The 112,592-nt window shown below is 65.0% G+C and carries 108 protein-coding genes and 2 pseudogenes (2 of these 110 only partly in view); 57 read left to right on the top strand and 53 right to left on the bottom strand.

Annotated features, from left to right (window positions below; translation table 11 throughout):
* Positions 1-642, bottom strand: partial view of an acyltransferase family protein gene (locus tag I6F31_RS19940; RefSeq protein WP_225185995.1) — the 5' portion only. Its footprint begins 549 nt before the window's first position; only the first 642 of its 1,191 coding nucleotides appear in the window; its start codon is at positions 640-642; its stop codon lies beyond the left edge, outside the window.
* Between the two features lie 209 nt (positions 643-851).
* On the opposite strand from I6F31_RS19940, the gene I6F31_RS19935 reads away from it, so the two are divergent.
* Entirely contained in the window at positions 852-1,658 is an 807-nt protein-coding gene (locus tag I6F31_RS19935) for a LytTR family DNA-binding domain-containing protein (protein ID WP_225185994.1), read from the top strand.
* A gap of 348 nt (positions 1,659-2,006) precedes the next feature.
* Positions 2,007-2,654 (top strand): alpha/beta hydrolase, encoded by a 648-nt coding sequence (locus tag I6F31_RS19930; protein WP_035999994.1) that lies wholly within the window; start codon positions 2,007-2,009, stop codon positions 2,652-2,654.
* Positions 2,655-2,761: 107 nt separating this feature from the next.
* Here the strand turns inward: I6F31_RS19930 and I6F31_RS19925 are convergent, their stop codons facing one another.
* The 3 genes from I6F31_RS19925 to I6F31_RS19915 form a co-directional block, all read right to left on the bottom strand.
* On the bottom strand, positions 2,762-3,085 hold the full coding sequence (locus tag I6F31_RS19925; protein WP_035999997.1) for a multidrug efflux SMR transporter: 324 nt from the start codon (positions 3,083-3,085) through the stop codon (positions 2,762-2,764).
* 10 nt (positions 3,086-3,095) lie between these two features.
* Entirely contained in the window at positions 3,096-3,791 is a 696-nt protein-coding gene (locus I6F31_RS19920; protein ID WP_036000074.1) for a glutathione S-transferase family protein, read from the bottom strand.
* A gap of 112 nt (positions 3,792-3,903) precedes the next feature.
* Positions 3,904-5,007 carry an anhydro-N-acetylmuramic acid kinase gene (locus tag I6F31_RS19915; RefSeq protein ID WP_225185993.1) on the bottom strand — a complete coding sequence of 368 codons (1,104 nt, stop codon included), beginning with the start codon at positions 5,005-5,007 and terminating at the stop codon, positions 3,904-3,906.
* A gap of 166 nt (positions 5,008-5,173) precedes the next feature.
* On the opposite strand from I6F31_RS19915, the gene tyrS reads away from it, so the two are divergent.
* From tyrS to I6F31_RS19895, 4 genes are all read left to right on the top strand, one after another.
* Positions 5,174-6,427 carry a tyrosine--tRNA ligase gene (tyrS, locus tag I6F31_RS19910; protein WP_225185992.1) on the top strand — a complete coding sequence of 418 codons (1,254 nt, stop codon included), beginning with the start codon at positions 5,174-5,176 and terminating at the stop codon, positions 6,425-6,427.
* A 56-nt stretch (positions 6,428-6,483) separates the two neighbouring features.
* Positions 6,484-7,767: an MFS transporter gene (locus tag I6F31_RS19905; RefSeq protein ID WP_225186014.1), complete on the top strand. Its 1,284-nt coding sequence runs from the start codon at positions 6,484-6,486 to the stop codon at positions 7,765-7,767.
* 230 nt (positions 7,768-7,997) lie between these two features.
* Positions 7,998-8,408 (top strand): DoxX family protein, encoded by a 411-nt coding sequence (locus I6F31_RS19900; RefSeq protein WP_036000011.1) that lies wholly within the window; start codon positions 7,998-8,000, stop codon positions 8,406-8,408.
* 393 nt (positions 8,409-8,801) lie between these two features.
* Positions 8,802-10,496, top strand: a complete 1,695-nt coding sequence (locus I6F31_RS19895; protein ID WP_036000014.1) for a methyl-accepting chemotaxis protein — start codon at positions 8,802-8,804, stop codon at positions 10,494-10,496.
* Between the two features lie 172 nt (positions 10,497-10,668).
* On the opposite strand, the gene I6F31_RS19890 is transcribed toward I6F31_RS19895, so the two are convergent.
* A complete protein-coding gene (locus I6F31_RS19890; RefSeq protein WP_192893222.1) occupies positions 10,669-14,475 on the bottom strand; it encodes a DUF3971 domain-containing protein in 3,807 nt (1,268 codons plus the stop codon).
* Positions 14,476-14,670: 195 nt separating this feature from the next.
* Between I6F31_RS19890 and I6F31_RS19885 the strand changes: the two genes are divergently transcribed.
* The gene (locus tag I6F31_RS19885) at positions 14,671-15,372 is read left to right on the top strand and encodes a peroxiredoxin (protein WP_225185991.1); all 702 of its coding nucleotides are present in this window, start codon (positions 14,671-14,673) and stop codon (positions 15,370-15,372) included.
* Positions 15,373-15,483: 111 nt separating this feature from the next.
* Positions 15,484-16,839, top strand: coding sequence for a M23 family metallopeptidase (locus I6F31_RS19880; protein WP_192893223.1), 1,356 nt, complete (start codon positions 15,484-15,486; stop codon positions 16,837-16,839).
* Here I6F31_RS19880 and I6F31_RS19875 read toward each other — a convergent pair.
* The 5 genes from I6F31_RS19875 to I6F31_RS19855 all read right to left on the bottom strand — a co-directional run bounded on the left by I6F31_RS19875 (position 16,826) and on the right by I6F31_RS19855 (position 24,085).
* Entirely contained in the window at positions 16,826-17,803 is a 978-nt protein-coding gene (locus I6F31_RS19875) for a DMT family transporter (RefSeq protein ID WP_225146737.1), read from the bottom strand. The two genes, I6F31_RS19880 and I6F31_RS19875, sit on opposite strands and share 14 nt — an antisense overlap.
* A 134-nt stretch (positions 17,804-17,937) precedes the next feature.
* Complete coding sequence (locus I6F31_RS19870) at positions 17,938-18,819, bottom strand: NAD(P)-dependent oxidoreductase (protein WP_225146736.1); 882 nt, start codon at positions 18,817-18,819, stop codon at positions 17,938-17,940.
* Positions 18,820-18,821: 2 nt separating this feature from the next.
* A protein-coding gene (gene prfB / locus I6F31_RS19865) for a peptide chain release factor 2 (protein ID WP_225146735.1) occupies positions 18,822-19,953 on the bottom strand; the annotation gives its coding sequence in 2 pieces (ribosomal slippage) (positions 18,822-19,883 and positions 19,885-19,953; 1,131 coding nt in all).
* 107 nt (positions 19,954-20,060) lie between these two features.
* Positions 20,061-22,562: a penicillin-binding protein 1A gene (locus I6F31_RS19860; protein WP_036022896.1), complete on the bottom strand. Its 2,502-nt coding sequence runs from the start codon at positions 22,560-22,562 to the stop codon at positions 20,061-20,063.
* 227 nt (positions 22,563-22,789) lie between these two features.
* Positions 22,790-24,085 (bottom strand): N-acetylmuramoyl-L-alanine amidase, encoded by a 1,296-nt coding sequence (locus tag I6F31_RS19855; RefSeq protein ID WP_225185990.1) that lies wholly within the window; start codon positions 24,083-24,085, stop codon positions 22,790-22,792.
* Positions 24,086-24,790: 705 nt separating this feature from the next.
* Here I6F31_RS19855 and I6F31_RS19850 point away from each other — a divergent pair.
* Positions 24,791-27,898 (top strand): ribonuclease E/G, encoded by a 3,108-nt coding sequence (locus tag I6F31_RS19850; protein WP_225185989.1) that lies wholly within the window; start codon positions 24,791-24,793, stop codon positions 27,896-27,898.
* Positions 27,899-27,964: 66 nt separating this feature from the next.
* A complete protein-coding gene (locus I6F31_RS19845) occupies positions 27,965-29,197 on the top strand; it encodes an FAD-binding oxidoreductase (protein WP_225185988.1) in 1,233 nt (410 codons plus the stop codon).
* A gap of 10 nt (positions 29,198-29,207) precedes the next feature.
* Here I6F31_RS19845 and I6F31_RS19840 read toward each other — a convergent pair whose 3' ends face one another.
* Both I6F31_RS19840 and I6F31_RS19835 read right to left on the bottom strand, forming a co-directional pair.
* Positions 29,208-29,765 carry a biotin transporter BioY gene (locus I6F31_RS19840; RefSeq protein WP_057029063.1) on the bottom strand — a complete coding sequence of 186 codons (558 nt, stop codon included), beginning with the start codon at positions 29,763-29,765 and terminating at the stop codon, positions 29,208-29,210.
* A gap of 92 nt (positions 29,766-29,857) precedes the next feature.
* Positions 29,858-31,045 carry an aminotransferase class I/II-fold pyridoxal phosphate-dependent enzyme gene (locus I6F31_RS19835; protein WP_225185987.1) on the bottom strand — a complete coding sequence of 396 codons (1,188 nt, stop codon included), beginning with the start codon at positions 31,043-31,045 and terminating at the stop codon, positions 29,858-29,860.
* Between the two features lie 205 nt (positions 31,046-31,250).
* Here I6F31_RS19835 and I6F31_RS19830 point away from each other — a divergent pair, with 205 nt between their 5' ends.
* The 10 genes from I6F31_RS19830 to aat all read left to right on the top strand — a co-directional run bounded on the left by I6F31_RS19830 (position 31,251) and on the right by aat (position 41,169).
* Positions 31,251-32,651, top strand: coding sequence for a M48 family metalloprotease (locus I6F31_RS19830; RefSeq protein ID WP_036022887.1), 1,401 nt, complete (start codon positions 31,251-31,253; stop codon positions 32,649-32,651).
* A gap of 97 nt (positions 32,652-32,748) precedes the next feature.
* A complete protein-coding gene (locus tag I6F31_RS19825; RefSeq protein WP_036022886.1) occupies positions 32,749-33,516 on the top strand; it encodes a DsbA family protein in 768 nt (255 codons plus the stop codon).
* 209 nt (positions 33,517-33,725) lie between these two features.
* Positions 33,726-34,601 (top strand): DUF1236 domain-containing protein, encoded by an 876-nt coding sequence (locus I6F31_RS19820; protein ID WP_109143915.1) that lies wholly within the window; start codon positions 33,726-33,728, stop codon positions 34,599-34,601.
* Between the two features lie 226 nt (positions 34,602-34,827).
* Positions 34,828-35,295, top strand: coding sequence for a type II 3-dehydroquinate dehydratase (gene aroQ / locus I6F31_RS19815; protein ID WP_036022884.1), 468 nt, complete (start codon positions 34,828-34,830; stop codon positions 35,293-35,295).
* 35 nt (positions 35,296-35,330) lie between these two features.
* Complete coding sequence (accB, locus tag I6F31_RS19810) at positions 35,331-35,819, top strand: acetyl-CoA carboxylase biotin carboxyl carrier protein (protein ID WP_036000059.1); 489 nt, start codon at positions 35,331-35,333, stop codon at positions 35,817-35,819.
* An 82-nt stretch (positions 35,820-35,901) separates the two neighbouring features.
* Entirely contained in the window at positions 35,902-37,260 is a 1,359-nt protein-coding gene (gene accC, locus I6F31_RS19805; protein WP_057029059.1) for an acetyl-CoA carboxylase biotin carboxylase subunit, read from the top strand.
* A gap of 106 nt (positions 37,261-37,366) precedes the next feature.
* Positions 37,367-38,884, top strand: a complete 1,518-nt coding sequence (locus I6F31_RS19800; protein WP_225185986.1) for a CHASE3 domain-containing protein — start codon at positions 37,367-37,369, stop codon at positions 38,882-38,884.
* Positions 38,881-39,321 (top strand): response regulator, encoded by a 441-nt coding sequence (locus I6F31_RS19795; RefSeq protein ID WP_036000093.1) that lies wholly within the window; start codon positions 38,881-38,883, stop codon positions 39,319-39,321. Before I6F31_RS19800 ends, I6F31_RS19795 begins: the two co-directional genes overlap by 4 nt.
* The gene (locus tag I6F31_RS19790) at positions 39,318-40,433 is read left to right on the top strand and encodes a histidine kinase dimerization/phosphoacceptor domain -containing protein (RefSeq protein ID WP_225135968.1); all 1,116 of its coding nucleotides are present in this window, start codon (positions 39,318-39,320) and stop codon (positions 40,431-40,433) included. Before I6F31_RS19795 ends, I6F31_RS19790 begins: the two co-directional genes overlap by 4 nt.
* Before the next feature lie 55 nt (positions 40,434-40,488).
* Positions 40,489-41,169: a leucyl/phenylalanyl-tRNA--protein transferase gene (gene aat / locus I6F31_RS19785; protein WP_225185985.1), complete on the top strand. Its 681-nt coding sequence runs from the start codon at positions 40,489-40,491 to the stop codon at positions 41,167-41,169.
* A 12-nt stretch (positions 41,170-41,181) separates the two neighbouring features.
* On the opposite strand, the gene I6F31_RS19780 is transcribed toward aat, so the two are convergent.
* Positions 41,182-42,201 (bottom strand): DUF2155 domain-containing protein, encoded by a 1,020-nt coding sequence (locus I6F31_RS19780; RefSeq protein ID WP_225185984.1) that lies wholly within the window; start codon positions 42,199-42,201, stop codon positions 41,182-41,184.
* 201 nt (positions 42,202-42,402) lie between these two features.
* Here I6F31_RS19780 and I6F31_RS19775 point away from each other — a divergent pair, with 201 nt between their 5' ends.
* On the top strand, positions 42,403-43,449 hold the full coding sequence (locus tag I6F31_RS19775) for a Na+-dependent transporter (RefSeq protein ID WP_225185983.1): 1,047 nt from the start codon (positions 42,403-42,405) through the stop codon (positions 43,447-43,449).
* A gap of 38 nt (positions 43,450-43,487) precedes the next feature.
* A complete protein-coding gene (locus tag I6F31_RS19770; RefSeq protein WP_036000102.1) occupies positions 43,488-43,742 on the top strand; it encodes a PepSY domain-containing protein in 255 nt (84 codons plus the stop codon).
* A 76-nt stretch (positions 43,743-43,818) separates the two neighbouring features.
* Here the strand turns inward: I6F31_RS19770 and I6F31_RS19765 are convergent, their stop codons facing one another.
* Positions 43,819-44,757, bottom strand: a complete 939-nt coding sequence (locus tag I6F31_RS19765; RefSeq protein ID WP_225185982.1) for a GlxA family transcriptional regulator — start codon at positions 44,755-44,757, stop codon at positions 43,819-43,821.
* A gap of 117 nt (positions 44,758-44,874) precedes the next feature.
* On the opposite strand from I6F31_RS19765, the gene I6F31_RS19760 reads away from it, so the two are divergent.
* A complete protein-coding gene (locus tag I6F31_RS19760) occupies positions 44,875-45,561 on the top strand; it encodes a DJ-1/PfpI family protein (protein WP_036022874.1) in 687 nt (228 codons plus the stop codon).
* 421 nt (positions 45,562-45,982) lie between these two features.
* On the opposite strand, the gene I6F31_RS19755 is transcribed toward I6F31_RS19760, so the two are convergent.
* Entirely contained in the window at positions 45,983-46,390 is a 408-nt protein-coding gene (locus I6F31_RS19755) for an NADH:ubiquinone oxidoreductase subunit NDUFA12 (RefSeq protein ID WP_036000111.1), read from the bottom strand.
* Positions 46,391-46,629: 239 nt separating this feature from the next.
* On the opposite strand from I6F31_RS19755, the gene I6F31_RS19750 reads away from it, so the two are divergent.
* The 3 genes from I6F31_RS19750 to I6F31_RS19740 all read left to right on the top strand — a co-directional run bounded on the left by I6F31_RS19750 (position 46,630) and on the right by I6F31_RS19740 (position 50,256).
* Complete coding sequence (locus tag I6F31_RS19750) at positions 46,630-47,340, top strand: BA14K family protein (protein ID WP_225185981.1); 711 nt, start codon at positions 46,630-46,632, stop codon at positions 47,338-47,340.
* Between the two features lie 238 nt (positions 47,341-47,578).
* The gene (locus I6F31_RS19745; RefSeq protein WP_036022871.1) at positions 47,579-48,001 is read left to right on the top strand and encodes a response regulator; all 423 of its coding nucleotides are present in this window, start codon (positions 47,579-47,581) and stop codon (positions 47,999-48,001) included.
* Positions 47,998-50,256, top strand: coding sequence for a CHASE3 domain-containing protein (locus tag I6F31_RS19740; RefSeq protein ID WP_225185980.1), 2,259 nt, complete (start codon positions 47,998-48,000; stop codon positions 50,254-50,256). Before I6F31_RS19745 ends, I6F31_RS19740 begins: the two co-directional genes overlap by 4 nt.
* A 21-nt stretch (positions 50,257-50,277) precedes the next feature.
* Here the strand turns inward: I6F31_RS19740 and I6F31_RS19735 are convergent, their stop codons facing one another.
* Positions 50,278-51,558, bottom strand: a complete 1,281-nt coding sequence (locus I6F31_RS19735) for a malonyl-CoA decarboxylase family protein (RefSeq protein WP_225185979.1) — start codon at positions 51,556-51,558, stop codon at positions 50,278-50,280.
* 12 nt (positions 51,559-51,570) lie between these two features.
* Positions 51,571-53,217, bottom strand: a complete 1,647-nt coding sequence (mdcA, locus tag I6F31_RS19730) for a malonate decarboxylase subunit alpha (protein WP_225185978.1) — start codon at positions 53,215-53,217, stop codon at positions 51,571-51,573.
* A gap of 81 nt (positions 53,218-53,298) precedes the next feature.
* Here mdcA and I6F31_RS19725 point away from each other — a divergent pair, with 81 nt between their 5' ends.
* From I6F31_RS19725 to I6F31_RS19715, 3 genes are all read left to right on the top strand, one after another.
* On the top strand, positions 53,299-54,189 hold the full coding sequence (locus tag I6F31_RS19725) for a LysR substrate-binding domain-containing protein (protein ID WP_225155998.1): 891 nt from the start codon (positions 53,299-53,301) through the stop codon (positions 54,187-54,189).
* Positions 54,190-54,773: 584 nt separating this feature from the next.
* Positions 54,774-55,745: an ABC transporter substrate-binding protein gene (locus I6F31_RS19720; protein WP_225146720.1), complete on the top strand. Its 972-nt coding sequence runs from the start codon at positions 54,774-54,776 to the stop codon at positions 55,743-55,745.
* An 8-nt stretch (positions 55,746-55,753) separates the two neighbouring features.
* Positions 55,754-57,553, top strand: a complete 1,800-nt coding sequence (locus I6F31_RS19715) for an adenylate/guanylate cyclase domain-containing protein (RefSeq protein ID WP_225185977.1) — start codon at positions 55,754-55,756, stop codon at positions 57,551-57,553.
* 19 nt (positions 57,554-57,572) lie between these two features.
* On the opposite strand, the gene I6F31_RS19710 is transcribed toward I6F31_RS19715, so the two are convergent.
* Complete coding sequence (locus tag I6F31_RS19710; protein WP_225185976.1) at positions 57,573-58,472, bottom strand: DMT family transporter; 900 nt, start codon at positions 58,470-58,472, stop codon at positions 57,573-57,575.
* Positions 58,473-59,240: 768 nt separating this feature from the next.
* Between I6F31_RS19710 and I6F31_RS19705 the strand changes: the two genes are divergently transcribed.
* From I6F31_RS19705 to I6F31_RS19695, 3 genes are all read left to right on the top strand, one after another.
* Positions 59,241-63,011: a vitamin B12-dependent ribonucleotide reductase gene (locus I6F31_RS19705; RefSeq protein WP_225185975.1), complete on the top strand. Its 3,771-nt coding sequence runs from the start codon at positions 59,241-59,243 to the stop codon at positions 63,009-63,011.
* Between the two features lie 87 nt (positions 63,012-63,098).
* A complete protein-coding gene (locus I6F31_RS19700) occupies positions 63,099-63,824 on the top strand; it encodes a hypothetical protein (protein WP_225146717.1) in 726 nt (241 codons plus the stop codon).
* Positions 63,825-64,114: 290 nt separating this feature from the next.
* On the top strand, positions 64,115-64,630 hold the full coding sequence (locus I6F31_RS19695) for a ParB N-terminal domain-containing protein (RefSeq protein WP_225146716.1): 516 nt from the start codon (positions 64,115-64,117) through the stop codon (positions 64,628-64,630).
* A 190-nt stretch (positions 64,631-64,820) separates the two neighbouring features.
* On the opposite strand, the gene I6F31_RS19690 is transcribed toward I6F31_RS19695, so the two are convergent.
* Positions 64,821-65,087: a DUF2312 domain-containing protein gene (locus tag I6F31_RS19690; RefSeq protein WP_025575662.1), complete on the bottom strand. Its 267-nt coding sequence runs from the start codon at positions 65,085-65,087 to the stop codon at positions 64,821-64,823.
* Positions 65,088-65,272: 185 nt separating this feature from the next.
* On the opposite strand from I6F31_RS19690, the gene I6F31_RS19685 reads away from it, so the two are divergent.
* Complete coding sequence (locus tag I6F31_RS19685) at positions 65,273-65,929, top strand: phasin family protein (protein WP_225185974.1); 657 nt, start codon at positions 65,273-65,275, stop codon at positions 65,927-65,929.
* Positions 65,930-66,119: 190 nt separating this feature from the next.
* On the opposite strand, the gene I6F31_RS19680 is transcribed toward I6F31_RS19685, so the two are convergent.
* Positions 66,120-66,422 carry a hypothetical protein gene (locus I6F31_RS19680; protein WP_225113958.1) on the bottom strand — a complete coding sequence of 101 codons (303 nt, stop codon included), beginning with the start codon at positions 66,420-66,422 and terminating at the stop codon, positions 66,120-66,122.
* 298 nt (positions 66,423-66,720) lie between these two features.
* On the opposite strand from I6F31_RS19680, the gene I6F31_RS19675 reads away from it, so the two are divergent.
* Positions 66,721-67,734, top strand: coding sequence for a hypothetical protein (locus I6F31_RS19675; protein WP_225185973.1), 1,014 nt, complete (start codon positions 66,721-66,723; stop codon positions 67,732-67,734).
* Positions 67,735-67,770: 36 nt separating this feature from the next.
* Here I6F31_RS19675 and I6F31_RS19670 read toward each other — a convergent pair whose 3' ends face one another.
* The 7 genes from I6F31_RS19670 to I6F31_RS19640 form a co-directional block, all read right to left on the bottom strand.
* Positions 67,771-68,274, bottom strand: coding sequence for a hypothetical protein (locus I6F31_RS19670; RefSeq protein WP_225185972.1), 504 nt, complete (start codon positions 68,272-68,274; stop codon positions 67,771-67,773).
* A 288-nt stretch (positions 68,275-68,562) separates the two neighbouring features.
* Entirely contained in the window at positions 68,563-69,603 is a 1,041-nt protein-coding gene (locus I6F31_RS19665) for an acyl-CoA desaturase (protein WP_225185971.1), read from the bottom strand.
* Between the two features lie 222 nt (positions 69,604-69,825).
* Positions 69,826-70,107, bottom strand: a complete 282-nt coding sequence (locus I6F31_RS19660) for a hypothetical protein (protein ID WP_109143935.1) — start codon at positions 70,105-70,107, stop codon at positions 69,826-69,828.
* A 261-nt stretch (positions 70,108-70,368) separates the two neighbouring features.
* Positions 70,369-71,016, bottom strand: coding sequence for a cell envelope biogenesis protein TolA (locus I6F31_RS19655; protein ID WP_225185970.1), 648 nt, complete (start codon positions 71,014-71,016; stop codon positions 70,369-70,371).
* Positions 71,017-71,113: 97 nt separating this feature from the next.
* The gene (locus tag I6F31_RS19650) at positions 71,114-71,518 is read right to left on the bottom strand and encodes a VOC family protein (protein WP_225173401.1); all 405 of its coding nucleotides are present in this window, start codon (positions 71,516-71,518) and stop codon (positions 71,114-71,116) included.
* A gap of 236 nt (positions 71,519-71,754) precedes the next feature.
* Positions 71,755-72,114, bottom strand: a complete 360-nt coding sequence (locus I6F31_RS19645) for a cytochrome c (protein ID WP_036000186.1) — start codon at positions 72,112-72,114, stop codon at positions 71,755-71,757.
* 93 nt (positions 72,115-72,207) lie between these two features.
* Positions 72,208-72,660: a pyridoxamine 5'-phosphate oxidase family protein gene (locus I6F31_RS19640; protein ID WP_225185969.1), complete on the bottom strand. Its 453-nt coding sequence runs from the start codon at positions 72,658-72,660 to the stop codon at positions 72,208-72,210.
* 233 nt (positions 72,661-72,893) lie between these two features.
* Here I6F31_RS19640 and I6F31_RS19635 point away from each other — a divergent pair, with 233 nt between their 5' ends.
* Positions 72,894-73,244, top strand: a complete 351-nt coding sequence (locus tag I6F31_RS19635; RefSeq protein ID WP_225133099.1) for a zinc ribbon domain-containing protein YjdM — start codon at positions 72,894-72,896, stop codon at positions 73,242-73,244.
* Between the two features lie 6 nt (positions 73,245-73,250).
* Here I6F31_RS19635 and I6F31_RS19630 read toward each other — a convergent pair whose 3' ends face one another.
* Both I6F31_RS19630 and I6F31_RS19625 read right to left on the bottom strand, forming a co-directional pair.
* Entirely contained in the window at positions 73,251-74,165 is a 915-nt protein-coding gene (locus tag I6F31_RS19630) for a DMT family transporter (protein WP_225185968.1), read from the bottom strand.
* An 84-nt stretch (positions 74,166-74,249) separates the two neighbouring features.
* Positions 74,250-74,666, bottom strand: a complete 417-nt coding sequence (locus I6F31_RS19625) for a nuclear transport factor 2 family protein (protein ID WP_225185967.1) — start codon at positions 74,664-74,666, stop codon at positions 74,250-74,252.
* A gap of 129 nt (positions 74,667-74,795) precedes the next feature.
* Here I6F31_RS19625 and I6F31_RS19620 point away from each other — a divergent pair, with 129 nt between their 5' ends.
* Complete coding sequence (locus I6F31_RS19620) at positions 74,796-75,356, top strand: Ada metal-binding domain-containing protein (protein WP_074447944.1); 561 nt, start codon at positions 74,796-74,798, stop codon at positions 75,354-75,356.
* Here the strand turns inward: I6F31_RS19620 and I6F31_RS19615 are convergent.
* Both I6F31_RS19615 and I6F31_RS19610 read right to left on the bottom strand, forming a co-directional pair.
* Positions 75,353-75,604: a hypothetical protein gene (locus tag I6F31_RS19615; RefSeq protein WP_036022848.1), complete on the bottom strand. Its 252-nt coding sequence runs from the start codon at positions 75,602-75,604 to the stop codon at positions 75,353-75,355. The two genes, I6F31_RS19620 and I6F31_RS19615, sit on opposite strands and share 4 nt — an antisense overlap.
* 171 nt (positions 75,605-75,775) lie before the next feature.
* The gene (locus I6F31_RS19610) at positions 75,776-75,979 is read right to left on the bottom strand and encodes a hypothetical protein (RefSeq protein WP_036022847.1); all 204 of its coding nucleotides are present in this window, start codon (positions 75,977-75,979) and stop codon (positions 75,776-75,778) included.
* Positions 75,980-76,220: 241 nt separating this feature from the next.
* Here I6F31_RS19610 and I6F31_RS19605 point away from each other — a divergent pair, with 241 nt between their 5' ends.
* Positions 76,221-77,552, top strand: coding sequence for a hypothetical protein (locus I6F31_RS19605; RefSeq protein ID WP_225141739.1), 1,332 nt, complete (start codon positions 76,221-76,223; stop codon positions 77,550-77,552).
* Between the two features lie 4 nt (positions 77,553-77,556).
* Here I6F31_RS19605 and pdxY read toward each other — a convergent pair whose 3' ends face one another.
* Entirely contained in the window at positions 77,557-78,372 is an 816-nt protein-coding gene (pdxY, locus tag I6F31_RS19600; RefSeq protein WP_225141737.1) for a pyridoxal kinase, read from the bottom strand.
* A gap of 124 nt (positions 78,373-78,496) precedes the next feature.
* Between pdxY and I6F31_RS19595 the strand changes: the two genes are divergently transcribed.
* Positions 78,497-78,841 (top strand): multidrug efflux SMR transporter, encoded by a 345-nt coding sequence (locus I6F31_RS19595; RefSeq protein WP_025035970.1) that lies wholly within the window; start codon positions 78,497-78,499, stop codon positions 78,839-78,841.
* Positions 78,842-78,883: 42 nt separating this feature from the next.
* Here I6F31_RS19595 and I6F31_RS19590 read toward each other — a convergent pair whose 3' ends face one another.
* From I6F31_RS19590 to I6F31_RS19580, 3 genes are all read right to left on the bottom strand, one after another.
* Positions 78,884-79,090: a hypothetical protein gene (locus I6F31_RS19590; RefSeq protein ID WP_036000235.1), complete on the bottom strand. Its 207-nt coding sequence runs from the start codon at positions 79,088-79,090 to the stop codon at positions 78,884-78,886.
* A 130-nt stretch (positions 79,091-79,220) separates the two neighbouring features.
* Positions 79,221-79,502, bottom strand: coding sequence for a hypothetical protein (locus I6F31_RS19585; protein WP_225141735.1), 282 nt, complete (start codon positions 79,500-79,502; stop codon positions 79,221-79,223).
* Between the two features lie 225 nt (positions 79,503-79,727).
* Positions 79,728-81,650: an FAD-binding monooxygenase gene (locus I6F31_RS19580; protein ID WP_225141733.1), complete on the bottom strand. Its 1,923-nt coding sequence runs from the start codon at positions 81,648-81,650 to the stop codon at positions 79,728-79,730.
* Positions 81,651-81,750: 100 nt separating this feature from the next.
* Here I6F31_RS19580 and I6F31_RS19575 point away from each other — a divergent pair, with 100 nt between their 5' ends.
* Entirely contained in the window at positions 81,751-82,215 is a 465-nt protein-coding gene (locus tag I6F31_RS19575; protein ID WP_225185966.1) for a MarR family transcriptional regulator, read from the top strand.
* Between the two features lie 118 nt (positions 82,216-82,333).
* Positions 82,334-82,765 carry a hypothetical protein gene (locus tag I6F31_RS19570; RefSeq protein ID WP_036000243.1) on the top strand — a complete coding sequence of 144 codons (432 nt, stop codon included), beginning with the start codon at positions 82,334-82,336 and terminating at the stop codon, positions 82,763-82,765.
* Between the two features lie 42 nt (positions 82,766-82,807).
* On the opposite strand, the gene I6F31_RS19565 is transcribed toward I6F31_RS19570, so the two are convergent.
* Entirely contained in the window at positions 82,808-83,404 is a 597-nt protein-coding gene (locus I6F31_RS19565; RefSeq protein WP_167361659.1) for a L,D-transpeptidase, read from the bottom strand.
* 342 nt (positions 83,405-83,746) lie between these two features.
* Here I6F31_RS19565 and I6F31_RS19560 point away from each other — a divergent pair, with 342 nt between their 5' ends.
* Together I6F31_RS19560 and I6F31_RS19555 are read left to right on the top strand one after the other, a co-directional pair.
* The gene (locus tag I6F31_RS19560; RefSeq protein ID WP_225185965.1) at positions 83,747-84,817 is read left to right on the top strand and encodes a hypothetical protein; all 1,071 of its coding nucleotides are present in this window, start codon (positions 83,747-83,749) and stop codon (positions 84,815-84,817) included.
* 489 nt (positions 84,818-85,306) lie between these two features.
* The gene (locus I6F31_RS19555; protein ID WP_057029028.1) at positions 85,307-85,537 is read left to right on the top strand and encodes a hypothetical protein; all 231 of its coding nucleotides are present in this window, start codon (positions 85,307-85,309) and stop codon (positions 85,535-85,537) included.
* Position 85,538: 1 nt separating this feature from the next.
* Here the strand turns inward: I6F31_RS19555 and I6F31_RS19550 are convergent, their stop codons facing one another.
* Positions 85,539-86,321 carry an SDR family oxidoreductase gene (locus tag I6F31_RS19550; protein WP_225185964.1) on the bottom strand — a complete coding sequence of 261 codons (783 nt, stop codon included), beginning with the start codon at positions 86,319-86,321 and terminating at the stop codon, positions 85,539-85,541.
* A 127-nt stretch (positions 86,322-86,448) separates the two neighbouring features.
* Here I6F31_RS19550 and I6F31_RS19545 point away from each other — a divergent pair, with 127 nt between their 5' ends.
* Both I6F31_RS19545 and I6F31_RS19540 read left to right on the top strand, forming a co-directional pair.
* Positions 86,449-86,841, top strand: coding sequence for a hypothetical protein (locus I6F31_RS19545; protein ID WP_036000295.1), 393 nt, complete (start codon positions 86,449-86,451; stop codon positions 86,839-86,841).
* A 107-nt stretch (positions 86,842-86,948) separates the two neighbouring features.
* Complete coding sequence (locus I6F31_RS19540; protein WP_057029327.1) at positions 86,949-87,197, top strand: hypothetical protein; 249 nt, start codon at positions 86,949-86,951, stop codon at positions 87,195-87,197.
* Between the two features lie 21 nt (positions 87,198-87,218).
* Here I6F31_RS19540 and I6F31_RS19535 read toward each other — a convergent pair whose 3' ends face one another.
* The 8 genes from I6F31_RS19535 to I6F31_RS19500 form a co-directional block, all read right to left on the bottom strand.
* On the bottom strand, positions 87,219-87,404 hold the full coding sequence (locus tag I6F31_RS19535; RefSeq protein ID WP_036000257.1) for a hypothetical protein: 186 nt from the start codon (positions 87,402-87,404) through the stop codon (positions 87,219-87,221).
* 176 nt (positions 87,405-87,580) lie between these two features.
* Positions 87,581-87,862: a cell division topological specificity factor MinE gene (gene minE / locus I6F31_RS19530; protein ID WP_036033781.1), complete on the bottom strand. Its 282-nt coding sequence runs from the start codon at positions 87,860-87,862 to the stop codon at positions 87,581-87,583.
* Positions 87,859-88,674: a septum site-determining protein MinD gene (minD, locus tag I6F31_RS19525; RefSeq protein WP_036022837.1), complete on the bottom strand. Its 816-nt coding sequence runs from the start codon at positions 88,672-88,674 to the stop codon at positions 87,859-87,861. Before minD ends, minE begins: the two co-directional genes overlap by 4 nt.
* A 21-nt stretch (positions 88,675-88,695) precedes the next feature.
* Positions 88,696-89,394, bottom strand: a complete 699-nt coding sequence (gene minC / locus I6F31_RS19520; protein ID WP_225174894.1) for a septum site-determining protein MinC — start codon at positions 89,392-89,394, stop codon at positions 88,696-88,698.
* Positions 89,395-89,653: 259 nt separating this feature from the next.
* Positions 89,654-90,745 carry a substrate-binding domain-containing protein gene (locus I6F31_RS19515; protein WP_225146703.1) on the bottom strand — a complete coding sequence of 364 codons (1,092 nt, stop codon included), beginning with the start codon at positions 90,743-90,745 and terminating at the stop codon, positions 89,654-89,656.
* Between the two features lie 188 nt (positions 90,746-90,933).
* Complete coding sequence (locus tag I6F31_RS19510; protein WP_036022833.1) at positions 90,934-91,434, bottom strand: SMI1/KNR4 family protein; 501 nt, start codon at positions 91,432-91,434, stop codon at positions 90,934-90,936.
* A 94-nt stretch (positions 91,435-91,528) separates the two neighbouring features.
* Positions 91,529-91,786: a hypothetical protein gene (locus I6F31_RS19505; protein WP_036000273.1), complete on the bottom strand. Its 258-nt coding sequence runs from the start codon at positions 91,784-91,786 to the stop codon at positions 91,529-91,531.
* A 66-nt stretch (positions 91,787-91,852) separates the two neighbouring features.
* Positions 91,853-92,803 (bottom strand): DUF2778 domain-containing protein, encoded by a 951-nt coding sequence (locus I6F31_RS19500; RefSeq protein WP_036022844.1) that lies wholly within the window; start codon positions 92,801-92,803, stop codon positions 91,853-91,855.
* Positions 92,804-93,010: 207 nt separating this feature from the next.
* On the opposite strand from I6F31_RS19500, the gene I6F31_RS19495 reads away from it, so the two are divergent.
* Positions 93,011-93,451 (top strand): DUF1810 domain-containing protein, encoded by a 441-nt coding sequence (locus tag I6F31_RS19495; RefSeq protein WP_036022832.1) that lies wholly within the window; start codon positions 93,011-93,013, stop codon positions 93,449-93,451.
* A 10-nt stretch (positions 93,452-93,461) separates the two neighbouring features.
* Here I6F31_RS19495 and I6F31_RS19490 read toward each other — a convergent pair whose 3' ends face one another.
* Both I6F31_RS19490 and I6F31_RS19485 read right to left on the bottom strand, forming a co-directional pair.
* Entirely contained in the window at positions 93,462-94,238 is a 777-nt protein-coding gene (locus tag I6F31_RS19490) for a crotonase/enoyl-CoA hydratase family protein (protein ID WP_225185963.1), read from the bottom strand.
* 35 nt (positions 94,239-94,273) lie between these two features.
* Positions 94,274-94,756, bottom strand: coding sequence for a tautomerase enzyme (locus I6F31_RS19485; protein ID WP_225185962.1), 483 nt, complete (start codon positions 94,754-94,756; stop codon positions 94,274-94,276).
* Between the two features lie 126 nt (positions 94,757-94,882).
* Here I6F31_RS19485 and I6F31_RS19480 point away from each other — a divergent pair, with 126 nt between their 5' ends.
* The 3 genes from I6F31_RS19480 to I6F31_RS19470 all read left to right on the top strand — a co-directional run bounded on the left by I6F31_RS19480 (position 94,883) and on the right by I6F31_RS19470 (position 98,437).
* Entirely contained in the window at positions 94,883-95,470 is a 588-nt protein-coding gene (locus I6F31_RS19480) for a helix-turn-helix domain-containing protein (protein ID WP_225185961.1), read from the top strand.
* Between the two features lie 14 nt (positions 95,471-95,484).
* Entirely contained in the window at positions 95,485-96,270 is a 786-nt protein-coding gene (locus tag I6F31_RS19475) for a fumarylacetoacetate hydrolase family protein (protein ID WP_225128566.1), read from the top strand.
* 85 nt (positions 96,271-96,355) lie between these two features.
* Entirely contained in the window at positions 96,356-98,437 is a 2,082-nt protein-coding gene (locus I6F31_RS19470; RefSeq protein ID WP_225173410.1) for a HAMP domain-containing methyl-accepting chemotaxis protein, read from the top strand.
* Positions 98,438-98,540: 103 nt separating this feature from the next.
* Here the strand turns inward: I6F31_RS19470 and I6F31_RS19465 are convergent, their stop codons facing one another.
* Positions 98,541-99,131: an NAD(P)H-dependent oxidoreductase gene (locus I6F31_RS19465; protein WP_036022824.1), complete on the bottom strand. Its 591-nt coding sequence runs from the start codon at positions 99,129-99,131 to the stop codon at positions 98,541-98,543.
* 50 nt (positions 99,132-99,181) lie between these two features.
* A complete protein-coding gene (locus I6F31_RS19460; RefSeq protein WP_225185960.1) occupies positions 99,182-100,129 on the bottom strand; it encodes an AraC family transcriptional regulator in 948 nt (315 codons plus the stop codon).
* 296 nt (positions 100,130-100,425) lie between these two features.
* Here I6F31_RS19460 and I6F31_RS19455 point away from each other — a divergent pair, with 296 nt between their 5' ends.
* The 3 genes from I6F31_RS19455 to I6F31_RS19445 are packed head-to-tail and all read left to right on the top strand — an operon-like array spanning position 100,426 to position 103,037.
* On the top strand, positions 100,426-101,538 hold the full coding sequence (locus I6F31_RS19455) for a DUF2336 domain-containing protein (protein ID WP_225186013.1): 1,113 nt from the start codon (positions 100,426-100,428) through the stop codon (positions 101,536-101,538).
* A complete protein-coding gene (locus tag I6F31_RS19450) occupies positions 101,535-101,867 on the top strand; it encodes a PilZ domain-containing protein (RefSeq protein WP_036033812.1) in 333 nt (110 codons plus the stop codon). Before I6F31_RS19455 ends, I6F31_RS19450 begins: the two co-directional genes overlap by 4 nt.
* Positions 101,868-101,918: 51 nt before the next feature.
* Positions 101,919-103,037, top strand: coding sequence for an HD domain-containing phosphohydrolase (locus I6F31_RS19445; protein WP_225185959.1), 1,119 nt, complete (start codon positions 101,919-101,921; stop codon positions 103,035-103,037).
* A 363-nt stretch (positions 103,038-103,400) separates the two neighbouring features.
* Here I6F31_RS19445 and I6F31_RS19440 read toward each other — a convergent pair whose 3' ends face one another.
* Positions 103,401-104,078 carry a nitroreductase gene (locus I6F31_RS19440; RefSeq protein WP_109145820.1) on the bottom strand — a complete coding sequence of 226 codons (678 nt, stop codon included), beginning with the start codon at positions 104,076-104,078 and terminating at the stop codon, positions 103,401-103,403.
* Positions 104,079-104,193: 115 nt separating this feature from the next.
* Between I6F31_RS19440 and I6F31_RS19435 the strand changes: the two genes are divergently transcribed.
* On the top strand, positions 104,194-105,156 hold the full coding sequence (locus I6F31_RS19435) for an alpha/beta hydrolase (protein WP_225185958.1): 963 nt from the start codon (positions 104,194-104,196) through the stop codon (positions 105,154-105,156).
* A gap of 6 nt (positions 105,157-105,162) precedes the next feature.
* On the opposite strand, the gene I6F31_RS19430 is transcribed toward I6F31_RS19435, so the two are convergent.
* Positions 105,163-105,624, bottom strand: a complete 462-nt coding sequence (locus I6F31_RS19430; RefSeq protein ID WP_036000328.1) for a cupin domain-containing protein — start codon at positions 105,622-105,624, stop codon at positions 105,163-105,165.
* 202 nt (positions 105,625-105,826) lie between these two features.
* Between I6F31_RS19430 and I6F31_RS19425 the strand changes: the two genes are divergently transcribed.
* The 3 genes and pseudogenes from I6F31_RS19425 to I6F31_RS19415 all read left to right on the top strand — a co-directional run bounded on the left by I6F31_RS19425 (position 105,827) and on the right by I6F31_RS19415 (position 108,052).
* A complete protein-coding gene (locus I6F31_RS19425; protein ID WP_036000331.1) occupies positions 105,827-106,075 on the top strand; it encodes a hypothetical protein in 249 nt (82 codons plus the stop codon).
* Between the two features lie 292 nt (positions 106,076-106,367).
* Positions 106,368-107,420, top strand: coding sequence for a type II asparaginase (locus tag I6F31_RS19420; RefSeq protein WP_225141706.1), 1,053 nt, complete (start codon positions 106,368-106,370; stop codon positions 107,418-107,420).
* Between the two features lie 180 nt (positions 107,421-107,600).
* Positions 107,601-108,052 (top strand): annotated as a pseudogene (locus tag I6F31_RS19415) (transposase).
* Positions 108,053-108,219: 167 nt separating this feature from the next.
* Here the strand turns inward: I6F31_RS19415 and I6F31_RS19410 are convergent.
* Positions 108,220-109,842, bottom strand: a complete 1,623-nt coding sequence (locus I6F31_RS19410) for an ABC-F family ATP-binding cassette domain-containing protein (protein ID WP_109143956.1) — start codon at positions 109,840-109,842, stop codon at positions 108,220-108,222.
* 117 nt (positions 109,843-109,959) lie between these two features.
* Between I6F31_RS19410 and I6F31_RS19405 the strand changes: the two are divergent.
* Positions 109,960-110,064 (top strand): annotated as a pseudogene (locus I6F31_RS19405) (DUF3750 domain-containing protein); the annotation flags it as partial.
* Positions 110,065-110,123: 59 nt separating this feature from the next.
* On the opposite strand, the gene I6F31_RS19400 reads toward I6F31_RS19405, so the two are convergent.
* Positions 110,124-111,404, bottom strand: coding sequence for an amidohydrolase/deacetylase family metallohydrolase (locus tag I6F31_RS19400; protein ID WP_225185957.1), 1,281 nt, complete (start codon positions 111,402-111,404; stop codon positions 110,124-110,126).
* A gap of 415 nt (positions 111,405-111,819) precedes the next feature.
* Between I6F31_RS19400 and I6F31_RS19395 the strand changes: the two genes are divergently transcribed.
* On the top strand, positions 111,820-112,592 hold the 5' portion of the coding sequence (locus I6F31_RS19395; protein ID WP_036000349.1) for a TRAP transporter substrate-binding protein. It continues 355 nt past the right edge of the window; the window shows 773 of its 1,128 coding nt (coding positions 1-773); the start codon lies at positions 111,820-111,822; the stop codon falls past the right edge of the window.

The following is a 112,592-nucleotide window of genomic DNA, read 5'->3' as shown; positions in this document are numbered from 1 at the left end:
CGGGAAAGCCGGGAACAGCACCAGGCGCCAGGCCGCATACAGCAGGCAGGGCGCGATCAGGAGCCATGGGCCGGTGAGCGCACGAGCCAGCTTTCGGCCAAGCCAGTCAGCTCCGGCCGGCCATAACGCGAGCACGCCGATCAACGCCATGGTGTAGACCCACAGATAGACCACGAACCAGAGGTGGTTCCAGGTCGGCAACACGATGCACGGCTTCGGACAGAATTGCGCGCCAAAGGCAAAGTAGTGCCTGGCGTAGAAATCGAAGAAGCCGGCGGGATAGCCGAGGCTTTCGACGATCTGGAGATAGGCCTGCGGCGGCACGATCACGAGCATGCCGAAGATCAGCGGGATCAGGAGCCGCGCCGATCGCGCACCGGCAAGCGAGGCGAGGCTGGACTTGCCGAGCATGAAGCGGGTGGCAACCCCAGACACCAGGAACAGAAGCGACAGCCGCCATGGGTTGAGGAAGAGCATCACCGGTTCCAGCCACGTCAGCCGGTGCGTGCTCTTGATGTGAAATCCCCAGGACACGTAGAGCATGCCGACGTGGTAGAAGATGAGCAGCGCGAAGGCTAAAATCCGCACCCAGTCCAGGTCGATACGCCTTTCAGAGCTTTGGGATTGCTGTGGTGTTGTCATGGTATTCTGCTCCTTGACGGGACGACGAACGCGGTTTTGGGGCCATGGCTGACACCGAAAATGCTCCGCCTGCGGCGCGCGTCGAGCCGGTTTGGGATCAGAATCGGACACGAGGGGATGAGCCGCCGGCAGCTGGGACGAGTCGCGGCTATTTCGGGATCAGCAGCGGCGATCGGATGATGTTGGCAGCGATTGCGGCCGTCGCGCTCGTGATCGGAATCGTCAATGCGTTTTCGTTCGCCCAGGACGCGGCCTGGCGCGGCGACAGCTACGACATCGGCCGGCGGCTGTTCTGGGAGATGTCGAGCATCGCCGTCATCCTGCTGTTGCTGCCGATGCTGGTCTTGGCCGTGCGCCGCATGCGCCGGACAGCCGGCCTCGCCGCCCAGGCGGCCATCGGGGCGATCGCCCTGCTCGGCTTCTCCACCCTCCACATCACCGGCATGGTCTGGGTGCGGAAGCTCGCGCTCTGGCTCGCCGGCGGCGCCTACGATTTCCGTTTCTCGCTCGCGACGGTCCTGTATGAATTCCGCAAAGACGCCGTGGCCTTTGTTCTGATCGCCGCCACAATCTGGCTGCTCGAAAGCCGGCGTGAGCTGAAGAGCGCGGCAGTCGCATCGTCGGCGCCGCCCACCCCGCAGCAGCCATCGTCCCCCGATCTGATCTGGCTGCGCGACGGCACCAGCCGCATTCGCGTGGTGCCGCGCGATATCCTCTGGGTCGCGTCAGCCGGCAATTACATCGAATACAGCCTCGCCGACGGCACCCAGCACCTCATACGGGGCACGCTGGCAGCGGCGGAAAGCGAGCTGGCGCCCTTTTCCATCGTTCGCGTCCACCGGACCAAGCTCGCCAATCTCGACCGGGTGCGCGGCGTGGACCTCAAGCCATCAGGGGATTTCGAGCTCGCCTTCGACAACGGCCAGACGCTCGGCGGCAGCCGGCGCTACCGGCCGGCGGTCGCATCGCTGGGAAGCCGAACCGCGCCAGCGGGAATCGCCCCAGGCGCCCCCTAAACAATCGTGATTTCAATAAGTTGGATAGCACCCTTCGGCAGGACGGCCGGCTCTTGCCGTGCTTCGGTTGATTCAGGCAGGTCCAGGTCGCGGCAGGCAAGCCAGAGATGACAATGCAATGACTGGCTAAGCTCTTGAGCTGATTGAGAGATGTCGAAGAAGCTTGCTTTTTGACCCTGGCCTTGTGTTAGAAGCGCGCGTCAGTTCACCTGCGCGCCACTCGCGCATCATCCGAGGGCGCGCCTCTCCACCCTTCATCCGTGCTCTCGTCGGCGGCAACGCTGCGAGAGCCACAATCGGACGATTGCGCAGGGATCACCTCCAAGGGACTTAGATCAGAGATCATCGATGCCTGAAGTCATTTTCACCGGCCCCGCCGGCCGCCTCGAGGGCCGCTATCACCCGGCCAAGCAGAAGAATGCGCCGATCGCGATGATCCTGCATCCGCATCCGCAGTTCCACGGCACGATGAACCATCAGATCGTGTACCAGTGCTACTACGCCTTCGCCCATCGCGGCTTCTCGGTGCTGCGCTTCAATTTCCGCGGCGTCGGCCGCAGCCAGGGCGCGTTCGACCACGGCACCGGCGAATTGTCCGACGCGGCCGCCGCGCTCGATTGGGCGCAGACCATCAATCCCGAGGCGCGCGCCTGCTGGGTTGCCGGCTTCTCCTTCGGCGCCTGGATCGGCATGCAGCTCTTGATGCGCCGCCCCGAGGTCGAGGGCTTCATCTCGATCGCGCCACCGGCCAACCTCTACGACTTCTCGTTCCTCGCGCCCTGCCCGTCCTCAGGTCTGATCGTGCATGGCGAGAAGGATGCGGTGGTGCCGCCCAAGGACGTCAACACGCTGGTCGAGAAGCTGAAGACCCAGAAAGGCATCGTAATCGATCAGCAGATCATCCCCGGCGCCAACCACTTCTTCGACTCCAAGCTCGAGCCGCTGATGGAAACCATCACGGCCTATCTCGACATGCGCCTCGCCAACGTGCGGTGAAAACTCTGTAGCCCGGATGGAGCGACGCGAAATCCGGGAGACTCTATCCACGGAAGAAGACCCGGATTGCGCTTCGCTCCATCCGGGCTACGGGCTGAGTTCGCGGCTCAAGCCAGCTTGAGCGCGACGATCCCCGTCAAGACGAGCGCGATGCCGGCAAGCTTCATCGCGCTCAAGGTCTCGCCGAACAGCACCACGCCCATCAGGAACGTGCCGGCCGCGCCAATGCCGGTCCACACCGAATAGGCGACGCCGACTTCGAGCACCTTCAAGGCGCGCCCAAGCAGGAATACGAAGGCAGCGAGCAGCACGAGCGAGGCGATGCTCCAGCCGACGCGCGTGTAGCCTTCGGCATATTTCATGGTGATCGCCCAGCCGACGTCGAGCAGGCCCGCGATCACCAGCATGAGCCAAGCAAGGGATTGCGACATCGGACGGGGCTCACGCCGCGAGCTTGAGCAGATGCGCGTCGTGGCGAATGAGGAAGGCGCGCAACAATTGCGGATAATCCGCCCCGACCGCGCTGCGCACGCTCGGGCGCTTTGCGAGTTCGGCGCGCCAGGCGCGCACCTTCGGCACGTCGTTGAAAATGCCGTGCGCGGTCAGTTCGTCGAACAGATCGAAGTAACGGAAGACAGGTGCGAACACCGCATCGACCAGACTGAACGCCTCGCCGGCGAAGTACGGGCCCGCGCCGAGCGCGGCCTCGACCCGCGCGAATTTTGCCGCGAGTGCCTGGCGCTTGCTCTCGAAGATCGCCGGATCGGTCGTGGTTTCCAAGCCCCAGAGGTCGCCGAGGATCGCCGAGCCGAACTCCATCCAGGCGCGGTGCTCGGCCCGCTTCAGCGCGTCGACCAGATGCAGCTTCGCGCCGCCTTGGGTTTCCTCGATGTATTCGCAAATCACGTTGCTCTCGAACAGCGCGACCTCGCCCTGCTCCGTCGTCACCACCAGCACCGGCACCTTGCCGAGCGGCGAGAGCTTCAAGAACCAGTCCGGCTTGTTGGCGAGATCGATGTCGATCCGCTCGAACGGCACGCCCTTCTCCTTCAGCGCGATCACCGCGCGCTGCACATAGGGACAAAGCTTGTGGCTGATCAGTTTCAGTGAAGCGGGCGCATTAAGCGAAGATGTCATGGCAACGATCCCGGCGGTTAGATGCAATTGCATCCAATATAGATGCATCTGCATTGACTCGTCAAGATCAATGCATTCGCATCAACCGAGCGTGATCCTCAGGCAGTCATCTTCAGGGCCTGGCGATCACCCCGCCTGTCATCGGCATCGGCACGCCCGTAGTCGCCGGATAAGACAGCGGCAGGCCCTTCATGCCGCGGACGGCGAGAAAGCCGAAGGCCTGCGCCTCGATAGCGTCGGAGGCCCAGCCGAGCGTTTCGGCGGCCTCGACGGTGGCCGAGCCCACCCGCTCCCGCAGCATCCGCAGCATGGTGAGGTTGCGGGCACCGCCGCCGCAGACGATCCAGCTGCGCGGCCGCCGCGGCAACAGCGGAATGATGCGGGCGATCGCGGCCGCGGTGAAGGCAGTCAGCGTCGCCGCGCCGTCGGCAGGCAGCACGTCGCCGAGCCGCAGAGCCGCAAAATCGTTGCGGTCGAGCGATTTCGGCGGCGGACTTGCGAAGAACGGCAGTTCCAGCGCCCGCGCGATCCAGGTCTCATCGACCTTACCGAGCGCGGCAAACTTTCCTTTGGCATCGAACGCCTGGTTCATGGTGCGGTACATGAAATCGTCCAACAACGCGTTGCCGGGCCCGGTGTCGCAGGCAATCAACGCATCGTTGCGGTCGATATAGGTGATGTTGGAGACGCCGCCGATATTGACCACGACGGTCGGCCCTTCGCGCTCCAGCGAATGGGCGAGCGCGCGGTGGTAAACCGGCACGAGCGGGGCGCCCTGCCCGCCGGCCTCGACGTCGGCGGCGCGGAAGTCGTGCATCACAGGTATATGGATGGCCCTTGCGAGCGCCGGCGCGTCGCCGATCTGCACCGTCAGCCGCCTCTCGGGCCGGTGCAGCACGGTCTGGCCGTGGAAGCCGACAATGTCGACGTCCTCCGCCTTCATCCGATTCTGGGCGAGGAAGGCCGCGACCGCTTCGGCATGGGCCTGCGTCACCGCACGCTCGGCATCGCCCAGACTGCCCGGGCGGGCGTCGCGTTGCTGCAGATGCACGGCCTCGCTCAGCGCCTGGCGCAGCAGGTTGCGCTCGGCCGGGCCGTAGGGCCGGTAACCGGACGGTCCGAACGCCTTCACCTGTTTTCCGTCGGTCTCGATCAGCGCGACATCCACCCCGTCCAGCGAGGTGCCGCTCATCAAACCGAGTGCCGTCAACATCATGGACCAGCATCCTCAAGAGACCCGCGCTGGCATGCCGATCTTGTGCCAGAGGGGCACATCTTATAATGCCAACGCGCCAAGTGGCGGGCGGCCAACCGGGTTCCCGCGGAAGACCCTTAAATTGCCCCCAAAACGGTAAACCAAGAATTGTCAGGCACGCCGACAGATGACTGCATTTAAATCGGATTTCCTCAACACCCTGCAGGAACGTGGATTCATCCACCAATGCTCCGATTTCGAGGGGCTGGACGCGCTCGCCGCCAAGGGCGAGGCCACCACCTATGTCGGCTACGATTGCACCGCCCGCTCGCTGCACATCGGCAATTACCTGACCATGATGATGCTGCACTGGCTGCAGCAGTCCGGCAACAAGCCGATCACGCTGATGGGCGGCGGCACCACCATGGTGGGCGATCCCTCCGGCAAGGACGAGACGCGCGCGATGCGCACCATCGCCGAGATCGAGGCCAACAAGGAATCGATCCGCGGCGTGTTCGCCAAGGTGCTGCGCTACGGCGAGGGCAAGAGCGACGCGGTCATGCTCGACAATGCGGAATGGCTGACCAAGCTGAACTGGATCGAGATGCTGCGCGACGTCGGCCGGCACTTCTCGGTCAACCGCATGCTGACCATGGATTCCGTGCGGCTGCGCCTCGAGCGCGAGCAGGAGATGAGCTTCATCGAGTTCAACTACATGGTCTGCCAGGCCTACGACTTCGTCGAGCTGGCCAAGCGCACCGGCTGCCGCCTCCAGATGGGCGGCTCGGACCAGTGGGGCAACATCATCATGGGCGTCGATCTCGGCCGCCGAATGGGCACCCACCAGCTGTTCGCGCTGACGACGCCGCTGCTGACGACCGCCTCGGGCGCCAAGATGGGCAAGACCGCGCAAGGCGCGGTGTGGCTCAACGCCGACCAGTTCAGCCCTTACGACTTCTGGCAATACTGGCGCAACACCGAGGACGCCGACGTCGGCAAGTTCCTGAAACTGTTCACGACGCTGCCGATGGCCGAGATCAGGAAGCTCGAGGCGCTCGGCGGCTCGGAGATCAACGAGGCCAAGAAGGTGCTCGCAACCGAAGCGACCGCGCTGCTGCACGGCCGCGACGCCGCGCACGAAGCCGCAGAGACCGCGCGACGCACCTTCGAGGAAGGCGCGCTCGCCGAAAGCCTGCCGACCGTGGAAATTCCGCGCGGCGAGCTCGATGCCGGCCTCGGCGTGCTCAACGCCTTCGTCAAGGCCGGCCTCGTCGGCTCCAACGGCGAAGCCAGGCGCCAGATCAAAGGCGGCGGCCTGCGCGTCAACGACGCGCCCGTGACCGACGAGAAGATGGCCTTGTCGGCAGGCCATCTGACGCCGGAAGGCGTGATCAAGCTGTCCTTCGGCAAGAAGAAGCACGTGCTCATCAGGCCTGCATAGGCGTATGAGCTTTTCACTGCTTGTCAGGGCGCATGGATGCGCGCTCCCTGACGGCAATGAAGCAGGACAGGCCCAGGGAAACGAAAGCGGAAACGACAGCGGAAACGAGCAAGGATCGGATCGGTAGCACCCGGCGGGACGCGGTGCGCACCGCACTCGTCGTGCTCGGCCTCTGCTTCACGCTGGCTGTTCTTGGCCGGGGCTTGAGCGAGAGCTTCACGGTCTTCCTCAAGCCGATCTCGGAAAGCCTGGGCTGGGACCGCGCCCAGGCCGTCTCGATCTACTCCCTCACCTGGCTCGTCAGCGGGCTGACCGCACCCTTGGTCGGGCGCCTGTTCGATCATTCCGGGCCACGGCTCGTCTATGCGCTCGGCTTGCTCCTGCTCGGTTCGGCCTTTCTGATCGCGAGCCATGCGCACGCGCTCTGGCAATTCCAGCTCTCGATCGGCATCTGCGTCGGCATCGGCGTTGGCTTCATCGGCAATGTGCCGAACTCGATCCTGCTCGGCCGCTGGTTCGGACCAAAGCTGCCGACCGCCATGGCGGTGGTCTATTCGGCGATGGGCGGCGGCGTGCTGGCCTTGCTGCCGGCATCGCAGCTTCTGATCGATCATCTCGGCTGGCGCGAGACCTATCAGCTGTTCGGCTTTGCAGCGCTCGGGCTGCTGGCGCCGCTGTTGCTGCTGCCCTGGCGCATGTTCGCGGCCGGCTCGCCGCACGTCGCCAAGAAGAGCGATCCTGACTTCGTCGACAGCGGCTGGACGCTTGCGAGCGCGATGCGCCACCACGCATTCTGGGCGCTGTTCTCGACCTTCTTCTTCACCGCGGTCGGCATGTATGCGATCGCGGCGCAGATCGTGGCCTATCTGATCGACGCCGGCTTTCCGCCGCTCCAGGCCGCGACCGCCTGGGGCTTCTCCGGAATCGTGCTGGTGTTCGGCATGCTCGGCGTCTCGGCGCTCGACGGACTGATCGGACGCCGGCCGTCGGTGCTGCTCAGCTACGCGATCTCGATTCTCGGCATCGTTCTGCTCTGGCTGCTGCAGTACTATCCGAACGTCATTCTGCTCACCAGTTTCGTCGTCTGCTTCGGCAGCATGATGGGCTCGCGCGGGCCGCTGATCAGCGCCACCGCCATGAAGATCTTTCGCGGCAAACGGGTCGGCACCATCTTCGGCACGATCTCGATCGGCAGCGGCCTCGGCTCGGCCTTCGGCTCATGGAGCGGCGGCCTGATCCACGATGCCACACACGGCTACGATCTCCTGCTCGCCTTCGCACTTGCGAGCGTGATCCTCGGAATGATTCCGTTCCTGGTCGTCCCTGCTTTGCGGGAGTAGGTCTCCCCGACGTAACCTGCACACCCTGGTTTCACCGGAATCCTACGGACGAGCGCGAGGCGAACATGCGCCAGAAAGAGGGTCGTGTGCAGCTGGTGGCGGCGCCTTGCGGTGTTTTGTCCGACATGACGAAAATGTCAGCGCTGAATTGATCCTGGTGGCTTGCGAGGCGGAAGCGAATACGGTCCAAGTCGCAGCATTGGGTCCAGCATTGGATGGAGGGCAAACCAATGGACTTTCCTTATCTCACTCGCTTTCAACCGGTTCTCCTGAGCCTGTTTCGCTTCATCACCGGCCTGCTGCTGTTCCAGTACGGCGTCGCCAAGCTGTTCAAGTTTCCGGCTGTCCCAATGTTCGCCAAGGTCGAGCTGATGTCGCTTTACGGCGCCGCCGGTGCGCTCGAACTGGTGCTTGGCGGGCTGCTCATGATCGGCCTGTTCTCGCGCCTCGCAGCCTTCATCTTGTCGGGTGAAATGGCTTTCGCCTACTTCATGGGCCACATGTTCAGGGGCGAGACGCCGATCTTCCTGCCGCTGCTGAACAACGGCACCCTGGCGATCCTGTTCTGCTTCGCCTGCCTGTATCTCTCGGCGGCGGGCGGAGGCCCGGTCAGCGTCGACGCAGCGATGGGCAAGAAATAGCCGCCGGACCGGCGGGCGCATCCGCGCCCCGCTGAAGCACATCTCATCCGCTAAGCACGAGGATGGCGCCGGCAGATCTCCGGTGCCGTCTCAGCGCGCGCCCAGCACGTTCCAGATCAGAACGAGGGCGGCGACGAGCAGCAGAGACATGATGATGCGATGAACGAATCGATTCATTGCAGTCCGTCCAGACGGTCTAGCTGCCAAAACCCAAGATCGATTCCCTTCTCCCGGAAGGACTGGAGCCCATCGGCAAGGCGATTTGCCTTGCACGATTGCGCACGAGCCTGCAAACGCCGTCCGCGCAGCAGGCCGCCGCATGCCTCCATTCATGATTGGTAAGAACTTCATGCTACCGGTGCGAGCAATAACAACCATTCCGTAGGGGCTGTGATGAAACTGCTGAGTCATTTGAAGATCCGCACCAAGCTTGCCAGCATGGTCTGCCTCGCGGCTCTCACGGTCACAGCCATCATCGGCGTATCGGCCGTGCTCAGCAAGAGCCGGATGATGGAGGACCGCGTCCAGCAGATGCGGACCGCCGTCGAACTCCTCTACAACTACGCCCAAGCGCTCCAGGACGAAGTGACCGCCGGCAAGCTGACGCCGGCCGAGGCCAAGAGCCTGTTCCACCAGCGCGGCCGCCGCATGAACTTCAACGGCAACCAGGGCTATCCGGTGGTTTACAATCCGGACGGCTCCCTGGTCGTGAACGGCGCCAATCAGCAGCTCGAAGGCAAGATCACCGGCGCCAAGGATTCAAACGGCGTGCTGATTGCCGACGCCATCATCAAGGCCGGCAGCGAGACTGCGCAGGGCGGCGTCACCTCCTATCTCTACCCCCGTCCCGGCCAGACCGAGCCGGTCCGCAAGACCGTGTTCGCGCGCAAATTCGCGCCCTGGAACGTCATCATCAGCTACGGCCTCTATGTCGACGACATCGACGCCGATGTGCGCGCCTTGACGCTGGAGCTTGGCGCCATCGGCATCGGCCTGATGCTGCTGATGGCGGCGCTGTCCTGGCTGATCGCCCGCGACGTGCTCGGCGCGCTCGACCGTCAGAAGAACCGCATGCAGGCGATTTCCGAAGGCGCCATCGACAAGCCGGTCGAGGAGACCGACCGCGGCGACGAGATCGGCCGCATGGCCGAGACGCTCGAAATCCTCAGGCAGACCGCGCTCACGGCCCGCACGCTGGAGGCCGAGCAGGTCGCGGCCAAGGCCCGCAGCGAGCAGGAGAAGCGCGAGGCCCTGATCGCCCTTGCCGACCGCTTCGATGCCTCCGTCGGCCAGCTCGTCGGCCTGATGGCCTCCGGCTCCGGTGAATTGGAGACCACGGCCAAGTCGATGTCGTCGACCGCCGAAGGCACCAATCGCCGCGCCGCCGTGGTCGGCTCGGCCGCCAATGAGGCCAGCCAGCGCGTCCAGACCGTCGCCTCCGCCGCCGAGGAGCTCTCCTCCTCCATCACCGAGATCAGCCGCCAGGTCGCGCAATCGGCCGAGGTCACGGGACGTGCGGTGGACAGCGCCCGCCGCACCGACACCATCGTGCGCGCACTCTCGGACGGCGCCCAGCAGATCGAGCATGTCGCCGAGCTGATCTCCAACATCGCGGCGCAGACCAACCTGCTCGCGCTCAACGCCACCATCGAGGCCGCCCGCGCCGGCGAAGCCGGCCGCGGCTTTGCCGTGGTCGCTTCCGAGGTGAAGTCGCTGGCGAGCCAGACCGCGGAAGCCACCCGCGAGATCGGCGACAAGATCGCCCAGATCCAGGGCGCCACCAAGGAAGCTGTCGATGCGATCGGCGGCATCACCGCCACCATCGAGGAGGTCAGCCGCATCGCCACCTCGATCGGCGCGGCCATCGAGGAGCAAGGCGCCGCCACCGCCGAGATCGCCCGCAGCGTCTCGCAGACCGCGGAGGCGACCAAGGAGGTCACCACCAATATCGGCGGCGTCTCCACCGCAGCCAACGAGACCGGCAACGCTGCCGGCATGGTGCTCGCAGCAGCCAGCAACCTCTCCAAGCAGGCCGAGCAGCTCTCCGGCGAAGTCGGAACATTCCTGAAGGGCGTGCGCGCGGCCTGACGCCCCGGTCCAGCCTCAAAACGTTTGGCGCGAAAGCATCGCCACATTCGTCATGGCCGGGCTTGTCCCGGCCATCCACGTTTTTGGCCGCGCCGCACGAAGAACGTGGATGCCCGGGACAAGCCCGGGCATGACGATCGTCTGCTACTCTTCGTGAGAAAAAGGCCCGCCCCTACCGCCGCGCGAGGGTGCAACCGCTCGACAGCTGGCGCGTCGATCCGGTCGAGCCGTCGTTCGAATGCGAGGGGAATTCCTCGAACGGCGAGTTCTGCTTGCCGGTGTTGAACTCGAAGATCTTGCGGAACAGGCCCGGCGCCATCGCCGAGATCGGATTGACGCGCATCACGGGCGCGGCTGGCGTGCCGACGACCTCGTAGGTCACGCCGATCAGCCCCTCATTGTTGCCGCCACCGAGGAAGATGCCGAACAGCGGGATCTGGCCGAAGATGTTGTTGACGCCGTACATCGGCACGAAGGTGCCGCTCATGCAAACCTGGTTGCCGGGATAGTCGATCGAGCCTTCGATGGTGGCACCGATCATCGGCCCCTTGACCACGCCGTCACGGACCGTGAGCGCACCGTTCTGCCGCGTGAACTCGGCGCGAAGTGCGCTGAAGGAGACGCCATTCCCGGTCCCGTTCGGCGCGCCGGCGGCAACGCGTTCGAGCTGCGCCTCGCCCTTCACGGTGAAGTCGCGGACATTGATCAGGCCCTCGCGCGCGGCGTTCGGCTCGGAAGACGGCGGCTCCATCGCGACCACCATCTGGCCGCCGACCGCCTTGGTGTAGGTGTCGGTGAAGCGGAGCAGCGCGCCGGCGTCGTTGGTCTGCAGGTAGATCACCTCGCGGTTGCCCTGGGCACGGCCGCCGCGCAGGTCGGCAGCGACAGGCGTGTCGCGGCCGATCTTGCCGCTCAGCGTGAACGCCTTGATAGCCCCATTGCGCTTCGACATCTTGGCATCGAGGCTGCGCATGGCCTCGCCGTTGAAGCCGGCGACGGCACCGAGCTTCACGTCGATGTCGAAATCGACGTTCTTCAGCTTGTTCTTGTCGTCCTTGGAATTGCCTGAGATCGCCGACTTCAGGAAGCCGCGGCCGTCGAACACGTCGCCACGCATGGTGCCGCGCAGCACACCGTCCTGGCTGCGTTCCACCCTGAGCGAGGCCTTGTCGCCGTCGGACGGCGCGTAGGTCGGGAAGTTCGCGTTCACGAGATCGCTGTTCGCATCGAGCTCGAGCGAGCCCTTGATCGAGGCGCCGCCGCCTTCGATGACGATGTCCTCGAAACGCGTCGATTGCGCCGTCGGCACCACCTTGAAGCTGGCCTTGCCGGACTTGCCCGGCAGCTTGACCCAGCCAGGCAGGATGTTGTCGAGCCTGACCGCGGTCAGGTCCGCCTCGACGCCGAGCTTCGTCGTCTGATCCGCGCCGCTCGCGATCTTGCCCGACAGCTTGATCGGCAACGATCCGATGACGGCGGGGCTGAGATCGAAGCCGAGCCGCGCGCGGCTGGCATCGTCCAGCGTCGCCTGCAGCCTGACATCCGCGTCGCCCTCGGCCGGCTTGCGATAATCGAGCGAGGCCGCCTGGCCGTTGATCTTGACGTCGCCCTTGACCTGATAGCCCTGGTTGTTGGCTGATATCTTGAGGTTGTTGGCTTCCAGCTTCTGGTTCATCACCAGCTTGTCGGCGGCAAAACCGTTGAGATCGGCGGTGACGGCGTAGGTGGTGTCGGCCTTGGTCAGCTCGCCCTTGACCGGCATGCCGAGCTGGATGTTCGCCGAGAACGTTCCCTTGCTGGTGTTGGGATCGACGACGGTCGCCGACAGGTCGCTCAGCCGATCATTGGCGAGCATTTCAGCGGCCGCGGGCACCGGCCCTTCCACACGGAATCTGCTCCGCGACGGCGACGGCTTCGGCGCCATGTCGGGCACCTCGAAGACGAAATCGGAGATCGTGACCTTGCGGCCCGCGGGGGTATCGGCAATGCCCTGCCCGATGTTGACGGTCGCGGTGCGTCCGGTCACGCGCGCCTTCAGATCGGCATCGCGCACCACCGGCATGCCGTCCACGGGCCGGACCGCAACGCCGCTCGCCACGATGTTGACCGACAGGCCGTCGTCCGGAATGGGCGGACCCTTGCGCGGCAGGTTCCTGGTCGGCGAGTTGACGCCGATCTCGATGCGCTGGAGCGTTCCGCGCTCGATCCGTTCGATCACCCATTCACGCAATTCCGGGACGATCAGCGTCGGCCACATCCGCTTCAAGGCGGAGGCCGACATCGGCGTGCCCGCAAAACCGAGGGTGAGCCGCGGCTCGCCCGAATAGTCGAGGGCGCCGGTGCCGGCGACGCCGATCTCGCCGTTGGAGACGTCGGCCTGTGTCAGCAGGATGCGCTTGTGGTCGGCGTCGAAGCGGAAGCCGATCGCGATGCGGTTGAAGACGAGCGGCGGCTCGTTGTCGATGCCGCCGAGCAGGATCGAACCGCCGCTGAAGCCGAGCTGCCAGTCGTTGATGTTGCCGTTGGGTGGCTCGAGATGGGCCAGCAGCGTCAGGCGGTTCGCGCCGGAGAGAACCTTGAACGGCGCGACCAGCACCCGCCGGTTTGCATCCCACTCGACGTTGATCTCGGCCGAGTCGATTGCCATCGGGTAGTCGGGCGTGTCGGTATCGATGATATTGCCGGCGCCGGCCGCGATCTTGCCGCGGAAGAAGGTCGGCACGCCGTCGCGGCCGAGTTCGCCCTTGAGCTCGCCCGTCAGCGGCAGGTCGGCGGTGTAGGTGAGGTCCTTCACCCGCAGCGCCAGCAGGATGTTGGAGGTCGAGACCTTGTCGGCCTTGATGTCGACCGAGCGCACGCCGTTCTCGGCCGGTCCGATCGTGGCGCGCAGCAGCCACGGACGCGCGCCCTGCTCGCCGAGGCTGAGCGCGACGCCGCCGCGGCTCGGCCGCCTCAGGCTGAGCGTGATGTTCTCGAACGACCATTTGCTGCCGCGCTGCTGATCGTCGACGATCAGGACGCCGTTTTTCAGACCGATCTCGTTGAGGTTCTGACCGTCGAGGCCCGTCATGCTCAGGCTGTCGAGCCAATCGAGGCCCTGAAGGATGCCGCTCTGCGCGGTCGCCTGCGGTGCGGCCTGCGATGCGTCCGGGCTCGCAGGCGCGGTCGCGAATGGCGGCGGGGGGACACCGCTGCGCGGGAATGTCGGCGGCAGGCCCGCATCCTTCTTGGACGCGACACCGGTCGCCAGCGGCTTTGCGGTGTCGCCGGCGGACACGGTGACGGTGCCGTCGGGCGCAATGCGGATGGCGAGCTCGGCATCGACCAGGTTGAGACTCTCGGCTCGCAGGTGCCCCATCAGGAGGGCCGCACCCGACAGCCTCACCTCGGCCTTCGGCGCGCTGGCGACGACGGCGTGATCGCGGTCGCGAACGATGATGTCTCGGATGCGGACGGCGACGCGGACCCGGCCGGCCCGCTCGATCTGAGTGCCGCCGACCTCAACGGTGTTGCCGTGGCCGATATTGTCCTCGATCGCGGCTGCGAGCCACGGCGTTGCGATGTCCAGACTGATGGGACCGGCACCGAGCCGCCACCACAGCGCACCGAAACAGCCGATGAAAATGACGATGACGGTGGCGACGGCCACCGCCAGGCGCTTCAGCCAGCGTCCCCCACCCGTCCAGCGGCGCAGCGCGCCAAATCCACCACCGAAGCGAAGAAAGCCCGAACCGGAACGCGCCAGCAACCGGCGTGCGCGATTGCGCGCAGCCGCTTCCTGATCCGGATCCCAGTCGGCGTCGTCCCATTCCTGCGGCTCGAGTTGGCCGCCGCGCCGATCAAAATCCCGGTTGTAGTCCTGGGGCGACGTATTCCTTGCCATTGCCTCTCGATACAGGCGCCCGTCATAGGACTGAGCGCCGCCGGGACCGCAGCCGTTCGCGGGAAGTGATGCTCCCTGCGCCGGCACTGCCGCCATACCTCGAATATTCCTGCTGTTCGTCATTTCGCCCCGGGAGCGCGTTCAACGAGCAGTGGGGTGGTGCGTGGAATTCCTTGTAACCATACTCCGGCGTCGCCAGACTTGCCCAGCCGAGGGCACGATTCCGGCTCGCCGGACAAGAGCTGCAATACCGCTTCGGTTGACCTGCCGAAAGCGTCGAAAGGAAGGCGTATGTCCAAGAAATCCCGAAAGAAATCGTCCAAAACGCCCTCCGGCAGTCCGACCGCTGCAAAGAAGTCCGCAAAAACGCGGGCATCGACTCAAACAAGATCCGCGAAAACGCAGCGCCCACCGGCACGCAAATCAGCTGCGACCGTAGCAAAAGCAGGATCACATAAGGCCGCATCGAAACAGTTAAAATCCTCCAAATCCGCCTCCTCTCCGGCTGCCGCCAAGTCGGGCTTGAAGTCCGGCTTGGCCGAGGGCCAAAAGGCCCCGGCCTTCCGCCTGCCGCGCGATGGCGGCGACGTGGTCACGCTCGCTGACTACGCCGGCCGAAAGCTCGTCCTGTTCTTCTACCCCCGCGCCGACACCCCCGGCTGCACGCGGGAGGCGATCGACTTCACGCGCCTGGCGGGCGCCTTCGCGGCCGCCGGCACCGCGGTGCTCGGCATCTCCGCCGATCCGTTAAGGGCCCAGGAGAAGTTTCGCGACAAGCACAAGCTCGGCGTCCCCCTCATCTCGGACGAGACGCATGAGATGCTGGAGGCTTATGGGGCTTGGGGCGAAAAGTCCATGTATGGCAAGAGCTTCCTTGGGATCCTTCGCACCACGGTGCTGGTCGGGACTGACGGTAAAGTGGCGCGGATCTGGCGCAATGTCCGGGTCGATGGCCATGCCGACGAAGTGCTGGAGGCGGCAAGGAGCCTTTAACCAATCCTTTAAATTCGCGCGTTCCCATTTGCGGAAAATTAACCATGAGCGGCCCAGATTGCGGCGGCAATTGAGCCGCAAGGAACCCATCCGACCGGCGCGGGAGTGCCGATGTCGAAAAGTTCTGCCCAATACTCGCAGTACCCCCAACATCATCCTCACGATCACGGACGCGCCTTCCGGCGCCCTCTGGGTGCCCCGGCGGCGGTAACCGCGATTCCCCTGCCCGCCACCGACGATGCCTACACCATCGTGCATGCCGGCAAGCAGGTCCGCTTCGGACCCGTGGTGTTCTGGATCGTGGTCGGCACCGTGGTGCTGCTCGGGCTGTGGTCGGCCGCCACCGCCACCTATTTCGCGTTCCGTGACGACGTCCTGACCCGGCTGATCGCCCGCCAGGCAGAGATGCAATACGCCTATGAGGACCGCATCGCCGAGCTGCGCGCCAAGATCGATCGCACCACCAGCCGTCAATTGCTCGACCAGGAGCAGTTCGACCAAAAGCTCGACCAGATCATGAAGCGCCAGACGGCGCTCGAGTCCCGGGCCACGGCGCTCGGCGCCATGCCCGACGTGACCGGCTCGATTCCCCGCGCCGCTCCGCAGCGCAGCGATGCAAGCCCGACCACGCCAAAACCGTCGCCCATCAGCGACACCGTGATCTTCGTGGCGCCACCGGATCGCGAAGCGCGCCTCGAATCGCGCGCGCCGAGCGTTGCGGCAACGCCGACCAGCCAGTTCGCCAAGAACCGCGGTTTCGACAACGTGCTGGTCCGGCTCACGACCTCGCTTGATCAGGTCGAGCGGCGCCAGATGGCGACGCTCAACGCGGTCGAGGAAAGCATGGATTCGCGCATGCGCCGGATGCGCAGCGTGGTCAGCGACCTCGGCCTGAACCTTGCCCATCTCGAAGCCGCCGTGCCGCGCAGTGCGATGGGCGGACCGTTCGTCCCGGTCAAGCTGACGGCGAATGCCGGACCGTTCGAGAAGCAGCTCCACCGCATCCACACCACGCGCGCCGAGATGGACCGTCTCAACCGCACGCTGGCGTTGGTGCCGTATCGCAAGCCCGTCATTGGCGAGGTCGAGTTCACCTCGGGCTTTGGCGTGCGCAGCGATCCTTTCCTGGGTCGGCCCGCGATGCACACCGGCCTTGATTTCCGCGCCGCCAGCGGTGATCCCGTCCGCGTCACCGCCTACGGCAAGGTGGTTTCCGCCGGATGGTCCGGCGGCTACGGCCGCATGGTCGAGGTCGACCACGGCAACGGGCTTTCGACCCGCTACGGCCATCTCTCCGAGATCAACGTCAGGGTCGGCGAAGTCGTGAAGATCGGCCAGGTCATCGGCCTCGTCGGCTCGACCGGCCGCTCCACCGGTCCGCACCTGCATTATGAGACCCGCATCGAAGGTGAAGCGGTCGATCCACAGAAATTCCTGCGCGCCGGCGTGCGGCTCAGCGCGGGTTAGGCCCGCGCTTTTCAGTTTCGCAGCGCAGAGCTTCCCGAGAGCCAGAGATGGCGGCCGAGAGCTTGCGCAGTAAGCTGAATGCACGCCCGTCGATCACCAGCAGCGCGCTGGCGATGACGATCGAGCCGGCGATCTCGCGGCCGGAGATCGGCTCACCCAGCACCAGCCAGCCCAGCAGGATGGCGGTGACCGGAATGAGCAGCGTCACCAGCATGACGTTGCTCGCGCCCGAGCGCCGCACGATCTGAAAGAAGACGATGTAGGCGAGCGCCGTCGACAGCGCGGCGAGGCCGAGCACGGCGAGCCAGGTCGTGAGGCTCGGCATCGGTAACTGCCAAGGCTGCTCCACGACGCCGGCGACAACCGCTATCATCACCGTGGATGCCATCAATTGAAACGTCGCCGTCCCCAGCGGTGCTGCGTCCTGCAGCAATCGCCGCGCCGCCAGCGCCGCAAAGCCGTAGCTCAGTGCCCCGCCGAGGCAGAGCAGAATGCCGAGCCCCTGTCCCGGCCTGGTCTCGAAGCCCCATCCGCGCAGCAGGATCACGCCGACAAAGCCCAACGCCACCCCGGCCAGGCGGCGCATCTGCAAGGCCTCCTGGCCCGCTGCAATCATCACGGCCACCGTGAACATCGGCGTGGTCGCGTTCAGGATCGAGGCCAGCCCACTCGGAATGAAAGTTTGGCCGATCGCGATCAGCGAAAACGGGACGACGTTGTTGAGCAGCCCGATCGCAATGAACGGCGCCCAGCCCGTCCAGCTCCTGGGAAAGCCGATGCCATGTGCGCGCAGCAGCGGCAGCAGCATTGCAGCGCCGAGCGCGACGCGCAAAAACACCAGTGTGAGCGGCGGCAATTCCCGCAAGGCTGCGCCGTTGAAGAAGAACGAGCCGCCCCAGAGGATCGAGAGCAGAGCGAGCAACGACCAGTCGCGTGCATCGATCCGGTGGTCATTGTCGGGCATGGGGTCTTACCTCAGCCCCATGGCCTAGAACGGTGCGATCAATGTCGCCACCCGATTTCTGACGAGGTCCCGGTTTACAAACCGATGCTCGGCGCGAATGGAGTGACTGAGGGGCACCGGTTAGCGCGGTTTGACTAGGATGGCTTCATCGGCCGCGACACCAGCTCGATCATCCTGCCTTCATCATCGTCCGGCATCACCGCTTTCGCCTGCGCGTACGCCTCGACCGCGGCGCGCGCGACCAGCGGCTTGCCCGCGAGCAGGCTCTCGGCGAGCTTCACGGCGTAGGCGGCATCCTTGTGCCGCAGCGCTGCGGTGAAGGTCGCGCCGCTGAAATCGCGGGCGACCATGCGCTTGGAGTGACGCGCTACCTGCGGGCTTGCCGCGACGCCTGCCTGGATCGATTCCAGCACCAGGTTCATGTCGAGCCCGGCCTGCTCGGCAATCGCAAGGCCCTCGGCGAGGCCGGCGATCTGGATCGCGCCCATGAGATTGTTGATCAGCTTGTAGACCGTGCCGGAGCCGACCGCGCCGAAATGGCGGATGGTCGAGCCGATCGGCGTCAGATAGGGCCGCGCGCGCTCGAGATCGGCCGCGTCGGCGCCAACCAAGAGCGTCAACTTCCCGGCCGCCGCCGCGTCCGGCAATCCCGTCACCGGGCAGTCGATATAGATCAGCCCGCGCGCGTTGAGCTCGCGGCCCATCTCACGGGAATGGTCATAGGAGACGGTGGAGCATTCGATCGCGATGGTGCCGGCCTTCGCCGTCTTGGCGGCGCCGTCAGGCCCGAGCCAGACCGCGCGCGAGGCCTCGTCGTCGGCGACCATGGTCACGACCGCGTCGGCATCGATCGCGGCATCCTCCGGCGAGGTCGCCCAAATCGCGCCGCGCGCGATCAGGTCCTCGGCCTTTGCCTTGCTGCGATTCCAGATCGTTACCGTGAAGCCGGCATCGAGATAGCGGCCGGCCATGCCATGGCCCATCCGCCCAAGCCCGATGAAGGCGATTCGGGACATGGCTAGTCCACGTCCTCGACGTCGCCGGCGGTGGTGCCGAAGGCGCGCTGCGCCAAGGTCGCGGCCATGAACTCGTCGAGCTCGCCATTGAGCACGCCCGATGTGTCGGAAGTCTGCACGCCCGTGCGCAAATCCTTCACCATCTGATAGGGCTGCAGCACGTAGGAGCGGATCTGGTGGCCCCAGCCGATATCGGTCTTGGCGGCCTGGTCGGCGGCGGCTTTCTCCTCGCGCTTCTTCAGCTCGATCTCGTACAGACGCGCGCGCAGCATGTCCCAGGCCTGCGCCCGGTTCTTGTGCTGGGAGCGGCCGGCCTGGCAGACCACGGCGACGCCGGTCGGGATATGCGTCAGGCGCACCGCGGATTCGGTCTTGTTGACGTGCTGGCCGCCGGCACCGCCCGATCGCATCGTGTCGACGCGGACGTCGGATTCCTTGATGTCGATCTTGATGCTGTCGTCGATGACGGGGAACACCTGCACGCTCGAGAACGAGGTGTGCCGCCGCGCGTTGGAATCGAATGGCGAGATGCGCACCAGCCGATGCACGCCGGCTTCAGTCTTCAGCCAGCCGTAGGCGTTGTGACCGGAGACCTGGATGGTCGCCGACTTGATGCCGGCCTCTTCGCCCTCGGACTCTTCGAGATACTCGACCTTGAAGCCGTGGGTTTCGGCCCAGCGCGTGTACATGCGCAGGAGCATCTGCGCCCAGTCCTGGCTCTCGGTGCCGCCGGCGCCGGCATGGACTTCGAGATAGGAATCGAAGCGGTCGGCTTCGCCCGAGAGCAGTGCCTCGAGCTCGCGCCGCGCCACTTCCTTCTTGAGGTTCTTCAGCGCAGCTTCGGCTTCGGCGACGACGCCGTCATCGCCCTCGGCCTCGCCGAGCTCGATCATGCCGATGTCGTCTTCGAGCTCCTGCTCGACCTTGCCGATGCCTGAGAGCGCATCCTCAAGCGAGGTGCGCTCCTGCATCAGCTTCTGGGCTTTCTGAGGGTCGTTCCAGAGATTGGGATCTTCTGCGAGCTTGTTCAGCTCAGCGAGGCGCGCCGCCGATTTCTCGACGTCAAAGATGCCTCCTCAGCAGCCCGACTGACTGCTTGATCTCTTCTACCAACCGTTCGATTTCGGCGCGCATGTTGTTCTCTGTCTTGCGGAATCCCGCGTGCAGTTCGAGAGGGGATGTAGCGGCGGCGGCTGCAAAGCGCAACCGCCCAAACCGTGATCGCCGGCCTTATCCGCGGCCTACCACAACCCGCCAGTGCCCGGCCGGAAGAGGAAGCCGGAATCCGGCTGCTGCTGCTGCACCGGCATGCCGCGCCCGTCGGCGTCGGCAACGCCGATGACCGAATAATTGTCCGGCGGCGCCGTGCCGGGCTTGAAGGCTTCGAGGATGGTTCCGCCGGTCTCGCCGGGGCCGGCGCGCATGCCGGTCTTGGCGACGACGCGAACGAGCTTGATGCCGGCGGGCACCTTGAACGGGACCGCGGGCTTGTCGGCGAGCGCGAGCTTGAGGAAGTCGCGCACGATCGGAGCAGCGAGATGACCGCCGGTCGCGGCATTGCCCTTACCGAGCGGACGAGGCTTGTCGTAGCCCATGTAAACTGCGACTGCGATGTCCGGCGAGAAGCCGACGAACCAGGCGTCCTTGGCCTCGTTGGTGGTGCCGGTCTTGCCGGCGACGGGCTTGCCGACCTCCTTGATCACCGTGGCCGTACCGGACTGCACCACACCCTCCATCAGCTCGGTGATCTGATAGGCGGTCATGGAATCCAGCACCTGCTCGCGGCGGTCGATCAGCTGCGGCTCGGGCTGGTTCTTCCAGCCGCCCGGCGCGTCGCAGCCGCGGCATTCGCGCTGGTCGTGCTTGAAGATGGTGCGGCCGTAACGGTCCTGGATGCGGTCGATCAGCGTCGGCTTCACGCGGCGGCCGCCATTGGCGAGCATCGAGTACGCCGTGACCATGCGCATCGCCGTGGTCTCGCCGGCGCCGAGCGCGTAGGAGAGATAGTTCGGCAGTTCGTCATAGACGCCGAAGCGGCGGGAATATTCGCCGATCAGGGGCATGCCGATGTCCTGCGCGAGGCGCACCGTCACGGTATTGAGCGATTGCCGCAGCGCATTGCGCAGCGTCACCGGTCCCTGGAACTTGCCCGAGGAGAAGTTTTCAGGCCGCCACACGCCGGCGCCCTGCCCCTGGTCGATCTCGATGGGCGCGTCGAGCACGACGGTCGAGGGCGTGTAGCCGTTGTCGAGCGCGGCCGAATAGACGATCGGCTTGAACGACGAACCGGGCTGCCGGTAGGCCTGCGTGGCGCGATTGAACTGGCTCTGGTCGAACGAGAAACCGCCGACCATCGCGAGCACGCGGCCGGTCCAGGGATCCATCGCCACCATCGCGCCGGAGACTTCCGGAATCTGGCGAAGCCGGTACTGGCCCTCGACGGGGTGGCCGTCCTTGTAGAGGGGATCGGCATAGATGACGTCGCCGGGCTGGAGCACCTGCGACACCGCTGTCGGCGTCTTGCCTCTCGTGCCGCCCTGCAGCGCCCGCGCCCAGCGCACGCCGTCGACCGTGACGATGCCGGTCTCGCGCTGCTTGCTCACCGCGCCGCCGAGCTCGCGGCCAGGCTGAAAGCCGATCCGTGCCGACTGATCGCTGGTCTCCAGCACTACCGCCATCCGCCAAGGCGAGATGTCGGACAGCGACTTGATCTCGGCGAGCTTCACGCCCCAGTCGCCCGAGATGTCGAGCTTGCTGATGGCGCCGCGATAACCCTGCTGCTCGTCATAATTCACGAGGCCGGCGACCATGGCCTTGCGCGCCATGACCTGAATCTTCGGATCGAGCGTGGTGCGAACCGACAGGCCACCCTCGTAGAGCTTCTTCTCGCCGTAGCGCTCGAAAATGTCGCGGCGGACTTCCTCGGCGAAATATTCGCCGGCAAAGGTGTGGGCGCCGTTGGAACGGCTGGTGACGGCGAGCGGCTCCTTGCGCGACTTGTCGGCGTCGGCCTGCTTGATCCAGCCGTTTTCCACGAGACGGTCGATCACGTAATTGCGGCGCTCGATGGCGCGGTCGCGGTTGCGGACCGGATGCAGCGTCGCCGGCATCTTCGGCAGCGCCGCCAGATAGGACGCTTCCGCCACCGTCAGCTCGTTCACCGACTTGTCGAAATAGACCAGCGAGGCCGCCGCGATGCCGTAGGCGCCGAGGCCGAGATAGATCTCGTTGAGATACAGTTCGAGGATTTTGTCCTTCGAATAGGTCTTCTCGATGCGCATCGCCAGCAAGGCTTCCTTGATCTTGCGTGAGAAGGAGACCTCGTTGGTGAGCAGGAAGTTCTTGGCGACCTGCTGCGTGATCGTGGACGCACCCTGCGGACGGCGGTTGGAGCCGTAGTTCTGCAGATAGAGCAGGCCTGCGCGAGCCATGCCGGTGTAGTCGATGCCGCCATGCTCGTAGAAATTCTTGTCCTCGGCCGCGAGGAAGGCGTTGATCACGAGCTTCGGCACCGCCTGGATCGGCAGATACAGCCGCCGCTCCTTGGCGTATTCGCCGACCAGCGAACCGTCGACCGCGTGCACACGCGTCATCACCGGCGGCTCGTAATCCTGAAGCTGAGAGTAGTCCGGCAAGTCCTTGGAGAAATGCCAGATCAGGCCTGCCACGGCCCCGACGCCAACAAGGAACACCACTGTTCCCGCGGCGAACAGGAAGCCCATGAACCGCACCAGCAAGCGCATTATCTGTTTATCCGTTCAAACTCTGGATCAGCCCAGTATCAGCCCTTTGGCACACAAAACGGTACCAACCTCACGCCGCGAATTCACCGGCTTACGCAATCACATCGAGGCCGGACTTAAGACGCTTGCCGAACAGGTTCTCGCCGATTCCGGAACCCTCTACCGGTTTCTATAAAGCGTCCGCTGTGGCCAAACTAGGGCCTTCGGGCCGGGAGGAACAAACCGGCTCAGTTCGACGTCCCCGCCGTGGCCATCCGCTTGGTCAAAAATCCGTCGATCGCCTGGGCCATCGAGCCCACGGCGCGGGAGCGCCAGCCCTCGGAGACCAGCTGCTCGAGATCGCCCTTGTTGGAGACGTAGCCGATCTCGACCAGCACCGATGGCACGTCGGGCGCCTTCAGAACCCGGAAGCCGGCGGATTTCAGGGGATGCTTGTGCATCCGCACCGTCTGCTTCATTTCGCTCATCAAATGGCGGGCGAAACGGTTTGAAAAGGTGCGGGTTTCGCGCTGTGTGAGGTCGATCAGGATGTCGGCGACGTCGGTCGGCTCCTCCGCGAGGTTGAAGCCGGCGATCGCATCGGCGCGGTTCTCCGCATCCGCCAGCCGCTGGGCCTCGGCGTCGGACGCCTTGTCGGAGAGCGTATAGATGGTCGCGCCCTGCGCATCCCCTTCCGCCCGCGGCAGCGCATCGGCGTGGATCGAGACGAACAAGGCCGCCTTGAGATTGCGGGCGATCTTGGTGCGGTCATTGAGCGGAACGAAGGTGTCGTCGTCCCGCGTCATGACCACGCGGTACTTGCCGGCTTTTTCCAGCTTGTCGCGGAGCGCCAGGCCAAAGGCCAGCACCAGGTTTTTCTCGCTCTCGCCGCTCGACTGCGTCCCGTTGTCGATGCCGCCGTGGCCGGGATCGATCACCACCACCGGTCGAGTATCGGCCTTCTGCTGCGCGCCATCCGGGGCCGCGGCACTGGGAACCGTGGCAGGCGGCGCTTCAGCGATTGCGGGCCGCAGCTCGGGACGGTTCTCGGGGGCACGTGACGACACGAAGGCGGTGCGCTCGACTTCCTCCAGCTCGAGCACGAGCCGGGCGGGTTGGCCGTTGGCCGCCTCCAGCACGTAGGATTTGGCGATCTTCGCCGGTCCGGTCAGGTCGAACACGATTCGCGAGCCGCCGGGCATGACGAGCCCGTAGCGGAAGGCCTTGACCAGCCCCCGCCCCCCGCTTCCGGTCCCGGCGGGCAGCTGAAAATTGACCTGCGGCACGTCCACCACCACGCGGTAGGGGTCGCCCAGCGTGACGGCGCGGAAGGTGACGGTCTGGTCGAGGTCGAGGATGAAGCGGGTCTGCTTGCCGTCGCCGGCCAGGCGGGCGGCCGAGGCGACCGGAAAATTCGCCGCAACGGCAGCAGGTTGCAGCCGGCTCTCGGCAGCGATCAGGCGCGCGGAATCGGCACAGGGCAATGCCGCAGTGCATAGCAACACGCCCCCCAGCAAAATCCGTCGATTTGTGCGGCTCGCCACCGATTCCGTGCCTCCGAGCAGCTCTCTTAACGCAATAGAACCACAGGGTTAATCGATCCTTAATGACGGAAACGCGAAACTCGCCGACTGTGACCGCCGTGCGACGCTCCCTTGCACGGATGGCTCATTCCTCGTATGTACGGAATGCTGACGGCCGATATTTCCGGTTGTGTCGCATTCAGCCTCCCGGTGCAGCGCCGGAACTCTCAAGGTTTGAGAATTCCAGCGTTTTCCACTTCCCTCTATGACCAGCGCGGTGCGCGGCAGCGAGGTGGAGCGGGTCAAGCCCCGGCGGCGGACGGTCTCGGGCTACCACTCATGTTGCCGGGACGGTTCTGACAGCGGCGTAACCCATTACCCGGTCCCTTGACCCCAAGGGGGCGGTTCGTGATCCCCAAGGCGAGCGCGCTCGCGCCGTGCCTGGCCAGCAGCAACTGATTGAAGGGCGGCCTCGCCGCCCAGTGTTTCATACGGGCCGACGCTTGATGCGCCAGACTGTGCCGACGAAATCTGAAGGAGCATTCGCGACGCTGCGGAGTGACAATCCCGTGCGTCGCAATGGTCCTGAAGCTTCCGGTTCGGCAAGGCGCGAGAGACGGCGTTTCGGCCTTCCCCTCACCCCCGAATCAGGTGGACCGTCGCGTCACCCGCCGGCGCGATACGCGCCCACGGCTTATCGCGTCCGCCGCCGCCAAGAGTTAAGACATGCCCAACAAGATGTTGATCGATGCCACCCACCCGGAGGAGACCCGGGTCGTCGTGGTCCGCGGCAATCGCGTCGAAGAGTTTGATTTCGAGACCGCGCAACGCAAGCAACTGCGCGGGAATATCTACCTCGCCAAGGTCACAAGGGTCGAACCCTCGCTCCAGGCCGCTTTCGTCGAATATGGCGGCAATCGCCACGGCTTTCTCGCCTTCAGCGAAATCCATCCCGACTATTACCAGATCCCGGTCGCCGACCGGCAGGCGCTGATCGAGGCCGAGGAACAGGCCCATCGCGAGGCCGAGGAAGAAAGCGAGAGCCGCTCGCACGGCCGTCGCCGCTCGCGGCACCGCAACGCCCGCCGCCGCGGTCATGGCGAGCGCGTGCGCAGCGACATCGTCGAAGGTCTCGAAGCCGGCGCCGATCCCGCCGCCCAAACGGTCGAAGGCGCCGCGCTGCCCGAGCATGCCGAGGGCGAGCATCTGCACGCCGATACGGAGCATCACGGCGAGCACGAAGGCCACGATCACGATCATGGTGACCATGATCATGACGAACATCGTCATGCCCGCGATGACGAGCACCATCACGCTCACGATGATGCCCACGGCCGCGAGGACGAGCGCGATCATCACGATCATGATCACGCCGACGAGACGCCCGCGCCTGTCGCGGCGGTCGGCGCCGAGCCCGCGGTCGAGACCGCTGCCGAGCCGCAGCCGGCGCCAACCTTCGACGTTCCCGCTCCCGAAGCTCATGCCGCGGAAGCGCTGGCGGAGCCTCTGGCGGAGGCCGTGACATCGGCCGCCGAGCCGGCCGAGGCCATCTACGCCGCCGGCGAAGGCACTGAAGCCCCGCATGCGGACGCCGGGGAAGCAGCCGAAGAGGATGACGAGGACGAGGACGGCGAGGATGCCGAAGAGGAAGTCGTCGAATCCGTCGGCGGCGACGACGTGCTGGAGGAAGTGCCGGAGCGCACCTTCCGCCCGCGCCGCCAGTACAAGATCCAGGAAGTCATCAAGCGCCGCCAGGTGATGCTGGTTCAGGTCGTCAAGGAAGAGCGCGGCAACAAGGGCGCGGCGCTGACGACCTACCTCTCGCTCGCCGGCCGCTACGCCGTCCTGATGCCGAACACCGCACGCGGCGGCGGCATCAGCCGCAAGATCACCAGCGCGCAGGACCGCTCGCGCCTGAAGGAAGTGGTGCAGGACCTCGACGTGCCCGAGGGCATGGGCATCATCCTGCGCACCGCGGGCGCCGCCCGGACCAAGCCCGAGATCAAGCGCGACTTCGAATATCTGATCCGGATGTGGGAGACGGTGCGCGACCTCACGCTGAAATCGCAGGCCCCGACCCTCGTCTACGAGGAAGGCTCGCTGATCAAGCGCTCGCTGCGCGACCTCTACAACAAGGAGATCGACGAGATCCTGGTCGCCGGCGAAGCCGGCCACCGCGAGGCCCGCGACTTCATGAAGATGCTGATGCCCGCCAATGTCGGCGCGGTGAAGCAATATCGCGACGGCCAGCCGCTGTTCTCGCGCATGGGCGTCGAGAGCCAGCTCGATGCGATGTTCTCGCCGACCGTGCAGCTGCGCTCCGGCGGCTACATCGTCATCAACCAGACCGAGGCGCTGGTCTCGATCGACGTCAACTCGGGACGATCGACGCGCGAGCACCATATCGAGGACACCGCGCTCAAGACCAACATGGAAGCGGCTGAAGAGGTCGCCCGCCAGCTCCGGTTACGCGACCTCGCCGGCCTGATCGTCATCGATTTCATCGACATGGACGAGAAGCGCAACAACCGCGCGGTCGAGCGCAAGCTGTCCGATTGCCTCAGGCAGGATCGCGCGCGCATCCAGGTCGGCCGCATCTCGCATTTCGGCCTGCTCGAGATGTCGCGCCAGCGCATCCGCGCCAGCGTGCTGGAATCCTCGACCGATCCGTGCCCGCATTGCGGCGGCACCGGCCACGTCCGCTCGGTGTCCTCGGTGGCGCTGCAGCTCCTGCGCGGCCTCGAAGAGATCCTGATGAAGGGCGCCACCCACAATCTTGTGGTCCGCACCCGCACCGACGTCGCGCTCTATGTGCTGAACCACAAGCGCGGCCATCTGCGCGATCTCGAGAACGGCTTCAAGGTCACGCTGTCGGTGATCGCCGATCCCGGCGTCAGCGGCCCGCAGGCCTATGTGATCGACCGCGGCGAGCAGGTGCATACGCTCGAAGCCGCCAAGGCGCTGCTCGTTGCGCAAGCCGCTGCGAGCCCGCCGCCACCGGCCGAAGAGGCCTATGACGACGAGGACGTCTTCGACCTGGAGACTGAATCCGAGGTCGAAACCGACGAGACCGAAGGCCTTGCCGACGAGCAGGCTGGCGGCGAGGCAGCCTCGGAGCAGGACGGCCAGCGCCGCAAGCGCCGGCGCCGCCGGCGCGGCCGCGGCGGCCAGCGCGAAGGAGAGTTGCGCGAGGATACGGCGCCGACCGTGCCTGAGCCCGCGATGATCGCCGGCGAAAGCGAGGAGGAGACCGAGTCCGAGCAGGACGGTGAGGAAGGCGAGGAACAGGCCGCCCGTGGCGAACAGCAGGGCAGCGGTGATCGCCGGCGCCGGCGTGGTCGCCGCGGCGGTCGCCGCCGTCGCGGTGGCGGCGAGGAAGGTCTTGCCGGCTCCATCAGCGACGAGCTCGGCACCAACCCGCCGCCGGAAGCTGCCGATGCAGTGGCCGATTTCGACGGCCTCGGCAGCCAGGCTTCGCCTTCGATCGCGCAGGCCGAGCCGACCGGCGAGCCGCAAGTTGCGGAGCCTGAGCCGCACGCCGAGATCCGGACCGAGGCGCCGGCCCAGCCGGAGCCCGCTCCCGCCGCGACGACCGCAACGCCGGACGAAGAGTCAGCCGGCGACAGGGCCGCGCGGCGCCGCTCCACCGTGCGCGAAAAGGTGAGCTTCCTGGCGAACAGCCAGGCGGAGCCCGCAACGCCGGCGGCGGAGGCGACCGAGCCGGTTGCTGCACCCGCGCCGGCACCTGAGCCCGCGCCGGAGGCGGCAAGCGAAACCCCGGCCGCCCCACGTCGTGCCGGCTGGTGGTCACGCCGTTTCGGCGGCGGCGAGTAAAGGGACAAATGGAATTGAAACCGCCCGGCCCAACCGGGCGGTTTTGATTTGATGAGGTCAGTTGCGATGCAAAGCGCGATCATTCTCGGCGGCGGCATGGTGGGCGTCGGCGCCGCGCTGCATCTGCAGCGGCGCGGCTGGTGGGTGACGCTGATCGATCGCAGGGAGCCGGGCCGCGAGACCAGCTACGGCAACGCGGGGATGATCCAGGCCGAAGCGGTACGCCCCTATCCGATGCCGCGCGACCTCGCTTCGCTTTTGAAGATCGCGACCGGCCGCACCAACGACGTGCGGTACAGCCTCTCCTCGCTGCATCTCCACATCGAGCCCCTGCTCCGCTATTGGTGGCATTCGGCGCCGAAGCGACATCGCGAGGCAATCGCGGCGTGGGCACAGCTGATCGCCTACGCAACGGCCGAGCACGACATCCTGATCCGCGAGGCGCATGCCGACAATCTCATCCGCCGCGCCGGCTACCGAGCGCTGTTTCGCGATGCCGCTTCGTTGGATCTCTCGGTCAAGGCTGCCGAGGAAGATCAGCGCGAATTTGGCGTGAACTACCGCGTGCTGTCGGGCAGCGAGCTTGCCAGGGCCGAGCCGATCCTGCGCGATGATCTCCCGGGAGCGATCCACTGGCTCGACACCTGGACCGTGTCCGATCCCGGCGCGCTGGTCACGGCCTATGCCGAGTTGTTCGCGCGCCTCGGCGGCAGGATCGTGCTCGGTGATGCGCAGTCGCTGCGACAGACCGCGACTGGCTGGTCGGTGGACACCGATCAGGGCCGCATCGACGCTGCCCACGCCGTCGTGACGCTCGGGCCGTGGTCGCCTGATTTATTGTACAAATTCGGCTATCGCATCCCGCTGGTGCGCAAGCGCGGCTACCACATGCATTACAGCGGCGGCGCTTCGCTCGACCTGCCGCTGGTCGACAAGGCCCGTGGCTACGCCATGGGGCCGATGGCCAGGGGAATCCGCATCACCACCGGCGCCGAATTGACCGGCGCGGACGCACTCGCAACACCAGTGCAGCTCGCCAGCGCCGAAGCCTCGGCGCGCGAGCTGATCGACCTCGGCAAACGGGTCGAGCCGGATCCGTGGTTCGGCACGCGGCCCTGCACGCCCGACATGCTGCCGGTGCTCGGCCCCGCCCCGCGCCACCCCGGCCTCTGGATGAATTTCGGCCATGGCCACCAGGGTTTTACGCTGGGACCTGCGACCGGGCGCCTGCTCGCGGAAATGATGAGCGGCGAAACGCCCGCGGTCGATCCCACGCCGTACCGGCCCGAGCGATTTTAGCGAGCGCGTCCTATCCGCGACGCTCGACAATCCGGCGCGCCGCCGGCATCAGGGTCGCGCCGAGCGCATTCTTGACCAGCGAGGCCGCGATGAAAGGCACGATGCCGACCTGCCAGGCCTTGGCGGCGCCGAGACCAAGGCCGAATGCCAGCCAGCCGAATCCGGCCGCGAGAATGACGATGTGGCCAACAGCCATCGCCGCAAACAGCAGCACGACGCTGCGATCCCAGCCGCGCTCGGCGAGCCAACCGGTCGCGAACGCAGCCAGCACGAAACCGAACAGATAGCCCGCGGTCGGGCCGACCAGCGGCGCGATCCCACCCACGGGGCCGGCGAACACCGGAAGCCCGATCGCGCCCTCGGCGAGGTAAGCGATCATGGTCGCGCTGCCGAGGCGCCAGCCATAGGCGGCGCCGATCATCAGCACCACCAACGTCTGCAACGTCATGGGCACGTAAGGCAGCGGCAGATTCACCTTGGCCGACAGCGCCATCAACGCCGTGCCGAGCGCGACCAGCACGACGGCACGCAGCGCGCCGACGGCTTCGCCCGGTCGCGTCGGCCACATCAATGCGGCGAGAGAAGAATGTGGGGTAGCGGCGGATGGGACGGAACGGTCTGACAAGCTGAACTCCGGAAGGCTGAAGAAAACTGGCGCAGTTATTTAAGCCACTCAGCAATCCGGTCAACTGCCTCACGCATCTCCCCTGGCGAGCGCGCATAGGAGAAACGAATGAACGAGCGGCCATGGATGGGATCGAAATCAAGGCCGGGCGTTGCCGCCACGCGCGCCTGCTCCAGCATCTGCTTTGCGAATTCGAAACTGTCGGCGGTGAAGTCCGAGACGTCTGCATAGAGATAGAAGGCGCCGTCGGCCGGCAGGAATTTCGTCAGTCCCGCCGTGGGCAAACCATCGATCAGGACGCGCCGGTTTTCCTGGTAGCCGTGCTTGATCTCCTCCATCTCGGCCGCGCCGTCGAAGGCGGCCTCCGCCGCGATCTGCGACAGCGAGGGCACCGAGATCGAGAGGTTCTGCTGCAGCCGCTCGATCGGCCGCACCAGGATCTCGGGCACCACCATCCAGCCGACGCGCCAACCGGTCATACAAAAATACTTCGAGAACGAATTGATCACGAGCGCGTTCTCGGACAGCGCGGCCGCAGTCACGGCCGGAAACGCGTAATCGAGCCCGTGATAGATCTCATCGGAGATGAAGCGGATGCCGGCATCTTCCGCGGCCGCGATCAGGCCGGCGAGCGCTTCACGGGACATCATCGTGCCCGTCGGATTGGCGGGGCTGCCGACCAGAACACCCTTCAGCGGCGCCTTGCGATGCGCTGCGAGCAGGGCCTCGCCGGTGAGCGCGTGACGCGTTTCGTTCGTGGTCTCGATCAGCACCGGCTCGCAGCCGAGCGCGGTCAGGATGTGTCGATACGGCGGATAGCCCGGCACCGTCACGGCGACACGATCGCCAGGTTCGAACATCGACAGAAAGGCCAAGATGAAGCCGCCCGACGAGCCCGTCGTCACCACGATCCGCTCGGGGCTGACATCGCAGCCATAGGCGTCGCGATAATGGCGCGCGATGCGCGCGCGCAAGGAAGGGATGCCGAGCGCGGACGTATAGTCGATTCGTCCGGCCTCGAGCGCCGCATGGGCGGCCGCGATCGCGGTCCTGGGCGCGCCGGCCGCGGGCTGGCCGACCTCCATGTGGATCACATGACCGCCGGCGGCCTCGATTCGGGCCGCCGCGGCCATGACGTCCATCACCATGAACGGGGGAACATCGCTGCGGCGGGAGGGCTCGAGCCACTGCCCCAACCGGTTCCTCAATGTCGCGTCGTGCATCGATTTCTGCTATTGGCTGGCGAACCGGTCCGTCCGGTCCGTAAACGGGGCGCTTGTGCCCCAGACTGGCCGCATTGTACGGCTCATAAGGGCACCGCTCACAAGGGCATATCGCGTATCCGGTCCGCCGCCAATCGCCAAAACCAATCACTGAACTGCTTGACCAAGACCACTTGACCGAGCCCCTTTTGACCAAGACCGCTTGATGTCGCTCCAGATCGCATTGCGCAAGAAGGCCTCCGCCCTCACCGCCCTCGTCACGGCCACGGCGATCGCGCTGACGCCGTTCTCGGCCGCGCGCGCGCAGGCCAAGGGGCCGCCGGTCCTGCGCGACACCGAGACCGAGCAGCTGCTGCGCGAATACACGCGTCCGATCCTGCGCGTTGCGGGTCTGGAGAAGCACAACATCCAGATGGTGATCATCAACGACGGCTCGTTCAACGCCTTCGTCGCGGATGGCCGCCGCATCTTCGTCAATTGGGGCGCGATCCTGCAATCGGAGACGCCGAACCAGATCATCGGCGTGCTCGCGCACGAGACCGGACACCTGGCGGGCGGCCATCTGTCCAAGCTGCGCGAGCAGCTCGCCGCCGCCCAGACCCAGATGATCATCGCGATGCTGCTCGGCGCCGGCGCGATTGCGGCCGGCAGCACGCAGCGCAGCAGCGTAGGCAACAACGGGCTCGCCAATGCTGGCGCGGCCGCCATCGCCGCTCCGCAGGAGGTGATCCGCCGCACGCTGCTGTCCTACCAGCGCCAGCAGGAGGAGAATGCCGACCGCGCCGGCGTGAAATTCCTGGCTGCGACCCAGCAATCGCCCAAGGGCATGTACGAGACGTTCAAGCGCTTCACCAGCGAGAGCCTGTTCGCCGCGCGCGGCGCCGATCCCTATCTGCAGTCGCATCCGATGCCGGCCGAGCGCGTCGCCGCACTACAGGAGTTCGCAAGCTCCAGCCCCTACTGGAACAAGAAGGACGATCCCGCGCTCCAGCTTCGGCATGACATGGTCCGCGCCAAAATCTCCGCCTTCATGGAGCGGCCGGAGACGGTGTACCGCCGCTATCCCCAGACCAACGACAGCCTGCCGGCGCGCTATGCCCGCGCCATCAGCACCTATCTGCACGGTGATCTGCGCAGCGCGCTCGCCCAGATCGACGCGCTGATCCAGGTGCAGCCGAACAACCCGTATTTCTACGAGGTGCGCGGCCAGGCGCTCCTGGAAAGCGGCAAGGCGGCCGAAGCGATCGCTCCCTTGCGCAAGGCCGTCGCCCTCTCGAACAACGCCCCCCTCATCGAGATGTTACTTGGGCAGGCTCTGGTCGGAACCGATAATAAGGCCTACACCGACGATGCCGTTCGGATTCTCCGCGCCGCGGTGGCCCGGGAGCCGGAGGCGGCGCTCGGTTATACCCAGCTCGCGATGGCCTATGGCCGGAAGGGAGATTATGCGGAGGCAGATCTCGCCTCGGCCCAGGCCGCATATTTGCGCGGCGACAACAAAACCGCCCGCGAGCTTGCCACGCGCGCGAAAACACGTTTCGCCGTCGGCACCCCCGGATGGGTCAAGGCCGACGACATCGTTGCGGCGAAGCCGCCGCGCAACTGACGCAAACTCGAACGACGCCCGACCACGACGTCACGACACCGTGCTTGAATCCGCCGGGACGTTTCTCGAAACCTGCTTTGGATAAGAGGATTTGACTATGCCTTCGCTGCGCCTGCTCGCTCCTGCCCTGTTCGCGCTCGCCATGTTCGGCGCAGCCGTGCCCGCCTCGGCCGACAGTTTCTCCGACAGCCAGCGCACCGAGATCGAGAAGATCATCAAGAACTATCTCGTCAGCCATCCCGAGGTGCTCGAGGAGGCCATGGCCGAGCTCAGCAAGCGCCAGGCCGCGGCCGAAACGCAGAAGCACCAAGCCAGCATCGCGCAGAACGCCGAGGCGATCTTCAACTCGCCACGCCAGGTCGTGCTCGGCAACAGGGACGGCGACGTCACCTTCGTCGAGTTCTTCGACTACAATTGCGGCTATTGCAAGCGCGCGATGGACGACATGCTGACCATCATGAAGGGCGATCCGAAGCTGAAGGTGGTGCTGAAGGAATTTCCGGTGCTGAGCCAGGGCTCGGTGGAAGCGGCGCAGGTCGGGGTCGCCGTGCGCATGCAGGATCCCTCCGGCAAGAAATATCTCGACTTCCATCAGAAGCTGCTCAGCGGCCGCGGCGCCGCCGACAAGGCCCGCGCGATGCAAGCCGCCAAGGAAGCCGGTCTCGACACGGCTCGCATCGAGAAGGACATCGCCAGCCCCGAGGTGCGCGCCACCCTCGAGGAGAATTTCAAGCTTGCCGAAGCGATGGGCATGAACGGTACGCCGAGCTACGTGATCGGCAAGCAGATCGTGATCGGTGCCGTCGGTGTTGAAAGCCTGAAGGAGAAGATCGGCATTGCCCGTTGCGGCAAGGCGACCTGCTGATCACAGTTTTACGATAGCGAGAACACAAAAAGGCCGGCAGACATGCCGGCCTTTTTTCTTGCGCTGAACGTTGGCGCCTTCGTGCAAAGTCATTCATCTGGCGTTCAACAAACAAAAGCCGCGGAACAGTCGAAGTTCCGGAACAACTCAAATCCCCTTTCGTTGTCGGCGCGGGCAATGACGCGAATGAACACGTGAGGAGAATTTCGATGTTGAACCGCTTTATGATTTCGGTTGCCGCAGTCGCGCTCGTCGCGGGCACTGGCCTCGCGAACGCGCAGGGCAATATGGGCCGCGACAGCGGCGGCGGCGCCGGTGGCGCGCAGATGCAGCATTCGCAGCCTTCCGGCGGCGCTGCTGAGCGCGGTGGCTCGATGAGCCAGGACAAGGGGACCGTTGGCCAGGCCGGCGGCTCCGGGACGATGAAGTCCGAAGACAAGTCCGGCGCGATGAAGGACGAGCGCTCCTCGGGCGGCGCGATGAACAAGAACGCGGCCGAGGACAAGTCTGGTACCACCAAGGGCCAGCGCACCGATGATCGCGCGCAGGGCCAGATGGACAAGTCCCAGCAGGACAAGTCCAAGAGCATGAGCCAGGACACCAGCAAGTCCGGTGCTAAGGACCAGAAGGACATGAAGGCTGAGGGCAGCAAGAGCGGCACCTCGACCACCGAGACCCGACAGGGCACCGGCACGAGCACCAACCAGAATGCTCAGGGCCAGACCGGCACCAGCACCAACCAGAACGTGCAGGGTCAGACTGGCACCAGCTCGACCCAGAACGCGCAGGGCCAGAGCTCGACCACGGTCGGCCAGGCCGGCGCCGCTGCCAAGCTTTCGACTGAGCAGCGCACGCAGATCACGTCCGTGATCCGCGAGCAGCGCGTCGCCCCGGTAACCAACGTGAACTTCTCGATCTCGGTCGGCACCCGCATTCCGCGGGAGGGCATCACCCTTCACGCCCTGCCGTCTCGGGTCGTGTCGATCTATCCGGAATGGCGGAGCTACAAGTATGTCCTGGTCCGGGAAGAGATCGTCATCATCGATCCGGACACCTACGAGATCGTGGCTGTGCTGAACGTCTAAGGCGGACACGGGCAATCTCAGGGGCGGGCAGCGATGCCCGCCCCTTTGCATGCGCCCGGCAGCCATGCTTCGGACTGGTTAACAAGCAATTTCCGTGGTTTCCGCACAGGTTTTTGCGCACTGGATGAGGTGCTTGAACCCAACCTCAAGGCCCTTCAAGGCTTCCCCTCACGCGCTTTGTTACCTATAACCCCCGCCACGCCGAAACACCTCTTCCGGGATTGGAATGGCCGAACCTGCAACCGACACGATCCTCGTCCTGAACGGGCCGAACCTCAACATGCTGGGGACCCGCGAGCCCGACAAGTATGGCCATGCGACGCTGGCCGACGTCGAGGCGCTGTGCCGGGACACGGCCGCGACGTTCGGCCTGAAGGCGGACTGCCGGCAGTCCAACCGCGAAGGCGAGTTGATCGATTTCATCCACGAGGCGCATGCGCGCAAGATGAAGGGCATCATCATCAATGCCGGCGGCTATTCCCACACCTCGATCGCACTGCACGATGCGCTGCTCGCGGTGCAGATTCCGACGGTCGAGGTGCACGTGACCAACATCCACGCCCGTGAGAGTTTTCGTCACCATTCCTACACCGCGCGCGCGGCTTTCGCCTCGCTCTGCGGTTTCGGCATCGAGGGCTACCGCCTCGCCATCCAGGGCCTTGCCGCCAAGCTCGGCATCAAGCCCAACGCCTGACGCTCCCTTCCAACAGAACATTCGGATCAAACAACATGGCGCGCCAGCCAGACGACAAAGCAGCCGCAAAGTTTTCCAGCGAGGATTCCGCGCTCGTCCGCGAGCTGGCACTTCTGCTCGATGAGACCAGCCTCACCGAGATCGAGATCGAGCGAGCGGGTCTGCGACTGCGCGTTGCCCGCAACATCAGCGTTGCCGCGACCATGCCGATGCAGGTGACGGCTCCTCCGGCCGCCCTGCCGCTGGCAGCAAGCCCCGCGGCCCCTGCCGCGGCCGATCTGTCGAAGCATCCCGGCGCCGTGACCTCGCCGATGGTCGGCACCGCCTATTGGGCGCCGGAGCCGGGCGCAAAGCCGTTCATCGACGTCGGCACCAAGGTCTCAGTCGGCCAGACCCTGCTGATCATCGAAGCCATGAAGACGATGAACCAGATCCCCTCGCCGCGCGCCGGCACGGTGACGCAGATCCTGGTCGAGGACGGCCAGCCGGTCGAGTACGGCGAGCCGCTGGTGATCATTGAGTGACGCGAATGGGGAATAGCGAATAGCGAATGGCGTCAGCCTTCCCTACTCGCCATTCGCCACTCGCCATTCGCTGCAGGACAACATGTTCGACAAGATCCTCATAGCCAACCGCGGCGAGATCGCCCTTCGCATCCTCAGGGCCTGCAAGGAGCTCGGGATCGCCACCGTCGCCGTGCACTCCACCGCCGACGCCGATGCCATGCATGTGCGGCTGTCGGACGAGAGCGTCTGCATCGGGCCGCCGGCGTCCAAGGACAGCTATCTCAACGTGCCCGCCCTGCTCGCGGCGTGCGAGATCACCGGCGCCGATGCCGTGCATCCCGGTTACGGCTTCCTCTCCGAGAACGCGCGCTTTGCGGAAATCCTCGCCGAGCACAATCTGCACTTCATCGGTCCCAAGGCCGAGCACATCCGCCTGATGGGCGACAAGATCGAGGCCAAGAAGACCGCCAAGCGCCTCGGCATCCCCGTGGTGCCCGGCTCGGACGGCGCCGTCGGTCCCGACGACGATGCGATGGCGATCGCCAGGAAGATCGGCTTCCCCGTGCTGGTGAAGGCGGCGGCGGGCGGCGGCGGCCGCGGCATGAAGGTCGCGCACAGCGAGGCCGACCTGCAGCTGGCGCTGTCGACGGCGGCCAACGAGGCCAAATCCGCCTTTGGCGATGCTTCCGTCTATCTGGAAAAATACCTGCAGAAGCCGCGCCACATCGAGATCCAGATCCTCGGCGACGGCCGCGGCGGCGCGATCCATCTCGGCGAACGCGACTGCTCGCTGCAGCGCCGCCACCAGAAGGTCTGGGAGGAAGGCCCCTCGCCCGTGCTCGCTGCCGCCGCGCGCGCCAAGATCGGCGAGACCTGCGCGAAAGCGATGCGCGAGATGAAATATCTCGGCGTCGGCACCATCGAATTCCTGTTCGAGGACGGCGAGTTCTACTTCATCGAGATGAACACCCGCATCCAGGTGGAGCATCCCGTCACCGAGAGCATCACCGACATCGACCTCGTGCTGGAGCAGATCCGCATCGCCGCCGGCGGCGACCTGCCGGCCAGGCAGGACGAGGTCCAGGTCATCGGCCATGCGATCGAATGCCGCATCAACGCTGAGAATCCGCAGACCTTCCGCCCCTCGCCCGGCCGGATCCTGCAATATCATCCGCCCGGCGGCCTTGGGGTGCGGATCGATTCCGCCGTCTACCAGGGCTACACGATCCCGCCCTACTACGACTCGCTCGTTGGCAAGCTGATCGTACACGGCAAGACCCGCGCCGAATGCCTGATGCGGCTGCGCCGCGCCTTGGACGAGATGGTGGTCGAGGGCATCGAGACCACGCTGCCGCTGTTCCGCGCCCTAGTGCGCGAAGCCGACATCATCAACGGTGACTACCACATCCACTGGCTGGAGCAGTACCTGGCCGGCAAGGTGGAACCAGCGCCGCGATAATCACGTCCTCTCATGGAACCCCTTGCCTCCAATCGCGTTCTGCATGGTTGGGGCCAGTTCCAAGGGGGCGTTTTGAACTCCATTGCCTGCAGACAGGTGAACCGTCGTGACGGCTGAAGGCCAGCGACGGCGCGCATTCTGGCAGATCCTGCTGTTCGCGGCGGGCCTTTTGGTGCTGACCGTGATCAGCGCCGGTTCCGTCTACCTCGTCAACAAGGCGCGGGAGGACAGCAAGTGGGTGGTTCACACCATCGAGGTGGAGAACCAGATCAATGCCCTGCTGCTGGAGATCCGACGTGCCGAGAGCGGCGCTCGTGGCTACCTGTTGACCGGGGAAGACAACTTCAGGACTGACCATGAAAAGGCCGTGGCCGCCATCATCCCGGCCCTCGACAAGCTCACCCGCCAGAGCGTCGACAATCCGGGGCAACGCGAGAATGTCGAGAAGCTGAGCGCGGCGATCGAAATCCGGCTCAACCAGTTCGCGCAGGAAATGGCCTTCATTCGGCAAGGCCAGCCGGACAAGGCCACGGCACTGGTGCGTGAGCTGGCAGCCCAGGACGCCACGGCGAGGATCGCCAGCGTCGCCAACACGATGATGCGGGAGGAGGAGCGGCTGTTCCGCCTGCGCACGACCAACTCCGACCGCAGCCAGACCCTCGCCGCCTCGATGACCGGAATCGGCTCCGGCCTCGTTGTGGTGCTGGCGCTGATCTCGATCTGGCTGGTGCGGCGTTCGGCACGCGTGCGCGACGAAGCCGAAGCGCGCCTGCGCGAGGCCTACGCCAACCTCGAGACCGTCGTCGACGAGCGCACGGCGGATCTGCGCGAAGCCAACGACGAGATCCAGCGCTTTGCCTATATCGTCAGCCACGATCTGCGCTCGCCGCTCGTCAACATCATGGGCTTCACGAGCGAGCTCGAAGAGCTCGGCGGCGACATCTTCCGCCGCATCGGCAGCCTCGCGCACGCCCCCGCGGAAGGAGCGCCGCTCGCGCCCGCCGAGATCGCGCTCGAGGGCGCCGACAAGCAGCTCCAGGAGGATTTCTCCGAAGCGCTCGACTTCATCAAATCGTCGATCGCCAAGATGGACCGGCTGATCTCGGCCATCCTCAACCTCACCCGCGAGGGCCGGCGCGAATTCCAGCCGGTGAAGGTCGACACGCGCGAGCTGATCGAGGCCATCGTGACGACGCTGGCGCACCAGGCCGCCGAGGCGCAGGCCGAGATTCACGTCGAGCCCCTGCCGGACCTCGTGAGCGACCGTCTCGCCCTCGAGCAGATCTTCTCCAACCTGATCGACAATGCCATCAAATATCTCAAGCCCGGCGTGCCCGGCGAGATCAGAATCCGCGGGCGGACCAAGCTCGGCTACGCTATCTTCGAGGTCAGCGACAACGGCCGCGGCATCGATCCCAAGGACCACCAGCGGATATTCGACCTGTTCCGCCGCGCGGGAACCCAGGACAAGCCCGGCCAGGGCATTGGTCTTGCCCATGTGCGTGCACTTGTGCGTCGCCTCGGCGGCACCATGTCGGTATCATCGGAACTCAACACGGGCAGCACCTTCACGATCACGCTGCCGATCGCCTGGAACGTGAGCAACCGGAACAGAGATCGATGACCCAGCCTGTCACCATCATCATGGTCGAGGACGACGAGGGCCATGCCCGTCTGATCGAGCGCAATATCCGCCGCTCGGGCGTCAACAACGAGATCGTCTCCTTCACCACCGGGACCGACGCCATGCGGCACCTGTTCGGCGCCGACGGCTCCGGGCTGGTGCAGAAGGGCAACGCGCTCCTGATCCTGCTCGACCTCAACCTCCCCGACATGACCGGGATCGACATCCTGAAGCAGATCAAGGAGAACAAGTACCTGAAGGCCTCGCCCGTGGTGGTGCTGACCACCACCGACGATTCCCAGGAGATCAAGCGCTGCTACGAGCTCGGCTGCAACGTCTACATCACCAAGCCCGTCAACTACGAGAATTTCGCCAACGCCATCCGGCAGCTCGGTCTGTTCTTCTCGGTCATCCAGGTCCCGCCCGCCGCCACATGAACCAGCGCACGCCGACACTGCTCTACATTGACGACGACGGGGCGCTAGCGCGCCTGGTCGATCGCGGCCTGACGCGGCGCGGCTTCCGGGTCGTCCATGCCGCGAGCGGCGAGGAAGGGCTCGAGCACATCCGCCGCGCCGCCGCCCAGAACAGCACCGAAGGCGGCATCGACGTCGTCGCGCTCGATCAGTACATGCCGGGCCTCGATGGGCTCGAGACGCTGGAGCAGATCATGGCGATCCCGGACGCGCCTCCCGTCGTGTTCGTGACCGCCTCGCAGGATTCCAGCATTGCGGTGACGGCGCTCAAGGCGGGAGCGGCCGACTATCTGGTCAAGGACGTCCAGGGCGACTTCATCCCGCTCCTCCACGTCGCGGCCGAAGGCGCGCTGCGCCAGGCCGAGCTGCAACGGGCGCGCGAGGAAGCCGAGGCCGAGATCCACGCCTCGCGCGACCGCTACGCGGCGCTCGCCGCCGAACGCGAGCTCCTGCTGCGCGAGGTCAACCACCGCGTCGGCAACTCGCTTCAGATCATCGCTTCGCTGCTGCACCTGCAGGCAAGCTCCGCCGCGCAGGACGAGGTCAAGGCGGCGCTGACCAACGCGATGGGCCGCGTCGCCGCGGTGGCGCAGGTGCACCGCCGCCTCTACACCTCGCAGGACCTCAAGAGCGTGGTCCTCAATCAGTATCTGGACTCGCTGCTCGAGGATCTCAGGCGGTCGGCCGAAGGCAACCGCATGTCGCGCCTGACGCTGAAGGCCGAGCCGATCGAGATCGATCCGGACCGTGCGGTCGCCGTCGGCATCATCGTCAACGAGCTGGTGATGAACGCGGTGAAATACGCCTATCCCGACGGCGCCGGCCCGATCCATGTCGAGCTGATCTCGCAAGGCGACGACCTCCTGCTCTCGATCACCGACGACGGCGTCGGCGACAACGCCAAGGCCGATCCGCGCTCCACCGGCATGGGCCAGCGCATCGTCGCGGCCATGGCCACCAAGCTCGACGCCACGGTCGAGCGCGATCCCACGCATTCCGGAACCCGGGTCGTGCTGAAGTTCGGCCGCATGCCCGCAAGCGTCGGCAAGACCAGCACCGCTGCCGCGAGCTGAGCGGTCCGGCCGCACCCATCGCAACTGCATTGCGATCCTGCTATGATGGCAAGCCATGACTTCGCGCGACTCCGCCCCGTCTGAAATCACGCCGGCCGTGCTGCTGCGCGCTTATGCCTGCGGCATCTTTCCGATGGCCGAAAGCGCCGACGATCCGACCCTGTTCTGGGTCGAGCCGGAGCTGCGCGGCGTCATCCCGCTCGACGGCTTCCGCGTCGCCTCGCGCCTCGCGCGCACGGTGCGCTCGGATCAGTTTCGCGTCACCGTCAACACCGCGTTCAAGGCGACCATCGCCGGCTGCGCGGCGCCGCAAGTGGGCCGCGAGGACACCTGGATCAACAAGCGCATCCGCGACCTCTATGGCGGGCTGTTCGAGCTCGGCCATTGCCACAGCGTCGAAGCTTGGCAGGGCGACGAACTCGTCGGCGGTCTCTACGGCGTCAGTCTGGGGCGGGCCTTCTTCGGCGAGAGCATGTTCCACACCGTGCGCGATGCCTCGAAGGTCGCGCTGGTGCATCTGGTCGCGCGGCTCATTCACGGCGGCTTCGAGCTGCTCGACACCCAATATGTCACCGAGCACCTGAAGAGCTTCGGCGCCGTCGAGATCTCGCGGCGACGCTATACCGCGCTGCTCGACAAGGCGCTGGCGGGCGAGCCCGGCGATTTCCTGAAGCTCTCCGCCGGCGAAGCGATCCCGGGCGCACGAGCCCTCGAGATCATCGCTTCGCGGCAATAACGAACAGCTCGGTTAGCGGCCAAATCCGGGAATGCCGAACAGGCCTGGGCGCTGCTCCGGTGGTGGCGGCGGTGGCGGCGCCGGTTGCTGCTGCTGGATCGGCGGCAGCGGCTGCGGCGGGCGCTGCTGCACCTGCTTGGGCGCGGCCTTCTTCTGCGCGGGCGGCGGTGGCGGCGGCTTGGCCGCGGCCGGATCCGGTGCCGCCGTCGCCACGGTCTGCTGCGGCTCTTTGCAGTCGGTCAGCCAGATGTCGTAGATCGGATGCTCGACGCCGTGCAGGCCGGGGCTCGCCGCGTACATCCAGCCCGAGAAGATCCGCTTCACCTCGCCCTGCAAGGTGATCTCGTCGACCTCGACGAAGGCGTCGGTGTTGGCCGCTTCAGTCGCCGGACGCGTGTAGCAGGCGTTGGTCTTGACGCGGAGCGCACCGAACTGGACGGTCTCGCCGATCTCCTCGTCGAAATTGATGATGCGCCCGGTGATCTTGTCGAGGCCGGAGAACGTCGCCTTCTTGTTCACGATCTTCTGGGCCGGCGGCTCGGTCACGACCTCGTCGCCCGGCTGGAGGCTGGCCGGGGTCTGGGGCACGCCGCCCTTCTGCTGGGGCTGGCGCTGACCGGGCGCGCCTTGCGGACCGGGCGGAGCGATCGCGGCCGAGGGCGGCTGGTTCGGCGGCGCCAGGGTCGAGCCCGGTGGCGGCGCCAGGGGCTGGGTCTCGACCGGCCCGGGCATCACGTTGCCCTGCCGGCCCGGAGGCGGCGGCATCGGGCGCGACGGCAGCACCCGGCCCTGTGGCGGCAGCTCCGGCACCTCTTCGTCGTCCTCGGGCATCTGCTGCGGCTGGGGCTGGCCGCGCGGAATGTTGCCGGGCGGCCGCAGCGGTGGCGGATCGGAGAAGATCGTGCCGATCTGCGCACCTGCCGGCGTCGCAGCCGTCAGCGCGGTGGCGGCCAAAAGCGCCGCAAGACCGGTCAGGGAAAAGGTTTTGAACATTTCGCGCGGCTTCAACAGCGAATCGGGCTCGTTGGACATTCTACAGGGGATACCGCCGCTCGCAGGCCCTCCGGTTAACACGCCGAATACGGCGGGGGAAGGGCGGCATCCCTGCCCTACCCAGCCCGGGCTGGCCAGGCCGGCTCCCGGATGGGATAGTCGTGAGCCCCTCGCCGGGGCACCCCCATGGCCGAAGGCGGGCATCCCTCCAAAGCGCTACGCAGCCGATATACCACAGAAATGCCCTCCCTCCTCCGAGCCGTCCTCGCCCTTCCCCTGCGGGCCCTCGCCTGGCTTGGTGGCCAGGGCACGCGCGCGGTGGCGGCGATCGCCTTCATCGCGGTCGCGGTGCCGCCGCTCGGCGCGCTGCTGCGCCCCTACGTCACCGAGGCGATCTTCCTTCTGCTCTGCATCTCCTTCATGCGCGTCGATCTCGTCGCGCTGTACGGACATCTGCGACGGCCAGCGCTGGTCGCGGCCGCCACCGCCTGGACCACGATCGGCGTGCCGCTGATCTTCGCCCTCGCTGCCCACGCGACGGGGCTCTCCACGAGCTCTCCAGGCCTTGCTCTCGCGCTGATGCTCCAGGGCATGGCCTCGCCGATGATGGCGGCGCCAGCGCTTGCCGCGCTGATGGGCCTCGATGCCGCGCTGGTGCTGGTCACGCTAGTGACCTCGACCGCGCTCGTGCCATTCACCGCCTCGCTGTACGCGAGCCTGTTTCTCGGCGGCATGCTCAGCATCTCTCCGACGACGCTCGGCTTGAAGCTGCTCGGCATCCTCGCCGCATCACTGGTGACCGCCACGATCATCCGCCGTCTGGTGGGCAGTGATGCAATCCAGCGCCACAAGCGGCCGATCGACGGCCTCAACATCATCATACTCTTGGTGTTCGCCTCCGCAGTGATGGGCGACGTCGCAACCGAGTTTCTCGCCGATCCGCTGTTCACGATCGCCGTCGCGCTGCTCGCTTTTGCGGTCTACTTCACCCTCCTCGCCGCAACCACGCTGATCTTCCGACGTGCCGGCACCGAGCGCGGGTTCGCGCTCGGCCTGATGGTGTCACAGCGCAATCTGGGCCTGATGCTGGCGGCCACCGCCGGCGCGCTGCCGGCGACGACCTGGCTCTATTTCGCGCTGACGCAGTTTCCGATTCACTTTGCGCCGTACATGCTGATGCCGATCGCAAGGCGCCTGACGGCACGCACGAATGGGTCCAGCGAGGCAAAAAAGGCCGAAGTTCACTCGTTTGTGTCACAGGAGCGCCGTGAAGGAACAACAATCTAAGGTGGCCGTTCAAGGTCTGTTACCCAAAGGAGGTCGCGATGAGGTTTGCCGTGATTTTGGTTCTCGGCTCGCTCGCGCTGGGCTCGGCCGCGAGAGCCGATCGACCCGGCCCCGACTGGATGCCGATGCAACAAGTGATAGCCAAGATCCTGGAGGCGGGCTATTCCGAGGTCACCAAGCTTGAAGCCGACGATGGCCGGTGGGAGGGCGAAGGCATCAAGAACGGCCAGAAGATGGAATTCCGTGCCGATCCCAAAACCGGCGCCATCGTGAGCGAGAAGCCGGACAAGTGAGCATCGCCGAAGTCCGCTTCTGAGCAACGCCCGACTTCGCCGTTCCGCAGGGCTCGCCAAGGTCAAGAGAAACGTCCTACCCCGCCCGCGCCGCGCGCCGCAGCGCCTGCGGCGGCTGGCCATAGGCGCGGATGAAGGCACGCCGCATGCGCTCGGGGTCGCGGAAGCCGGTCACCTCCGCCACGCGCTCGATCGCCTCGCGCGAGGACTGCACGCGCTCGCGCGCGACTTCGAGCCTGAGCCGCTCGATCGCCTTGGACGGTGTCGTGCCGGTCTCGGCGGCAAAGGCGCGGGCAAAATGCCGCGCGCTCATGCCGGCGCGATCGGCGAGATCCTCCACCGTCAGAGGCGCGTCGAGATTTTCGCGTGCCCAGGATAGCAGTGCGCCGAAACGACCGTTCGGCGCCTTCAGCTCCAACAGCGACGAGAATTGCGACTGCCCGCCGCTGCGGCGATGGTACAGAACGAGCTGCCGCGCAGTTGCCTGCGCGATCTCCTCGCCGTGGTCCTCGGTGACCATAGCCAGCGCGAGGTCGATCCCTGCGGTGATACCTGCGGAGGTCCACACATTGCCGTCGCGGGTGAAAATCTGGTCCGGCTCGAACTTCACCTTGGGAAACCGCGCGATGAAATCGCGCGTCCGTCCCCAATGCGTGGTGGCGCGGCGGCCGTCGAGAAGCCCCGCCTCGGCGAGCACGAAGGCGCCCGAGCAGACGCTCGCGACCCGCACGCCGCGCCTTGCAAGCCGCTGCACGAAGGCCCGCGTGATCTGACAGCGCCCAGCTTCCGCGACGCCCATGCCGCCGGCGACGACGAGCGTCGTGATCGCGTTCGCGGTCTTGAAGTCGCGCGCCATCATCTCGACGCCCGACGAGCTGCGCACCAGCCCCGGCTTGGCGGCCAGCACGCGGATGGCTGGCGCCTTGCCGAGGCAGCGCGCTGCGATCTCGAACGCCGAGATCGGACCTGCCGCATCGAGCAGCTGGAAGTCCGGGAAGATCAGGATGCCGATCATGGGCCAGGCCTGGTATGTTCGAACGTTGGCATGTCCGAAAGCGAGGGAATTATGCCATTTCTGACTTGAGGGCACCATGCCATTCTGCCGGCGTCAAGCGCATTATCGGAGGCTCCCATGTCGTCACCGCTCCAGATCGGAATCCTGGTATTTCCGCGCGTCACCCAGCTCGACTTCACCGGCCCCTTGCAGGTGTTCGCCATGGTCCCGGACGCAAAGCTGCACCTGATCTGGAAGCGGATCGAGCCGGTGCCGAGCGATTCCGTCCTGACGCTGACGCCGACCACGACCTTTGCGGATTGCCCCCAGCTCGATGTCATCTGCGTGCCGGGCGGCCAGGGCACCAACGACCTTCTCAACGACGAGGACGTACTGGAATTCCTGCGCAAGCAGGCGGCAGGCGCCAAGTACGTCACCTCGGTCTGCACAGGATCGCTGGCCCTCGGCGCTGCCGGCCTCCTGAAGGGCTACCGCGCCGCCACCCATTGGAGCGCAATGGAGATGCTCGCGCAGTTCGGCGCGACACCGACGAAGACCCGCGTCTGCGTCGATCGCAACCGCATCACCGGCGGCGGCGTCACCGCTGGCATCGATTTCGCGCTGACGCTGGTCTCGATCTTGGTCGATCGCACCATGGCCGAAGCGATCCAGCTGCAGATGGAATACAATCCAGCCCCGCCGTTCAATGCGGGCTCACCCGACACCGCGCCGGCCGAAGTGCTGGCGCTGCTGAGGGAGCGCGGCGCGCAGAACCATGCACGGCGGCTCGAGGCGGTGCAGCGCGCGGCCGAGCGGGTGGCGTAAAGGATCGGGCTTGCTCTTGTACCCCGGACGCAGCGCAGCGTTTCACGCTGCAGCGCGCCCGGGACACGCGAGGCGAACAACGGCAGAAAAAGGCCGCTCGGTTTCCCGAGCGGCCTTTCCTGTCTCACGGTGGCTGCACATTCACATCGGGCGATGTCGGAGCTTCCAGACCGGGGGCCTATCTCCCGATCGAGTCCTTCCTCGGCGGCCGCTGCATCTCGGGACAGTCGCGAACTGTTGCCCGAACCGAACGCGATGGTCTCCCATCTCCGTAAGATGGGACATTGAGCCGCATCGCCCGCCTCGCGGCAACACCTGCGCAGGCGGCATCCCCGCTGTTCCCGTTGTCCACAGCGGCGCGGCGCGGATGCATATGCATCCGCTTTGGACGATGGTGATTCGTGGGTCGGCCGAAAGGGGCTTAGCCGGGCGTCCAGGGCTGATAGTCGCCGGTCGCCTTGGGACGCCTGCCGCTGGCGAGCGTCGAGCCGGAGGGCCGATAGGCCTTCGCCGTGCCGGTGAGATTCGGCTGGTGCGGTTTTTCCCACTCGCGCGGCTGATAATTGATCTCGGTCGGCGGCTTGTCGACGACGTGGTGGATCCAGCCATGCCAGGACGGTGGAATCCGGCTCGCTTCCGCGTAGCCGTTATAGATCACCCAGCGCCGCTCGAAGCCGAGTGCCGGATCGATCGCCCCGCCACGGGTGCGGTAGTAACGGTTGCCCTGCTCGTCCTCCCCGACCAGCTCGCCATACCGCTTGGTCCAGAGCTGGGTGCCAAAGGTCTGGCCATTCCACCAGGTGAAGAACTTGAGGAAGAATTGTTTCATGCGGCAAGGGCCCTGCTTCGTGGGGTCCTGATGCCATCCGGGGGCCGAAATGTCCAGTTCGGCAGGCGCGTCGGCGCCCCCGCAAATCCGCCTGCCGCGCACGCCCCTGCCGCAAAGCCGACGCGATTCATTCATGCCCGGTACAGCGGCGGACCTGAGGCTCCATGCGCGCGCAAACCGGCGTGATCCCAGGAACCCCCGCGCTTTCTCAGGGTTGCTTTCCGGGAAAGGAGTTTACCATGAACAGTCTGAAATTGTTGAGTGCCGCTGCGACGGTGGCGTTGGTTCTTCCCTTGGCGAGCCCGAGCTTTGCGCAGCAGAGTCGTGCCGCCGCGGTCGGAGCGGGCGGTGGTGCGGCGATCGGTGGCGGAGGTGCCGCGGTCGGTGGCGGAGGCGGCGGCTTCGGTGGCGGCGCCCGCATGGGCGGCGGCGGCGCCGCGTTCCAGGGCGGTGGCGGCGGTTTCGGGGGCGGAGCCGCGATGCGCCCGAGCGGTGGCAATTTCGCAGGCGGTGGCGCGGTCCGTCCGGGCGCCGGCAGTTTCGTCGGGGGCGCGGCAGACCGTGCCGCTATCTCGCCGAGCTTCAGTGGGACCCGTAGCGCTGCAGTTGCGGGCAACTGGCAGGGCGGCAGCGGCAATTGGCAGGGCGGCAGCGGCAACTGGAGCGGTCGTCACTGGCACGGTCGCCACCACCATCATCGCCACGGCGGCTTCTGGCCGGGCTTTGCGGCTGGCGCGGCGATCGGCGGCCTCGGCTCCTACGCCTATTACGGCAGCGGCTACGGCTATTACGATGATCCCTACTACTACGGCTACTATGACGAGCCGTCGGTTGCCGTAGTGCAGGATGGCGGCGGCGACGCCGCTTATTGCGCGCGGCGCTTCAAATCTTACGACCCGGCCTCGGGCACCTATCTCGGCTACGACGGCCGGCGGCATCCTTGCCCGTAAGCAGATCGCGAAGACTAGAGGCGAAAGGCGCCGCAGCGATGCGGCGCCTTTTTTGCAATCGGCGCCTTCCTCGCTCCTTTCGGCTCCATCACCCTCGCAGATAAATACAAATCGATGCAAATGGACCTTTATGCACCAAACCGTGCATATCCTGCGCGATCCAATCGCAAATTGACCGGACCCACGATTCGCGGATATCACAAACCACAGTGGGGACTTCGATCTTCTGGGAAGTGTCATGCCGCGTATTCTCGTGGTTGATGACGATCCGATGGTCGGCGCGACCATCGAGGTCCTCCTCCAACGTCAGGGCTTCGACGTCACGCTGACCGACGGCGGCGAAACAGGACTGGCTGCGCTGGAATCGCAAGCCTTCGACGTCATGCTGGTCGACATCTTCATGCCGCATATGCGCGGCTTCGAATCCATCCGTATCTTTCACGAGCGCGCCCCTGCCACGCCGCTGATCGCGATGTCAGGCTATGCCTTCGCCTCGTCCGCCTCGCCCTCTCCCGATTTTCTCCGCATGGCGCTTGAGCTCGGCGCAACGCGCTGCCTGCGCAAGCCGTTCACGCCGGAAGCGCTGCTGACCACGATCCGGGAATGCCTTGCCGGCGCGGGCGAGAGCGCGCCGCCGAAGGACCAGAAAGAAGCCCCTTGATTCCAACGCAGCGCGTCATTCTCGGTGTTGGACTTGCCATCCTCCTGATCATCACCGCGGCCTCGATCGCCCTCGACGTCAAGTCGCGGTCCGACGCGGCGTCGGTGAACCACACCGTCCAGGTGCAAAAGAAGATCTCCGATCTGCGCGTGCTGCTGCGCCGGGCCGAGAGCGCCGCGCGCGGCTACGAGCTCTATCGCAGCCAGGGCTTCAGCGACGAGTTCCAGGCGGTGCACGCCAAGCTCGCGCCGGCCCTCGCCGAGCTCAAGCGCGACCTGCGCGACACCCCCGATCAGGTCGCCCTGCTTGAGGGCACCGAGCCGCTGGCGCTGCGCCGGATCGAGATCGCCGCCACCGCGATGCGCCTGCGGGCCGCCAACGACCAGGCCGGCATTGCCGCGCTCAACAGCAAGGCCGAGGGCCGCGGCCTCATGGACACGGTGATGCGCAATCTCGACCGCCTGAGCGCGGAGGAAGAACGCCTGCTCGCCGCCCGCTCCCAGGATTCGCGCCGCACCGGCATCGTGCTGCTCGGCATCGACGTCGCCGGCGCCGTGCTGATCCTGCTCCTGGTCGCATTGGTGATGCGCGAAAGCCGCCGCACGACGGGTGAGCTCCAGAACTCGCTCGAGCAGACCCAAGCCGCCAAGGCGGCGCTCGAGGCGGCGGTGGCCGAACGCACCGAGCACCTCGTCGCCGCGCATGACGAATTGCGCCTGTCGGTCAACGTGCTCCAGAGCACGTTTCGCAGCATGGCGGAGGCGGTGCTGGTCATCGACGCCCAGGGCACCGTGCTGCTGTCCAATCCGGCCGCCGAGCGCATGCTGCTGCATCGCACCGGCATGAACGTCGGCAATCTGCGCGCGCTGTCCGACGTGTTTCACGGCGACGGCGTCACGCCGCTTCCGGCCGACGAGCTGCCATCGACGCGCGTGCTGCGCGGCGAGCAGTTCGAAGAGCTGGAGATGATCGTCCGCCCGCACAGCGGCAACCCGCCGCGCCATCTCATGGTCAGCGGCCGGCCGATGCGGGACGGGCAAGGCAACATCTCCGGCGCGGTGCTGGTCTATCACGATGCGACGACCTCGCGCGAGACCGAGCGGCAGTTGCACCAGTCGCAGAAGCTGGATGCGATCGGCAAGCTGACCGGCGGCGTCGCGCACGACTTCAACAACATGCTCACGGTCATCTCCGGCAACACCGAGACGCTGGTGGAGCGCCTGAAGGACCAGCCCGAGCTGCAGCGCACGGCCCGGCTGATCGACGATGCCGCCGAACGCTGCGCCGAGCTGATCCAGCACCTCTTGGCATTCGCGCGCCGGCAGCCGCTCGAGCCGCGCAACGTCGACATCAACGCCGCGATCTCGGACATCGCAAAGCTCCTTCGCCCCACCCTCGGCGAGCAGATCCAGATCGAGACCGTCCTGGAACAGGGGCCGATGACGACGCATATCGATCCGTCCAGGCTCACCAACGCCGTGCTCAACATGGCGATCAACGCCCGCGACGCCATGCCGGGCGGCGGCAAGCTGCTGCTGGAGACCCACCGCGTCGTGCTCGACGAAGCCTATGCGCAGGCCAATGCCGACGTGGCAGCGGGCCCCTACATCATGCTCGCGGTCAGCGACACCGGCACCGGCATGCCCCCTGACGTGCAGCAGAAGGCGTTCGAGCCCTTCTTCACCACCAAGGAGGTCGGCAAGGGATCCGGCCTCGGCCTCTCCATGGTCTACGGCTTCGTCAAGCAATCCGGCGGCCACATCAAGATCTACAGCGAGGAAGGCCACGGCACCACGATCAAGCTCTATCTGCCGCCGGGCGAAGGCGCAGCGGACATCGCAACCGGCGTCACGCCGACGGCCGAAGGCGGCGCCGAGACCATTTTCGTGGTCGAGGACGATCCGCTGGTCCGCAACTTCGTCACCGCGCAGCTCCAGAGCCTTGGCTACAAGACGATCGCCGCGTCCGACGGCAAGGCGGCGCTGGACCTGATCGAGGCCGGGCAGAGCTTCGACCTGCTGTTCACCGACGTCGTCATCCCCGGCGGCATGAGCGGTCGCGAGCTCGCCGACGAGGTGGCGAGGCGCCGGCCGGGCGTGAAGGTGCTCTACACCTCCGGCTACACCGACAACGCCATCGTCCATCACGGCAAGCTCGACGACGGCGTGCTGCTGCTGACCAAGCCCTATCGGCGCAACCAGCTCGCCGAGATGATCCGCAAGGCGCTGAACGGCGGCGGGATGGCGCCGAGCTAGCGCAACGAACTTGATCGCGGCTCAGTCGGTGATGTGCAGTAGAGCATCGACATCAGGCGAACGGACGATAGTGCCGTCGCGTACAAATGCTTCGTGATTGGTCTCAATGGTGTTGTGGTCATAAAGATAGTTGACCATGATCCCGAAGGATTCTTGAATCGCACGCAGAGCGGTATTGCCGAGCCAATTGATGCGTTCGAGCCGTGCGCCGTTGCCGAGGTGAAAACGCGCCACGGGGTCGATGCGTATCGAGGGCTTCCGTGTCAGATAGCTAGCGCAGAGCCGCAGCAAGGGCACGCGCAGCTTCTCGCTCTGCGCCGGGTCATTCCACCAGCTATCGCTCTCCAGTTGCGATAACAGCGCCGCATCGGGATCACTTGCATTTGCAAGCCGATTAGCGAGCCATTGCCGAAATCCCGGTACCGGAGATAGGGTGGAAAAACGCTTCAGCTGCGGAAACTCCGACTGCAGCTCTTCAACGACCTGCTTGATCAGGAAATTGCCGAACGCCACGCCGCGCAGGCCGTCCTGACAATTGGAGATCGAGTAGAAGATCGCGGTGTCGGCGCGCGCGGCGCGTTGCTGCGCGATGGCTTCACCGTCGTCCTGCGACAACAACGGCTGCACGGCCGTGGCCAGTCCTTCCACCAAAGCAACCTCGACGAAAATCAGTGGCTCGCCTGGAAGTGCGGGATGAAAGAAGCCAAAGCAGCACCGATCGGGTGCAAGGCGCCGGCGCAGGTCGTCCCAGCCCTTGATTTCGTGCACGGCTTCGTAGGCGATCAGCTTTTCCAGCACCGCGGCCGGTGTCTGCCAGTCGATGCGCCGCAACTCGATGAAGCCGCGGTTGAACCATGAGGCGAACAAATGCTTGAGATCCGCGTCGAGCAACTTCAGTTCGGGGTCAGTGCGCATGTATGAAGCAATTTCGCTGCGAATCGCGATCAGCGCGCTGATCCCGCCGGGTGCCGTGTTGATTCGCCGCAGCAGTTCCTGGCGCGGCGGCTCGGCAGCACGCGCGAGTGCGGCCGCGGCTTCTGCGGTGCCTTCGGCGAGGTAGCGCTGCGCCGCCGCGCGCAAAGCCGGACCGTGAGGATGGAATTCCGTGGCGAGATAGCGCTGAAAGCAGCGGCGATCGTTGTCGTCGAGTGCACCAAGCATCTCGCGCAATTGCCGCGCGACCAGCGCTCCTGAGGCCTGGCTGCGCTCGGAGAGCAGCGATGCTGCGAGCTGCTTCGCGCGATCGAGGGGCGGCATTGTCGTGCTGGATGGATCGTTGAAAGTTTGGCGGATTGCGGACATGACTATTCCTCCTCAAGCTTGGGCGGTGACGGCGCGGCGGAACTTGGCCGGTGGCGCGTAGAGTCCGCTCGAGGCGGCCACGAGGTCATCGATCGTCTTGGCGGCGAGCAGATCGCGCGTCGCCGTGCCGACGTCGATGCCAAGGTCTGCCGGAAACATCACGATGCCGCGACGGCGGAGGCTCTCGGTTGTGTCAGGCGATTGGCGCTTGCCAAATTCGGTGTCGCCGGCGATCGCGCGCAATGCCGCCTCGCGATCTTGCGGTGATCGGCAGCGCAACAGGTTCGCCACGGCCTTCTCGGTGATGACATGGCTCACGTCGTCGCCATAGATCATCACCGGCGGCAATGCGAAGCCGGCGGAGGCGGCCAGATCGAACGCGTCCAGACGCTCGACAAAACTGGGCGTGCCGTTTGGCTGATGGGTCTGCACCATCTGCACCACAAGCTTGCGGCCGCGTAAGGGATCGCCTGCTTCCTGACCGGCGCGAAGCCAGGTGGGGCTGTCGTGGCGACGACCGCGTGCATCCGCGCCCATGTTCGGCGCACCGCCGAAGCCTGCGATCCGGTCTTTGGTGGCCGTCGAACTGTTGCCTCGCGCGTCGATTTGCAGCGTGGCGCCAACAAACATGTCGCAGGCATATTGTCCGGCGACCTGCGCCAGTGCCCGGTTCGACCGCAGGCTGCCGTCGGCGCCGATCGGGAATATATCGGCGTGCTTTGCGACGTAGCGCTCCATACCGAGCTCGGAGCCGAAGCAATAGACGCCGTCGACGAAGCCGGCTTCGATCGCCGGGATCAGGGTCGGGTGCGGATTGAGCACGAATTGGCTCGCGATCTTGCCCTTCAGGCCACGCCGGGCGGCAAATGTCGGGAGGATCAGCTCGATCGCCGCGGTGGCGTAACCGATGCCGTGGTTGAGCCGCCGGACCTCAAATGGCTCATAGACCGCAGCAATCGCCATCATCGCCATCAGCACGTTCTCGTCCCTTACTTTGGCGGGGTCGCGCGTGAACAGAGGCTCGATCGCGTAAGGCTTTGGGCTCGGTATGACGAAATCGACCCAGTCGCCCGGGACGTCTACTCGCGGCAACCGGTCAACGATCTCGTTGACTTGCGCCACGACAATGCCGCCGCGAAAGGCCGCGGCTTCGGCGATGGTCGGCGTGTCTTCGGTGTTGGGACCGGTGTAGAGATTGCCGTTGCGGTCGGCCTTGTCGGCGACGATCAGCGCCACGTGCGGCGTCAGGTCCACCAACATCCGAGCATAGAGCTCGAGATAGGTATGGATTGCGCCGATCTTCACCGTGCCGATGCCGACCAGTTCGGCGAGCTTGCGGCTCTGCGGACCTGCGAAGGCAAAATCGAGCCGATTGGCGACACCGCGCTCGAACACGGCGAGATGATCGGGCAGCGCCAGCACCGACTGCACCATGTGCAGATCGTGAATCTGCGCCGGATCCACGCTCGTCAGGGCGGCGGCAAGAAAATCGGCCTGCTTCTGATTGTCGCCCTCGATGGCAACGCGGTCGCCCGGCTCGATGATCGCTTCGAGCAACTCGGTCGCGCGCTCGGCAGGGCAGAGCTTTTCAGAGCAGATCGTGGCGGCCCGAGCTAGCCTCGCGGAGCGATCCGCTCCCGGTCGTGATGTGGCGTGCATGATGAACCTCCTTCGCCCGACGCTGTCTTCGATGCAGAAGTTAGGTGACCAGTATTGATTATAGAAACGATATTTTGTAATATGATTGATTATGAATTTGGATCAATCGGCATGCTGGAATTCGAGCTTTTGCGTTCCTTTGTTGCTGTCGCGGATTGCGGCGGCTTCCACCGCGCCGCCGAACGGCTCAATCTGACGCAGTCGACCATCAGCCAGCAGGTCAAGCGATTGGAGCTTGAAACCAAACGTCCGCTGTTCCGGCGCACGACCCGCAGCGTCGCGCTGACCGACGATGGAGAGATGCTGCTGGGTGACGCCCGTCGTCTGTTGCAACTCGAGGAGGCGGCCCGCCATCGTCTGTCAGCGCCGCGTTTGTCAGGAGCCGTGCGTCTTGGAGTGGTCGAGGAAGTCGCCGGCGGCTCGCTGCCATCGGCGCTGGGACGCTTCGCCATGTTGCACGCGAGCGTGAAGCTCGAGGTGCAGATCGGCGTTAGTGCGGAATTGATCGAGCAGTTGAACAAGGGACGACTCGACGTCGTGTTCGCTAAGCGTCCGCTCGGTACGTCGCGTGGGCGCCTGGTCTGGCGCGAACCCATGGTCTGGGCCGCCGCCGACGCGTTTGATCTGGTTCCGGGCGCGGTGCTGCCGCTGGCGCTCTATCGCGAGCGGTCAGTATCGCGTGAGGCAGCGCTCGCCGCGCTAAATGACAGCGAACTGACGTGGGAGATCATCTATACCAGCCCCAGCCTGACAGGTGTGCGCGCGGCGGCGCTCGCTGGTCTCGCCATCACGCCGCTTCCCGCGAGCGCGGTCATTGCAGGTTTGCGCATTCTGGGATTGCAAGAGGGGCTGCCGCGCCTTCCTGACCTTGAGTTCGCAATCTATGAGAAAGCCCGGCCCGAAAAGGCCGCGGCGGCGCTGGCCGCAGCGCTTCTGGCACTTGGGCAATCGCCAGCGCGCCCGACGATTTAGCGCCATATGTTCCGTTGCGGGTCCAAACCCCAGGGTACAGATTGGTTCATCTCGCAATGATGAGGATCCGTCAGGCGGTATTGAGCGCATCGGTCTCATGACGGCTCTGGGTCACAAGCAGTGATGCTCTGGCAGATCAGAATATCTCCGCTCGTCCCTCAGGAGCGAACATTGCCTTTATGAGTACACCCCCTAGCCCGTATGAGTACACGCGCTAGCCCGTGAGTTGCCGAGGGCGCTGCAGTCACCCAATCTGTGAGGTCGTGGGCACTGGCTCAGGATGTGAGTTCCAACTGTCCTTTTGAGGCCATAGCTAGCCCGGATCCGCGCTGGAGGTGTTCGGACACCGCGCGATGCAACGCGTAAGGCCGTTTTGGTCTTAACCGGGCCGGTCTCAAGTAAAAATCAAGCGCATCTCAAGGACAAATCGTCTCGCCAGCCCAGTCTCTGAGCATGCTCACGAGGACAAATGTCGGAGCCGGTGGCGCGACAGTCCGCTTGCGGAGCGCAACAGTCATCAGACGCACAGCTAGGATCTTGGTCTGCGGCCGGAACTGCAAGGCCCAGCTTCGACAGGTGCTCGCATGAAAAGAAGAGAGTTCATCTTGTTGATCGGTGGAGGACTGGCCTGGCCTGCGATCGCACGGGCGCAGGGCGGAGCCAAGCTGCATCGAATCTTCTGGGTCTCGACTGAGTCCGAACCGGATCCCTTCCTGGACGGCTTTCGCGATGGAATGCGCGCCCTGGGATATGTCGAAGGCAAGACCGTAACCTTCGAGACGCATTATGCCCCTGGAAATCCGCAGGCACTGCGCAAGATCGTCTCCGAGTTGCAGCGAGGGGATGTCGAGCTTGTGGTCTCGAGCGGTCCGGCGACACGCGGCATGACTGCAATCACCGACATCCCAGTGCTGTTTGCATTGAGCGGCGACCCCGTCGCTTTGGGTGTGGTGAAGAGCCTTGCTCACCCCGGCACCAATTTCACCGGCAGCACATTCCTGTCGCTCGAGCTGGCAGGAAAGCGCGTTGAGCTGCTCAAGGACATTTATCCAAAGCTGCGAAAACTGGCGGTCCTCTCGAACACGGATCATCCGGGAGAGCCGCTGGAATGGCGTGCGACGTTGGAGTCGTGCCGAAACCTTGGGATAGAGGCAGCCTACGTTCCGTTCTGCGGCGCGCGCGAAATCGAGAATGGGTTGAAGGCTGCCGGCAAGGTGGACGCGGATGCTCTCCTCGTGTTTCCCGATGCTGTGACGCTGGTGCATCGTGCGAAGATTGCGGAGCTTGCAATTGCGCACCGGCTGCCTTCGATGTTTGGCTGGTCTGAATATTGTGACGCTGGAGGTCTCTTGAGTTACGGCGCAAACCAGCGCACGACCTATTTTCGGCTTGCCACTTATGCCGATCGCATCCTGCGCGGTGAATATCCGTCAGATCTTCCGGTGATGCGTCCCGAGAAGTTTGAACTGGCAATCAATATGAAGACAGCCAGGCTTCTGGGTATCAAGCTGGATGTGTCGTCGATCCTGTTTCGCGCCAGCAAGGTGATCTCCTGAGAGTAGCTATGAAGGACGGTGCTGCGCAGCCCTCTTCGTGTACGATGCCTCCGCGTCGCTCGCTGTTCTGCAAGTACTTCGCGACGTTGTTTGTCGCTGCGGTCGTGCCTCTGATACTCGGCGCGGCCGTCGAGGCTTCTTTCGGTTACCGAGACCAGCGTCGCCAGATCAGCGCGGTGCTGCAGGCCGATGCTCGCGCGGCGTCCGACAGGATCGAGGCGTTCACCGATGGCATGCGAGATCAGCTGGGTTGGATGGTGCAGCTTCCCTGGTCTGCCGGAGACGATGCGCAACATAAGATCGATGCCTTGCGTCTCCTCCAGCAGGTGCCTGCAATCGTTTCGGTTTCGCTTCTGGATGAGACCGGCACCGAACGGGTCTTTGTTTCCAGGCTGCTTCTGAACAGGACCGGGCGCGGCATCGATATGTCTGCGGATCCCGCTGTTCTGGGCGCACGCGGCAACAAAGTCTGGTACGGACCGGTTCAGTACCAGCAAGATTCAGAGCCCTATATGAGGATCGCGGTTGCCGGGAGCCTGCCGGCCGCAGGGGTTGCGATCGCCGAGGTCAATCTGAAGCTGATCTGGGATGTCATCGCAGCCATTAGAATCGGCGAGACCGGCTACGCCATTGTCGTCGATGATTCCGGTCATCTGATCGCACATCCCGATATCAGCCGGGTTCTGCGCGGCCGCGCCAGCTCCGGCAGTTTTGGCCGGATCAAGCATCTCGTTGGCGCGGCGAGCGGAGCGGCGGTGATAACCGGGGAGCGAGGCAACCCGGTGGTGGCGCTATCCGTTCAGGCCGCCGATGTGGGATGGACGGTGATCGCGATGCAGCCAACCGCGGAAGCCTTTGCATCAATTCGGGCGGCCTTGTGGCGCTCGTCAATTCTCATTGCCTTTGGTGTTCTTGTCGCGCTGGCGCTCGCCTATTGGCGCGCGCACAGAATGTCCGGTCCGATCAAGCAACTGGAAGAGGGCGTGGAGCGGATTAGAACCGGACAATTCGAGCATCGCATCAAAATCTTCAGCGGTGACGAGTTGCAGCAGCTGGCGTTGCGTTTCAATGAAATGGCTTCTGAACTGGCGATCTCGCAGCAGAAATCTGCGCGGATCGAACGGCTGAAGCAGTTCCTGCCATCACAGGTCGCCGAATTGGTCGAGCATTCTCATGAACTGCTCGAAGGGCAGCGACGCGAAGTGGCTGTCATTTTTGGCGACTTGCGCGGCTTCACGGCGTTCTCCACGCGCAATGAACCCGATGTCATCATGGCCGTCATGCGAGAGTACTACGAGGCCGTCGGCGCCGTGACGACTCGTCACGAGGCAACGCTCATCGGCTTTGATGGCGACGGAGTCATGCTGCTGGTCAATGCCCCGATCGCATGCGAACAGCCGGCAACTCAAGCGGTCCGCCTCGCGATCGACCTGCAAATGACGGTTCAGTCCCTTGCCGGCAAATGGTGTGACGCCGGCCACGCGATCGGCTTTGGTGTGGGCGTTGCCATGGGACCGGCAACGGTAGGAACGGTCGGTTACAACGGCCGGCTGGATTACACGGCGATGGGAGCCGTGGTGAATTTGGCGTCGCGGCTCTGTAATCTCGCAAAGGACGCGCAGATCCTGGCTGATCCCACGATCGCTGGAAGGGTAAGGGATAGCGTCCCGATGGCATCGCTCGGACAGCGGACCATCAAAGGCTACGACCAGGCTCTCGAGGTCTTTGCCGTCGCACCTGCTGACCTTCCGTCGAAACTGCCGGGCTTGGCACAACGGAGGCGAGAGAAAGATGCTCAGGACCACTGATACCCCGACCTCCGGACGGCTACCCCCGTGTCGCCAGCACCACCGCGGCCAGCGTAAACACCAGCCCCGCGATCTGCCCTGCCCCGAGCGGCTCGCCAAGCGCGACCGCCGAGGCCACGACGCCGATCACCGGCACCGCCATGGTGCCGATCGCGGCGACCGAGGCCGGCAGGCGCGCCAGTGCTGCGAACCAGCTGACATAGGCGATGCAGAACTGCCCGACGACCGAATAGACCAGCAGCCACCAGCCGAGCGGCGTCACATGCGACAAATGCGTCGTCTCGATCAGGAGGCCGACGATCGAGATCGGCAGGCAGCCGATCCCGATCTGCCAGGCTGCCGCCGCGAGCGGCGGCAGGTGAATCGGGTACTTCTTTGAGAGCACGGTGCCGAGGGCAAAGCCGAACGCACCGACCAGCACCATGATGATGCCCGGCAGCTTTTCCGTGCTGGCGGCAAGGCCGTTGCCCCCCATGATCGAGGCAAGCCCTGCGAAAGCCAGCACCAGCCCAAGCGTGCGCAAGACCGTCGGCCGCTCGCCCAGGACCGGCCAGGCGAGGATCGAGGCCCAGACCGGCATCGTATAGGCGATCAGCGCCGCCTCGCTCGCCGGCAGCCAGAGCAGTGCCAGCCCCATCAGCACCATCCAGCCGGTGACGTTGAGCGCGGCCGCGGTGAGCAGGCGCGGCCAGATCGCGCCCTCCACGTACAGGCTTTGCCGCCGGATCACCGCAAGCAGCGCCAGCAGCAGCGCGCCGAGCACACCGGTGACCCCGCGCAGTGTCAGAGGCGGCAGCTCGGCAAGTAGGAATTTCGTCACCGGCCAGTTGAAGCCCCAGCCGATCGAGGTGATCGCAAGGAACATCAGGCCGGCCGGGGCGATGCGCGGCCGCACGCCCGGCGTCGTCGAATCAAGCATGTCGGCTAGTCCGGCAAATCGGGCGGTCACCTTGGCCCGGATTCGCGGGTCCCACCACCGCTTTGGCGGGCATGCCTGCCCTCACCGTCCGTAGGGCTACGTGAGTCCTGCTGACGCAATCCCATTGCTCAAAAATATACCTGCCCTGTGAACAGCGGGATGAAGGCCCCGCGTCATCACGGCATGCAAATTTTTTCAGTTGGGAATCCCTGAGGACTCACTGATACTTGGGTCCACGACAGGCGCGGCGAAGACCCCTGTTATCCCCCGCAATCCACCATATTTAGTATTTGATTCAGGAACTCGCACTAGTTCTTGACGGGCGCAACGGAGAGTCCTAGCTTTCGGTCCGTTCGGCGCGAGTGAGTTTGCGTCCCGCCGGCACTCCCCCAAAGGGTCTCGCAAATTTCAGCTCCGCCAGCCGGCCAAAGGCTGCGGATGAGGGCTTGTCTGCCCTCGGAATGCAGGCTCTTCGGGGCGCCAGAACGGGCCGGCAACAGGCTCGGATGGCATCGATGACGAAGTGACGTTGTGGGGCGTTGAACGCATGTCGCGCCCATCCCCTTGGGGGCGGATGGGTGTGGACATGCCGGCGGGACGATCGATGCGACGCATCGAGCTCGCGCCGGGAAAAAACAGGGCCGGATCCACCGGCTGAACTGCGGTGCCCCGAGGCCGAACGGCCGAAGGCAACGCGAGATGCAATGACGACCCGGCACGCCCTCAACGAGGGGCGGGACCGGTCAAAGAAAAGGACGGGGCAAGACCATGCGGATTGAGCGGCGCCACACCACTGCGGGACAGTCACCTTATGCGGGAATCGAATTCCGCCTGACCACGTCGGAGATTCGCAATCCCGACGGCTCGGTCGTGTTCAAGCTGGATAACGTCGAGGTGCCGAGCGAGTGGTCGCAGGTCGCCTCTGACGTGCTGGCCCAGAAATATTTCCGCAAGGCCGGCGTTGCCGCGCGCCTGAAGAGGATAGAGGAGGAATCCGTCCCCTCCTTCCTGTGGCGCTCCGTGCCCGACACCGACGCGCTCAATGCGCTGCCCGAGAAGGAGCGCTATGTCAGCGAGCTCTCGGCCAAGCAGGTGTTCGACCGCCTCGCCGGCTGCTGGACCTATTGGGGCTGGAAGGGCGGCTATTTCACCAGCGATGACGACGCCCAGGCCTTCTATGACGAGCTCCGCTACATGCTCGCCATGCAGATGGTCGCGCCGAACTCGCCGCAATGGTTCAACACCGGCCTGCACTGGGCCTATGGCATCGACGGCCCCGGCCAGGGCCATTATTACGTCGACCCCTTCACGGGCAAGCTGACCAAGTCCAAGTCGGCGTACGAGCATCCGCAGCCGCATGCCTGCTTCATCCAGGGCGTGGGCGACGACCTCGTCAACGAGGGCGGCATCATGGACCTCTGGGTCCGCGAAGCCCGCCTGTTCAAGTACGGCTCCGGCACCGGCTCCAACTTCTCGCGCCTGCGCGGCGAGGGCGAAAAGCTCTCCGGCGGCGGCCGCTCCTCGGGCCTGATGAGCTTCCTCAAGATCGGCGACCGCGCCGCCGGCGCGATCAAGTCGGGCGGCACCACGCGCCGCGCGGCCAAGATGGTCGTCGTCGACGTCGATCACCCCGACATCGAGACCTATATCGACTGGAAGGTGAAGGAGGAGCAAAAGGTCGCCGCCCTCGTCACGGGCTCCAAGATCAACCAGAAGCACTTGAAGGCCGTGCTGAAGGCCTGCGTCAACTGCGAAGGCTCGGGCGACGATTGCTTCGACCCCGAGAAGAACCCTGCCCTGCGCCGCGAGATCAAGCTCGCGCGCCGCAGCCTGGTGCCCGACAATTACATCAAGCGCGTCATCCAGTTCGCCAAGCAAGGCTACAAGGACATCCAGTTCGACACCTACGACACCGACTGGGATAGCGAAGCCTATCTCACCGTTTCAGGCCAGAACTCCAACAACTCGGTCTCGCTGAAGGACGACTTCCTGCGCGCGGTCGAGACCGACGGCGATTGGAATCTCAACGCCCGCACCTCGAAGAAGGTGACGAAGACTCTGAAGGCGCGCGACCTCTGGGAGAAGATCGGCTACGCCGCCTGGGCCTCGGCCGACCCGGGCCTGCACTTCAACACCACGATGAACGACTGGCACACCTGCAAGGCGTCCGGCGACATCCGCGCGTCCAATCCGTGCTCGGAATACATGTTCCTGGACGACACGGCGTGCAACCTCGCCTCGGCGAACCTGCTGACGTTCTACAACACCGACACCAAGCGCTTCGACGTCGAGGGCTATGAGCACCTCTGCCGGCTCTGGACCATCGTGCTGGAAATCTCCGTGATGATGGCGCAGTTCCCGTCGAAGGCGATCGCCGAGCTCTCCTACGAGTTCCGCACGCTCGGCCTCGGCTACGCCAATATCGGCGGCCTGCTGATGACCATGGGCCTGCCCTATGACAGCAAGGAAGGCCGCGCGCTCTGCGGCGCCCTCACTGCAGTCATGACCGGCATCACCTACAAAACCTCGGCCGAGATCGCTGCTGAACTGGGCACCTTCCCCGGCTACAAGAAGAACGCCGCGCACATGCTGCGCGTGATCCGCAACCACCGCCGCGCCGCGCATGGCCAGTCCAACGGCTATGAAGCGCTCAGCGTCAACCCGGTGCCGCTCGACCTCGTCTCCTGCCCGCAAGCCGACCTCGTCGGCCATGCCCAGGCGGCCTGGGACGCGGCGCTCGAGCTCGGCGAGAAGCACGGCTATCGCAATGCCCAGACCACGGTGATCGCGCCGACCGGCACGATCGGCCTCGTCATGGATTGCGACACCACCGGCATCGAGCCCGACTTCGCGCTGGTGAAGTTCAAGAAGCTCGCCGGCGGCGGCTACTTCAAGATCATCAACCGCGCCGTGCCGGCCGCGCTGCGCGCGCTCGGCTATCGCGAGAGCGAGATCGCCGAGATCGAGGCCTACGCCGTCGGCCACGGCTCGCTGGCGAACGCCCCCGGCATCAACGTCACCACGCTGAAGGCCAAGGGTTTTACCGATGAAGCCATCGCCAAGGTCGAGAAGGCCCTGCCGACCGCCTTCGACATCAAGTTCGCCTTCAACAAGTGGACCTTTGGCGAGGATTTCATCCGCGACCAGCTCGGCATCGGTGCGGAAGCCATTGCAGCCCCCGGCTTCGACCTGCTCCAGGCCGTCGGCTTCACCAAGCGCGAGATCGAGGCGGCCAACGTCCACATCTGCGGCGCGATGACGGTGGAAGGTGCCCCGCACCTCAAGGCCGAGCACTATCCGGTGTTCGACTGCGCCAATCCCTGCGGCAAGATCGGCAAGCGTTACCTGTCGGTCGAGAGCCACATCCGCATGATGGCGGCGGCGCAGCCCTTCATCTCGGGTGCGATCTCCAAGACCATCAACATGCCGAACGACGCCACGGTGGAGGACTGCAAGTCCGCCTACATGCTGTCGTGGAAACTGGCACTGAAGGCCAACGCGCTCTATCGCGACGGCTCCAAGCTCAGCCAGCCGCTCAACTCGCAGCTCATCAGCGACGATGAGGACGAGGATGATGCGGTCGAGCTGCTGCATGAAAAGCCGATGGCGGCGCGCGCCACGCATGTGGCCGAAAAGGTCGTCGAGAAGCTGGTCGAGCGCATCGTCGTGATGCGCGAGCGCGAGAAGATGCCCGATCGCCGCAAGGGCTACACCCAGAAGGCGGTCGTCGGCGGACATAAGGTGTATCTGCGCACCGGCGAATACGATGACGGCCGTCTCGGCGAGATCTTCATCGACATGCACAAGGAAGGCGCGGCGCTGCGCTCCTTCATCAACAACTTCGCCATCGCGGTGTCGCTCGGCCTGCAATACGGCGTGCCGCTCGACGAATATGTCGACGCCTTCACCTTCACCCGCTTCGAGCCGGCGGGCCCCGTGCAGGGCAACGACTCGATCAAGTACGCGACCTCGATCCTCGACTACGTCTTCCGCGAGCTCGCGGTGAGCTATCTCAGCCGCTTCGACCTCGCCCACGTCGATCCCAACGAGACGGGCTTTGACGCGCTCGGCAAGGGCGTCGAGGAAGGCAAGGAGCCGGACGAGGACGGCGGCCAGCACGCCACCAAGCTGGTGTCGCGCGGCCTTACCCGCTCGCGCACGGACAACCTGGTCGTGATGCGCGGCGGCTCGGCCGCGGTCAGCCAAGGCAACGACAGCGCGCCCTCAGGCGGCAGCCGGGTCACGGCGCTGGCCGCCCACGGCGCTAGCGCCCGCGTCGGCGACGCCATCGAAGGCGCCGTCGCCCTGAAGCAGGAAGCCCAGCACGATCTGTCGCCCACGGAGAAGCTCGAGCAGCTCCAGTGGAGCAAGGCCGGCACCGCCGCGACCGCGGCCCCCACCAAGGCCGAGCGGCGCGCAGAAGCGAAGGCCAAGGGCTACGAGGGCGAGATGTGCTCGGAGTGCGGCAACTTCACGCTGGTGCGGAATGGGACATGCATGAAGTGCGATACTTGCGGCAGCACGACGGGGTGCAGCTAGCCGCCATCGAAGATGATGTAGCGTCTATCAACGCACGAGCCGCTCGCGTGGGCGGCTCGTTGCTTCTCGCGAGACATAGAGGCAACAATGGAGGATACGGCAAGATCACTCCTGTCGTTCGTCGGCCTAGTTTTAGGAGCCGGCGGTGGGGTTGCCGTTGTTGCCTACGGGTTGCTTCGCTTCTTCGGCGAAAAATGGATGAACGCCAAGTTCGAGGAACGATTGGCGGCATTTAAGCACGCTCAAGAGAAGGAACTGGAAGAGCTGCGTTACAGGATCAACGCGCTCATGGACCGTACCGTAAAACTCCATCAGAAAGAATTTGATGTGATCCCGGAAGCGTGGGGCAAGCTCATTACTTCCCACGGGGTAGTTACAGCTATCACGTCTGCTTTCCAGCAGTATCCGGATCTTGATCGAACTAGCGACTCTCAGCTCGACGAATTTCTCCAGGACAGCTTTATGGCCAAATGGCAAAAGGAAGAAATTCGTCTTACAGAAAAGAAAACTGATTATTATCGAAAGGCCCTCACCTGGCACAAAGTTGCCGAAGCCAGAGAGGCCTGCCGCGAGTTTCACGTTTATTTTCGTAGGAACGGCATATTCGTCCCTGAACCGATCAAGTCTCAGTTCGTCCAACTTGATAAGCTAACCTACGATGCACTTATCGAATACGAACTCAATGAACGGGAAGAGATTCGTCCCCGTCTTCGCAAGGCTGTCGACGCACTTGCCGAAGCAAAAGACATAATGATCTCACTCGAAAAAAACGTTCAGGATAGACTCTGGAATATGAACAAGGCCGCTGGTTGACGGCCCACTCAGGCCGTCAACTGCAGCCTATCCTACGAGCTGCTGTTTCGCTCATAGTGGAATATATCCCTATCGTTTCGCCAATAGGGTCCTCCGCTATCAGCTGACCTCCGCTGACTTTCACGTGCGCTCCGGATTGAGTGCCCTCCGTGATCGCATCTCGGTTCCGGCTTCGATGCTCATCAATAACCCCACCGCCGAAATTGCCCTTGCGGTCGCCCTCTTCCCTCCTAAACTCCTAATCCCACCGGCATGGGTTCCGACGGGCCCGACAGAAACGGAGTCAACTTATGCCCAAACCGGAAAGCTTCCCGATCGAGAAGATCTTCGTTCCCACGAAGCAGAGGAAAGCGATCAAGCCCGAGACCGTCGCGGAGATTGCGGAAAGTATTCTGGAGATCGGACAACAGGCCCCCATTTCCGTTCAGCGCGACGGAGACCGCCTCGTTCTGGTTGAGGGACTGCATCGGTTAGAGGCCTGCAAGGCGCTCGGCGAGCAGACCATTCTGGGTGTCCTTGTTACGGCCGAGCTTGCTCAGCACAAGCCGCAGCTCGCCGAGCGACCCGAAGTCGAGGCAGAGCGCATCAAGATGGCGCGATTGAAGCAGTTGCGCCTCGAGAAGGAAGCGGCGGAGGCATCGATGGCGGCGTTGAGAAGCGTCAGCGCCACGCACGCACCGCGCAGCAATTCGGCGAAAGGCGTGCGCGACAATCCGAAGGCATCACCGGGCCGGATGGCGAAATCCAAACCGAAATCATTGTCGGACTGGATCACGCAGCAGAAGGGCAGCGGCGGTCGCTATTGATGACCGACGCCGTCGTTCCGGGGCGCGCCCTTGGGCGCGAGCCCGGAATCCATCGGGCGGCATGACAGGTGGCGCGATGGATTCCGGGTTCGCGCTTCGCGCGCCCCGGAATGACGGTGCTTTACTTAGGGCTGTTGCCACCGCATGACGGCCGCAATCCCAGGGATCGCGGCCATCTCTCCCTCATCGATCACGCCGCCTTCGCCTGCTCCGGCGAAGCCGTCTCCATCGCGCGCATGTAGAGGTCGAGCAGGCTTTCGCGTTCGTCGCGCTCGTTCTTGTCTTCCTTGCGCAGCTTGATGATCTCCTTGAGGATCTTCACGTCAAAACCTTCGCCCTTGGCTTCCGCGAAGACTTCCTTCTTCTGTTCGCTCAACTCCTGCATTTCGCTGTCGAGGTTCTCGATCCGCTCGACGAAGGAACGGATCTTGCCGCCGGGAATGGTGATGTCGGACATGGTGCCTCCTCGCTGACTGAGGTCGTGAAAATGCCCGCAAAGAAATGACCAATGTGTTAACCGAGTTGCGGCACCCGATGCCATCGCGCCGCAGCGATACCCGGGACCGGCGACCACCCCGCAGCTATCTGGATCGGCGACTTCTTGCCGGATGCATAGACGATGCAGCGGCAGAATCTCACCACATGGCCGCCACGCAAGCGACAGCCCACAATCGCGATTTCAGCGCAAACGCGACGGAGGCTCGCGGCTTCATCGATATTCAGGAGCCATTTGCAATGTTGAGTGCGGTGGACAACAAGCCAAGGGGAAAATCCGGCCGGCGCGGCGGCAAGAAGAAATCGGGACATCGGACCGGGGCCGGCGAGCAACGCGCAAGTGCAGCGCATCAATTGCCGGATGCCTCGACGGAGAACAGGCAAGAGACCGAGGAAAAGACCGAGCAAGAGCCGAGCCGACCGATCAGTGCGGAGATACCTTCGGCTGCAGCCTTGCCGAACGAGGCTTCCGGGATGGAGCTCGCTGCAAGCCCACCCGTCGCACCGGTCGAACCCTTGGAGGCTAGTACGCAGGCGATTGCCGACGCCTATAGCGGCTACATCAGGACCTCGCTTGAGCAAGCCTGGAGTTTCCTTGGAAAGCTCGCTATGGCGCGTTCACCCATTGAGGCCTTCGAGCTTCAGATGGCGTACGCGAAAGAGGCGTGCGACTCGTTTGTCGCCGAATCCCAGAAGATCACCGAGCTGCATGAACAATTGACCAGAGAAAGGGTCATGCATCTTGAGGGGTTCGTGGCCAGGCTCACCCAGACCACGCTCGAAATCCGCACGATACGTCACTGACGACGGGTGCACATTGCGGCGCCGCGGGACGCAAGGTGGATTAGCTGGCGGTTGCGCGAAGCGCGGTCCGCCGGCGTAACCCACCACCTCTCCGCGCGCCGAGATGAATGAGGTGGGTTATGCTACGCGACCTGCGCTTTGCGCCGTCGCGGAGCTAACCCACCCTAGGCGCCTGAGGACCGCCTGAAGTTCAGTACCCTGACTTCGTGCCGGTGGTCGACCCGGTGCCCGCGCCTGTGGTTTGACCTGTGGTTTGCCCTGTAGTCCGTCCTGGAGCGTAGCTCGACGCGCCGGGGCTGGTTCTCTTCGAGGACTTCGCGTGCTGCTTCTTCTTGTGTCCCGGAGCGTAGCTGGAAGCGCCCGGCTCGCCCTTCTTGGAACCCATTTGCTGCATCTCATGACCCGGCGTCTTGCTCGATACGCCCTGAGCAAACACGGCTGGGGCTGTAGCCATGACAACGGCAGCCGAAAGCGCGATGATCATTGCTTTCATGTTGTCCTCCTCTGACAAACCCCTCAAAGGAAACGGAATGGACTAGCGCCCGTTCCCGTCAGCGAACGCTCATGGCGCCGCGGGGCTGGACGCCCCTGGGATCGCTTCGATCCGCTCGACTACCCTACGAAATGCGCTTTGCGCAGTCGCGGCGACAACCCATCCTACGCGCTCACGCCGCCCGCTCCCTCGCCCGTCATAATTTCTCCTTTGCACACGCGTTGTGTCTGATAGCAGCGAGACCTATCCTTGATCGGACTGCCTCCCATTGACGCCCGACCGGATGGAGAGCGCATCGATGCCTGACACGAACGACCCCAAGCCTGATACCGGCAAGACCGATAACGCCAAGCCTGATACCGCCAAGCCTGATGCGTCCAAGCCGGACGAGGCGCGCGCCGAGGGTGGGCTGGCGCGGGCCTACGACCGGATCAAGAGCGCAGAGGAAGACCTCGCGCGGCTGGACCGGCTGGTTTCCGGAATGGAACGGAGCAGCGAAGCCCCGCGGACCTTCCACGCAAGCGCCGCCGCGACGGCAGCCGCCACATCCACAAGCAAGGCGGCGGCGCCCGATGCCAAGTCTCTAAACACCAAGCCACGCAATCAGGGCCTGAGGGGAGACAGGGCCATGATGCGGGCTTTGGCCATTCTCGTGATGGCGATCGGCCTTCTCGGCGCCGCCGTCGCATCGCAATACAGCGACGAGGCGACATCGATCGGCAAGTCCATCATGGCGCGATGGGCTCCACCCGCGAGCGCGCCCCCGCAAGCGTCCGCGGCGGAAAGTCCGGCGCAGCCGGCAACCGTGCTGCTGGCGGCCGCGGATGAGCCGAGCCCGGTGCCTGCGCCGCCGGGGCCTAAGGATGCGGAAAGCGCGCCAAAGCCTGCCGCCACTGCCGCCGAGCCGTCATCGTCCGAGCTCGCGCAATCGCTCAAGGCCATCACCAGCGAGCTTGCGAACATCAGCGGCAAGCTCGAGCAGCTGAAGAGCCGCAGCGAGCAGACCCTGCGCGAACAGGCCGCCACCATCGAGCAGCTCAAGGCCGCGCAGGAGAAGGATGCGGCGGACAATGCGAGCCTCGCCGCGCAGGTCCAGGCGCTGCAAACGCAACTGAGCGCGTCATCGGCGTCATCCGCCTCTGCACCTGCGAAGCCCGTCGCGCGCAGCGTGGTCAACAATGACACGGCTGCGCGTGCCCGGGCGCACCTACCAGACGCCGCGCCACGGCGGACGAGGCCGCCGCCGCGAGGCGGCTGGATGCCGCCGCGCTATATGGCCGACCCTTATTATTACGGCGATCCCGATTGGTGATCCCGCAAGGATTTGACGCCCGACCCTGCGTGCGCCTCAGCGTATCTCGCTCATCGTCACCTTGGCCGCGATCCCCGTCAGCTCGGGCTCTTGCGGCGCAAGCTCCTCATCGGAAGGGCCGACCGAGACTTCAGCCATTCTGCGTTTGACCTGTTCGCAGGTCTTGCGAACGTCTTCGGTGAACAGCGCGCATTCTTCGATACGCTTGAAGATCTTGCGTCCCTCTTCACGATAGCTTGCCGCCGTTTCTCGCATGAAGGCGATCGCATCATGAACCTGGGCCGTCAGCGCCTCGCATTTTTGCGCGGCATCGATCAACTCGGTGCCCATGGCCTCGATCTCTTTTGCAGCGGACTCATAGTCGCGAATGACCGCTTCTGCACTGAGCGCACCGACGCGCGACACGCCCGCGGTGTGCTCCACGTAATCAGGCAGATTAACTGAAGTAATGGAGTTTCCCGACCGGATCGAAGTGATGTCCGCTTCGAGTTGGACCAAGTTCACTCCGTCCCGTCTGTGCAATTGTTCGACACTTGCCATGACTGTCCTCCCAATACGCGCTGAAAACCCCAAGCAGCATTGGGTTTATTACGGGGATAAATGCCGTTCTACCTCTATGTATTCTTGACAGTCTCCACTTTGCCACTTTTACCCAATCGCCAACTCTGCACGCAGAGACGGCGAGCCATCAAACTTCAATTTTTCCGTGCACCTGTTCGAACGCGCGAACCTGACAACGAGTTCGACCGGCACTGTCGTCAACCTCAACGTCCGGCGAACCGCCTGCGCAGCGGAAATCCGCATCGCGCCCGCCATTGGCGGGCACGATTATGTTCCGGGGGCGCGAAGGTCGTCGCCCTCGAAGGCATTCCCGACGGCGGCTGGCGCAGGCTCGCCCGGCCCTGCATCCGCCGCACGTTGGCGGCCGGCACCGCCCGCCGCGAAAATATCATGCACCAGCCCGAGCTTCCCCAGCCCCAGGATGATCAACCCGTTGATGTCCACCTCGTACCAGGCGTGCGAGATGTAGGCGTCGCGCGGAAAGCGGTGATGGTTGTTGTGCAGCCCTTCGCCAAAGGTGAGCAGCGTGGTCACCAGCTCGTTAGTGGTGCCGTCATGGGTCTCGAAGCGGCGGTAGCCCCAGCGGCCGTCGCTGTGGCAGACCGAGTTCACTAGCGAGGTCGCCATGGTCATGAGGTAGCTGCGGAACAGGCCGGCGAACAGGATGCAGCCGATCATCGTGCGCGCGCCGCCGAAGGCATAGCCGATGGCGCCCGGAATGATCAGCGCCGAGAGCGCATACCAGTACCAGCGCGTCCTGGTGAAGAACATCGCGATCGGGTCGGCCAGGATGTCCTTGGCGTAGTAGCTGGCATCGGTGGTCTCGCGGTCCCACACCCAGCCGCCTTGCGCATGCGTCATGCCCTTGGCGAAGCTGGCGTAGGGATTGCCGCCGCCGTCGTAATAGGGGCTGTGCACGTCGCCGGGCCGGTCGGAGTGCAGATGGTGCCGCCGGTGGTTGCTCACCCATTTCAAGATCGAGCCCTGCACCGCCATGGTCGCGAGCGCGGCGAAGATCGTCCGCATCACCGGACCGCAGCGGAAGCTGCGGTGCACGAAGTAGCGATGCATGAAGCCGATGCCGATCGTGGACATGATGAACGTGCCGGCGAACACCGAGACCTCGACCCAGCCGATGCCCTGCCAGAACGCCCAGACCAGCGCGGCGATCGAGCCGCCGACCATGATCGCGAAGGAGATGTAGGAATCGCGAAACTTGGCGTCGACCAGCGGACCTTCGGTCAGCACGCCCGGAGGCATCTTCGGCTCCGCAAGCTGCTCGGATGCCACGCTCTCAACCACGCTCATTTCAGCCGATCCATTTACACTGCACTATTCTGCAGTGCAGCGTACAACCCCAGGTTATCAGAGGCAAGGACCCGAGCGGCCGTAGGAGCACGGGCGGCGCAGCCCCGCCGCTTTCGCTTCTCTGCGATAGAGAGTGGCGATCATGACGAGCAGATGCACGTCGTGCCTCTGCTCAGCTCACCGAGCGCATGCGCCGATCAGTTTTGGCGTCGGTCGGTGCCTTCACCACCAATACGGCCAGCGCCATCCCTCATAGCGCACATAGGACGGCACCAAGGGCGGGCCGTAGGGATCGACCCGGTCGTGCTCGGGGCGGTAACGATAGCGTGGCACGATGTTGTAATCCCAAGGCGTCGGCCTCAGCACCGGCGCCGTGATGACGAGCCGCTCTTGCGGCGCGCGAACGACGACGGCTCTCCGCGTCCGGGCTTCGGCGTCCGAGGTTGCAAGGCCGCTCAGCACCAGGGCGGTTCCGAGCGCGCAGGCGGCAGTCATCTTGGTCATGCGTTGGTCTCCTTCGCTTCAAGAGTGCAAAAGGATGCCAGGCGAGGCAAGCAAATTTCGCGCGAGGTGCGGACATAAGCGCTGTGCGCTTTGGCGCTCCGACCTCTCCCCGTCATTGCGAGGAGCACTTGCGACGAAGCAATCCAGAGTCCTTCCGCGGAGGGAGCCTGGATTGCTTCGCTCCGCTCGCAATGACGGCGAGTATGACGCAAGTGCGGTCTGGTTGAACAACAAATCTCCCCGGACGTCGGCACCTGCTCCTCACTCGCGCGCGCGGCGCAGCGCCTGATCCAGCTTGTGCCTCTGCTTGTCCCAGCGCTCCTGCTCCGCTTCGGCGCGCGCCTCGAGCGCGGCCCGCTCGGCTTCGATCGCCCCGGCCTTCGCTTCGTGCTCGCGTGTTGCCTTGTCGAGCGCTGCTTCCGCCGCGGCAACCGCCTTGTCGCGCCGCGCACGCTCCTTGGCGCGAGCGGCCTCCTCCTTGGCACGCGCTGCCTCGCGGCGTCGCTCCTCCTTCTCGAATGCCGCGGCGGCCTTGCGCGCGGCCGCATCGTCGATCTCGCGGGATGCATTCCGGGCCGTCTTGGCGGGACGCGTCTTTGACGTCGCCTTGCTCCTGGACCTGGTCTTGCTCTTAGTCTTGCTCTTGCTCTCGCCCTCGCCGAGATCGGTCGGCAGCTCCGCGCTCTCGGTGAACGGGCCGTCCGAGCCGACCGGGCGCCTCAGCACCACGCCCGGCTTCGCCATGGTTGCAGCGACGACATCAGGGTCATCGGTCTCCCTGGCGACACCCTGATGGAACAGATTGGAGCTGGCGCCCCAGGCAGCAAGCGCCGCCTTCATCGAGGGCGCGGCGATCGCCTGATCGTAGAAGCCGAGCGAGGTCTGGTACGTCTTCAGCTTCTTTGCCATGTCGCTCCGATGTCGGCGCAGCCTTCCGCAGGCGATCGTAGCCCGGATGGAGCAAAGCGCAATCCGGGTGGCTCAGCACGCTCGGCCCCGGATTAGGCTACGCACCTTCAAGCAACGCGTCATACCCTTGCGCGCTGAACGCCAACAGACAAAAACCGTGCCCGAACGGATCGGCCAGCATCGCGATCCGCCCATAGGGCGCATCGCTCGCCGGCACTTCCATGATCGCACCCGCAGCGAGGGCACGCGCGACGGCGGCATCGACATCGTCGACGACGACGTCGATATGCATCGGCGTCCAGTGCCGCTCATAGCGGCGGCGGTCGCCGCCGGCGCCGATGGTGCCGGCCTGCTTGGTCAAGAGATACACCGGTGCGGGCCAGCCGTTGAGCTCGACGAAGTCGGCGCCGAAGCGGCGGCCGACCGAGAGGCCAAAGGCTTCGGTGTAGAACGTCGTGGCTTTCGCCACGTCGGGAACATCGATGTTGAGGAGGAAGCTCATGAGCGGCTCGTCGCAAGTTGAGGCGCGAGCGTAGCCCGGACGGAGCGCAAGCGTAATCCGGGATGGTGCCGCACCCGACGCCCCCGACCGCGTTCCACGATGGCATCATGCCATTGTTTTGCCCGACGGGTCAAATCCTGTTCGATTTTGCCGAAGTCCGGAAAAACCCCGAGCAATTCCATGGGGATGGCTACTGTGCATGGGGTTGTTTTCGCAACACTTGCTTGAGCCGGCCCTCAATTGCGCTTCAGGCTCAGGATATAGGCCGATAGCACCTCGGCCTGCTCCGGCGAGATCACGAGATTCGGCATGGTCTGGTGACTGGTCCGCCAGAACACCTTGAGCGAGAGCGCGGTGGTGCCGTTGCGGTCGGCGATGGATTGGAAGCTCGGTGCCTCCTGGAAGAAGCCGGCCATGTGCGGCTCGATCGCGTGACACGACTGGCACCACGCCTGCGCCAGGCGATGACCTGCGGCGACCGCGCGCGAGCCGGGCCTCGGCGCCCCGGCAGCAGTGTGGACGAGGCTGAACAGGAACAGCACCGACAGCGCGATCAGGACGGCGATGCCGATGGAGATTCGAACATTGTGCGACATCGCCCGACCTCACGGCATTGAATCGTGGAGCAGCTTAGATGTGCACCACGACGCCAGCTTGATCTGCGTCAAGCCAGCTCGCAGCTCGCGTCCTCAGCACGTGACGAGATCGGTGTGGCCGAATCCCCTGGAATAATCGAGCAGCGAGATCACCGTCGGCGTGAGACGGATCAGCCGCACCTCGGACGGCTTCGGCATGGGCAGGCCGATCGCCTTCTGCTCGGGATAGCGCGCCATCACCAGTGTGATCGCCTTCTCGGCCTCAGCTGGATCGGTCACGGCCACCGCCCGCGCCGCCATGGACAGGCCGGTGATCTCCATCACTTGCGCGGGATCGTCGTCGATCGCCAGCGACACGCGTTCGTCCCGCGAGATGTTCTGCGCCTTCTGGCTGTCGGGGCCGCAGAGAAAGTAGATGGTGAAACCTTCGTTGGCATAGCCGACGGTCGTCACTTGCGGCCAGCCATCGGCGCGAAGCGTCGCGATCCGCATCGTGCGGTGCTGGTCCAGCAAGGTCTGGATTTTTCGTCTGAGTGTGTCGTCCATCGCTGCCTCCGGCGGTCATTCCTGAAGACACGGTACGCCCCTTGCGCGCAGTGCCGTTGATGCAGCTCAACGCGCGGCGGCGATGTTGCCTCATTGAAAGCGTCGGCAAGCATCGCCCGGTGATATCGCACCGGCAGGCGCGGCCAGCCCGCGCCGTGCGCAGCTTTTGCTTGCTTTCCCGGTTCCCGCCTCTACGGTCGCGCCGCGAACGAACGCGCGAGACAAGACCCGTCATGACCGACACGATGAAATGCCCGACCTGCAATTCCGAGCACGCCTATCAGGACCGCGATCTCTGGGTCTGCCCGGAATGCGGCCATGAATGGAGCGGCGCGGCGGAGGCGGTCGCGGACGCGGCGCAGGATGCGGGCGTGCGCGATGCCAACGGCAATGTGCTCGCCGACGGCGACAGCGTCATCGTGATCAAGGATCTCAAGATCAAGGGCTCGTCCTCGGTCGTCAAGGGCGGCACCAAGGTGCGCAATATCCGCCTGCAGGACGCCAGCGACGGCCACAACATCGCCTGCAAGATCGACGGCATCGGCGCGATGAATCTGAAGTCGGAGTTCGTGAAGAAGGCGTGAGGTCCGCTAGCTTTGCCGCTGCGCCAGGTAGAACCCGCACAGCACCGTCACGAGGCCTGCCGTCTGCAGCATCGTGGGCGGCTCGCCGAGCAGCAGCCAGCCGGTGAGCAGCGTCAGCGCGGGCACGCAGGCCGGAAACACCGCGGCGCGGGCGACGCCGAGACGCTGGACCGAGACGGCGTAGAGATAGAGCGCGGCGGGGCCGGCAAGCACGCCCTGCGCCAGCGCCTGGATGGCGTTCTCGGTCATGCCGATCGACGCAATGTGGGCGAGACCCACCGTGGCGACGTGGACCGGCACCAGCAGCAGCGACAGCATGTTGATCACGAGCGCAGCCGACACGGCCGAGACGCGCCATCGGCGCAGCATCGCGCCGAAGCCGGCGAACATGAATCCGGCGAGCACGAAGATGAGATCGCCCTGAATGCCGTCAGCGCCGATGTGGCCGATCGATTCCGCGCCGATCACGCCGAGGCCTCCGACGATGACGAGCGCGCCGGTCAGGCGCGAGGCGGAGATCCGCTCCTTCAGCACGACCGCGGCGAGCAGGAGGCCGCCGAGCGTGGCGCAAGAGGGCTGGATCACGCTGCCATGGCCGAGCGGGACGAACAGGAAGCCGATGTACGAGATCAGCGACATCACGGGACCGCCGAGCACCATCAGCACGAGCCCCCTGCCCCAGCCGATGCCGCAGAGATCGGAGAGTCCGGCGCGCAACACCAGGGGCAGGAATGCGATCCCCGACCAGACATAGCGATGCACCAGCAGATCGACCGGCGTGAAGCCGGCCTTGAGGCCGTGCCGCGTGGCGGCAAAGCCGAGCGCCCAGAACAGCGCTGCGGCAAGGCCGCAGACCACGCCGAGCAGTGCCGGCGCGGTATCCTTCTTCTGAGCGTCGGCGCCGCTCGTCCGCTGATCCATGGATCACTCGATAAGTCGGCGCGCTGAGCCGCTCAACCCACGCGGCTGCAGGGCTGTCACGCGAGGGCGAGCCGACTACGCGTGTTACAGCCCCTCATCGAAGACCATCCGCCATCCCTTGCGCGTATCCATGTATTCCCGCACTTGCCTGATCCGGTCACCCACCACCTCGAACACGAAGCAATACTCGTTCTCGTACGGCTTGCCGCCGGGCAGCGTGGCGCGCATCCGCTCCTCCACGATCACGACATCGCCGTCGACATAGACGCCGCGGAAGGCGAGATCGATGTCCGAAAACAATCGGTGCATCTCCTGCGCGATGAAGCGCGCGATCTGGTGCGGCCCCTTCATGTGATCGGTGTGGTCGAGCGCGATGGCGGTGGCATTGCCCTTCGGGGCGATCCATTCGGCGTCGTCGGTGAAGAGTGCCGCGATGCGCTCGGGATCGCGTGACGAAAAGGTCTTCCAGGCGTTCAGTACGACGTCTCTCGGGCTGGTCACGATGGGGTCTCCGGCCGTGTTGCGATCAGAACCGCCTTCTAGGCCGCGGTGCGAGCCGCGGCTCGCCACAATCAGACTCGGTCATCCGGCAGCCCTTCCGCCGCCGACCTCATGCGCTACCATGCGATCATGCTGAGCTTTGATGTCTGCAACGCCGCGCGCCTGCGCCGCGATCCCCGCTATGACGGCCGCTTCTTCACGGCGGTGAAGACCACGGGCATCTATTGCCGGCCGGTCTGTCCGGCCAAGCAGCCGCTGGCGCGCAATGTGGTCTATTATCCGACGGCTGCGGCTGCCGAGGCCGCCGGCTTCCGGCCCTGCCTGCGCTGCCGTCCCGAGACCGCTCCTTTCTGCCCGGCCTGGAACGGCACGCGCTCCACGGTGGCCCGGGCCATGAGGCTCATCGATGACGGCGCGCTGGATGAAGGCTCGGTGGTCGATCTCGCGACGCGGCTCGGCATCTCGTCGCGTCACCTGGCGCGCCTGTTCGAGCGCCATGTCGGCGCTACGCCGCAGCAGCTCGCCAAGACACTGCGTGTCCAGCGCGCCAAGCGCCTGCTCGATGCCGGCGATGACAGCATGACCGCTATCGCATTCCAGGCCGGGTTCGGCAGCCTGCGCAGGTTCAACGCCGCCTTCGCCGAACTCTACGGCCGCTCGCCGTCAAGCCTGCGCGCGCGGCGAGCTTAGCGGCCCGCGCCAGTGATCACGTTCGCGGTCTTCACCTTGCGCGGGCTGAGCACCTTCGCCTGGTGGACCGAGGCGATTGCGCTTGGCGCTGCGACCTGCTGCTCGACATGTGCGGCACCGAGCACGTGCACCTGCAGCGGGGAAACCGGAAATCCGTTGGCCTCATAGGTCGGCAGCTCGGCGGCGAAAGCCGCGGTACCGCCCGCGATCGTCAGGAAGGCGGCGATCGACAAGGTCTTCTTGTTCATTGGTGATGCTCCGAGGTTTGAGAGTCGGAGCCTATTTAGGCGCATTTTGCTGCAGTGCGACATACACCGCCGCATTGCAACATCGCATGCAATGCATGACGTTATGCCTAATGCGTCCAGGGATTTGGGCGAATCACGCCGGCTGCGACGCGGCGCCTCCAGAGGAGCCGCTCAGCCACCAAGCACGTTGCCCCAGCCGTCGAAGAGATAGGTCTTCCAGGCCACGGTTCCATCCGCGCCGGGCCGGCTGGCGCGGCGGTAGTCCTCGGCCTGGTCGGCGGTCCAGGTGATGATCGTGTCGGAGAGACGATCGTGCAGGATGGCGGGCTCGGAGGGGTCGAAGGCGTCCATGGGACGAAGCGAGGGATGCGTCATGGCGCCTCCAACGCACCAGCCGCAACAAAGTTGCGGCAACGTCAAATGGAACCGGGCGTTGCACCTCGGCCACAGTTGCCCCGAAAAGCCCGCACTCCCCGATTTGCGCCATTGCGCCGCCACACCGTGGCCCGAACAATCGACGTGCTGCGTGCCTTTCCGTGCGACTGTTTCGTCAGACTGTTTGCATCATCACTGTTCGGGCAAGATTGTTCGAGCAGACCGTTTGGAGGCAGGGATCATGAACGATCGGCGGTCTCTTCTGGTGGCGGTGTCGTGTCCCTCGGCCGTTCTCGCCGGCTGGCTGGCATTGTCTCTCTCCGCTTATGCGCCTGCGCTCATCGAAAACAGCGCCGCCAATGCGGCCGCCATCTCGCGCGCCAAGGATCGTGCCAAGGATCATGCCAAGGATCTCGGCCGCATCGACCTCGCCGACGTGCCGCGCGCTGCGACCCTTGAGGACCGCTTCGCCTTGACCGCCGACATCGCAGCCACCGTCACTGCGCTGCCCGACCCTCCCGCGCCGGCAGAGGCAACGCCGGAAGAGCCCGCCTCCACCATCAAGCTTGCCTCGGCCGACCCGGCGCTGATCCTGCCGGTGGAAGCCGTGCCCGCGCCGCCGATCTTGCCTGAACCGGAGCCCGTCGTCAGCGAGGTTGCCCCCGCCCCTGTGGCGGAGCCCGTCAAGCTCGCATCCACCGATCCCACCGAGATCGTGACGACGGACACATTGTCGGCCGCGGCGATCGCGAGCGACCCCGTTGCGCCTGCGCGCAAGGCGTCACCGCCTGCCGACAACATCGCCGTGCTCGACGAATGCTTCGTCATGGAGGCCTGCATCGACCGCTACCTCTGGGCGCTCTATCAGCGCACCGCCAAGGAAGACACGATGAAGGTGCAGGAGCGGCGCGCAGTCACCATCAAGCGCAAGGGCAAGACCGTCACGGTGATGCGCAGCTTCACCAAGCTGGTCGATCAGGACTTCACCTGGAAGGATCCGCATGCGGCCGAGCGCGCCGGCATGTCGATGATGGACTACGTCATCGGCGGCATGGACAAGAGCTTCAAGCAGAAGCTGTTCCGCATGATGCTCGCGGCCGAAGCCGCCGGCCTGTCGCCGGGCATCACCAGCGCGTTCCGCGACGACTATCGCCAGTCGATCGCGAGCGGCCTGAAGGCCGCCTCCAACCGCTCCTATCACGGCGGCAGCACGCGCGGCGGCTACGGTCACGGCATGGCGGCAGACATCGTCAGCACGCAAGGCAGCAACAGGGCGCAGCGCTGGGTCTCGACCGAAATCCTGTGGAAGTGGGTCGATGCCAACGGCAAGGCGTACGGCATCGGCCGACCCTATCTCGGCCGCGATCCGCCCCATGTCGGCCCGATCGACGGCCAGGAATATATCTCGAAGCGCGGCACCTCCGACCGCAAGGACGTTGCCGGCGTTAAGCCGAAGAAGACACAGGGCCTTGCGAGCGCCAAGCCGCCGAAGGCCGACGTCGCGCGCGAGCAGAAGGGCCCGGCGGCCAAGCCGCAGAAGTCGGCGCAATCGGCCGGCAAGCGCGCGACCTGACGGTTTACGGCTTGCGCTCTGCCGTCGGCAGCGGCACCAGCCGCATCTCGGCCGAGCCGGCGGCCTGCGTGCGCACCAGCACGGCAAAGACCGTGTCGACCGCGCGCCGTACCGCCAACTCCATTGCTTCGCCCTTGGCCAGATGCGCCGCGATCAGCCCGGTGAGGAGATCGCCGGTGCCGTAGGGACGGATCGGCAGGCGCGGCGTCGCAAAGCGCGACAATCGCCCATCAGTGCACAGGATCGTCTCCACCTGGCCCGCCGCCGTGTCAGCGAGGGTGCAGCCGGTGGCGACGACGTCGGTGCCTGCCCCAGCCAGCACCGCGCAGGCCGCGCTGAGGCTCTCGGCGTCGGCAATTGCGACCCCAGAGAGCAGCTCGAGCTCGAACTGGTTCGGCGTCGTCAGGTTCGCCGTCGGCAGCAGCCGGTGGCGGAGCACGTCAAGGATGCCGTCCGCGACATAGACGCGGCCGTCGTCACCGATCACGGGATCGCAGAGATAGACGAGCTTCCCATTGCGCGTGCACGCCCGCTCGACGAAATCGGCGATGACGGCGGCATTGCCGGGCGAGCCGAGATAGCCGGTGACGACCACCGCGGCCTCGTCGACCAGGCCGCGCTCCTCGACTCCCCTCAGGAGATCGGCGACGAGCTCGGTCTCCAGCACCCGTCCGCGCAGGCTCGGATAGCGCGGATGGTTGGACAGCAGCGTCGTCGGCACCGCAGCGACGTTCACGCCCTCCGCCTGCATGGCATAGGCGGCCGCGCTGTTGCCGACATGGCCGTGGACCACCTGGCTCTGGATGGAGATGACGAGCATGAAAGAGGTCCGTAGAGTCAAACTTCGGGCGACGCAAGCGCTGCGTCCTGTCGCGGACTCGTCATTCCCGCGTGATATTTGCGGTCGCACGTCAGCCATCCGTCGGCCCGGACACAGCCTCCGCATGACCTCCGCCTTCAACGCCTATACGGCTCTCGCCCTCGCCATCGTGTTCGAGGTCACCGCGTCGGCGTTCCTGCAGCAGTCCGCGCAGTTCACCCGTCCCTGGCCGACGCTGGCGATGGTGCTGTTCTACGTCGCCTCGTTCTACGCGCTCTCGGTGGCGATCCGGGTGATCCCGTTGAGCATCGCCTATGCGATCTGGGGCGGGGTCGGCATCATCCTGACCGCCACCGTCTCCTTCGTGCTGTTCCGTCAGATCCTGGACGCCGCAGCCTTCGTCGGCATCGCGCTGATCGTATCAGGGGTGGTGATCATCAACCTGTTCTCGGAGACCACCGTGCGTTGATGCGCGCGGTGCCGACTCTGAGCAAGAGGTCGCGCCCCACCATCACGCTGCGGACAGTTGATCGAGCTCGGACGGCGCGTAGGCCTTGCCATCCTGGTCGGTGACGACCACCCGCCACCCCTCGCTCGCCCACACTTTCGCCTTCGCCACGATGAGCAACCGGCTCTCGCGGGCGAAACTGTACTTCTCGTTGTCGCGTTCTGCGACCATCTTGTAGGCCAATTCGCATCCCCTTGCGTCGCCCTGCACCCGGCCTTGTCGTGGCAGCGGGCTTTGGCGGCAATTCGCCGGGAGCGTGGCAATTTGGTGCCATCCGCGAGGCCTGTGGCCGGCCCCGTGCCGTCGCAACAGAGCCGATCTCGTTTGCCTCGGATCGGCGCTAGTGCACGCGGATAATATGCGGGCGGCCGAGATTGATCAGGCCCTGCACCGCCGAAAGGCGGTCATTGAGGGCTGCGATGGTGAGCAGCAGATTGTTGCGACGCTCATCGAGTAGTCCCATTTCTGCGCCCGACAGCTTGGTGCCCGCCCGCTCCTTGTGGATCTCCTCGAGGGATTCGCGCAGTCCGGCAATCAGGCCGGCCAGCTGCTTGGCCTCCCTGGTCATCGACCGCTTAGCGACATTTTGCTGACGGCGCGTCTCCGCTTGGTTCTGTCTCATCGTCATCCTCCGGTGCCCCGCTGCCCCGAGTGGATGCTTACAGCTTTGGATAGACATATTACGATCGATGAAATCTGCCCGCGAAGAACTTTCTTAAATTGTACGCGCACGGAACCGGAGGGCGCGGGAGCGGAAAGCCCGGCACCAAGGCCGGGCTTTCGTTGCGGCTAGCCAGAGCTCGGCTGCGGAAACGCGGGCGGAACGGCCCGCGCGGCGCTTTCGGCGTCAGCTCACCGGTAGCATGAAGGCGTCGAAGAACGAGGCCAGCCCGGCAAAATCGTTGAGCGGCAGCACGGTCGCGACATACTGGTCGGGCCGCACCACGACGATGCAGCCGGCCGCCCGATCGATGCCGCGCATCGTGAAGACGTCGTGGCCGCTCTTGAGATCCGGGCAGAACATCTTCTCGTAGTCGTACAAGCCGTAACGGCCTTTGCTCGGGAGCAACATCGGCGGCATTGCCTCGATGGCGAGCTCGCGATGGTCCTGCTGAAACACCGCGCGCAGATCGATCACGCTGTCGATGTCAGCTCCAACAGGCGTATATCGACGGATAGGTGACTTCCGGGATTCCGCGAGGAAATTGCACAAGGCACGAATGGCCGAGCCCGACGCTGCGGGGTTCTCGTCGGGCGAGAACGCGTAGATGCGGAAGCGGCCATCGGCCCGTGCGGCATGGCCGAGATGTACCGGCTTGGCGTCCGCCAGCCGGACCACCGGCGCGGAATGGAAGCGCGTGCCGATAATGAGGCCCTGCGCGAGGTGCTGATGCGTGGCCGCGCCGGTGAGCATCGAGGGCCTGTAATGCGTTGCCGTGCCCGCGGTAAAACGTCCGTGCCGGACGAAATAGTCCTGCGTTTTGGCGGCATCGGCGCCGCCGGCCTTGGCGGCGGAGGCGAGGATATCAGCCCATTCGCGATCGAAATCGATCAGCTCCTTCGCGACTGCCCGGCGCTCGGCCGAATAGGAATGCAACAGGCTTGGCGCGCACTGCCTCCGCAGCACGGCGGCGAGCTTCCAGCCGAGATTGAAGGCATCCTGCATCGATACGTTCATGCCCTGCCCGGCCTTCGGGCTGTGGGTGTGGCAGGCATCGCCGGCGATGAAGATGCGCGGCTGGCGCGTCTCGATCTCGCCCTCCGGCACGTCGTCGAACTTGTCGGTGAGGCGCTGGCCGATCTCGTAGACGGACCACCAGGCGATCTCCTTCACCTCGAGCCGATGCGGCTTCAGGACCCGCTGCGCTTTCGCAATCACGTCATCGGCGGTGATGTTGCGATTGGCAACGCGTTCACCGACATCGAGCTTGGCGAGCTCGACATAGATGCGGACCATGTAGCCGCCTTCGCGCGGAATGATCAGCAGGCTGCCGTCCTTGGCCGACTGGATCAGCGACTTGAAGCGGATGTCCGGAAAATCGGTCACGGCCAGCACGTCCATCACGCCCCAGGCGTGGTTGGCGGAATCACCGTGCAGCTCGCGCCCGATCGACTTGCGCACCGTGCTGCGGGCGCCGTCGCAACCGACGACGTAGCGGGCCTTGATCGTCTCGACCTTGCCCTCGTTCGCGGCATCGACGCGTTCGAGGCGCACGGTCACGGCATGATGGTCAGCGCCGGCGGCCGGATCAACATTCACATCAAGCACGCGCCGGCTGTAATACGGCGCGAGCTTCGCCGGCGATTTGCGCATGACGTCGAGAAAGCAATCATGGACGCGCGCCTGGTTCAGGATGAGGTGCGGGAATTCCGACAGCCCGTCCTCGACGTCCTGCACCCGGCCGCTGCGGACGATCTTTTCCGGCGCCGCTTCATCCGGCTTCCAGAACGTGGTCTCGTTGACCCAACAGGCTTCCTTCAGCACACGCTCGCTGAAGCCATAGGCGTGGAACATCTCCATGGTGCGGCAGGCGATTCCGTCGGCCTGACCGACCAGCAGGCGGTCCGGCTTCTGCTCGACGATGCAGGTTCTGATGTCGGCGAATTGCGCGAGCTGGGCGGCGAGCGTCAGGCCGGCCGGCCCGCAGCCGACGATGAGGACATCGACCTCGCCAGGCACGGCGCCCGCCGCTCCCGATGCCTGAACGCGCGCGGCAGGATCGGCGATTTCAGGGTCGCCCGGCTGAAATCCATTGAGATGGAACTGCATGAGCACCTCTCCCGCCAAATTCTGTTTCTTATTGATCAGTATGCTGACTATCAGTATACTTGTCAATGATCCGCACCGCTCTGCCCCGGAGGAGATTTCGGTGAAAGACAACAACGACATGCCCGGACATCTGGCACGCCGCTTCCAGCAGATCTCGGTCGCGGTGTTCCTGGCCGAGGTCGAGGACGCCGGCTTCGATCTCACTCCGGTGCAATACGCCGCGCTTGCAACCATCAAGGCCAATCCGGGGCTCGATCAGGTGACGCTCGCCGGATTGATCGCCTACGATCGCACCACCATCACCGGCGTGATCGATCGCCTCGTCCAGAAGGGCCTCGCGGAGCGGCGCCCCTCCAGCCGCGACCGCCGCGCGCGTGAGCTCGAGATCACCGACGAGGGCCGCCGCACGCTGCGCAAGATCACCCCGGCCGTCGAATCCGCGCAGCGCATCATGCTGCGCGGCCTCAGCGCGAAAGAGAGTGAGGAGCTGATGCGGCTGCTGCGCAAGGCTATCGCCGCCGGCAACGAGTTCAGCCGCGCGCCGCTGCGCAATGCGCAGCTCTGATCGCGGACCATGTCCGTAATTGTCGCAGCGCACGAAACCAGGAACTAACCTTCGGCTGCTAACGTCGGCTGCATTGGGGCGCTTAACGCGCGATTAACTTTGCGGGGCGGAGTTTCGGATGTTCAGGTTCCTCGTTGTGGCCGCGGCCGTCGCGCTCTCGACCGTTCAGGCGGTCGCAGGGGGCCATGGCGGCGGCGATCCTCCTCCGCCGAAGGTCGAGGCGCCAACGGCTCCCGCGAAGGTGATCCTGACCAAGCAGGGGCCCAAGCTCGTCGATCTCAACGGCATGACGCTCTACTATTATGAGCGCGACACCACGGGAAAGACGTCGAACTGCAACGGCAAGTGCATCGAGAGCTGGGTGCCGCTCGCCGCAACGGCCGACGCCAGGGCCGTCGGCGACTTCACCGTGATCAACCGCAACGACGGCAGCAAGATGTGGGCCTACCGTTATCGCCCGCTCTACACCTCGCCCGCCGACAAGGCCCCGGGCGACGCCAACGGCAACGCCACGACGCTGCAATGGCGGGTCGCCCGGCCTGAGAACTAGAGCGTGACAACGCACCTAAATTCGAACTGACCGGCGCAGACCTCAGCCGCGCCAGCGCCCGCCCGCCGCGGCCTGCGCGCTCTGCCCCGGCGGCAGCACCACGACCATCGAATTGAGCTTCACCCGGTCGTAGAGATCGATGACGTCCTCGTTGCGCATCCGGATGCAGCCGGACGAGATCGCCTGCCCGATATATTCGGGCTGGTTGGTGCCGTGGATGCGATAGAGCGTGTCCTTGTTGCCGACATAGAGATAGATGCCCCGCGCGCCCAGCGGATTGGCGGGACCGCCGGGAACGCGCGCGGGATAGGGACCGAGTCGCGCCTGGATATCCGCGGTCGGGACCCAGTCCGGCCATTCCGCCAAGCGACCGACCCGCGCGACGCCGGAGAACGCCATGGCTTCCTCGCCGACGGCAACGCCGTAGCGGATCGCCTTGCCCTCGGGCAGCACGTAATAGAGGTAGCGCGCGTCGGTATCGACCAGGATCGTGCCCGGCTGCTCCTTGCGGTGGTAATCGACGATGTGACGCAGATATTGCTGGGGTACGTTCGCCTTGGCGTAAGGCGCGTGCGCGAGCAACTGACGGTCGCGCGGCGTCATGCTCGCATCCGTCGATGGCGAAAGTGTCGTCTGCATGCAGCCGCCCAGCGGCAGCAGGGCTGCGACGAACAAAACGAGTAGAGATCTTGGCACCGCCGGCCCCCCGATAGCGGAATAACGACGCCCCCGCCGTCACCAGATATTGCCAAAATCGTGCTGAAAACAAGGCGGTGCAGGAACACATGCGCGTGTTCGACAAATTGGGTTCCATCACCACAAAGGGTGGAAGAGTGTCGCATCATCTCCATCCCCTCGCCTTGCTTTGGTCAAACCCGGCTGGACTCGTGCGACATGGGGACCGGGGAGGCCTCACCTCGGATCAGCCCCGCGCCAATGCGGATGCCTTAACCTCGAACACTGGGCTTCAAAGGAGCTGCGATGCTCGCGACGCTGAACGCCAAGCAAATCGTCGATGAGATCGTGAAAGACACGGTCAAGGACAACGATCCTCACGACGCGGTCCAGATCTCGCCCGAGATCGTGCGGGCCTCGCGCCCCGCCAGCGTGTCGCCTGCGCTGGCGCCAGAGATCGGGCCGCGTCCGGAGCCCAGGTTTGCCCCGGAACCCAAGTTTGCCCCGCAGCCCAAGGTTATGCCGAAGTTCAGTCTGGAGCCGGCGGGCGCACCCGAGCCCAGCATCAACGTCGTCTACGGAAAATCCACTGCGGCACCGTCGATCGACACCGCTGTCCGCGTCACGTCCAGCGATGGTCCCGTGATGAAGAAGCGCTCCTCGGTCGGCAAGTGGCTGCGCGGGGCGTTCGTCACGCTCCTGCTTGCCGGCGCCAGCGTGGCCGCCAGCATCGCCTGGGAGAAGCACGGCGACACAGCAAAGCAGTTGCTGGCCGAATGGACGCCGGTGCTGACCTCGCTGCTCCCGACGACCTCGTTGCTGTCTGCGACACCGCAGCAAAGCGCGCCGGTCGCCGCCGCCCAGGCTGCGCCGCCCGCAGCGGAAGCCACGCCCAACCAGACCGCAGATCAAGCTGCGACGCCGCCCGCGGCTCAGCTAGTTGCGACTGCGCCCGCGGCACCACAGTCGGTCGACGCGGCGCAATCGGTGCAATCCATGACACGCGATCTCGCCGCCATGGCGCAGCAGATCGAGCAGCTCAAGGCCAACATCGCCGAGTTGAAAGCCGGACAGGAGCAGATGGCGCGCGAGATGGCGAGGCCTCCCGCACCGAAGCCGGTCACCGAGGCGAGGCCGCCGGTCGATCCGCGCGCACGCGCAGCCGCGCTCCCGCCGCAGCCTGCGGCGGCGCCGGTTCGCAAGCCCAAGCCGCCTGTGACGCGGACCTACACGCCGGCCTCTTCGCCCGCACCGCTCGCGCCTCCGCCGCCGCTATCGCAGGCCGCCGCCACGCCGCCGGCTGCGCCGACCACGACGACGCAAGCCGTTGCTGATGACGACGGACCTATCGTGCGTCCGCCGATGCCGCTGCGCTAGAGCATGATCCGAACCCGAAGGGCCGCGTAAGCGCAAAGTGCGCAGCGGTTTTCCGAAACGATCATGCTCAAACAACAACAACCTGAAGCGCGATGACGATGCATCCTGATCGCATCGCGCTTTAGAGCAACGACGCAGCCTTGCTGTCACGCGCTCTCGCACGCTGTCCGAGTCGATGTGAAGCGTTAACTCCGGGCGATTACGGTGAGCGACGTCTCGCTCAAGAGAAAAGGCCGTCGGGATCTATGCCGGCGGCCTTCTCTTGCAGCTGCCGGTTCCCGGAGCCCGGTTCTGCTGCAATTCCATGCCTAATGATCGCGTGGGTATATTTAATAAATTCTTAACGAGCCCACACGTTGCACATCATTTCTGCGCCATAAGCCCAGAGATTGCGCGCTCTGTTCATTCGATAGATGTCGACTCAGTGGTACCATCCGACATGTGTTGAGACTTGCACTGAAGCTCAGATCGTCACACCGGGGAATTCGGATGCCCTACTATTCTTTCGATCTCGTGGTTGGTGGTGAGTTCAAGAACCAGGGTGGAATCATCCTCGAAGACATCGAGGTTGCCTCCGATCGCGCCGACCAATTGGCTTGCGAGCTGTCGCAGGTGAAGCCCGAACTACAGCAGAAAGGTTGCGCGGTGCGCGTCACCGATCGCGATCACAACGAGGTCTATCGCACGCCGCTCGATCCGGTGCCGGCCTGGCAGCGCTAGGCTAATCCAGCACCGGCGCCTCGAACCAGTTCGTCAGCGACAATCCGCCGTCGACGACGAAGGCTGCGCCGGTGACATAAGCGGACAGCTTGTTCGATAGCACCGTGAGAGCCATCGGGGCGAGATCCCCGGCCTCGCCGAGGCGCCCGAGCGGAATATGCCGCGCCAGCGCGGGATCGGCGACGAACCCGCCGGCTGCGACCGCGCCGGGGACCAGCGCGTTGACGCGAATGTCGTAACGCCCGAGCGTCTTCGCGAGCTCCTTCACCAGCATCGCCACGGCGGCCTTTGCCGTCGAGTAATGCGCCAGGTTGCGCGGCGTGCCTGCGTGCAGCGAGGTCAGAAACAGGAACGAGCCCGGCCGCTTCGCCGCGATCAGCCGCTTGGCGAGCCCGCGCGCCAGGTGAAAGCCGGCATCGAGATTGACGGCATGCATCTCCTGCCAGGTGCTGCGATCGACCGCGAGCACATGATCGGCCTCGCGCCGCGGCGGCGAGGCGCTGTGGACGAAATGCGTGACCTCGCCGAGCGCGGAATGCGCTGATGTCAGCAGCTCATCGCAGGCCTCGAGGCTGGCAAGATTGCCGACCCAGGGCACGGCGAGACCTGGCCTCTCGCTCGCGCCGATCGCGGCACGCACCCGCTCCGCGCTGACATCCGCGAACACGGTGCGGACGCCCTCGCCGACCAGGCCGAGCGCGATCGCGCGGCCGATGCCGTTGCCTGCGCCGGTGACGAGCGCGGTGTCGCGTGTGGGATCGAACGGCGTGCTGAACAGGCTCATATCGCGCTCCGATGCTGGGGAGCGCAGGTTAGCCTACTGGGCCGATCGGCGACAATTGTGTCCCGATCCCATTGCCGAGCGGCGCGCCGGACGCTAGCCTCTCGATAAAATGGAGGAGGTCCCAGGGATGCGCACCGGTTTTCTGATGACGGGCCTGTTGCTGTTGGCCGCGCCGGCCCTCGCGGGCGATGCGCCGCCGCGATCGACCTATGTGACGATGGTCTTGCAGGCCTTCGCCGCCAAGGTCGAGTGCCCCAACACCGATCTCGCCTATCAGGACCTCGTGCAGAGGGCGCAGCAGATGCACCTACCCGACGGCACCACCGAGAAGGTGCGCAAGGCGATCGCCTGGCTGCATACCGGCGGCAAGATGGGCGAGAAGCAGGACGATGACCTGATGGCGGAGGTCGCGATCGCGACCCAGGCGACCGACATGGACCAGCGCCGCCTCGGCATGTCCGGCTGGTGCGAAGCCCAGAAGACCAATCTCGCCGGCCTGATCCGCAGCAAGGGTGGCTAGCGCGCCGCCCCGTTAAGCACGCCGCGACGGAACCTCTGCCGCGGCCCAAAATCGTCATAATTTTTCACAGCATGCGGCCTCTTTCCGAATTCGAACAGGAGGTCCTCATGCGGAGTATCCATTTCGTTTTCGCCGGCGCGATTGCAGCCGCCGCGGTGCTGACTGCGCCCGCACTGGCGAGAAATTCCGACGCCCAGAAGGGCGGGGAAAAGTCCACCTCGCCGTCCTGCAGTGCCTATCAGCAGGCGCCGGACGGCTCGTGGGAACCGCTGCCCTGCAAGGAATCGGGCGAGCGCGCGCAGCCGCAGACACAGAACCGCAATTCGTCCCAAGGCGGCGATCGCGGCGAGCGTTGAAGGGGCTCGCGCCTTCGGATGTCAGCTCTGATGCGGGCCGCGCATGATCTTCATGGCGTCCACGATGTGACGCCATTCCCTGGCCTCATCGGCCTCGCCGCGGCCCTCGCAGGCCTGAGCCTGCTCAGCGGCCTTCGCGATCGCAGCAAAGCCGTGCTGTTCGAGCATCTGCCGGGCAAGTGTATGGACCTGGACCTCGGACATCATGGGCGCTCTCCCGTCTGACCAGCCGCGGTGCAACGCTGCCGCGGGTGGTTCACAACGGTCGAGGCGCGGGGCGCGTTCCGTCCAATCGATGTGAGCGGCAAGACAAGGGCGGCCCGCCATGCCCGGCGGACCGCCTTCTCACCCACCCCAAAACGGGAGTCTGCGGGCCGCGTCCCCTACGCGACCGCCACCTTCTTGCCCTCGAAATCGTTGGGCACCTCGATGTCGACCTCGAGGGTCGAGACCTCGTCGCCGCGTTCGAGCCGGACGATGACCTTGGTCGGGTCCAGCGTCACATGTTTGGACACGACAGCGAGAATTTCCTCACGCAGCACACCGAGCAGATCGGGCTGGCCGCGCATTCCACGCTCATGGGCAAGCAGGATCTGCAGCCGTTCGCGCGCGACGGGTGCTGTGGCCTTCTTGCCGCGGAGGAGTCGAAGCAGACCCATGCTCATGCAGCCCTCCGTCGCAGCAGCCGGTCCATAAATCCTCTGCGCTCGGCAGGAACGTGCATTGTCACGTTCTCGCCGCAGAGGCGCTTGGCGGCGTCCATATAGGCTCGTGCCGGCGCTCCATCGGCATTCGACAGAGTCACAGGCGTGCCGACGTTGGAGGCCTTCAACACGTCCTGGCTCTCGGGGATGATGCCGAGCAAGGGCGTGGCAAGGATCTCCAGGATGTCGTCGATGGTCAGCATCTCGCCGCGCGCGGCGCGGGAGGGATCGTAGCGAGTGATGAGAATATGCTTCTCGACGCGCTCGCCCTTCTCGGCCCGCACCGTCTTGGAATCGAGCATGCCGATGATGCGGTCGGAATCGCGCACCGAGGAGACTTCCGGATTGGTGACGATCACGGCCTCGTCGGCAAAGCGCATCGCCATGGAGGCGCCGCGCTCGATGCCGGCCGGGCTGTCGCAGATCACCCAGTCGAACCGGCTGCGCAACTCGGCAATGACCTTGCCGACGCCCTCCTCGGTCAGCGCGTCCTTGTCGCGGGTTTGGGACGCCGGCAGCAGCCACAAATTCTCCAGCCGCTTGTCCTTGATCAGCGCCTGCGGGAGTTTGGCGACGCCCTGCACCACGTTGATGAGATCGAACACGACGCGGCGTTCGGCGCCCATCACGAGGTCGAGGTTGCGCAGGCCGACGTCGAAATCGACGACGACCACCTTGTCGCCGCGCTGTGCGAGCGCTGCTCCCAGCGCGGCGGTGGTCGTGGTCTTGCCGACCCCGCCCTTGCCTGATGTCACGACCAGTACCTTACTCATCTGAAATGTCTCCTTTGCTGGTCAGTTCAGTGCTGTAATTCGCATGGTATTCCCCTGCAGCCAGGCCTGCGCCGGCTTGCCGCGCAGGGCCTCGTCGATGTCCTCGGCGGTCTGATAAAATCCGTCGATTGCAAGCAGTTCGGCTTCGATCTTCTGGCAATAGATGCGCGCGCTGGTGCGTCCATTGACGCCCGCCATGGCGCGGCCGCGCAGCGCGCCGTAGACGTGGATTGAGCCGCCGGCGACGACCTCGGCGCCCGAGCCGACCGAGCCGAGAATGGTGACGTCGCCTTCCGGGAAGATCACGGTCTGGCCCGAGCGCACGGGGGTTTCGAGCAGCAGCGACGTCGGCTTGGCCTCGGCCTTCACTTCGGCCTTCTTCGACGCGCTTGGCTCGACCACGCAGCTGCGTCCGCCCGACAGCAGCGGCGGCATCATCGGCGTCAGCCTTCCCTCCTCCACACCCTCGATGCCGAGCACGCGGATGTTGCGGTCCTGCAGGCTGGTGAGCAGATGGCCGATGCCGGCCTGACTGAGATCGACCGAAGACAGGTCGATCACCACCGGCCGGCCGGCGAAAAAGCCGGGCGAGCGCGCAATCGTGGCGTCGATCTCGTGCAGCCAGTCCTGGACCGGAACCGTCGGCGTGAACACGAAAGCCACATAGGAGCGCCCGCGCAGGCGCACCATCTGACGTTGGACCTTTGCTGCAGCCTCCATGGCGGCCGACTCGTTCCCTGTTATTGAATGGTTAACGATGCGGCCGATATGGTTAATGGCTGGTTAATGTCTCCGCGCAGTTACGTGAGTGGAGGCGCGGTCCCGTAGCCAGGATGGAGCCAACGGTCGGCGCGAAAGCGCCGCCCGTTTGTGCAATCCGGGTCTCGCGCATCACCCGGCACTCTCCCGGATTGCGCTGCGCTCCATCCGGGCTACGAAGCTGGGCGCGGCGTAAACACCGCGCCCTCGCCTCTTCCGCTCAGCTCTTGTTGCGCGTCTTGCTGAGCAGATAGTTGTCGTAGAAATTCTCCGCGATCTGCGTATAGAACAGCACCTCCTTCATATACGCGTCGTGGCTCTCCTTGGTGCGCCTGAACAGATCGCTCTTGGCGGCGAGCTCGTTCAGGTGCTCCTGGGTCGCATTGTAGCAGGCCTCCAGCACCGGCTGCGGGAACGCCTTCAGCTCGGTGCCGTTCGCAATCAGCCGCTTTAGCGCACCGGGGTTCACGCTGTCGTATTTCTCGAGCATCCACGCACCGGCCGCCGCGCCCGCCTGGTTGACGATCGCCTGATATTGCTTAGGCAGCGAATTCCATTTCTCGTCGTTGACGATCATGTGCAACATGGCACCGCCTTCCCACCAGCCGGGGAAGTAGTAGTATTTGGCGACCTTGTAGAAGCCGAGCTTCTCGTCGTCATAAGGACCGACGAATTCGACCGCGTCGATCGTGCCCTTCTCCAGCGCCGGATAGATATCGCCTCCCGCGATCTGCTGCGGGACGACCCCGAGCTTTGCCAGCACATGGCCACCCATGCCGGCGATGCGGAATTTCAGGCCCTTGAGGTCGTCGACGGACTTGATCTCCTTGCGGAACCAGCCGCCCATCTGGGTGCCGGAATTGCCGCAGAGGATGGCGTGCGCCTTGAAGGGTTTGAGCGCTTCGTTGGTGAGGTCGGCGCCGCCCCCGAAGTGCCACCATGATTCCTGATGCCGATGGTTCATGCCGAAGGGCGCGCCGGTGGCATAGGCCAGCGCCGGCTCCTTGCCGATGTAAAAATAGAGCGGCGTCTGCGCCATCTCCACCGATGCGGTGCTGACCGCATCGAGCGCCTGCAGGCCGGGCACGAGCTCGCCCGCCGAGAAGGTCTGGATCTGGAATTTGTTGTCGGTGGCCTCGGCGACATATTTCGCGAAGGTCTGCGCCGTGCCGTAGATGGTGTCGAGCGATCTCGGGAAGCTCGACGTCAGGCGCCATTTGATCTCGGGCATGCTCTGCGCGATCGCAGGGGCCGCAACCAGCGTGGTCGCGCCGGCGACCGCACCACCTTGGAGGAATGTACGGCGTTTCATGATGGAGTCTCTCCCTTGAACTCAGCGTCGAATGGATGGCCTGGGCCACGGTTTCTTGGCGAACCGTTTGCCCGTTCCGGGAGCGGAGTTCAAGCGACGGAAAAGAAAGGTCGGGCTTGCACCGGATACCGTGGACCAGCTGGACCCAGCATGTCGCGGCGGACCCGCCCGCTCGGCCCGGCCTCGCCTCAGGCGGCCGCTGCTTCCTCGTACAGGCCGGCGATGAAATCGCTGAACGTCGGTGCTAGCGGCAGGACATAGCCCCATTGATCGGACATCGCCTGCGCCAGTGTCCAGGGCTTTTCGTATTCGGCCATCTCGTGGTCCATAAACCAGATCTCGCCGAAATGGGCCTTGTCGATCGTCATGCAGATCGGATTGCCGCCGTGGTCGCTCATGATCCACAACAGCTCATCGACGGTCGGCCATTGCGGCGTCTGGCGCGTCTGCACCAGCGAGCACTCGTCGGACCGCAATCCCAGGACCTCCTGCACCGAACCCGCCCAGTCCCCATGCGGCCAGTTGAAGTCGGCGCCCCCCTGATGATAGCCGCCGGCGCAGGCCAGCAGGAAGCGGCGATAGTCGTCCGGCAAGCGACAGCCGATGGACGTCTCGAAGGCGGTGAGCGCGGCTTCGGTTGGTTGCTCCGCGCCAACGTCGATGCCTGCAATGAATTCTGCCAATTTCATATTCCCTCTCCCTGGCGCGGACGCGCAAGCCTTCGTCGCACCCGCCTTGCAGTGGGTTCGAGGGCGACGGATCAGGCCAGAGGGAGAGATTCTCTCAGAGCAGCTTGGCGCTGACGAACAGCGCGCGCACGGCGTTGGTTGCCTGCACCGCCAGCATGGCGTTACCGGCGGCGCCTTCCAGGGCCGCGACGGCGTCCTCGTGCAGCGAGCGAAATTCCATCCACTCGACCGATTTGAAGTTGGTCAGGAATTGATAGGCCTGACCGACGGTCGCGATCGCCAGCGTGTCGCCGTTCAGCTTGATCTTGAACGTCGTGCGCAGCGGGGTCTCGGAATTGGATGGATCGCTCATGGGCTGCTTCTGGACGAGGACGGCTTAACGAAGGGGAAACGGCAGCCCCGCCGTCGCAGGCGAATATCAGGAATCGGTGCTCGCGCGCTGCGAGGCGGTCGCCGCGCCGCGCAGACTCGGCACCACGACCAGGCGGTTGAACTCGCCATTGTCGTAGGCCTTGATGAACCGATCATAGTCCTTGATCGAGACGCAGCCGTTGGAATCGCCGCGCGGCCCGAGCAGGTAATTGTGCGTGAGCAGCCCGACGCGGCCCAGCGCGCTGGTGCCTTCGACCGGGGTCATGCGCAGCGCACGGACGCCGTGGAACGGCTTTTCGCGCGGCTTCAGATCGTAGATCGCCGGCGGCGTCGCGCCGACCATCCGCCGGTCGACATGGTCAGGATTGTCCATCAGGGCGCCCAGGCCGGAATGAGCTTCCAGCGCCACGCCGCTCGGCAGATAGACCGCCTTGGCCGAGATGTCATAGACCGCGGTGCGCGAATCGTAGCCGAGCGCGGCGAGGTCCGGCCCCCTGCCGAGCAGGCCGTCGCCGGGCGTCAGCGAGGCGAGCTTGATCTTGTCGGTGAATTTTTCGAAGAAATTGCGGTTGTCGACCCTGAGATTGGTGTCCGCGTAGGCCTGGCTGGAGGCGATCTGAGCGGAGAAGTCCGCCTGGACCGGACGCGCGCGCGGCATGGGGATGGCATCGGCGCGCTGCGAGCGCCTCGCCTCCTCGGTCATGTACCGGTCGTCCTCGGTCAGGATCGAGCGCCAGTCGTCGCCCTGGAGCTTCTGAGCCAGCATCGCCTTGGCGTCGCGCAGCCTGAGCTGGGCCGCATTCACCGCGGAGCGCTCCAGCACCCGCAGACCAAGCTCGCGCGGCGACGGGCCAGCCGAGGCCGAAGCGAAACGGTCCTCGAAAGAGGGGGCATTGGCCGGCGGCAACGCCGCGGAGACCAGCGGGGTCGAATCGCTGATATCGGCGACCCACGCGGCGGCGCCGAGCGCCAGCGCCATCGCGGCCACAGACAGCAGAATCGTTTCAGCCCGCCCGACACGGCGGCGCGACAACAGCCTCTCGGCGTGTGCTGCGTCGGAAACCATCAGATCCCCAAATCGACCCCCGGGGGCTTACCCACCCCCCACCCGGAGAGACTCTATACCAGCTACCACATTGGGAGCCAAAAGTTAGGCATAATCGGGGCCGCCAAGGCCCTCCAAAGGTACCCCCTAAGGTATCCAATGACCGATCCGTTCGATCTCGATCGCTTTGTCCGGGCCCAAGACCCGGTCTACGGCGACATCTTGGGCGAGCTGGCTAGGGGCCGGAAGCAGACTCACTGGATGTGGTTCATCTTCCCCCAGGTCGCAGGTCTCGGCGCCAGCGCCATGTCGCAGCGATATGCCATCGGCTCCCGCGCGGAGGCCGAGGCCTATCTCGCCCACCCCATCCTGGGCGGCCGGCTGATCGAATGCACCAGGCTGGTGCTCGCGGTCGAGGGCCGGACCATCAACGCGATCCTCGGCGCGCCGGATGACGCCAAATTCCGCTCGTCGATGACGCTGTTCGGCGCGGTCTCCGACGAGCCCGTCTTCGATCAGGCGCTCGCCCGATATTTCGCAGGCGAACGCGATGGCGCTACGCTGGATATCCTCGAAAGGCTGGATCAGGCTCGGCATTAGCAGGCGCCGATCAACGTCCTTCGAAGACGGCCGCGCGACGCTCGATGAAGGATTGGATGCCCTCCTTGGCGTCGGCACTGCCGAGCACACGATCGCGAATTTTCGGGATGTAGGCAATCGCAGCCGCTTCGCCAGCTTCGACATAGTTCGCCGCCGCTTCCTTGGTCACCTGGATGCCGAGTGGCGCATTGCGCGCGATCATGGCGGCGAGCGTCATCGCCCGCTCGATCTGCTCGCCTGCAGGCACGACCTCCTGGACGAGACCGATCGCATGCGCGCGCTGCGCCGAAAACTCGTCGCAGAGGAACAGATGATACATCGCATCGCCCCAGCCGGCCCGCGATAGGAAACGGAAATGCGCGCCGCCCAGCGGTGCGATGCCGCGCCTCGCCTCCATTTGGCAGAAACGTGCATCGTCGGCCGCAACCACGATGTCACCGGCGAGCATCAGCTCGATGCCGATGGTGTAGACGATACCCTGCACTGCCGTCACGATCGGCTTGCGGCAGCGCTTGTTGAGCCCGAACGGGTCGACATTGCCGTCCTTGGTGTTGCGCTTCTCCGCGGTGGGACCGAAGAATTTGGGCATATCGAGACCTGCAGTGAAATCCCCGCCCTCGGCGCAGACCACGCCGACGCGATAGGCCTCGTTGTGGTGCAATTCGGTGAGTGCATCGGACAATTGCTCCATCATCGCAGGCGTGAACGCGTTCTTCTTCGCGGCGTTGGCGATGATGATTTTGAGGACGTGGCCGTGCACCTCGGTGCCGATCTGACCTTCGCTCATGTGCTCGTCTCCCGATTGTTGGTGTTGGCAGCAAGTCAGGCCGGCTGCTGAAGCGCCGCGCGGATCGCCTCGATCCGGGCCGGCGTGAACACGCCGGAATCCAGCAGCTGAAGGATCGAGAGCACCCCGCCGCGCGATCCCCAGCTTCCCTCATCGATGATCTCGAAATTGACCCACCAGGTCGGCGACGGCGCCGGCATGCCGCAGGCCTCCGCAAGCCGCGCCAGCACGATGCGGATCACCTCGGCGCGCACCTCCGCCGGCCAGGCCGCGTTCATGACGGCGATGTTGACGGTGATGATGTCGCGCGGCTTGTCCTGGTCGCACAGCAACCGGCCGCCGATCGCCATGCTGTCGGACGGAAGGTCGTGGAAATGCACCTGAAACCCCATTCGGGCCGCCGGCGCCCTCTGGCCGACCTCGGGCTCGAGCACGGCGTCGGTCAGGCTTTCCGCAAGCTGCCGGCGCTGCGGCAGGCCGAGCCGTCCGGCCGGTGCGGTGACGGTAATGATGGTCAAATCGGCACCTCTCCACGAATATGACACTCGTCATATCTCAGCACGGCTTGCCTATGTCAAGTGTCATAGTCTAGATGGAGATGGCCAATTGCAGGATTCCCGATGACTGCCACCACACGCGACAGGATGATCGCCGGCGCCGCCGACCTGATGAGCCGCCGCGGCGTCAACGCCACCAGCATGCGCGACGTGGTCCGCCACACAGCGACGCCGCGCGGCTCGATCAGCCACCACTTCCCCGACGGCAAGCCGCAATTGATCGCCGAAGCCGTGACCTTCGCCGGCCGGCAGGTATCGATTCCTCTGGAGAAAGCCATGAACGAACGCGGCGTGATCGGCGGCCTCAAGGCTTTTGTCGCATCATGGCGCCGCCAGTTGGAGGCAACCGGCTTCGAGGCCGGCTGCCCTGTGCTCGCCGTGGCGGTCGATCGCTATGTCGGTGAGCCCAGTGACAAGGACGACGCGTCCGCGCAGCAGCACCTGCTCGATCTCGCCGAAGGCGTGTTCGCCGATTGGCGGCGGATCATGCTGGCAGCCTTGTTGCGCGAAGGACTGGCTGCCGAGCGCGCCGAGCGGCTTGCAACGCTCGTCGTCGCCTCGATCGAAGGCACGGTCGCGATGTGTCGCGCCAGCCGCAGCGCCGACGCGCTCGATCAGGTTCAGGAGGAACTGGAGATCGTCCTCGCAACCGCCCTCGCCTGCACAAAAAAATAGATTGGAGACGCGCAATGGACTTATCCCGGCAACGCGAACTCGCCCGTCAGCTCGCCGATTTGCGTCGCGAGGGCCGGCAACAGAGCGGCCTCGACGAACGGCTGGTCCCACCGGATGCGGACACGGCGTACCAAGTCGCGCAGATGGTGGAAGAAGAACTCGGCTGGGATGTCGTCGGCTGGAAGATCGCGGGCATGAAGTCGGGGCTCCAGCGTCAGCTTCGCATCTCCGCGCCGATCTATGGGCGGGTGTTCGCGCCCCTGATCAAGAGTTCGCCCGCCAGCGTCGAGCATGCCAGACAATGCAGCCCGATCCCTGAAGTCGAGTTCCAGGCGCGTCTCGGCGCCGATCTGCCGCCGCGCGCGAAGCCCTATACGGTGGACGAGGTCGGCGACGCCGTGGTCTCGTTGCATCCCGGCATCGAGCTCGCCGAGTGCCGCTTCATTCACGATGCGGCGTTTCCGCCGATGCCGGCGATCATGGCCGACGGCTCCGGATCAGGAACGATCGTGCTCGGAGAGCCCATCGCCGACTGGCGTAGCCGCGACGTCGCCACTCAAGATGTCGTCCTGAATTGCAACGGCATCGAGAGGCGCCGCGGCTCCGCTGCAGAGGCGATTGACCATCCGCTGGTGCCGCTGGCCTGGCTTGCCAACGAGCTGTCGCGGACCGGCATCGGTCTCAAGGCCGGCCAGACGATCAGCACGGGCACGCTGACCGGTATGCTCCGGCCCAAGGCTGGCGAGACCTACGTTGCCGATTTTGGTCCGCTGGGATCGGTCAGCGCGACCTACAGCTGAGCCGGCCAGGGAGCGTAAACCGCAGATTAACATGGCCGCCCTATCGTCCGGGCAAAATACTTCTCCGTTATTTGCCGGACAGATCATGAAAATCGGTACGCTCCTGACCAGCGCCATCGTCTCGCTCTCGACCGTCGGCGGCGGTCTCGCCGTCTACGTCGCCGCGACGAAGTACCAGACCATGGAACGGATCACTGAAGCGCAGGGGCGGCTCGCAATCGTCCGTGCGGTCAGCGACATCCCGCGCTATCTCAATCCGGAGCGCGGCTTTTCCACCAACATCCTCTACGGACCTGCGGCCATCGACCCTGCGCTGCTGGCCGAGCAGGACAAGCTGCGCAAGCAGACCGACCGCGCCCGCGACAAGATGAATGCACTGCGCAAGGAGCTGCCCGGCCCGTTCGACGACGGCACCACGATCGGCAGCAACATCGACGGCATCAACGCGAAGTTCACCGCGTTGCGCGAGGCCATCGACAAGGCGCTGGCGGGTCCCGCCGAGGCGCGCAAAGACGCGGCCAAAAAGATCGTCGCCGACAATGCCGTGCTCAACGGCGGCGTGACTGCGCTGCTCAACGAGCAGGTCCGCCGCATGGCGATCCTGAACGGTGACGCCTACCGGCAGGCCAGCTACGCCAATGTCGCGATGACACTGCGCGACGTCGGCGGCTTCAACTCCAGCCTGCACAAGAATCTCCTCGGCGGAAAGAAGCCGGCGACCGACGCCGAGAAGGCCGACATTGCCCGCTCGCAGGGCCGCAACGATCAGGTCGTGATGTCGCTGCAGGAATTGCGCGGCAATCCAACAACGCCGGCGAACGTCGCGGAGGCCCTGGAGAAGTTCAACGCGATCTATGTCGAGGAGTTCGGCCGCGAGCTCAAGCTGGTGAAGGACGGCGCGATCACCGGCAAGTACGAACACGACATGGACACCTATTACGCCGCCACGCAGCGCGGCCTCGGCACCATCATCGGCGTCCGCGACGCCTTCTACGACAACGCCGAGCAGATTCTCGCCGGCGCTTCGTCGGCCGCGCACACCAGCTTCACGATCGCGCTCGTCGGCCTTGTCGCCGTGCTGATCGCCAGCGCCGGCCTCATCGTGACGGTTCGCCGCCGCGTCTGCGCGCCGATCGTCGGCCTGACGACGCGCATGTCGCGGCTCGCCGACGGCGAGGTTGCGGAGAGCATTCCGGGCGCCGAGCGCTCCGACGAGATCGGCGCGATGGCCGCGGCCGTTCAGGTGTTCAAGGACAACATGATCCGCGCCGATCGGCTCGCGGCCGAGAAGCAGGCCGAGAACGACGGCAAGATGCGCCGCGCCCAGGCGCTCGACGATCTCACCCGCGCCTTCGAGGCCAAGGTGACCGAGCTGGTCGGCGGCCTGTCGCGGGCCTCTGCTGCAATGGAAAGCACCGCGCAGTCGATGACCTCGACGGCGGCGCAGACCAACAGCCAGGCCGCCGTGGTCGCCGCCGCCTCCGAACAGACCTCGACCAACGTGCAGACGGTCGCGAGCGCCACCGAAGAGCTGACCTCCTCGATCGCGGAGATCGGGCGTCAGGTCGCCCAAAGCACCGAGATCGCGGCCCGTGCCGTCGACAATGCCCGCCGCACCGGCGACACCGCGCGGACGCTCGCCGAAGGCGCCCAGAAGATCGGCGACGTCGTGACGCTGATCCAGAGCATCGCCGAGCAGACCAACCTGCTTGCGCTAAATGCAACCATCGAAGCCGCCCGTGCCGGCGAGGCCGGCCGCGGCTTTGCCGTGGTCGCCTCCGAAGTGAAGTCGCTGGCCGGGCAGACCGCCAAGGCCACGACCGAGATCTCCGAGCAGATCACCGCGATCCAGACCGCGAGCGACGAGACGGTGGCGGCAATCCGCAACGTCGCCGACGTCATCGCCGAGATCGACCAGATCGGCACCGCCATCGCCGCGGCGATCGAGGAACAGGGCTCGGCGACCAAGGAGATCGCCCGCAGCGTTCAGGAGGCTGCCCGCGGCACCCAGGAGGTCAACAGCAACATCTCCGGCGTGCAGCGCGCCGCCGACGACACCGGCGCCGCGGCAAGAGAGGTGCTGGGCGCGGCCGAGCAGCTCTCGACCCAGTCGCGCGATCTCGCCGGCCAGTTCGAGCGCTTCCTCGGTGAGGTCCGGGCGGCGTAGCACGCGAGGTCGTAGCCCGGATGGAGCGCAGCGCAATCCGGGACAGTGCCGTTGACGCGCGAGACCCTGGATTACGCTGTCGCTCCATCCAGGCTACGCGACCTCAATACGGCGGCGCCTTGCGCGCGCGCTGCGCTTTCGCCGCCTCGATCCACCAGGTCAGATCGTCGGCGAAGCGCGGGAACGAGCGCTCCAGAGCCTTGCCGCCGTCGCCGATCGGCTCGCCGGCGTCCGACAGCGTCTGCGCGATCGGGCCGACACCGATGGTGCTCGATATCACCACCATGCCCATCTCCGAGAGCGTGCCGTGCCAGGCGGTCGCTGCGCGCGCGCCGGACAGCCGGCCGGCCGAATAGCTCACGATCGCGGCCGGGCGCCAGAACCATTCCTCCAGGAAATGGTCGGTGAGGTTCTTCAGCCCGGGCTGCATGCCCCAATTGTACTCGCCGGTGACGAAGACGAATCCGTCGGCGCCGCGGATCTGCCCGGCCAGCTTCTCCAGCGCCTCCGGCGCCGAGCCCTTGGGATGTTCCTTGTACATCCGGTCCAGCATCGGCAGCCCGATCGCCTTGGCGTCGATGAATTCGACGTCCTCGCCGCGATCGCGCAGCCGGTTGATGACGAAATTCGCAAGGCGGATGCCCATGCGGTCGGAACGGTAAGAACCGTAGAGAACGAGAATGCGATTGCTCATGGCCGAACGGTAGCACGAAACCGGCGCCCAGCCCTACCCGATTTATCGTTCTACCTTCCGCGACCGCGGTCCAGTGTTTGCGACGGCGTCTCGCCGAACTGGTCGCGGTAGCTTCTGGAGAAATCGCTGAGGTGCCAGAAGCCATACGCCAGCGCGACCGCCTTGACGCTATCGGCCCCGGCGAGAAGGCGCCGACGCACCAGCCACAGCCGATGCAGACGCAAATAGCGGTGCAGGCTCATGCCGCGATAGCGGCGCACGACGTCGTGCATGGTGCGAACGGACAGTCCGAGCCTGCGCGCGATCTCGTCGCTATAAATCGGCTCCGACAGGTCGTCAGACAGCAGCGCGCGGATGTCCTGGAATAGCCTGAAATTCCGTCCGTCGTTGGGTGCAAAGGTCCAGCGGGCCGGAACGATCGTCGCAAAGGCCTCGTCAACGGCTCCGAGCAGGGACTCCTTCATCGCCGCGCCCTTCAACAAGAGCTCCGGTGCCGAAATCGGCCCGGCCGCCTCGGCCAGCACCTCCCTAACCACGCCGCGCAACCGCTGCAAGCCGGCCGTGGAGATTTCAAAAATCTTGAAGCTCGAGAGCGTGGGCGGCCAGCCACGATCCCTCACCTCGGGCCGGAAAACCACCGAGGCGATTTGCCGCTGCACCTCCTCGATGGTGGTGTAGGCCGCCCCGCCGCTGCCAATGACCACGGCGGGTCGCGCCCGTTGCGAGCCGTTAAAGCGAATTGGCACGTTGAGATCATCCATCGTGAAGCCGATCGCCGTGCAATTCTCCACGAGTTGTGCGTCAACCACCCGCGGAAACGCGCGCGTCAAATTCACGTCGCAGCCCGGTAAGGCCAAGATCGTCTGCTCAGCCGAAATCTTCCGCACAAAAGGGGTGAATTCGAAATTCAGCCCGCGTATAGCGCTTCGAAATTCGTCGACGTCTGAAAAACGAAATGTTTTGAGTGCCGACCTCGGCACATCGCCAATGCTGTTCATGGAAATACGAAAAATGCCGTGCCGCTCTGAATGTGCGTCCGGCCGCGGGGTGCCGTTCGCTGCCTCCTTCGGTTATTTCGTTAGAATCGATCCTAACGTGCCCTGATCAATTGGAGACGGGCCGGTTGAAAGAACAATCCGGGACAACCCTGTTTCGCCGAATTTCGATAGCGTTTCCTGCGATTGAGGCGGTGCGCGAATACCGAAGCCGTTGCCATTTAAGATTCAAATTAACGCCTTTGCGGCGGAATAACCGTCGTTTGATTGTGCAATTTATTTCATTTCAGGCTCCTGCCATGACGGCAAATTCGCCTGCCGACAATCTGGCCGAATTGGAGAACGCGGTCGCAACGTGTCCGCTGGACCGGTGCGCCCGCATTCTCTTCGGCCTTTTGCAACTGCTCACAAGCAGGCGCGGTCGGTCCCAGGAATTGCTCGCCGGTGTGGTCGACGGCGTCCTGCTGCGACTGATCGAGCGGGTCGAGGCCAGCACGCTGATCGATGTCAGCGCGGCGCTCGCAGAGCTCAAAGTAGCTCCGCCGGACACCGTGCGACGTCTCGCCTCGCACCGCGACCCGGAAGTCGCCTGCCCCGTTTTGCTCCGCTCGCAGTCATTGTCCACGTCCGATCTCAAACTGATCGCAGCCGCGAGCGGCGTACGGCAGCAATGTGCCATCGCCGGCCGCGCGCCGATCGATCCACGGGTGGTGGAGACGCTGATCAAGGGTGGCACTTCCAGCGTTTGTCTTGCGCTGATCGGCAACAGCGAGGCAAGGTTCTCCGAAGCCGCTTACGTTGCGCTGGTTGAGAAGTGCCTGGTGGATGACGAACTCACCAAGGCACTGGCGCTCAGGCCCGACACGCCCGACACAGTCATGCGGAAGTTGCTGTCGGCCTCACCGGCGCCGAAATCCGGCATCGGCCCGAACGCTCCCGTCTCGCTTCAAGCCGCAACGGCCGCACCCATCGTCACCAAGCTACCCTCCGCGGCGACCTATGCGATCGCGCGACCGGAGATCGTTGCACTCAGCCGCATCGGCAAGCTGAACGATTCCACGGTGAACCGCTTCGCCATCCGCGGCGAGAGCGCCAACCTCATCACCGCGCTGTCGGTGCTTTCAGGCGCTCCCATCGAGATCGTCGAGCATGTCATGACCGACGAGGATTGCGAGGCTCTCGTCATGGCCTGCCGCGCCTCGCGGCTGAACTGGCAGACCACGCTCGCCATCCTGAGCAACCGCTGCGGCACACGGCTTTCTTTCGCCGAGCGCGAACGCGCGCAGCACATTTTCGAGACGCTGCTGCTGTCGACCAGCCAGTGGACGGTGCGGTGGGGCGAAATTGCCGCAAACGCCAAGGAGTGCGGTCGGGGACATCGCGACGCAAAAAAGATGGGGGTTAGCCGATGAAGTTCGACGGTCGCAAAGCCTTTCGCGTGAAAATGGACCACAGGCAGCCGGTCAATCTCATGGGATCCGATGGCACCTGGCGGCGCAGCTGCGTCCTGCTCGACGTCTCACAGACGGGCGCGAAGGTCGAGGTGGAGGGCACGCTGGACGTGCTCCAGGCCAAGGAATTCTTCATGCTGCTGTCGTCGACGGGCCTGGCCTACCGACGCTGCGAGCTGGTCTGGATCGACGGCACCACGGCTGGCATCCACTTCGTCACCGCACAAAGCAAGAAGAAGCAGGCGATTACGCCGGCTGCCGCAGCGCAGAGCTCCGATCAGGCCAAATAGACCGAGAATTCGACCCATCGATTGGAGCCCGCGCTATTCCGGGGCATATCCGTGCAGAACGCGCAAACCACACTCAAACCCACCAGCCTTGGCGGCGTCGCGGTCGCTGCAGCGCCGCGCCCGTTCGTTCATGTGCTGGCCGACACGTCCGACAAGCTGGCCGGTGTGTGCTCGCTCCTCGAGCAACGCTTCGCCGTCGTGGGCGAGCGGCTGGACGCCGAGGCCAAGCTGTCAGAGGTGCCGTCCGCCATCGTCATTCGCGCCGAGCTTCGCGATGTCGGCAATATCGCGGCGATCAAGAAACGGGCGGGCAAGCTCGCAAAGGCGAAGAAGCGGATTTTCCTGCTGGAGCACACCTCGCATGTCGCCGTTTCGCAGGCCTATGCGCTTGGAGCGACGCTGGTCCTGCCGGGCACCATCAACCGGGCGAGGCTGCTGGCGGCGCTGTCCGATCCGCCTGATCCGCTCTCGGCCGCGTCGCGCGAGAGCGCGCAGGCCGACACTGCCGTCGAGACCGCCGCGACCGCGATCGCATCCATGTTCACCTCCGTCACCCTGGGCCAGCCGCTTGACGTCAACGCCACCAAGGAAGCCGGTCGCCAGATCGCCGATCGTATCACCCGGCATGGCCTGACGGAGTGGCTCATGACGGTGCGGCGGCACCACGAAGGAACCTATCAGCATTGCCTGCTCGTCACCGGTGTCGCCATCGACTTCGGTCTGAGCCTTGGCGTCGGCAGGGCCGACCTGGAACGTCTCTACTCGGCGGCCATGTTCCATGACATCGGCAAGGCGCAGATTCCGCTCGCCATCCTCGACAAGCCGGGCCGCCTCGATGCCGCCGAGCGCGCGCTGATCGAAACGCATCCCGCCGCCGGCCATACGTTTCTCAAGGATCATGACGGGATCTCGCCGGAGATTCTCGATGCCGTCCGCCATCATCACGAATACCTCGACGGCAGCGGCTATCCCGATGCGCTCTGCGCCGAGAGCATCGGCGATATCGTCAGGATTCTAACGATCTCGGACATCTTCGCAGCCCTGATCGAGCACCGGCACTACAAGCCGACCATGCCGCGCGCGGAGGCCTACGACGTTCTGTGCGGGATGAATGGCAAGCTGGAGAAGGCGCTAGTCCGCTCGTTCAAGCAGGTCGCGCTCACGCGGTGAGCGCTGTGACCCGTCTCGAGCGCAGCCTAATGCGTCGCACGATGGCTGGCGCGGCGCGGGATGGAGCGGCAGGCCAGCCCGTCGGCCAGCAGCTTCATGTCCTCGTGCCGGCCGCTGCGAATCAGCCGACCGAACTCTTCGGGTGTGAAAGGAAGACTTGGATCATCATCGATCGTGTGCCGCAGTCGTGGACCAAACAACCGCCGAACCAAGCTAGCCAGCCGCCGCATATCAATTCCCTCGCGCCAGCAACAAACCTCTCAGTCCGCATAATGTTCCTCCCGCGACTTCGAGATTGCAAGAGGCCACTCGCGACACCGCACCAAAAATTTTCCGCCAGAGAATAATCTCCTCTTGCTCGTGCTAATCGGCAAAACCCACGTAACGCACGAACTGGTGGTTGTGCTCGCGGTCCGAGCGCACGGCGTTCGCGGCAAAGCCGTCGTCGGGATAGCCCATCGCGACACAGGTCATGATGACCTCGTCCTCCGGAATCTCGGCGACCTCGCGCACGATGTCGGAGCGCATGATGCCCTGCCCGTTGATGACCGAGCCGAGCCCGCGGTCCCACGCCGCGAGCACGATGCCGTAGCAGAGCGCGCCGAGATCGAAGTGGCAGACCGCGCCGGGATCGAGCACGCGGTCATAGGTCAGCACCAGCGAGACCGGCGCGTCGAACTGGCGGAAGCCGCGCAGCACCCAGTCCTGCCGCATCGGCTTGTCGTCGCGCGCGATTCCCATCGCGCCGAACAGCTTCTTGGCGATGTCGACTTGCCGGGTGCGATGCACGCCCTGGTATTCGCCATGGCTGACGATGTCGCGCTTGACCTTGGCGCCGCCGGCCATCTCCGCCATGTTGCGGCGACGCACCTCCTCCAGCGGATGACCCGTGAGCACATGGACATGCCAGGGCTGGGTGTTCATCGACGACGGCGCGCGCTTGGCGCTCTCGATGATCGCCTCGATCACCGCGCGCGGCACCGGCTCGTTCTTGAAACCACGCACGCTGCGGCGCGACTGGACCAGCGTCTCGAATTCCACCTCGTGAACCTCCCTGCCCGTTCGTCCGGCCTCGCGACGCACGCCGGTTGCCGATGCGGCCCGCAAAACCTATGCTAATGACCAAGCAAGACCAAGAACCCTGTGAGGAAAGCCCATGGCCGCACCGCTCGATCCCGTCATCGCCCAGATCATTCCGCTTATGCCGATGCGCGATCCCACGGTCATGACGCCACAGAGCGCCCGCGATTCCTTGCGCGCACTCGCTGCCTCGCGTGCCGCCATTCCGCCGCCGCCGGTCGATAGCGTCGAGGACATCAGGGTGAAAGGCGGCGCCAGTCTGCTTCCCGCACGGGTCTACCGGATCGGCGCCGCGCCGGCACCGACCGTGGTGTTCTTCCACGGCGGCGGCTGGGTTGCGGGCGATCTCGAAACCCACGACCGGCAGGCGCGCAACCTTGCGATCGAGACCGGCGCGGTCGTCGTCTCCGTCGACTATCGCCGCCCGCCCGAGACGCGCTTTCCCGGCGCCTTCGAGGATGCTTTCGCCGCGGTCAGCGACGTGTTTGGCCGCGTCGCGGAATTTGGCGGTGACGCAACGCGCTTCGGCGTTGCCGGCGACAGCGCCGGCGGTAATCTCGCAGCGGCGAGCGCGATCGCCTGCCGGGAGGCCGGCATCAAGCTCGCCGCGCAACTGCTGGTCTATCCGGTCACCGACGTCGTCGGCGCTTATGCTGATGCGCGCGAGAACGCGCGCTATCCCTCGCGCAGCGAGAACGCCGAGGGCTACTTCCTCACGCGGGCGACGATGGAATGGTTCTGCGGCCATTATCTCGCCGATCCCGCGCACGCCGGCGACTGGCGCGTCTCGCCGCTGCGGGCCGCCTCCTTGGCCGGCGTCGCGCCCGCGGTCGTGACCACCGCCTGGTTCGATCCCCTACGCGACGAAGGCGCCGCCTATGCACGGGCGCTGGAGGCGGCCGGCGTGAAGGTCAAGCACCATGAGGGCCCCGGCCTGATCCATGGCTATTTCGGCATGGGCGACGCCTCCGACGTCGCGCGCACTGAGGCGCAGCGCGCGCGGGCCGACTTCAAGGCGCTGCTGATGCGCGGCGCATGAAGGCGATCAGGCGCTCTGCGCCCGCTGCGCCGCGGTGTGCCCCCAGGTCTCATCCCAGTCCTGGCCAGCGGCATCGACCACGCGGCCGTCGGCCTCGAAAAACTTGTTCGGCACCTGGAAGATCGCCAGGATCAACGCGCCGTCGGGGCACCAGGCGGCATGCCGGCTCCCCGCCTCGCGCCAGATGAATTCGCCGGCCTTGCAGGCAATGCCCTTGGCCGGACCCTCCTTGTCGACGAGCGCGCCTTCGATCACCCAGCTCTGCTCGATGCCGACATGTTCGTGATCGGGCAGCACCGATCCTGGCGCAAAACGCATCAAGGCGGTCATCAGCCCCGTACGGCGATCGAACAGTAGCGTCTTGGCCTCGCAGCCCGGAAAGCGCGTCTTCTGCCAATCCATGTCTTGGGGTCGAACCAGGTGGGAATGCCGATCGGCTGCCTGGTCGTGCGGGATCGCGGCGTCCATCACGATGCTTCCTCTCCATCTCAAGGGACCGACGCTAGCAGGATCGCCCGATGCGGTCAGCGAGCACTGCAACAGAGGCGACATCTTCCGAGCTGGCGCGCAAAAATCAGCGGGCGACCGGGCCGCCCAGTGCTCATCCTGCTTGATTGCGCCACGATTCCCGGCTCCACTCTCCCGGCCATTTCTGGTTCAGGAGACCCCCATGATGAAACGGATTTTTCTCGCTGCGATCGTTGCCACCTTCGCAGCGGGCTCGGCCCTTGCGCAAGAAACCTGCGAGAGCAAGGCCGTCGGCAAGGACGGCAAGCCGCTGGCCGGCGCCGCCAAGACCTCGTTTCTGAAGAAGTGCAAGGAAGACGCCTGCGCGCCCAAGGCCGTCAGCGCCGACGGCAAGCCGCTCGCCGGCGCCGCCAAGAACAGCTTCATGAAGAAGTGCGAGACCAGCGCGTAACGCGCAGTCCGTTCCCGGCTTTTTCAGCAAAGCCACAACCGAAATGCCGTCATGGCCGGGCAGAAGCGCGTCTTCGCGCGAGAATGTCCCGGCCATTTGCTTTTTGGTGCCTCCCCACCGCCAGTTTCCGACACGCGCCGAGCGCGTAAAGCAAACGCGCCGCGACCCTAGACAGAACGCAGCGGCTGACAGATGATGCGACGCTGAGCGAACCGGGGCGCATCAACGAGGCTTCCAGCAAAGGATGGACGAGATGTTGCAGTTCCGCGTGCGTGATCACATGATGGCGATAATGAGCGTGCTCTTTGCGCTGCTCATGATCGTTGACGTTGCCAACGCGAGAGGCCCCGGCCTGCCCAACGTCATGGTTCTCGCAACCGGCGGCACGATCGCCGGCAGCGGGGCGAGCAGCACCACCGTCATCGGGTATACCGCAGCCACGGTGGGCATCGAGACCCTCTTGAACGCAGTCCCCGAGTTGAAAACGGTGGCCAACGTCAAGGGCGAGCAGGTCTTCCAGATCGCCAGCGAGAATATGAACAATGATTATTGGCTGAAGCTCGCCAAGCGCGTCAATACGCTCCTCGCGCAGGACGACGTGGACGGGATCGTGATCACGCACGGGACCGACACGATCGAGGAAACCAGCTATTTCCTGAATCTGGTCGTCAAGAGCAAGAAGCCCGTGGTCGTCGTCGGTGCGATGCGGCCGTCGACCGCGATCAGCGCGGACGGCCCGATCAACCTCTTCAATGCGGTGATCCTCGCAGGCAGTGAAGAGGCCGTGGGCAAGGGCGTGCTCGTCGCCCTCAACGATCAGATCAACGCGGCACGCGACGTCACCAAGAACAACACGTCCACGGCAGACACCTTTCGCACGCCTGAACTCGGCTTTCTCGGCTACATGCAAGGCAACAAGCCGTATTTCTATCGCCAAACGACCCGCCGGCACACGGCGGATTCCGAATTCGACGTATCCAAGCTCGATGTCCTGCCGCAGGTCGACATCGTCTACGGCTACGCCAACATGAACCGGGTCGCGATCGACGCCTTTGTCGCCGCCGGCGCCAAGGGGATCGTGCATGCCGGCGTAGGCGACGGCAGCCTCGCCCGCCCGGCGGTCGAGCCGGCGCTCGACGATGCCCGCAAGAAGGGCGTGGTGATCCTTCGCAGCAGCCGTGTCGGCAACGGCATCGTCGCGCGCAATGGCGAGGCCAAGGACGATGAGCACGACTTCGTCGTCTCGGATACGCTCAATCCCCAGAAGGCGCGCATCTTGCTGATGCTGGCGTTGACCAAGACGACCGACACCAAGGACATTCAGCGGATGTTCTATGCTTATTAGAGCATGATCCGGACCCGGAGGGCCGCCCTAGTTGTAGCCCGGATGAAGCGCAGCGTAATCCGGGGCAGACCAAGCACCGGCACGACTGTCCCTGTAGCACTCCCCGGATTGCCCTGCGCGGCATCCGGGCTTCGGCCCATCCTTCGCCCGACTGAAGCGCAATCCGGGAAAGTCCCTCGCATGGTTCGCTATCGGCGAAATTTCGTACCCGGCGGGATGTTCTTCTTCACCGTCACGCTGGACGATCGAATGTCATCCGTGCTGGTTGATCATGTCGACGAGCTCCGCAGCGCATTTCGCGTAACGCGTGCCGAACGGCGGGTCGTTGGAAGCGCATCAAGAGTGCCTTCACACACCGGCTGGCAGCTTCCGGCGCACCGATCTGCCGCAATCATCGCGGCGAGTACGCGCTCTGGCAGCGGCGATTTTGGGAACACACAATTCGTAACGATGCGGATTTCGAGCGCTGCGCCGATTACATTCACTACAAGCCGGTCAAGCACGGGCTCGTTGCAGCGGCGATTGAGTGGCCCTACAGCTCGCTCCATCACTACGTTCGCGCTGGTATTCTACCTCCCGATTGGGGAGGAGCCGGCGAGATAAGCGGCAGCTTTGGTGAACGCGGAGACTGATCCCGGATTACGCTTACGCTCCATCCGGACTACCGGTCCATCACGGCCGCCCGTAGCCTGGATGGAGCGCAGCGCAATCCAGGGATGGTCCCGCGGCACGACACGAGCGCCGACGTCGCACACGGATCCCGGATTGCGCTTCGCTCCATCCGGGCTACCGCCCACCACTAGCTCCGCAAACCCGGCGCCTCCTGGCCGGTGCGCGCGACATATTCGGTGTAGCCGCCGCCATATTGGTGGATGCCCTCCGGCGTCAGCTCCAGCACGCGGTTCGACAGCGTCGCCAAGAAATGCCGGTCGTGCGAGACGAACAGCATGGTGCCCTCGAAATCCGACAGCGCGTTGATCAGCATTTCCTTGGTGGCGAGGTCGAGATGGTTGGTGGGCTCGTCCAGCACCAGGAAGTTCGGCGGGTCGAACAGCATCTTGGCCATGACGAGGCGCGCCTTCTCGCCGCCCGAGAGCACGCGGCAGCGCTTCTCGACGTCGTCGCCGGAGAAGCCGAAGCAGCCGGCGAGCGCGCGCAAGGAGCCCTGCCCCGCCGTCGGAAACGCGTCCTCCAGCGACTGGAACACGGTGCGCTCGCCGTCGAGCAGATCCATCGCGTGCTGGGCGAAATAGCCCATCTTGACGCTGCCGCCCAGCGCCACGGTGCCCTCGTCCGGCTCGCTCGCACCGGCAACCAGCTTGAGCAGCGTCGACTTGCCGGCGCCGTTGACGCCCATCACGCACCAGCGCTCCTTACGGCGGATCATGAAGTCCAGCCCGTCATAGATGCGCTTTGAGCCATAGCCCTTGTGCACGTTCTTGAGTGCGACGACGTCCTCGCCCGAGCGCGGCGCCGGCAGGAAGTCGAACGCGACGCTCTGGCGGCGGCGCGGCGGCTCGACCCGCTCGATCTTGTCGAGCTTCTTGACCCGGCTCTGCACCTGGGCCGCATGCGAGGCGCGCGCCTTGAAGCGCTCGATGAACTTGATCTCCTTGGCGAGCATGGCCTGCTGGCGCTCGAACTGCGCCTGCTGCTGCTTCTCGTTCTGCGCCCGCTGCTGCTCGTAGAATTCGTAATCGCCGGTGTAGGTGGTGAGCGAGCCGGAATCGATCTCGATCACCTTGGAGATCACGCGGTTGATGAACTCGCGGTCGTGCGAGGTCATCAGAAGCGTGCCTTCGTAATCGTGCAGGAATTTTTCCAGCCAGATCAGGCTTTCCAAATCGAGATGGTTGCTCGGCTCGTCGAGCAGCATGACGTCGGGGCGCATCAGGAGAATGCGCGCCAGCGCCACACGCATCTTCCAGCCGCCGGACAGCTTGCCGACATCCCCGTCCATCATCTCCTGGCTGAAGCCGAGGCCGGAGAGCGCCTCGCGCGCGCGGCCGTCGAGCGCATAGCCGTCGAGCTCCTCGAACCGGTGCTGCACCTCGCCATAGCGGGCGATGATCTCGTCCATTTGGTCGGCCTTGTCGGGGTCGGCCATGGCGGCCTCGAGCTCGCGCAATTCAGCCGCGACCTCGCTGACGGGGCCGGCGCCGTCCATCACCTCGGCCACCGCGCTGCGGCCACTCATCTCGCCGACGTCCTGGTTGAAATAGCCGATGGTGATGCCACGATCGATGGAGACCTGACCCTCGTCGGGCAGTTCCTCGCCGGCGATCATCCGGAACAGCGTGCTCTTGCCGGCGCCGTTCGGGCCGACGAGACCGATCTTCTCCCCCTTGTTGAGGGCCGCGGAGGCTTCGATGAACAGGATCTGGTGGCCGGCTTGCTTGCTGACGTTGTCGAGGCGGATCATGAGTGACTTTTGGGGGATTTTTGCGTTGCAGCGTCATAGGCCATACGGGGCGTGAGGGGAAGCCCGGGACAGGCCGGGATTCAGCCCATTCGCTCGTGACCGCTCGGTTCGGGGCCTACGGGCAAATGGGTCGGGCAAACTGCGTCCGGCACGGGCATCTATGCTTCGCTTGCCGGATATGTCGGCTTTTCCATCGGCTGGGTCGAAGGCCCGGAGATCAACGCTCGGCCTGTAAGAACTTTCGCCGAATCTCGAAGAGACCTGAGACCGGCGCCGCCTCTCTATCTTACTGAGAACGGCGCCTGATACGGCCGCCCGAACGGCACGCCGTTGATGACGGTCTGGATCGGCTTGAGGTGGGCTTTCCCTTCCCTCCTGTTGTTGCGCGTGTCGACGAAGCTGACCGGTCCCTCCACCAGCTCCATGATCGCGACGTCGGCGGGCGCACCGACCTGCAGCGTGCCGATCTTCGGCGCGCGGCTGATGATCTTCGCCGGCGCGGTCGTTGCCATTGCGACCACCTGCTCCAGCGTGAAACCGAGCGTCATGAACTTGCTCATGACGTTGGGCAGGAAGGGAATCCCCGGCGAATTGCCGGAGAAGACGTGGATGTCCGAAGAGATGGTATCAGGAGCGCATCCGCCGGGGATCGCCACTTCCGCCACGGTGAAATCGAAGCTGCCGCCGCCATGCCCGACGTCAAACATGACGCCGCGCTGCTTGGCCGCGAGAGCCGCAGGCAGCAGCTTGCCGTCCTGAACGATATTCGTGAACACGCTCGACATGTTCGGGGCGCCCGAATAGGCATGCGTCAGCACGTCGCCCGGGCGCATCAGGTCGAGGATTTGCGACATCAGCTCCTTGGATTCGACGCCGCCGATATGCACCATCATCTTCGCCGGCCAGCCGCACATCTCGCACGCCTGGATGCCGCGCTTGAGCGGCTCGAGCCCATGCTTGAAGATGACGTTTTCCGACATGCGCACTTTGACCCCGAGCAGGAAGTCCGGATTCTCGGCCAGTGCCATGGCGCAGGCTTCGGTCTGCGCTGTATCGATGTTGTGGAGCTCGGCGACCGGGAACGCCGACAGGCCGTTGTTGGCGATGTGAACGAAGGCGTACATCCGCGCCCGCGTCTGGGCCACGATGAAGCGGCGCAACGCCGCCAGATTGTTGACGCCGGCATCGCCCGCCGACACGACGGTCGTCGTGCCCTGGAACTGGACCAGCTCGTCGGCGGGAATGCCGATGGCCGAGCCGTAGGGATAGACGTGACAATGCAGATCGATCAGGCCGGGCATCACCAGCTTGCCCGAGGCGTCGATGCTCTTCAGCGCGCGCTCGGCCGGGATCGTCTCCTGGACCGCCTCGATCGTGCCCCAGCGGATACCGATATCGCGCCTGGCGCGCAGCGACTGGCTGGGGTCGAGCACCTCGCCGCCGCGGATCACCAGATCGTACTTGTCGTTCGGCCCCATCGCCCCGCGCGCGGGCGCGGCGAGGCCGACGGCGGCGGCCGCCGTCGAGAGTGCCAGGAAATCGCGGCGTGACAACGCAAGCATGATGATCCCCCCTCTGTGCTTTTGTTCGCGGCAACGGCCGGGCTGGATGTCCAGATCTGCTTCCGCCGCCAAGGTCGAGTTCACAACGAACGGGATTGGAAATGAAGCCCGGGTGATCCGATCCTATGACGGCACGCGAGCCCTGAGGAGCCGCGAAATTTTCCAGAATCGCATCGGGCGGGCACCACTGGCAGAAGTCCGGCTGCATCTTTGCTGCGCCGCGACATGCGCGTGAATATCCGGCTGCTTGGAGTCGAACGTCTAAGACCAATAATGCGACACCGGGGCTTGTCGGATGCCGGCAATGCGTCCAAACTGTGATCAAAGTCGCTGGAATGCGGCATACCTCCAGCGGTTCACAACGACAAGCGCGTCGAAACGCGTTCGAACAATCCGGCCGCCAGGGAGGACGTCCATGACTGCAAAGTCCGAAAAGACCAGAACAACTCGTCGCAAATTCCTGCTGACCGCCGGCGCGGCCGGCGCTGCCACCATCGCCATGCCGCAAGTCAGCCGGGCGCAGACAGCGACCCTGAAGATGCAGGGCTCGTGGGGCAAGGCCGATGTCTTCAACGAGATGGCCGAAGATTATGTGAAGCGCGTCAACGATATGGCCGGAGGCCGGCTGCGCATTGACTATCTGGTCGGCGGCTCGGTCGTGCATCCGTTCCAGGTCTTCGACGGCGTTCATGGCGGCCAGATCGACGCGGCACACACGGTGACGGTGTACTGGTACGGCAAGCACAAGGCCGCCTCGCTGTTCGGCACCGGCCCGGTGTTCGGCTTCAACGCCAACGAAGGCCTTGGCTGGATCCACAACGGCGGCGGCAAGGAGCTGTTCGAGGAGCTCCAGACCAAGATCATGAACGTCAACATCAAGAGCTTCTTCGCCATGCCGATGCCGACCCAGCCGCTCGGCTGGTTCAAGAAGCCGATCACCAGCGACGCCGATCTCAAGGGCTTGAAATATCGCACGGTGGGTCTGGCCGCCGATCTCTTCCAGGCGATGGGCGCATCGGTTGCGCAGCTGCCCGGCGGCGAGATCGTACCCGCGATGGAGCGCGGCGTGATCGACGGGTTCGAGTTCAACAATCCGACCTCGGACCGGCGCTTCGGCGCGCAGGATGTCGCCAAGAACTACATGATGGGCAGCCATCATCAGGCGACGGAATATTTCGAGATCATGTT

The sequence above is a fragment of the Bradyrhizobium sp. NBAIM01 genome (genome assembly GCF_020194115.1).
GTDB classification, from domain to species: Bacteria; Pseudomonadota; Alphaproteobacteria; order Rhizobiales; family Xanthobacteraceae; genus Bradyrhizobium; species Bradyrhizobium yuanmingense.
This window is presented reverse-complemented; position numbering and strand designations above follow the sequence as displayed.

Coding starts and splice junctions, on each gene's coding strand:
- I6F31_RS19930 (WP_035999994.1), top strand. CDS start 2,007: ATGCCTGAAGTCATTTTCACCGGCCCCGCCGGCCGCCTCGAGGGCCGC.
- I6F31_RS19925 (WP_035999997.1), bottom strand. CDS start 3,085: ATGTCGCAATCCCTTGCTTGGCTCATGCTGGTGATCGCGGGCCTGCTC.
- I6F31_RS19920 (WP_036000074.1), bottom strand. CDS start 3,791: ATGACATCTTCGCTTAATGCGCCCGCTTCACTGAAACTGATCAGCCAC.
- I6F31_RS19915 (WP_225185993.1), bottom strand. CDS start 5,007: ATGATGTTGACGGCACTCGGTTTGATGAGCGGCACCTCGCTGGACGGG.
- tyrS (WP_225185992.1), top strand. CDS start 5,174: ATGACTGCATTTAAATCGGATTTCCTCAACACCCTGCAGGAACGTGGA.
- I6F31_RS19905 (WP_225186014.1), top strand. CDS start 6,484: ATGAAGCAGGACAGGCCCAGGGAAACGAAAGCGGAAACGACAGCGGAA.
- I6F31_RS19900 (WP_036000011.1), top strand. CDS start 7,998: ATGGACTTTCCTTATCTCACTCGCTTTCAACCGGTTCTCCTGAGCCTG.
- I6F31_RS19895 (WP_036000014.1), top strand. CDS start 8,802: ATGAAACTGCTGAGTCATTTGAAGATCCGCACCAAGCTTGCCAGCATG.
- I6F31_RS19890 (WP_192893222.1), bottom strand. CDS start 14,475: ATGGCGGCAGTGCCGGCGCAGGGAGCATCACTTCCCGCGAACGGCTGC.
- I6F31_RS19885 (WP_225185991.1), top strand. CDS start 14,671: ATGTCCAAGAAATCCCGAAAGAAATCGTCCAAAACGCCCTCCGGCAGT.
- I6F31_RS19880 (WP_192893223.1), top strand. CDS start 15,484: ATGTCGAAAAGTTCTGCCCAATACTCGCAGTACCCCCAACATCATCCT.
- I6F31_RS19875 (WP_225146737.1), bottom strand. CDS start 17,803: ATGCCCGACAATGACCACCGGATCGATGCACGCGACTGGTCGTTGCTC.
- I6F31_RS19870 (WP_225146736.1), bottom strand. CDS start 18,819: ATGTCCCGAATCGCCTTCATCGGGCTTGGGCGGATGGGCCATGGCATG.
- I6F31_RS19860 (WP_036022896.1), bottom strand. CDS start 22,562: ATGCGCTTGCTGGTGCGGTTCATGGGCTTCCTGTTCGCCGCGGGAACA.
- I6F31_RS19850 (WP_225185989.1), top strand. CDS start 24,791: ATGCCCAACAAGATGTTGATCGATGCCACCCACCCGGAGGAGACCCGG.
- I6F31_RS19845 (WP_225185988.1), top strand. CDS start 27,965: ATGCAAAGCGCGATCATTCTCGGCGGCGGCATGGTGGGCGTCGGCGCC.
- I6F31_RS19840 (WP_057029063.1), bottom strand. CDS start 29,765: ATGTGGCCGACGCGACCGGGCGAAGCCGTCGGCGCGCTGCGTGCCGTC.
- I6F31_RS19835 (WP_225185987.1), bottom strand. CDS start 31,045: ATGCACGACGCGACATTGAGGAACCGGTTGGGGCAGTGGCTCGAGCCC.
- I6F31_RS19830 (WP_036022887.1), top strand. CDS start 31,251: ATGTCGCTCCAGATCGCATTGCGCAAGAAGGCCTCCGCCCTCACCGCC.
- I6F31_RS19825 (WP_036022886.1), top strand. CDS start 32,749: ATGCCTTCGCTGCGCCTGCTCGCTCCTGCCCTGTTCGCGCTCGCCATG.
- I6F31_RS19820 (WP_109143915.1), top strand. CDS start 33,726: ATGTTGAACCGCTTTATGATTTCGGTTGCCGCAGTCGCGCTCGTCGCG.
- aroQ (WP_036022884.1), top strand. CDS start 34,828: ATGGCCGAACCTGCAACCGACACGATCCTCGTCCTGAACGGGCCGAAC.
- accB (WP_036000059.1), top strand. CDS start 35,331: ATGGCGCGCCAGCCAGACGACAAAGCAGCCGCAAAGTTTTCCAGCGAG.
- accC (WP_057029059.1), top strand. CDS start 35,902: ATGTTCGACAAGATCCTCATAGCCAACCGCGGCGAGATCGCCCTTCGC.
- I6F31_RS19795 (WP_036000093.1), top strand. CDS start 38,881: ATGACCCAGCCTGTCACCATCATCATGGTCGAGGACGACGAGGGCCAT.
- I6F31_RS19790 (WP_225135968.1), top strand. CDS start 39,318: ATGAACCAGCGCACGCCGACACTGCTCTACATTGACGACGACGGGGCG.
- aat (WP_225185985.1), top strand. CDS start 40,489: ATGACTTCGCGCGACTCCGCCCCGTCTGAAATCACGCCGGCCGTGCTG.
- I6F31_RS19780 (WP_225185984.1), bottom strand. CDS start 42,201: ATGTCCAACGAGCCCGATTCGCTGTTGAAGCCGCGCGAAATGTTCAAA.
- I6F31_RS19775 (WP_225185983.1), top strand. CDS start 42,403: ATGCCCTCCCTCCTCCGAGCCGTCCTCGCCCTTCCCCTGCGGGCCCTC.
- I6F31_RS19770 (WP_036000102.1), top strand. CDS start 43,488: ATGAGGTTTGCCGTGATTTTGGTTCTCGGCTCGCTCGCGCTGGGCTCG.
- I6F31_RS19765 (WP_225185982.1), bottom strand. CDS start 44,757: ATGATCGGCATCCTGATCTTCCCGGACTTCCAGCTGCTCGATGCGGCA.
- I6F31_RS19760 (WP_036022874.1), top strand. CDS start 44,875: ATGTCGTCACCGCTCCAGATCGGAATCCTGGTATTTCCGCGCGTCACC.
- I6F31_RS19755 (WP_036000111.1), bottom strand. CDS start 46,390: ATGAAACAATTCTTCCTCAAGTTCTTCACCTGGTGGAATGGCCAGACC.
- I6F31_RS19750 (WP_225185981.1), top strand. CDS start 46,630: ATGAACAGTCTGAAATTGTTGAGTGCCGCTGCGACGGTGGCGTTGGTT.
- I6F31_RS19745 (WP_036022871.1), top strand. CDS start 47,579: ATGCCGCGTATTCTCGTGGTTGATGACGATCCGATGGTCGGCGCGACC.
- I6F31_RS19735 (WP_225185979.1), bottom strand. CDS start 51,558: ATGTCCGCAATCCGCCAAACTTTCAACGATCCATCCAGCACGACAATG.
- mdcA (WP_225185978.1), bottom strand. CDS start 53,217: ATGCACGCCACATCACGACCGGGAGCGGATCGCTCCGCGAGGCTAGCT.
- I6F31_RS19725 (WP_225155998.1), top strand. CDS start 53,299: ATGATTGATTATGAATTTGGATCAATCGGCATGCTGGAATTCGAGCTT.
- I6F31_RS19720 (WP_225146720.1), top strand. CDS start 54,774: ATGAAAAGAAGAGAGTTCATCTTGTTGATCGGTGGAGGACTGGCCTGG.
- I6F31_RS19715 (WP_225185977.1), top strand. CDS start 55,754: ATGAAGGACGGTGCTGCGCAGCCCTCTTCGTGTACGATGCCTCCGCGT.
- I6F31_RS19710 (WP_225185976.1), bottom strand. CDS start 58,472: ATGCTTGATTCGACGACGCCGGGCGTGCGGCCGCGCATCGCCCCGGCC.
- I6F31_RS19705 (WP_225185975.1), top strand. CDS start 59,241: ATGCGGATTGAGCGGCGCCACACCACTGCGGGACAGTCACCTTATGCG.
- I6F31_RS19700 (WP_225146717.1), top strand. CDS start 63,099: ATGGAGGATACGGCAAGATCACTCCTGTCGTTCGTCGGCCTAGTTTTA.
- I6F31_RS19695 (WP_225146716.1), top strand. CDS start 64,115: ATGCCCAAACCGGAAAGCTTCCCGATCGAGAAGATCTTCGTTCCCACG.
- I6F31_RS19690 (WP_025575662.1), bottom strand. CDS start 65,087: ATGTCCGACATCACCATTCCCGGCGGCAAGATCCGTTCCTTCGTCGAG.
- I6F31_RS19685 (WP_225185974.1), top strand. CDS start 65,273: ATGGCCGCCACGCAAGCGACAGCCCACAATCGCGATTTCAGCGCAAAC.
- I6F31_RS19680 (WP_225113958.1), bottom strand. CDS start 66,422: ATGAAAGCAATGATCATCGCGCTTTCGGCTGCCGTTGTCATGGCTACA.
- I6F31_RS19675 (WP_225185973.1), top strand. CDS start 66,721: ATGCCTGACACGAACGACCCCAAGCCTGATACCGGCAAGACCGATAAC.
- I6F31_RS19670 (WP_225185972.1), bottom strand. CDS start 68,274: ATGGCAAGTGTCGAACAATTGCACAGACGGGACGGAGTGAACTTGGTC.
- I6F31_RS19665 (WP_225185971.1), bottom strand. CDS start 69,603: ATGAGCGTGGTTGAGAGCGTGGCATCCGAGCAGCTTGCGGAGCCGAAG.
- I6F31_RS19660 (WP_109143935.1), bottom strand. CDS start 70,107: ATGACCAAGATGACTGCCGCCTGCGCGCTCGGAACCGCCCTGGTGCTG.
- I6F31_RS19655 (WP_225185970.1), bottom strand. CDS start 71,016: ATGGCAAAGAAGCTGAAGACGTACCAGACCTCGCTCGGCTTCTACGAT.
- I6F31_RS19650 (WP_225173401.1), bottom strand. CDS start 71,518: ATGAGCTTCCTCCTCAACATCGATGTTCCCGACGTGGCGAAAGCCACG.
- I6F31_RS19645 (WP_036000186.1), bottom strand. CDS start 72,114: ATGTCGCACAATGTTCGAATCTCCATCGGCATCGCCGTCCTGATCGCG.
- I6F31_RS19640 (WP_225185969.1), bottom strand. CDS start 72,660: ATGGACGACACACTCAGACGAAAAATCCAGACCTTGCTGGACCAGCAC.
- I6F31_RS19635 (WP_225133099.1), top strand. CDS start 72,894: ATGACCGACACGATGAAATGCCCGACCTGCAATTCCGAGCACGCCTAT.
- I6F31_RS19630 (WP_225185968.1), bottom strand. CDS start 74,165: ATGGATCAGCGGACGAGCGGCGCCGACGCTCAGAAGAAGGATACCGCG.
- I6F31_RS19620 (WP_074447944.1), top strand. CDS start 74,796: ATGCTGAGCTTTGATGTCTGCAACGCCGCGCGCCTGCGCCGCGATCCC.
- I6F31_RS19615 (WP_036022848.1), bottom strand. CDS start 75,604: ATGAACAAGAAGACCTTGTCGATCGCCGCCTTCCTGACGATCGCGGGC.
- I6F31_RS19610 (WP_036022847.1), bottom strand. CDS start 75,979: ATGACGCATCCCTCGCTTCGTCCCATGGACGCCTTCGACCCCTCCGAG.
- I6F31_RS19605 (WP_225141739.1), top strand. CDS start 76,221: ATGAACGATCGGCGGTCTCTTCTGGTGGCGGTGTCGTGTCCCTCGGCC.
- pdxY (WP_225141737.1), bottom strand. CDS start 78,372: ATGCTCGTCATCTCCATCCAGAGCCAGGTGGTCCACGGCCATGTCGGC.
- I6F31_RS19595 (WP_025035970.1), top strand. CDS start 78,497: ATGACCTCCGCCTTCAACGCCTATACGGCTCTCGCCCTCGCCATCGTG.
- I6F31_RS19585 (WP_225141735.1), bottom strand. CDS start 79,502: ATGAGACAGAACCAAGCGGAGACGCGCCGTCAGCAAAATGTCGCTAAG.
- I6F31_RS19580 (WP_225141733.1), bottom strand. CDS start 81,650: ATGCAGTTCCATCTCAATGGATTTCAGCCGGGCGACCCTGAAATCGCC.
- I6F31_RS19570 (WP_036000243.1), top strand. CDS start 82,334: ATGTTCAGGTTCCTCGTTGTGGCCGCGGCCGTCGCGCTCTCGACCGTT.
- I6F31_RS19565 (WP_167361659.1), bottom strand. CDS start 83,404: ATGCAGACGACACTTTCGCCATCGACGGATGCGAGCATGACGCCGCGC.
- I6F31_RS19560 (WP_225185965.1), top strand. CDS start 83,747: ATGCTCGCGACGCTGAACGCCAAGCAAATCGTCGATGAGATCGTGAAA.
- I6F31_RS19555 (WP_057029028.1), top strand. CDS start 85,307: ATGCCCTACTATTCTTTCGATCTCGTGGTTGGTGGTGAGTTCAAGAAC.
- I6F31_RS19550 (WP_225185964.1), bottom strand. CDS start 86,321: ATGAGCCTGTTCAGCACGCCGTTCGATCCCACACGCGACACCGCGCTC.
- I6F31_RS19545 (WP_036000295.1), top strand. CDS start 86,449: ATGCGCACCGGTTTTCTGATGACGGGCCTGTTGCTGTTGGCCGCGCCG.
- I6F31_RS19540 (WP_057029327.1), top strand. CDS start 86,949: ATGCGGAGTATCCATTTCGTTTTCGCCGGCGCGATTGCAGCCGCCGCG.
- I6F31_RS19535 (WP_036000257.1), bottom strand. CDS start 87,404: ATGATGTCCGAGGTCCAGGTCCATACACTTGCCCGGCAGATGCTCGAA.
- minE (WP_036033781.1), bottom strand. CDS start 87,862: ATGAGCATGGGTCTGCTTCGACTCCTCCGCGGCAAGAAGGCCACAGCA.
- minD (WP_036022837.1), bottom strand. CDS start 88,674: ATGAGTAAGGTACTGGTCGTGACATCAGGCAAGGGCGGGGTCGGCAAG.
- minC (WP_225174894.1), bottom strand. CDS start 89,394: ATGGAGGCTGCAGCAAAGGTCCAACGTCAGATGGTGCGCCTGCGCGGG.
- I6F31_RS19515 (WP_225146703.1), bottom strand. CDS start 90,745: ATGAAACGCCGTACATTCCTCCAAGGTGGTGCGGTCGCCGGCGCGACC.
- I6F31_RS19510 (WP_036022833.1), bottom strand. CDS start 91,434: ATGAAATTGGCAGAATTCATTGCAGGCATCGACGTTGGCGCGGAGCAA.
- I6F31_RS19505 (WP_036000273.1), bottom strand. CDS start 91,786: ATGAGCGATCCATCCAATTCCGAGACCCCGCTGCGCACGACGTTCAAG.
- I6F31_RS19495 (WP_036022832.1), top strand. CDS start 93,011: ATGACCGATCCGTTCGATCTCGATCGCTTTGTCCGGGCCCAAGACCCG.
- I6F31_RS19490 (WP_225185963.1), bottom strand. CDS start 94,238: ATGAGCGAAGGTCAGATCGGCACCGAGGTGCACGGCCACGTCCTCAAA.
- I6F31_RS19480 (WP_225185961.1), top strand. CDS start 94,883: ATGATCGCCGGCGCCGCCGACCTGATGAGCCGCCGCGGCGTCAACGCC.
- I6F31_RS19475 (WP_225128566.1), top strand. CDS start 95,485: ATGGACTTATCCCGGCAACGCGAACTCGCCCGTCAGCTCGCCGATTTG.
- I6F31_RS19470 (WP_225173410.1), top strand. CDS start 96,356: ATGAAAATCGGTACGCTCCTGACCAGCGCCATCGTCTCGCTCTCGACC.
- I6F31_RS19465 (WP_036022824.1), bottom strand. CDS start 99,131: ATGAGCAATCGCATTCTCGTTCTCTACGGTTCTTACCGTTCCGACCGC.
- I6F31_RS19460 (WP_225185960.1), bottom strand. CDS start 100,129: ATGAACAGCATTGGCGATGTGCCGAGGTCGGCACTCAAAACATTTCGT.
- I6F31_RS19455 (WP_225186013.1), top strand. CDS start 100,426: ATGACGGCAAATTCGCCTGCCGACAATCTGGCCGAATTGGAGAACGCG.
- I6F31_RS19450 (WP_036033812.1), top strand. CDS start 101,535: ATGAAGTTCGACGGTCGCAAAGCCTTTCGCGTGAAAATGGACCACAGG.
- I6F31_RS19435 (WP_225185958.1), top strand. CDS start 104,194: ATGGCCGCACCGCTCGATCCCGTCATCGCCCAGATCATTCCGCTTATG.
- I6F31_RS19430 (WP_036000328.1), bottom strand. CDS start 105,624: ATGGACGCCGCGATCCCGCACGACCAGGCAGCCGATCGGCATTCCCAC.
- I6F31_RS19425 (WP_036000331.1), top strand. CDS start 105,827: ATGATGAAACGGATTTTTCTCGCTGCGATCGTTGCCACCTTCGCAGCG.
- I6F31_RS19420 (WP_225141706.1), top strand. CDS start 106,368: ATGAGCGTGCTCTTTGCGCTGCTCATGATCGTTGACGTTGCCAACGCG.
- I6F31_RS19410 (WP_109143956.1), bottom strand. CDS start 109,842: ATGATCCGCCTCGACAACGTCAGCAAGCAAGCCGGCCACCAGATCCTG.
- I6F31_RS19400 (WP_225185957.1), bottom strand. CDS start 111,404: ATGCTTGCGTTGTCACGCCGCGATTTCCTGGCACTCTCGACGGCGGCC.